This is a genomic window from Xanthobacter autotrophicus ATCC 700552 (genome assembly GCF_043194565.1).
GTDB lineage: Bacteria > Pseudomonadota > Alphaproteobacteria > Rhizobiales > Xanthobacteraceae > Xanthobacter > Xanthobacter autotrophicus_F.
On the sequence record NZ_JBAFVS010000011.1, the window covers coordinates 56779 to 169601 of the forward strand.

General features: G+C 68.7%; 105 protein-coding genes (2 of these 105 only partly in view). 66 read left to right on the plus strand and 39 right to left on the minus strand.

Annotation, left to right across the window (positions count from 1 at the left end):
- Positions 1-782: the start of a heavy metal translocating P-type ATPase gene (locus V5F48_RS13355; RefSeq protein ID WP_394259117.1), read on the minus strand. It extends 1171 nt beyond the left edge of the window; the window shows 782 of its 1953 coding nt (coding positions 1-782); its start codon is at positions 780-782; its stop codon lies off the left edge, out of view.
- Between the two features lie 112 nt (positions 783-894).
- Here V5F48_RS13355 and mbfA point away from each other — a divergent pair, with 112 nt between their 5' ends.
- The gene (gene mbfA, locus V5F48_RS13360) at positions 895-1872 is read left to right on the plus strand and encodes an iron exporter MbfA (protein ID WP_394109140.1); all 978 of its coding nucleotides are present in this window, start codon (positions 895-897) and stop codon (positions 1870-1872) included.
- Between the two features lie 104 nt (positions 1873-1976).
- Positions 1977-2960 carry a zinc-dependent alcohol dehydrogenase family protein gene (locus V5F48_RS13365; RefSeq protein WP_394259118.1) on the plus strand — a complete coding sequence of 328 codons (984 nt, stop codon included), beginning with the start codon at positions 1977-1979 and terminating at the stop codon, positions 2958-2960.
- 19 nt (positions 2961-2979) lie between these two features.
- Here the strand turns inward: V5F48_RS13365 and V5F48_RS13370 are convergent, their stop codons facing one another.
- The 7 genes from V5F48_RS13370 to V5F48_RS13405 all read right to left on the minus strand — a co-directional run bounded on the left by V5F48_RS13370 (position 2980) and on the right by V5F48_RS13405 (position 10642).
- Positions 2980-4791, minus strand: a complete 1812-nt coding sequence (locus tag V5F48_RS13370; RefSeq protein ID WP_394259119.1) for a PHA/PHB synthase family protein — start codon at positions 4789-4791, stop codon at positions 2980-2982.
- 326 nt (positions 4792-5117) lie between these two features.
- On the minus strand, positions 5118-5903 hold the full coding sequence (locus tag V5F48_RS13375) for a CHAD domain-containing protein (protein ID WP_394259120.1): 786 nt from the start codon (positions 5901-5903) through the stop codon (positions 5118-5120).
- Entirely contained in the window at positions 5827-7152 is a 1326-nt protein-coding gene (locus tag V5F48_RS13385) for a thiolase family protein (protein ID WP_463595823.1), read from the minus strand. Before V5F48_RS13385 ends, V5F48_RS13375 begins: the two co-directional genes overlap by 77 nt.
- Positions 7149-8657, minus strand: a complete 1509-nt coding sequence (locus V5F48_RS13390) for an AMP-binding protein (protein ID WP_394259121.1) — start codon at positions 8655-8657, stop codon at positions 7149-7151. Before V5F48_RS13390 ends, V5F48_RS13385 begins: the two co-directional genes overlap by 4 nt.
- On the minus strand, positions 8654-9196 hold the full coding sequence (locus V5F48_RS13395; RefSeq protein ID WP_394259122.1) for a biotin transporter BioY: 543 nt from the start codon (positions 9194-9196) through the stop codon (positions 8654-8656). Before V5F48_RS13395 ends, V5F48_RS13390 begins: the two co-directional genes overlap by 4 nt.
- A gap of 10 nt (positions 9197-9206) precedes the next feature.
- Complete coding sequence (locus tag V5F48_RS13400; protein ID WP_394259123.1) at positions 9207-9848, minus strand: energy-coupling factor transporter transmembrane component T family protein; 642 nt, start codon at positions 9846-9848, stop codon at positions 9207-9209.
- Positions 9845-10642: an energy-coupling factor ABC transporter ATP-binding protein gene (locus tag V5F48_RS13405; RefSeq protein ID WP_463595826.1), complete on the minus strand. Its 798-nt coding sequence runs from the start codon at positions 10640-10642 to the stop codon at positions 9845-9847. The genes V5F48_RS13400 and V5F48_RS13405 overlap by 4 nt, the downstream gene beginning before the upstream one ends.
- 233 nt (positions 10643-10875) lie before the next feature.
- On the opposite strand from V5F48_RS13405, the gene V5F48_RS13410 reads away from it, so the two are divergent.
- From V5F48_RS13410 to denD, 6 genes are all read left to right on the plus strand, one after another.
- A complete protein-coding gene (locus tag V5F48_RS13410) occupies positions 10876-11229 on the plus strand; it encodes an STAS domain-containing protein (protein ID WP_394109148.1) in 354 nt (117 codons plus the stop codon).
- A 284-nt stretch (positions 11230-11513) separates the two neighbouring features.
- A complete protein-coding gene (locus V5F48_RS13415) occupies positions 11514-12704 on the plus strand; it encodes a low temperature requirement protein A (RefSeq protein ID WP_394109149.1) in 1191 nt (396 codons plus the stop codon).
- A 128-nt stretch (positions 12705-12832) separates the two neighbouring features.
- Positions 12833-14647, plus strand: coding sequence for an IlvD/Edd family dehydratase (locus tag V5F48_RS13420; RefSeq protein WP_394259125.1), 1815 nt, complete (start codon positions 12833-12835; stop codon positions 14645-14647).
- A gap of 12 nt (positions 14648-14659) precedes the next feature.
- Positions 14660-15394, plus strand: a complete 735-nt coding sequence (locus V5F48_RS13425; protein WP_394259126.1) for a GNAT family N-acetyltransferase — start codon at positions 14660-14662, stop codon at positions 15392-15394.
- 40 nt (positions 15395-15434) lie between these two features.
- Entirely contained in the window at positions 15435-16178 is a 744-nt protein-coding gene (locus tag V5F48_RS13430; RefSeq protein WP_394259127.1) for an SDR family oxidoreductase, read from the plus strand.
- Positions 16179-16248: 70 nt separating this feature from the next.
- Positions 16249-17226 (plus strand): D-erythronate dehydrogenase, encoded by a 978-nt coding sequence (gene denD, locus V5F48_RS13435; RefSeq protein ID WP_394259128.1) that lies wholly within the window; start codon positions 16249-16251, stop codon positions 17224-17226.
- 131 nt (positions 17227-17357) lie between these two features.
- On the opposite strand, the gene V5F48_RS13440 is transcribed toward denD, so the two are convergent.
- Positions 17358-17822 carry an arsenate reductase/protein-tyrosine-phosphatase family protein gene (locus V5F48_RS13440; protein ID WP_394109154.1) on the minus strand — a complete coding sequence of 155 codons (465 nt, stop codon included), beginning with the start codon at positions 17820-17822 and terminating at the stop codon, positions 17358-17360.
- A 219-nt stretch (positions 17823-18041) separates the two neighbouring features.
- Here V5F48_RS13440 and V5F48_RS13445 point away from each other — a divergent pair, with 219 nt between their 5' ends.
- Positions 18042-18212: a hypothetical protein gene (locus V5F48_RS13445; RefSeq protein WP_394259129.1), complete on the plus strand. Its 171-nt coding sequence runs from the start codon at positions 18042-18044 to the stop codon at positions 18210-18212.
- Positions 18213-18215: 3 nt separating this feature from the next.
- Complete coding sequence (locus V5F48_RS13450; protein WP_394259130.1) at positions 18216-19127, plus strand: hypothetical protein; 912 nt, start codon at positions 18216-18218, stop codon at positions 19125-19127.
- Between the two features lie 113 nt (positions 19128-19240).
- Here the strand turns inward: V5F48_RS13450 and V5F48_RS13455 are convergent, their stop codons facing one another.
- The 4 genes from V5F48_RS13455 to V5F48_RS13470 form a co-directional block, all read right to left on the minus strand.
- On the minus strand, positions 19241-19870 hold the full coding sequence (locus V5F48_RS13455; RefSeq protein WP_394259131.1) for an OmpA family protein: 630 nt from the start codon (positions 19868-19870) through the stop codon (positions 19241-19243).
- Positions 19871-19884: 14 nt separating this feature from the next.
- Positions 19885-20304, minus strand: a complete 420-nt coding sequence (locus V5F48_RS13460; RefSeq protein ID WP_394259132.1) for a cysteine rich repeat-containing protein — start codon at positions 20302-20304, stop codon at positions 19885-19887.
- Between the two features lie 122 nt (positions 20305-20426).
- A complete protein-coding gene (locus V5F48_RS13465; protein WP_394259133.1) occupies positions 20427-21779 on the minus strand; it encodes a multidrug effflux MFS transporter in 1353 nt (450 codons plus the stop codon).
- The gene (locus V5F48_RS13470) at positions 21776-22273 is read right to left on the minus strand and encodes a MarR family winged helix-turn-helix transcriptional regulator (protein ID WP_394259134.1); all 498 of its coding nucleotides are present in this window, start codon (positions 22271-22273) and stop codon (positions 21776-21778) included. The genes V5F48_RS13465 and V5F48_RS13470 overlap by 4 nt, the downstream gene beginning before the upstream one ends.
- A 259-nt stretch (positions 22274-22532) precedes the next feature.
- Between V5F48_RS13470 and V5F48_RS13475 the strand changes: the two genes are divergently transcribed.
- Together V5F48_RS13475 and V5F48_RS25220 are read left to right on the plus strand one after the other, a co-directional pair.
- Positions 22533-23648: a site-2 protease family protein gene (locus V5F48_RS13475; protein ID WP_394259135.1), complete on the plus strand. Its 1116-nt coding sequence runs from the start codon at positions 22533-22535 to the stop codon at positions 23646-23648.
- 151 nt (positions 23649-23799) lie between these two features.
- Positions 23800-24336 carry an NMCC_0638 family (lipo)protein gene (locus V5F48_RS25220; protein WP_463595832.1) on the plus strand — a complete coding sequence of 179 codons (537 nt, stop codon included), beginning with the start codon at positions 23800-23802 and terminating at the stop codon, positions 24334-24336.
- A 168-nt stretch (positions 24337-24504) separates the two neighbouring features.
- On the opposite strand, the gene rpoH is transcribed toward V5F48_RS25220, so the two are convergent.
- A complete protein-coding gene (rpoH, locus tag V5F48_RS13485; protein ID WP_394109162.1) occupies positions 24505-25407 on the minus strand; it encodes an RNA polymerase sigma factor RpoH in 903 nt (300 codons plus the stop codon).
- 138 nt (positions 25408-25545) lie between these two features.
- The gene (locus V5F48_RS13490) at positions 25546-26637 is read right to left on the minus strand and encodes an RluA family pseudouridine synthase (protein WP_394259197.1); all 1092 of its coding nucleotides are present in this window, start codon (positions 26635-26637) and stop codon (positions 25546-25548) included.
- A gap of 72 nt (positions 26638-26709) precedes the next feature.
- Between V5F48_RS13490 and V5F48_RS13495 the strand changes: the two genes are divergently transcribed.
- The gene (locus tag V5F48_RS13495; RefSeq protein WP_394259137.1) at positions 26710-27057 is read left to right on the plus strand and encodes a DUF6476 family protein; all 348 of its coding nucleotides are present in this window, start codon (positions 26710-26712) and stop codon (positions 27055-27057) included.
- Positions 27058-27201: 144 nt separating this feature from the next.
- Here V5F48_RS13495 and V5F48_RS13500 read toward each other — a convergent pair whose 3' ends face one another.
- Positions 27202-27873: an LON peptidase substrate-binding domain-containing protein gene (locus tag V5F48_RS13500; RefSeq protein ID WP_394109164.1), complete on the minus strand. Its 672-nt coding sequence runs from the start codon at positions 27871-27873 to the stop codon at positions 27202-27204.
- A gap of 28 nt (positions 27874-27901) precedes the next feature.
- Positions 27902-28840 carry a thioredoxin gene (gene trxA, locus V5F48_RS13505; protein WP_394259138.1) on the minus strand — a complete coding sequence of 313 codons (939 nt, stop codon included), beginning with the start codon at positions 28838-28840 and terminating at the stop codon, positions 27902-27904.
- A 458-nt stretch (positions 28841-29298) separates the two neighbouring features.
- Here trxA and smc point away from each other — a divergent pair, with 458 nt between their 5' ends.
- From smc to V5F48_RS13555, 10 genes are all read left to right on the plus strand, one after another.
- On the plus strand, positions 29299-32748 hold the full coding sequence (gene smc / locus V5F48_RS13510) for a chromosome segregation protein SMC (RefSeq protein ID WP_394259139.1): 3450 nt from the start codon (positions 29299-29301) through the stop codon (positions 32746-32748).
- Between the two features lie 237 nt (positions 32749-32985).
- Positions 32986-33369, plus strand: a complete 384-nt coding sequence (locus tag V5F48_RS13515; RefSeq protein WP_394109167.1) for an AtpZ/AtpI family protein — start codon at positions 32986-32988, stop codon at positions 33367-33369.
- A 218-nt stretch (positions 33370-33587) separates the two neighbouring features.
- Positions 33588-34340 (plus strand): F0F1 ATP synthase subunit A, encoded by a 753-nt coding sequence (locus tag V5F48_RS13520; protein ID WP_394109168.1) that lies wholly within the window; start codon positions 33588-33590, stop codon positions 34338-34340.
- 54 nt (positions 34341-34394) lie between these two features.
- A complete protein-coding gene (locus V5F48_RS13525; protein ID WP_012114001.1) occupies positions 34395-34622 on the plus strand; it encodes a F0F1 ATP synthase subunit C in 228 nt (75 codons plus the stop codon).
- Positions 34623-34807: 185 nt separating this feature from the next.
- Positions 34808-35425: a F0F1 ATP synthase subunit B gene (locus V5F48_RS13530; RefSeq protein WP_394259198.1), complete on the plus strand. Its 618-nt coding sequence runs from the start codon at positions 34808-34810 to the stop codon at positions 35423-35425.
- A gap of 143 nt (positions 35426-35568) precedes the next feature.
- A complete protein-coding gene (locus tag V5F48_RS13535; protein WP_394109169.1) occupies positions 35569-36060 on the plus strand; it encodes a F0F1 ATP synthase subunit B family protein in 492 nt (163 codons plus the stop codon).
- A 318-nt stretch (positions 36061-36378) separates the two neighbouring features.
- Positions 36379-37710, plus strand: coding sequence for an SGNH/GDSL hydrolase family protein (locus tag V5F48_RS13540; protein WP_394259140.1), 1332 nt, complete (start codon positions 36379-36381; stop codon positions 37708-37710).
- 236 nt (positions 37711-37946) lie between these two features.
- Positions 37947-38849, plus strand: a complete 903-nt coding sequence (locus V5F48_RS13545) for an HpcH/HpaI aldolase/citrate lyase family protein (RefSeq protein WP_394259141.1) — start codon at positions 37947-37949, stop codon at positions 38847-38849.
- A 26-nt stretch (positions 38850-38875) separates the two neighbouring features.
- On the plus strand, positions 38876-39571 hold the full coding sequence (locus V5F48_RS13550; protein ID WP_394259142.1) for a DJ-1/PfpI family protein: 696 nt from the start codon (positions 38876-38878) through the stop codon (positions 39569-39571).
- Positions 39572-39613: 42 nt separating this feature from the next.
- A complete protein-coding gene (locus V5F48_RS13555; RefSeq protein ID WP_394109173.1) occupies positions 39614-39817 on the plus strand; it encodes a DUF1737 domain-containing protein in 204 nt (67 codons plus the stop codon).
- Between the two features lie 127 nt (positions 39818-39944).
- Here V5F48_RS13555 and V5F48_RS13560 read toward each other — a convergent pair whose 3' ends face one another.
- Positions 39945-40853, minus strand: a complete 909-nt coding sequence (locus V5F48_RS13560) for a cation diffusion facilitator family transporter (RefSeq protein WP_394259143.1) — start codon at positions 40851-40853, stop codon at positions 39945-39947.
- 171 nt (positions 40854-41024) lie between these two features.
- On the opposite strand from V5F48_RS13560, the gene V5F48_RS13565 reads away from it, so the two are divergent.
- Positions 41025-42086 (plus strand): MaoC family dehydratase, encoded by a 1062-nt coding sequence (locus V5F48_RS13565; RefSeq protein ID WP_394259144.1) that lies wholly within the window; start codon positions 41025-41027, stop codon positions 42084-42086.
- Here V5F48_RS13565 and V5F48_RS13570 read toward each other — a convergent pair.
- On the minus strand, positions 42062-43087 hold the full coding sequence (locus V5F48_RS13570; RefSeq protein WP_394259145.1) for a CE1 family esterase: 1026 nt from the start codon (positions 43085-43087) through the stop codon (positions 42062-42064). The two genes, V5F48_RS13565 and V5F48_RS13570, sit on opposite strands and share 25 nt — an antisense overlap.
- 370 nt (positions 43088-43457) lie before the next feature.
- On the opposite strand from V5F48_RS13570, the gene V5F48_RS13575 reads away from it, so the two are divergent.
- The 6 genes from V5F48_RS13575 to V5F48_RS13600 all read left to right on the plus strand — a co-directional run bounded on the left by V5F48_RS13575 (position 43458) and on the right by V5F48_RS13600 (position 48403).
- Positions 43458-44147 (plus strand): OmpW/AlkL family protein, encoded by a 690-nt coding sequence (locus tag V5F48_RS13575; protein WP_394259146.1) that lies wholly within the window; start codon positions 43458-43460, stop codon positions 44145-44147.
- A 265-nt stretch (positions 44148-44412) separates the two neighbouring features.
- On the plus strand, positions 44413-44814 hold the full coding sequence (sdhC, locus tag V5F48_RS13580; RefSeq protein WP_394109178.1) for a succinate dehydrogenase, cytochrome b556 subunit: 402 nt from the start codon (positions 44413-44415) through the stop codon (positions 44812-44814).
- A gap of 10 nt (positions 44815-44824) precedes the next feature.
- Positions 44825-45232 carry a succinate dehydrogenase, hydrophobic membrane anchor protein gene (gene sdhD, locus V5F48_RS13585; RefSeq protein ID WP_394109179.1) on the plus strand — a complete coding sequence of 136 codons (408 nt, stop codon included), beginning with the start codon at positions 44825-44827 and terminating at the stop codon, positions 45230-45232.
- Position 45233: 1 nt separating this feature from the next.
- Entirely contained in the window at positions 45234-47069 is a 1836-nt protein-coding gene (gene sdhA / locus V5F48_RS13590) for a succinate dehydrogenase flavoprotein subunit (RefSeq protein WP_394109180.1), read from the plus strand.
- A 105-nt stretch (positions 47070-47174) separates the two neighbouring features.
- Positions 47175-47960 (plus strand): succinate dehydrogenase iron-sulfur subunit, encoded by a 786-nt coding sequence (locus V5F48_RS13595; RefSeq protein WP_394259147.1) that lies wholly within the window; start codon positions 47175-47177, stop codon positions 47958-47960.
- A gap of 194 nt (positions 47961-48154) precedes the next feature.
- Entirely contained in the window at positions 48155-48403 is a 249-nt protein-coding gene (locus tag V5F48_RS13600) for a hypothetical protein (protein WP_394109181.1), read from the plus strand.
- Positions 48404-48424: 21 nt separating this feature from the next.
- Here the strand turns inward: V5F48_RS13600 and V5F48_RS13605 are convergent, their stop codons facing one another.
- The 3 genes from V5F48_RS13605 to V5F48_RS13615 form a co-directional block, all read right to left on the minus strand.
- Positions 48425-48808, minus strand: coding sequence for a hypothetical protein (locus V5F48_RS13605; RefSeq protein ID WP_394259148.1), 384 nt, complete (start codon positions 48806-48808; stop codon positions 48425-48427).
- 58 nt (positions 48809-48866) lie between these two features.
- Positions 48867-50654, minus strand: coding sequence for a single-stranded-DNA-specific exonuclease RecJ (gene recJ, locus V5F48_RS13610; RefSeq protein ID WP_394259149.1), 1788 nt, complete (start codon positions 50652-50654; stop codon positions 48867-48869).
- Between the two features lie 61 nt (positions 50655-50715).
- Positions 50716-51966 (minus strand): MgtC/SapB family protein, encoded by a 1251-nt coding sequence (locus V5F48_RS13615; protein ID WP_394259150.1) that lies wholly within the window; start codon positions 51964-51966, stop codon positions 50716-50718.
- Between the two features lie 383 nt (positions 51967-52349).
- Here V5F48_RS13615 and V5F48_RS13620 point away from each other — a divergent pair, with 383 nt between their 5' ends.
- The 7 genes from V5F48_RS13620 to V5F48_RS13650 all read left to right on the plus strand — a co-directional run bounded on the left by V5F48_RS13620 (position 52350) and on the right by V5F48_RS13650 (position 61510).
- Positions 52350-53645 (plus strand): lipopolysaccharide biosynthesis protein, encoded by a 1296-nt coding sequence (locus V5F48_RS13620; protein WP_394259151.1) that lies wholly within the window; start codon positions 52350-52352, stop codon positions 53643-53645.
- 147 nt (positions 53646-53792) lie between these two features.
- On the plus strand, positions 53793-55907 hold the full coding sequence (locus V5F48_RS13625; RefSeq protein ID WP_394259152.1) for a GumC family protein: 2115 nt from the start codon (positions 53793-53795) through the stop codon (positions 55905-55907).
- Positions 55908-56223: 316 nt separating this feature from the next.
- Positions 56224-57084 carry a polysaccharide biosynthesis/export family protein gene (locus tag V5F48_RS13630; RefSeq protein WP_394259153.1) on the plus strand — a complete coding sequence of 287 codons (861 nt, stop codon included), beginning with the start codon at positions 56224-56226 and terminating at the stop codon, positions 57082-57084.
- 142 nt (positions 57085-57226) lie between these two features.
- Positions 57227-58036 (plus strand): WecB/TagA/CpsF family glycosyltransferase, encoded by an 810-nt coding sequence (locus tag V5F48_RS13635; protein WP_394259154.1) that lies wholly within the window; start codon positions 57227-57229, stop codon positions 58034-58036.
- The gene (locus V5F48_RS13640) at positions 58033-59463 is read left to right on the plus strand and encodes a hypothetical protein (protein WP_394259155.1); all 1431 of its coding nucleotides are present in this window, start codon (positions 58033-58035) and stop codon (positions 59461-59463) included. Before V5F48_RS13635 ends, V5F48_RS13640 begins: the two co-directional genes overlap by 4 nt.
- A gap of 29 nt (positions 59464-59492) precedes the next feature.
- A complete protein-coding gene (locus V5F48_RS13645; protein ID WP_394259156.1) occupies positions 59493-60533 on the plus strand; it encodes an acyltransferase family protein in 1041 nt (346 codons plus the stop codon).
- Positions 60534-60670: 137 nt separating this feature from the next.
- Entirely contained in the window at positions 60671-61510 is an 840-nt protein-coding gene (locus V5F48_RS13650; protein WP_394259157.1) for an FkbM family methyltransferase, read from the plus strand.
- A gap of 17 nt (positions 61511-61527) precedes the next feature.
- On the opposite strand, the gene V5F48_RS13655 is transcribed toward V5F48_RS13650, so the two are convergent.
- Complete coding sequence (locus V5F48_RS13655; protein ID WP_394259158.1) at positions 61528-62337, minus strand: FkbM family methyltransferase; 810 nt, start codon at positions 62335-62337, stop codon at positions 61528-61530.
- Between the two features lie 207 nt (positions 62338-62544).
- Between V5F48_RS13655 and V5F48_RS13660 the strand changes: the two genes are divergently transcribed.
- Entirely contained in the window at positions 62545-63129 is a 585-nt protein-coding gene (locus V5F48_RS13660; RefSeq protein WP_394259159.1) for an HAD family hydrolase, read from the plus strand.
- Here V5F48_RS13660 and V5F48_RS13665 read toward each other — a convergent pair.
- The 6 genes from V5F48_RS13665 to V5F48_RS13690 all read right to left on the minus strand — a co-directional run bounded on the left by V5F48_RS13665 (position 63089) and on the right by V5F48_RS13690 (position 68916).
- Entirely contained in the window at positions 63089-64069 is a 981-nt protein-coding gene (locus V5F48_RS13665) for a glycosyl hydrolase family 18 protein (protein ID WP_394259160.1), read from the minus strand. The genes V5F48_RS13660 and V5F48_RS13665 overlap by 41 nt on opposite strands.
- 8 nt (positions 64070-64077) lie before the next feature.
- Complete coding sequence (locus tag V5F48_RS13670; RefSeq protein ID WP_394109195.1) at positions 64078-65496, minus strand: exopolysaccharide biosynthesis polyprenyl glycosylphosphotransferase; 1419 nt, start codon at positions 65494-65496, stop codon at positions 64078-64080.
- 196 nt (positions 65497-65692) lie between these two features.
- The gene (locus V5F48_RS13675; protein WP_394109196.1) at positions 65693-67099 is read right to left on the minus strand and encodes an NAD(P)(+) transhydrogenase (Re/Si-specific) subunit beta; all 1407 of its coding nucleotides are present in this window, start codon (positions 67097-67099) and stop codon (positions 65693-65695) included.
- 10 nt (positions 67100-67109) lie between these two features.
- Positions 67110-67565, minus strand: a complete 456-nt coding sequence (locus tag V5F48_RS13680; RefSeq protein ID WP_394109197.1) for a proton-translocating transhydrogenase family protein — start codon at positions 67563-67565, stop codon at positions 67110-67112.
- Positions 67565-68728 carry a Re/Si-specific NAD(P)(+) transhydrogenase subunit alpha gene (locus V5F48_RS13685; RefSeq protein ID WP_394109198.1) on the minus strand — a complete coding sequence of 388 codons (1164 nt, stop codon included), beginning with the start codon at positions 68726-68728 and terminating at the stop codon, positions 67565-67567. The genes V5F48_RS13680 and V5F48_RS13685 overlap by 1 nt, the downstream gene beginning before the upstream one ends.
- Before the next feature lie 35 nt (positions 68729-68763).
- On the minus strand, positions 68764-68916 hold the full coding sequence (locus tag V5F48_RS13690; protein WP_138398306.1) for an aa3-type cytochrome c oxidase subunit IV: 153 nt from the start codon (positions 68914-68916) through the stop codon (positions 68764-68766).
- Between the two features lie 200 nt (positions 68917-69116).
- Here V5F48_RS13690 and V5F48_RS13695 point away from each other — a divergent pair, with 200 nt between their 5' ends.
- Both V5F48_RS13695 and V5F48_RS13700 read left to right on the plus strand, forming a co-directional pair.
- Positions 69117-70421 carry a PA0069 family radical SAM protein gene (locus V5F48_RS13695; protein WP_394259161.1) on the plus strand — a complete coding sequence of 435 codons (1305 nt, stop codon included), beginning with the start codon at positions 69117-69119 and terminating at the stop codon, positions 70419-70421.
- A 77-nt stretch (positions 70422-70498) separates the two neighbouring features.
- Entirely contained in the window at positions 70499-70951 is a 453-nt protein-coding gene (locus V5F48_RS13700) for a VOC family protein (protein WP_394259162.1), read from the plus strand.
- 46 nt (positions 70952-70997) lie between these two features.
- On the opposite strand, the gene V5F48_RS13705 is transcribed toward V5F48_RS13700, so the two are convergent.
- On the minus strand, positions 70998-71687 hold the full coding sequence (locus tag V5F48_RS13705; RefSeq protein WP_394109201.1) for a TetR/AcrR family transcriptional regulator: 690 nt from the start codon (positions 71685-71687) through the stop codon (positions 70998-71000).
- Between the two features lie 543 nt (positions 71688-72230).
- Between V5F48_RS13705 and V5F48_RS13710 the strand changes: the two genes are divergently transcribed.
- The 3 genes from V5F48_RS13710 (at position 72231) to V5F48_RS13720 (ending at position 74508) form a co-directional block, all read left to right on the plus strand.
- Positions 72231-73175 carry a lipid kinase gene (locus tag V5F48_RS13710; RefSeq protein ID WP_394259163.1) on the plus strand — a complete coding sequence of 315 codons (945 nt, stop codon included), beginning with the start codon at positions 72231-72233 and terminating at the stop codon, positions 73173-73175.
- Positions 73176-73919, plus strand: a complete 744-nt coding sequence (locus tag V5F48_RS13715; RefSeq protein WP_394109203.1) for a TerC family protein — start codon at positions 73176-73178, stop codon at positions 73917-73919. It begins immediately after the preceding gene.
- 145 nt (positions 73920-74064) lie between these two features.
- Positions 74065-74508, plus strand: a complete 444-nt coding sequence (locus V5F48_RS13720) for a hypothetical protein (protein WP_394259164.1) — start codon at positions 74065-74067, stop codon at positions 74506-74508.
- A gap of 151 nt (positions 74509-74659) precedes the next feature.
- Here V5F48_RS13720 and V5F48_RS13725 read toward each other — a convergent pair whose 3' ends face one another.
- The 3 genes from V5F48_RS13725 to V5F48_RS13735 form a co-directional block, all read right to left on the minus strand.
- On the minus strand, positions 74660-75979 hold the full coding sequence (locus V5F48_RS13725) for an NAD(P)/FAD-dependent oxidoreductase (RefSeq protein WP_394259165.1): 1320 nt from the start codon (positions 75977-75979) through the stop codon (positions 74660-74662).
- Between the two features lie 8 nt (positions 75980-75987).
- Entirely contained in the window at positions 75988-77391 is a 1404-nt protein-coding gene (locus V5F48_RS13730; protein WP_394109206.1) for a glutamine synthetase family protein, read from the minus strand.
- A gap of 243 nt (positions 77392-77634) precedes the next feature.
- Complete coding sequence (locus tag V5F48_RS13735; RefSeq protein WP_394259166.1) at positions 77635-78513, minus strand: DUF3108 domain-containing protein; 879 nt, start codon at positions 78511-78513, stop codon at positions 77635-77637.
- Between the two features lie 306 nt (positions 78514-78819).
- Here V5F48_RS13735 and infC point away from each other — a divergent pair, with 306 nt between their 5' ends.
- The 4 genes from infC to V5F48_RS13755 all read left to right on the plus strand — a co-directional run bounded on the left by infC (position 78820) and on the right by V5F48_RS13755 (position 82648).
- On the plus strand, positions 78820-79344 hold the full coding sequence (infC, locus tag V5F48_RS13740) for a translation initiation factor IF-3 (protein ID WP_394109208.1): 525 nt from the start codon (positions 78820-78822) through the stop codon (positions 79342-79344).
- Between the two features lie 344 nt (positions 79345-79688).
- Positions 79689-80576 carry a glycosyltransferase family 25 protein gene (locus tag V5F48_RS13745; RefSeq protein ID WP_394259167.1) on the plus strand — a complete coding sequence of 296 codons (888 nt, stop codon included), beginning with the start codon at positions 79689-79691 and terminating at the stop codon, positions 80574-80576.
- Positions 80539-81660, plus strand: coding sequence for a radical SAM protein (locus V5F48_RS13750; RefSeq protein WP_394259168.1), 1122 nt, complete (start codon positions 80539-80541; stop codon positions 81658-81660). Before V5F48_RS13745 ends, V5F48_RS13750 begins: the two co-directional genes overlap by 38 nt.
- A 103-nt stretch (positions 81661-81763) precedes the next feature.
- On the plus strand, positions 81764-82648 hold the full coding sequence (locus V5F48_RS13755; protein ID WP_394259169.1) for a glycosyltransferase family 25 protein: 885 nt from the start codon (positions 81764-81766) through the stop codon (positions 82646-82648).
- Between the two features lie 52 nt (positions 82649-82700).
- Here V5F48_RS13755 and V5F48_RS13760 read toward each other — a convergent pair whose 3' ends face one another.
- Entirely contained in the window at positions 82701-83432 is a 732-nt protein-coding gene (locus tag V5F48_RS13760) for a BA14K family protein (RefSeq protein ID WP_394259170.1), read from the minus strand.
- Between the two features lie 397 nt (positions 83433-83829).
- On the opposite strand from V5F48_RS13760, the gene rpmI reads away from it, so the two are divergent.
- From rpmI to V5F48_RS13795, 7 genes are all read left to right on the plus strand, one after another.
- Complete coding sequence (rpmI, locus tag V5F48_RS13765) at positions 83830-84030, plus strand: 50S ribosomal protein L35 (RefSeq protein ID WP_282891848.1); 201 nt, start codon at positions 83830-83832, stop codon at positions 84028-84030.
- A gap of 30 nt (positions 84031-84060) precedes the next feature.
- Positions 84061-84423: a 50S ribosomal protein L20 gene (gene rplT, locus V5F48_RS13770; protein ID WP_138398293.1), complete on the plus strand. Its 363-nt coding sequence runs from the start codon at positions 84061-84063 to the stop codon at positions 84421-84423.
- Between the two features lie 153 nt (positions 84424-84576).
- Positions 84577-85686, plus strand: a complete 1110-nt coding sequence (pheS, locus tag V5F48_RS13775) for a phenylalanine--tRNA ligase subunit alpha (protein ID WP_394109213.1) — start codon at positions 84577-84579, stop codon at positions 85684-85686.
- An 86-nt stretch (positions 85687-85772) separates the two neighbouring features.
- Positions 85773-86198 (plus strand): endonuclease domain-containing protein, encoded by a 426-nt coding sequence (locus V5F48_RS13780; protein ID WP_394259171.1) that lies wholly within the window; start codon positions 85773-85775, stop codon positions 86196-86198.
- 87 nt (positions 86199-86285) lie between these two features.
- On the plus strand, positions 86286-88700 hold the full coding sequence (gene pheT / locus V5F48_RS13785) for a phenylalanine--tRNA ligase subunit beta (protein ID WP_394259172.1): 2415 nt from the start codon (positions 86286-86288) through the stop codon (positions 88698-88700).
- 248 nt (positions 88701-88948) lie between these two features.
- Entirely contained in the window at positions 88949-90448 is a 1500-nt protein-coding gene (locus V5F48_RS13790; RefSeq protein WP_394259173.1) for a phosphomannomutase/phosphoglucomutase, read from the plus strand.
- Between the two features lie 169 nt (positions 90449-90617).
- Entirely contained in the window at positions 90618-91841 is a 1224-nt protein-coding gene (locus V5F48_RS13795) for a TIGR03862 family flavoprotein (protein ID WP_394259174.1), read from the plus strand.
- Positions 91842-92154: 313 nt separating this feature from the next.
- Here V5F48_RS13795 and V5F48_RS13800 read toward each other — a convergent pair whose 3' ends face one another.
- The 4 genes from V5F48_RS13800 to V5F48_RS13815 form a co-directional block, all read right to left on the minus strand.
- Positions 92155-92736: a DUF924 family protein gene (locus V5F48_RS13800; RefSeq protein ID WP_394259175.1), complete on the minus strand. Its 582-nt coding sequence runs from the start codon at positions 92734-92736 to the stop codon at positions 92155-92157.
- A complete protein-coding gene (locus tag V5F48_RS13805; protein WP_394259176.1) occupies positions 92736-93938 on the minus strand; it encodes a CobW family GTP-binding protein in 1203 nt (400 codons plus the stop codon). Before V5F48_RS13805 ends, V5F48_RS13800 begins: the two co-directional genes overlap by 1 nt.
- 447 nt (positions 93939-94385) lie before the next feature.
- Complete coding sequence (locus V5F48_RS13810) at positions 94386-95825, minus strand: serine hydrolase (protein WP_394259177.1); 1440 nt, start codon at positions 95823-95825, stop codon at positions 94386-94388.
- A 318-nt stretch (positions 95826-96143) separates the two neighbouring features.
- Positions 96144-97928, minus strand: a complete 1785-nt coding sequence (locus tag V5F48_RS13815) for a glucan ABC transporter ATP-binding protein/ permease (protein WP_394259178.1) — start codon at positions 97926-97928, stop codon at positions 96144-96146.
- Between the two features lie 584 nt (positions 97929-98512).
- Here V5F48_RS13815 and rpmH point away from each other — a divergent pair.
- The 4 genes from rpmH (at position 98513) to V5F48_RS13835 (ending at position 102006) form a co-directional block, all read left to right on the plus strand.
- Positions 98513-98647, plus strand: a complete 135-nt coding sequence (rpmH, locus tag V5F48_RS13820; protein ID WP_394109221.1) for a 50S ribosomal protein L34 — start codon at positions 98513-98515, stop codon at positions 98645-98647.
- 28 nt (positions 98648-98675) lie between these two features.
- A complete protein-coding gene (gene rnpA, locus V5F48_RS13825; protein WP_394259179.1) occupies positions 98676-99284 on the plus strand; it encodes a ribonuclease P protein component in 609 nt (202 codons plus the stop codon).
- Positions 99281-101107 (plus strand): membrane protein insertase YidC, encoded by a 1827-nt coding sequence (yidC, locus tag V5F48_RS13830; protein WP_394259180.1) that lies wholly within the window; start codon positions 99281-99283, stop codon positions 101105-101107. The genes rnpA and yidC overlap by 4 nt, the downstream gene beginning before the upstream one ends.
- 116 nt (positions 101108-101223) lie before the next feature.
- Positions 101224-102006 carry an ArsR/SmtB family transcription factor gene (locus V5F48_RS13835; RefSeq protein ID WP_394109224.1) on the plus strand — a complete coding sequence of 261 codons (783 nt, stop codon included), beginning with the start codon at positions 101224-101226 and terminating at the stop codon, positions 102004-102006.
- Positions 102007-102118: 112 nt separating this feature from the next.
- Here the strand turns inward: V5F48_RS13835 and V5F48_RS13840 are convergent, their stop codons facing one another.
- Positions 102119-103075 (minus strand): LysR family transcriptional regulator, encoded by a 957-nt coding sequence (locus V5F48_RS13840; RefSeq protein WP_394259181.1) that lies wholly within the window; start codon positions 103073-103075, stop codon positions 102119-102121.
- Positions 103076-103170: 95 nt separating this feature from the next.
- On the opposite strand from V5F48_RS13840, the gene V5F48_RS13845 reads away from it, so the two are divergent.
- From V5F48_RS13845 to rpe, 8 genes are all read left to right on the plus strand, one after another.
- Complete coding sequence (locus tag V5F48_RS13845) at positions 103171-104637, plus strand: form I ribulose bisphosphate carboxylase large subunit (protein WP_394109226.1); 1467 nt, start codon at positions 103171-103173, stop codon at positions 104635-104637.
- A gap of 11 nt (positions 104638-104648) precedes the next feature.
- On the plus strand, positions 104649-105050 hold the full coding sequence (locus tag V5F48_RS13850) for a ribulose bisphosphate carboxylase small subunit (protein ID WP_394259182.1): 402 nt from the start codon (positions 104649-104651) through the stop codon (positions 105048-105050).
- Between the two features lie 63 nt (positions 105051-105113).
- Positions 105114-106067 (plus strand): CbbX protein, encoded by a 954-nt coding sequence (gene cbbX / locus V5F48_RS13855; protein WP_394109228.1) that lies wholly within the window; start codon positions 105114-105116, stop codon positions 106065-106067.
- A 189-nt stretch (positions 106068-106256) separates the two neighbouring features.
- Complete coding sequence (locus V5F48_RS13860) at positions 106257-107318, plus strand: class 1 fructose-bisphosphatase (RefSeq protein WP_394259183.1); 1062 nt, start codon at positions 106257-106259, stop codon at positions 107316-107318.
- A gap of 38 nt (positions 107319-107356) precedes the next feature.
- Complete coding sequence (locus V5F48_RS13865; protein WP_394259184.1) at positions 107357-108232, plus strand: phosphoribulokinase; 876 nt, start codon at positions 107357-107359, stop codon at positions 108230-108232.
- Between the two features lie 387 nt (positions 108233-108619).
- Positions 108620-110722: a transketolase gene (tkt, locus tag V5F48_RS13870; protein WP_394259185.1), complete on the plus strand. Its 2103-nt coding sequence runs from the start codon at positions 108620-108622 to the stop codon at positions 110720-110722.
- A gap of 220 nt (positions 110723-110942) precedes the next feature.
- Complete coding sequence (gene fba / locus V5F48_RS13875; RefSeq protein WP_394259186.1) at positions 110943-112007, plus strand: class II fructose-bisphosphate aldolase; 1065 nt, start codon at positions 110943-110945, stop codon at positions 112005-112007.
- Positions 112008-112275: 268 nt separating this feature from the next.
- Positions 112276-112823, plus strand: partial view of a ribulose-phosphate 3-epimerase gene (rpe, locus tag V5F48_RS13880; protein WP_394259187.1) — the 5' portion only. Its footprint extends 145 nt past the window's final position; only the first 548 of its 693 coding nucleotides appear in the window; the start codon lies at positions 112276-112278; its stop codon lies beyond the right edge, outside the window.

Below are 112823 nucleotides of genomic sequence, written 5' to 3' on the forward strand. Positions count from 1 at the left end.
TCACCGGAAAGCACCGCCGCACCCAGCGCCAACGCCAGCGACACCACGAGGAAGGCGAGGGCATAGCGGTCGGCGAGGCGCGCCATGGGGGCGCGGCTGGCGGCGGCGGCTTCCACCAGGCGGACGATGGCCGCATAGGTGCTTTCGTCCGCCGGCCGCAGCACGTGCACATCGAAGGCGCCGCCCACGTTCACGGCGCCGGAGGGCGCTTCCTCCCCCTCATCAAGCCGCACCGGGTTCGCCTCGCCGGTGAGGGAGGACTGGTCCAGCACCGCCGGCCCGCCGCGGATGCGCCCGTCGGCGGGAATGGTGTCGCCCTGCCGCACGACGATGAGGTCGCCGCCCTTCAGCGCCCCGATGGGCACTTCGCGCAGCGTGTCCCCTTCCCGCAGCAGGGCGGAGCGGGGGGCGCGGGCGACGAGCGCGGTCATCTCCCGGCGGGCGCGGCCCTCGGCGAAGCGCTCCAGTTGCTGGCCGCTCGCATACATCAGGGCGACCACGTTGCCCGCCAGCGGCTCGCCGAACACCAGCGCCGTGGCCATGGAGAGGGCCGCCAGCAGGTCGAGGCCGAACCGGCCCTCCCCCAGCGCCCGCGCGATGTCGAACACCAGCACCGCGAGCACCGGCACGGTGCCCGCCACGAAGGCGAAGAACGCCGCGCGGTCCTGCCCCGCCACCAGCAGGCCGAGGCCGGCCACCAGCGGCAGCACGGCGGCCGTCAGCAGGAGGTAGCGGTTGCGCGCCAGGCCGACGCCCATCACTGTCCGTACCGCCCCGGGCATGCATCTCTCCTCGCCGGTGACCATCCGGCGTTAGGCCATGCGGTCGCATTGCCTTTGCGGGCCATCGCTCGTCTAATGATATTAGAAATATTCTAATTTGGAGTCATCCGGGATGTCCCGCTTTTTCCCCGGCCGCCGTCGCTTCTCCGATCTGTCCGAGCAGGAGGTCCTTGCCCTCGCCATTTCCTCGGAGGAGGACGACGCCTACACCTACACCGACTATGCCGAGGCCCTGCGCAAGGACTATCCTGATACCGCCAAGGTGTTCGAGGCCATGGCGGCGCAGGAGCGCGGCCATGCCACCAGCCTCACCCGCGAATATGAGCGCCGCTACGGCCCCCACGTGCCGCTGATCCGGCGCGAGAGCATCGCCGGCTATTACCATCGCCGTCCGGTGTGGGCCGTGGTCAATCTCGGCATTGAGCGCATCCGCGCGGAAGTCGGGCGGATGGAGGACGAATCGGCCAATTTCTACCTTCAGGCGCAGAAGAAGGCGTCCGACCCCAGCACCCTCAAGCTGCTGGAAAGCCTCTACAAGACCGAGCTGCAGCACGAGGAGATCGCCGGCTCGCTGGCGGACCGCTACCTGCCGGCGGACAAGCGCGCCGAGGAGAACGAGAAGGCCCACCGCCAGTTCGTGCTCACCTGGGTGCAGCCGGGCCTTGCCGGTCTGATGGACGGCTCGGTCTCCACCCTTGCCCCCATCTTCGCCACCGCCTTCGCCACCCAGGATTCCCACACCACCCTGCTGGTGGGCCTGGCCGCGGCGGTGGGCGCGGGCATCTCCATGGGCTTCACCGAGGCGGTGCACGACGACGGCGTCATCTCCGGCCGCGGCTCGCCCATCAAGCGCGGCATCGCCTCCGGCGTGATGACGGCGGTGGGGGGCCTCGGCCACGCTTTGCCCTACCTCATCCCCGAGTTCTGGACCGCGACGGTCATCGCCATCATCGTGGTGTTCGTGGAATTGTGGGCCATCGCCTTCATCCAGAACCGCTTCATGGAAACGCCGTTCTGGCGCTCGGTGATGCAGGTGGTGCTGGGCGGCGCGCTGGTGCTGGCGGCGGGCATCTTCATCGGCGGCAGCTGACGCTTCGGCGCACGCCGACGCGGCTTGCTCAAGATCATTGGCCAAGATCATTGGCGCGACGGGCGCAGGAGTGCGAACCTTGCCCGGTTCTCGGGGAGGTCCGCATGCTCGCCATGGTCCTGAAACGCACCGGGGAGAAGCTGGTGGCGCAGGAACGGCCGGACCCGGTCGCGGGGCCGGGCGAGGTGGTGATCGCGGTCACCGCCTGCGGCGTCTGCCGCACCGACCTTCATGTGGTGGACGGCGAACTCAGCCAGACCATGCTGCCCATCGTGCCCGGCCACGAGATCGTCGGCCGCGTGGCCATGCTGGGCGCGGGGGTGTCCCACCTCAGGCTCGGGGAGCGGGTGGGCGTGGGCTGGCTCGGCCATGCCTGCGGCACCTGCCCCTATTGCGCCACGCAGGAGGAAAACCTCTGCGATACCCCCGTCTTCACCGGCTGCACGCGGGACGGCGGCTTCGCCACCCACACGGTGGCGGATGCGAGCTTCGTCTATCCCCTCGGCGAAGCGGGCGACGACACCGCACTGGCGCCGCTGCTCTGCGCCGGCCTCATCGGCTGGCGCACCCTGAAGATGGCGGGCGAGGGCCGGCGCATCGGCCTCTACGGCTTCGGCGCGGCGGCGCACATCATCGCCCAGGTGGCCCGCCATCAGGGCCGGGAAATCTATGCCTTCACCCGCCCCGGCGACGAGGCGGCGCAGGATTTCGCCCGCTCCCTCGGCGCCGTCCATGCCGGCCCCTCCGATGCCCCGGCCCCCGAGCCGCTGGACGCCGCCCTCATCTTCGCCCCGGCGGGGGAGCTGGTGCCGCAGGCCCTGCGGGCCGTGCGCAAGGGCGGACGCGTGGTATGCGGCGGCATCCATATGAGCGACATCCCCTCCTTCCCCTATCGCTGGCTGTGGGAGGAGCGAAAGATCCTGTCGGTGGCCAACCTGACCCGGGCGGATGCGCACGAGTTCCTGGCGCTGGCGCCGAAGGCCGGCGTCACCACCCATGTGACGCCCTACCCGCTGGCGCAGGCCAATGAAGCCCTGGACGACCTGCGCCACGGCCGCCTGAAGGGCGCGGCCGTGCTGGTGCCATAACACCAAACCCGAGAAGCCCTCAGCGCTGCATCACATAGGTGCCGGGGGCCGGCCCGAGCGTCGGATAGCCGGGGCCGCCGATGGGCGGCAGGCCGACCGGCCCGGTGGACCGGGCGGCCAGCCAGGCCTCCCAGGCAGACCACCAGGAGCCGTCCTGCGGCGCGGTGGCCTCCATCCATTCGTCCGGGCCGAGATGCATGTCGCCATATCGGGTCTCATGCAGGCGGAAATGCCGGCGCGGGTGCCCCGGCTCGCTCACGATGCCCGCATTGTGCCCGCCCGAGGTGAGCACGAAGGTGACGTCGGTGTCGGTGAGCTGGTGGATCTTGTAGACCGAGCGCCACGGCGCCACATGGTCCCGCTCCGTGCCCACCGCGAACAACGGCACCCGGATGTCGAGCAGCGACACCGGCCGCCCCGCCACGCGATAGCGGCCGGCGGCGAGGTCGTTGTCGAGGAAGAAGCGGCGCAGATAGTCCGAATGCATGCGATAGGGCATGCGGGTCGCGTCCGCGTTCCAGGCCATGAGGTCGTTCATGGGCGTGCGCTCGCCCATGAGATATTCGTGCACCAGGCGCGACCAGACGAGGTCGTTGGAGCGCAGCATCTCGAACGCCCCGGCCATCTGCCCGGCGGCGAGATAGCCCTGGTCCCACATCATGCTTTCCAGCATGTAGAGTTCGCTGGGATCGACGAAGAGCTGAAGCTCGCCGGCTTCCGAAAAATCCGTCTGCGCCGCCAGCAGGGTAACCGAGGCGAGCCGGTCGTCGCCGGCCCGCGCCATGGCACCGGCGGCCACCGACAAGAGCGTGCCGCCGAGGCAATAGCCCGCCGCATGCACCTTGCTGCCTGGCACGATGGCCGCGATGGCGTCGAGCGCCGCCATGACGCCCTCGGTGCGGTAGTCGTCGAAGCCGAGGTCGCGGTCCTCCTGCGTCACGTTGCGCCAGGAGATGCAGAACACCGTGTGGCCCTTCGACACCAGATAGCGCACCAGCGAATTTTCGGGCGACAGGTCCAGGATGTAATATTTCATGATCCAGGCCGGTACGATCAGCACCGGCTCGGCCGCCACTTCGTTCGTGGTGGCGCGATACTGGATCAGCTCGATGAGGTGGTTGCGGAAGACCACCTCACCCGGCGTCACCGCCACGTTCTGCCCGGGGACAAAGGCCTCCGCCCCCACCGGCGGCCGGTCACCCGCCTTGCGCGCGAGATCGGCCAGCGCGTTGCGCGCGCCCTGGACGACATTCATCCCGCCGGTCTCACGGGTGCGGCGGATCACCTGCGGATTGGTGAGGGGCGAGTTGGACGGCGAGAACACGTCGAGCAATTGCCGCGCGGCGAAGGCTACCAGCGCCTCGTCGTGGGGCTTCACGCCGGGCACCCCATGGGTGGCGTTGTGCCACCACTGCTGGTTCAGCAAAAAGGCCTGGTACCAGAAGCGGAACGGCCAGTCCTGCCACACCGGAGCGCTGAAGCGCTCGTCGCCCGGCAGGGGGGCGATGCAATTGGGGAAGGTCCGGTCAAAGCTGGAGGCCACCGCATAGGAGCCGAACCGCGCCGCCTTGCGCCACGCCTTCAGGCCCAGCTCGGCCTGCTTGCCGGGTGCGACCGCCAGATGCATCCACCAGTCGAGAAAGGCGAGCGACAGCGCCGCCGGCGACAGGCCGGACGTGGAGCGCGCCACCAGCGCCGCCGCAGCCCGGTCCACGGCGCGGAACGCCCGGGGACCGGCGCCCCGGTCGAAATCCTCGTCGTCCTGGCAGGTCAGGCGCGCCCACGTCTGCGCCAGCATCCGGGCCGGATGGGGCAACTGGGAAAAGTCCATGGCCGGACGCGCCGGAGCGGAAGACGACGGGGGGGAAGACGACGGGGGGGAAGATGACTGGGCAGAAGACGATGGCACGGCAGCCGGCCCGGCTTTCGGGGCCGTCCCGCCGGGCGCCTCCGGCGGCGCGGTCGGGACAAGGGCGAGGGGCGGAAGGCGGGTTTCGAGGGGCATCGGCCGGTCTCTTCACAAACTTGGGAGCCGCCGGGCGGATCGCCGATGGCACGCGTCCTGTTCCTTGCCCGCGCTCAGGGCGCTTTCATGGCGCGCCAGAATGCGTTGGGCGGATTTCGGCACCATGACCCGCATCAAATGGATGCGACAGGTCAAAGACGATCCCGGTAGCGCGCCAGAAACGCCTTGGGCCGGAGCCGAAACAGCACCTTGTGGCGGCGCTCGGCCTTCTTCTTCAGCCGCTTCTGGGCGCGGCCCATGGCGAAGTCGAGCCGCTGCCGCGTCCCGTCCGCCAGATCGGGCGCGGCCAGAAGCATGGGGCGCAGGATCTCGATGTCCTGATAGGCGCCGAGGATATCCCGCAGGCGCTGGGCCTCGCGGGCGCGCTTCGCCCCCCGCCCGCGGCAGGCGGAGGCGATGAAGCTCATCTGGTAGCGATGGGCCACCACCCTTTTGCGGGCGTCATGCATGGCCTCGGGACCGGCAAAATGCGCACGCCGGGCCTGCCGATAGGCTTTCACCAGCCCGGCCCCCACATCCGCAGAAGCCACCTCGGCACCGAAGTCGCCCGCAAGCGCCGCCCGTACCTCGGCACCGAAAGCGGTCAGGGTTGCGCGATGGCGCTCGGCCTCCTCCGGCTCCGCCGCATCGGGGCCGATGGCGGCGCGCGCATCCGCCGCGTCGCAGGCGATGAGCAGGCCGGCGGCCTCGATCACATCGATGGCTTCGCCGGCCGCCGCCTTGTCCCGCGCGCCGGACAGGGCGCGGGCCACCTCCGACGTATGCCGACGCAAGGCCACGGCGGTCTTGCCGGGCACGAGGCGCAGCAGCGCCCGCAATTCCTTCATGGCCTTGCGGGCGTCATGGACCATCTCCACCGGGTCCGGATCCTCGATGGCCTCCTTGAGGGTGTCGAGCACGTCGATGAGCGCAAACACCAGCGCCTGCCCGGCGACCGAAGCGGGGGCAGGTGGCCCATCGGGCCCAGTGGTGTCCAGTCGCGCGTCCATATCCTGTCCAGATCCCATCCTTCAATCCTGCCACGGCCGGAGGGTTTCGTCTTGCCGTGATACCACCATGGCGCTGGCGATGCCTCCCGCCCCGGCGATGGCCACCAGCGCCCGGCCGCCCGTCGCCTGGAGCCGGTGGAAGGCGCGCACCGCCAGCACCGCCCCGGACGCCCCGATGGGATGGCCCCGGGGCGAGCGCCCCGCCCTGCGCATTGACCCGCGCCGGATCAAGGCCCAGCCGCCCCATGCCGGCGAGGGCCTGCGCGGCATAGGCCTCCATCAGTTCCACATGTTCCATGTCGCGCGCATGAAGGCCGAGCCGCGCGCACAGGGCTTCCACCGCCGCCACCGGCGCCAGCGCCGGCATCAGCGGATCGCCGCCCCGCGCCAGCGCGCCGACGATCCGAACCCGCCCCGCCCCGCCCGGCCCGAGCAGCACGATGGCCGCCGCATCCGCCTCCACCGCCGTGGTGGCGGCGGTGACCCCAAAGGCCGCATCGTCCGCATCCACCGCGATCACCGGCAGGCGGGCGAGCAAGGCCGGGGACAAGGCCCGCGCGAACGGGTCCATGGCCATGCCGTTCACCGGCACGATCTCGCCCTCCGGCGGCGCGGCGGCCAGCGCCCGGCGATGGCTTTCCATCGCAAAGGCCTCCTGCGCCTGTCGCGTGATGCCCTCGGCGCGGGCCAGTTGGGCGGCGGCCGCGGCGAGGTCCGGCTCGCGCTCCGGCCAGGGGGTGAAGGCCGGCTGGCGGTAGAAGGCCGGCGCCTCGTCCTTCGTGCGCGGGCGATGGGCGCGCAGCGGGGCGCGGCTGAAGCTCTCCACCCCACCGGCGATCACATAATGCGCCTCCCCCGCAGCGATGCGCGCGGCGCCCATGCGGATGGCGTCGAGGCCCGAGCAGCACTGGGTGTCCAGCGTCAGGGCCGGGATGTGCTGCGGCAGGCCGGCGGCGAGCGCCGCCACCCGCGCCACATTGCCGCCGCCGGACAGGGCATTGCCGAGGATCACCTCGTCCACCGCCTCGGGCGCGATGCCGGCCTCGGCGAGCAGGGGGCCGATCAGGGCCGCCGCGAGGGCGAAGGGCTCCAGGTCGCGGAACGCGCCGCCGCGCGGCACCACCGCCGTGCGCCTGGCGGCCAGAAGCGCGACACGATCCTGCGCGGCGCCGGTCACGGGATCAACTCGCAGCCGTGTGGCCACAGGCGGGCGACGGCGGCAAAGTCGGTCTTGCCGGAGGCCGTCAGCGGCCAGCGGGCGACCCGCGCATAAAGCCGCGGCACCTTGAACAGGGCGAGCCGCGGCCGCAGCCACGCCACGAGGTCCGCCCGCGTCACCTGTCCCCCTCCCTCGTGCGCCCTCTCCTGCGGCTGGATGAAGGCCACCAGCCGCTCGCCGCGCTTGCCGTCCGGCACGCCCAGAACGGCGGCAGCGGCGACGGCGGGATGAAGCTCCAACTGCCGCTCCACCTCTTCGGGATAAAGGTTCTTGCCGGAGGTGACGATCATGCGCTTGGCCCGCCCCGCCAGGGTGAGGAAGCCGGCAGCGTCGAGCCGGCCCATGTCGCCGACGCTGATTTCCGGCCCGTGGCGCATGAGGTCCGGGCTGTCGCCGGTGGCATAGTCCAGAAACAGGAAGGGGCTTTCGACGAAGACGAGGCCGGTGCGCCCCACCGGCAGGCGCCGGCCGGCCCTGTCGCGGATGGAGAGGCGGACGCCGTCGAAGGCGCGGCCCACCGAGCCCTCGGGCACCCGTTCGTCGCCCTTCGCCACGGTGATGAAGGAGAGTTCCGACGCGCCGTAGAACTCGGCGAAGCCGGCCTTCGGCAGATGGCGGGAGAGCAGCGCCTTGCGCCCCGCCGGCCATTTGGCACCCGAGCACAGCACGAGGCGCACCTGGTCCAGCGTTGCCCCCTCCGCCGCCAGATGATCCAGCAGCAAAGCGAGCTGGGTCGGCACGCCACAGAGCACGCTGGCCTGGTGCCGGCGCGCGAGGTCGGCCACCGCGCGGGGGCGGAAGCTTTTTGTGAGGATCACATGGGCGCCGGCGTCGAGCCCGCGCGCCAGCGCATAGAGGAACAGGGAATGGGTGAGGGCGCCCGGCGCCAGCAGCACATCGTCGGGGCCGATGCCGAATTCGCGCGTGTCCGCATCGAAGCTCTCGGTCCAGGAGCGGTGGGCGCGGCGATAGCCCTTCGGCAGGCCGGTGGAGCCGGAGGTGAAGCCCACATAGAAGGGCAAGTCCGGGAAAGACGGGTCCGGGAAAGACAGGTCCGGGTGGGGCGGCTCGATCATCTGTGTCGTACCGGCGCCCATGGCTTCGGCGAGCCCCGCCAGCCCTTGAGTTGGAGACAGGCGCACGTCGCCATCCACGCCGCATGACACCAGCAGCCCCGGTCGGATGCGGGCAAGGATGTCCGCCCGCTGCCCCGCCGGCCAGGAGGGATCGAGCACCTGCCCCTCCCGTCCCGCATGGGCGGCGGCGAGGAACAGCACCGCCAGCGCCGCGCCATTGGGCAGGTCCAGCGCGATGCCGCCTTCGGGCGCGTCTTGGAACCGGGCGGCGATGCGCTGCACCAGCGCGGCGACGGCGCCATGGGTAAGGCTTTCGCCCTCGCAGGTCAGGGCCGGCGCGTGGGGGCGCTCGGCGCCGTGGCGGGCGAGATGGCGGGTGATGCTCACGGGCGCGGCTGCGCCGCCACCGACCAGTTGCGCAGCACGGTGGTGACCAGCACCGAGGCCCCCACCGCCTTGATGAGGTCGCCGGGCAGGAACACCGCCGCGCCGACCATCGGGCCGATGCCCGCCACCGCCCCCAGCACCGGGATGCCGAACAGATAGACCACGCCGATGCCGCCCACCACGCAGGCGACGAAGGCCGAGGCGAAAGCCGGCAGCCTCAGCCGCTCGGCCAGCAAGCCCACCACATAGGCCCCGGCGATGTAGCCGATGAGGAAGCCTGCGGTGGCCCCAAAGAGGACACCGTAGCCGCCGCGCCCGCCCGACAGCAACGGCGCCCCCAGGAGCACCACGAAGACGAACAGCGCCACCGCCGCCGCCCCGGCCCGCGCGCCCAAGAGCAGGCCGGCGAGCATCACGCCGAGGCTCTGGGCGGTGATGGGTACGCCGGCGGCCAGCGGCAGGTAGATGGGCGGCACCAAGCCGAGCGCCGCGATGAGGGCCGCGATGAGCGCGATGCGCACGAGGGTGCGAGTGTCCATGGTCGATCCTTTACGGGTTCGGGCGCGGCGGCGCGGCGGGCGGCTCCGGCTGATCGGGCATGCCGAAGCCGCGGGCGTCGAGGGCTTCCGCCACCTGGTCGGCGGTGGACAACGCGCCGGAGAAGAAGGCGCCGATGAGCACCAGCCCCGGCCGGCGCGGGCTGCGGGCGCGCCAGGCCTCCTCCCGTCCCCGCCAGCTTTCCAGCAGCACCGGCACGAAGCGCAGCACCAGCGCCACCGCCAGCGCCAGCCGCTCGGGATCAAGCCCGAACCGCGCCAGCGGCTTCAGCGGCACGGCCACCGCGTCCATCATGTCCTGAAAGCGGGTGGACAGGGTGACGAGATCGGCCATGAGCACCATCACCGCGATGCGCAGCACGCTCGCCGCCGCCACCGACAGGGAAGCCGCCCACACCTGCAGCACGAAGACGAGGACGAGCAGCGGCACCATGCTGCGCCAGACCAGGATGCGCAGCAGCCCGCGCCGTCCGAAGCCGGCATAGACCAGCAGCACCGCCACGAGCACGCCGGCCAGCACCAGCGGGTCGCCGATGGGCAGGATGAAGACCGACAGCACGGCCAGCGCCATCAGCTTCACCCCCGCCGGCAGCCGGTGCAGCAGGCTGGAGCCGGAGAGATAGCCGGCGATCACGGCTGGCCTCCCGCCGCGGCGCGGGCGCGGGCGTCCGCCTCGTAGAGCGGGATGACCTCCCCCGGCGCGCCGTCGGCGGCGATGATGCCGCCCTTCAGCCACAGCACCCGGTCGAAGCTGTCGAACAGGTGCAGGTCGTGGCTCGCCATGACCACCTGGAGGTCGAGGCCGGCGAGCCGCGCGGCGAAGCCGAGGCGGGTGGTGAGGTCGAGGCTGGAGAAGGGTTCGTCCAGCAGCAGGATGCGCGGTCCGGCCGCCAGCGCGGCGAGGATGCACACCAGCTGCTTCTGGCCCTCGGAGAGGTCCGCCACCGCCCGCTCGCCCCAGCCGGCGCAGCCGTGGCGGGCCAGCAGCAGGTCGGCGGCGGCGTTGGCCTCGGCCTTGGGGCGGCCCTGGGCGATGGGGCCGAAGGCGATTTCCTCCCGCACGGTGGGGAAGATGATCTGGTGGTCCACGTTCTGGAACACGAAGCCCACGGTGGCCGGCAGGCGGCGGCGCTCCTTGCGGGTGTCGAGCCCGGCCACGCTTACCGTTCCCGCATCGGGCAGGAGCAGGCCGTTCAGCAGCCGCAGCAAGGTGCTCTTGCCCGAGCCGTTGTCGCCCACCAGCCCGATGCGCCGTTCGGACAGGGTGAGGGACAGGCCGGCGAAGACCGAGCGGGCGCCACGGTCGAGGACGACACGGTCAAGCACCATGCCGCCGGCGCGACCTGACGTATCCGAAGCGGGCAGGTCGCCGGCGTCGGGGCGATTCGGCTGGCGCGCGGGGCGCGCGGATCGTGAAGCGTTGAACATCGCGGGTGCGGGATGGATTATACGCTTCCCTCAGCGCTGCAAACCCCTTGGCGGGGCGCCCCGTGCCCGGCGGCATCCGGCGGCGCTTTCCGCTACGACCTCCGGCGGACACAAGGCCGGACCGCGCCCGGCACGCGTCACACAACTGAAACATCCGGATGAAATAGAGGCCTCTCGCTTCCTTGGCGCGACCCCCATGCTCGCCGCCGTCCTTCAAGCCCGGTCTCACATCCATGAACATTGAAACCCACGCCCTCGGCCCGGAACAGGTTCTGATCGTGCTCGACGGCCGGCTCGACATCGAAGGCACGGCGCAGATCGAGGTGGCGTTCAGCGCCGTGTCGAGCCACGCCAAGGCGACCCTCGTCGACCTGTCGGCGACGCCCTTCGTCGCCTCCATCGGCATTCGCCTGTTCATCAGCAATGCCAAGGCCCTGGCCCGCCGGGGCGGGCGCCTGATCGTGTTCGGCGCGACGCCGACGGTGAAGGACGTTCTCCTCACCACCGGCCTGGGCGAGCTGGCCACCCTGGTCGCCACCCGCGCGGATGCCGACGCAGCGCTCGCCGCCGCCGACGCGACCTCCTGATCGCAGGCTAGAGCGTTTTCGAGCGAAGTGGGTACCGGTTCGCGCAAAGAAAACGCGTAAACTCAATAACCTAGAGCATTTCCCCGATTCAGTGAAACGGGAAATGCTCTAGACCGCGCTGAGCCCGGCCGCCGCCGGCTCTTCCAGCGGCCAAAGCCGTGACCTGCCTGCCGCGCCACCACGATACCGATTGATCTGCCGCCCGTGGGGATGCGAAAACACGGGTCATCGGGATATCCGGCACTTGCTCCGCTGTCGCGCGGGCGAGCACTGCGGGAGGTGGCATGAGCGGACTGGGAGCGCGGCAATTCCTCCTGCGCAAGGCGCCGGAGCACGGCCATCACACGGTGACCTTCATCGAGCTGTTCTTCGATCTGGTCTTCGTCTTCGCCATCACTCAGCTGTCCCACCATCTGCTGCACGACCTCTCGGTGATCGGGCTGCTGCAGACGCTGGTCCTGTTCATCGCCGTCTGGTGGGCGTGGATCGACACCGCCTGGGTGACCAACTGGCTCGATCCGGACCGCAAGCCGGTGCGGCTCATGCTGCTGGCGCTGATGCTGGTGGGCCTCGTCTTATCCGCGTCCCTGCCGAAAGCCTTCCATGAGGGCGGCCTTGCCTTCGCCCTCGCCTATGCGACGTTCCAGATGGGGCGCTCCGCCTTTACCATCTGGGCGGTGGCGCGCCACGATCGCGCCCAGTCCCTGAACTTCAAGCGCATCCTGGCATGGCAGGCTTTGGCCTCCGGCCTGTGGATTGTCGGCGCCTTCCTGCATGGCGAGGCCCGGCTCGGCCTGTGGATGCTCGCCGTGGTGCTGGAGAGCCTCGCGCCCTCCACCGGCTTCTTCGTGCCGGGCCTCGGCGCCTCCAAGGCGGCGGACTGGAAGGTGGAGGGCCGGCACCTGTCCGAGCGCTGCGCCCTGTTCATCATCATCGCGCTGGGCGAATCCATCCTCGTCACCGGCGCCACCGCCTCCGACCTCGCGTGGACCGGCCTCAATGTTGCGGCCTTCGTCACCGCCTTTCTCGGCACCGTGGCCATGTGGTGGATCTATTTCGACACCGGATCGGAACGCGCCAGCGCCCGCTTTGCCCAGGTCGAGGACAGCGGGCACATGGCCCGGCTGACCTACACCTACATCCACCAGATCATTGTCATCGGCATTGTCGGCTGCGCCGTTTCCGATGAGCTGATCCTCGCCCATCCCGGCGGGCATCTCTCGACGGCGGCGGCATTCGCCATCCTCGGCGGCCCTGCGCTCTATGTGCTGGGGTGCGGACTTTTCAAATACCCGCTCCTCCGCCGCTTTCCGCTCTCCCATCTGGTCGGGCTCGGCCTGCTGGCGCTGCTGATCCCCTTCGCCAGCCGCTTCAGCCCGCTCGGCCTCGCCGCCGCGGGGACCGGCGCCCTGCTGGTGGTGGCGGGCTGGGAGGCCGTCGCCCTGCGCCACATCACGCCACGGCGGGCGGACTGAAAACGGCCGTGGCGTGGCGCGAACCCGATTGATTTCCGGCGCGCCGAGGCGCATATATCGCCGAAATCAAATCGATTAAAACCGGCGCGTCGGAACGCCGGAATGCATAGATTTCCATGGAGACGCCCATGTCCGGTCAAGGCGACCAGCCCGAGAAGCACGGCCTCAAGCTCAGGTCCCAGCTCTGGTTCGACAACCCCGACAATCCCGGCATGACCGCGCTCTATCTGGAGCGCTACCTGAATTTCGGCCTGACCCGGGAAGAGCTGCAGTCGGGCAAGCCCATCATTGGCATCGCCCAGACCGGCTCCGACCTCTCCCCCTGCAACCGCCACCACCTCGACCTCGCCAAGCGGGTGCGCGACGGCATCGAGGCCATGGGCGGCGTGCCGTTCGAGTTCCCGGTCCATCCCATCCAGGAGACCGGCAAGCGCCCCACCGCCGCGCTCGACCGGAACCTTGCCTATCTCGGCCTGGTGGAAATCCTCTACGGCTATCCCCTGGACGGCGTGGTGCTGACCACCGGCTGCGACAAGACCACCCCCGCCTGCATCATGGCGGCGGCCACCGTGAACATCCCGGCCATCGTGCTGTCGGGCGGGCCCATGCTGAACGGCTGGTGGAAGGGCGAGCGCACCGGCTCCGGCACCGTGGTGTGGAAGGGGCGCGAGCAATACGCCACCGGCGAGATCGACTACGACACCTTCATGAACCTGGTGGCCTCCTCCGCCCCCTCGGTGGGCCATTGCAACACCATGGGCACCGCCTCCACCATGAACGCACTGGCCGAGGCCCTGGGCATGTCCCTGCCCGGCTGCGCCGCCATTCCCGCGCCCTATCGCGAGCGCGGGCAGATCGCCTACGAGACCGGCAAGCGCATCGTGGACATGGTGTGGGAGGACCTCAAACCCTCCGATATCCTCACCCGCGCGGCGTTCGAGAACGCCATCCGCGTGAATTCCGCCATCGGCGGCTCCACCAACGCCCCCATCCACCTCAATGCCATCGCCCGCCATGTGGGCGTGCCGCTGAATGTGGATGACTGGCAGGCGGTGGGCCACAAGATCCCGCTTCTGGTGAACCTCCAGCCCGCCGGCGAATATCTCGGCGAGGAGTTCCACCGCGCCGGCGGCGTGCCGGCGGTGGTGGCCGAGCTGATCGAGAAGGGCAAGATCCACGAGGACGCGCTCACCGTGAACGGGCGCTCCATCGGCGAAAACTGCAAGGGCAAGCTCTCCTGGGACCGCGAGGTCATCAAGACCTATGACGCGCCCATGAAGGCGGATGCCGGCTTCATCGTGCTGCACGGCAACCTGTTCGACAATGCGGTGATGAAGACCTCGGTGATCTCGCCCGAGTTCCGCGCCCGCTTCCTCTCCAACCCGAACGATCCCGAGGCCTTCGAGGGCCGCGCCGTGGTGTTCGAGGGGCCGGAGGACTACCACCACCGCATCGACGACGCCTCGCTGGGCATCGACGAATACACCCTGCTGTTCATCCGTGGCACCGGGCCGCTGGGCTATCCGGGCGGGGCCGAGGTGGTGAACATGCAGCCGCCCACCGCCCTTATCAGGAAGGGCATCCACGCCCTGCCCTGCATCGGCGACGGGCGCCAGTCCGGCACCTCGGGCTCGCCCTCCATCCTCAACGCCTCGCCGGAGGCGGCGGCGGGCGGCGGGCTCGCCTTGTTGAAGACCGGCGACCGGGTGCGCATCGACCTCAACACCTGCACCGCCGACATCCTCATCTCCCCGGAGGAGCTGGCGCAGCGCCGGGCCGACCTGCAGGGCCGTGGCGGCTTTGCCGTGCCGCAGAGCCAGACCCCCTGGCAGGAGATCCAGCGCTCCATGGTGGCGCAGTTCGACGAGGGCATGGTTCTGAAGCCGGCGGTGAAGTACCAGCGGGTGGCCCAGACCATGGGCGTTCCCCGCGACAACCACTGAGCGAGCAGACCCATGAGCCAACAGGCGGCGCCGGGCATCCTTTCCGGCGCAGTCCCGGACGCGGTCCCTCTCGGTGCCCCGGTGGAAGGCGGCCCGGCCCGGCGGCCGGCGCCCGTCACCCTGGAAGGACGGCACGTCGCCCTGGTGCCGTTTGACGCCGATCGGCACGCCGCTTCGCTCTATGCCCTCTCCCACGGGCCGGAGCGCGACGCCCTGTGGGCCTATCTCTCCGCCGCCCCCTTCCCCGACGAAGCCGCCTTCCAGCGCTTTTACGCCGAGGCCGCCACCAGGACCGACCCGCTGCTGTTCGCCATCGTCGAGACGGGGAGCGGCCGCGCGGTGGGCCACGCCACCTACATGCGCATGGAGCCGGCGCACCGGGTGATCGAGGTGGGGAATATCCTCTACACCCCCGCGCTCCAGCTCACGCCGGGGGCGACCGAGGCCATGTATCTCATGGCGCGGCACGTCTTCGAGGATCTCGCCTGTCGCCGCTACGAGTGGAAGTGCAACGCCCTCAACGCCCCCTCGCGGCGGGCGGCGGAGCGCCTCGGCTTCAGCTACGAGGGCCTGTTCCGCCAGCACATGATCATCAAGGGGCTGAACCGCGACACCGCCTGGTACGCTTTGCTCGACCATGAATGGCCCCGCGCCAGGGCCGCCTTCGAGGGCTGGCTCGATCCCGCCAATTTCGACGCCGACGGCCGCCAGAAGCAGCGGCTGGAGGACATCCGCGCCGGATTGTGAGGCATCGCCCCACCAATCCCAAAAGCTCAAGAGGAACGCCATGGGTGGACGACTTCAGGGTAAAACCGCGCTGGTGACGGCGGCGGGACAGGGCATCGGCCGGGCCATCGCCGAAGCCTTCGTGCGCGAGGGCGCGAGCGTGATCGCCACCGATCTCGACACCGCCAAGCTCGAAGGCTTTCCCGGCGCGGCCCATAAGCTCGACGTGCGCGCCACGGAAGCCGTGGCCGCGCTGGCCAAGGCGATCGGCCCGGTGGACGTGCTGGTGAATGCCGCCGGCTATGTGCACCAGGGCAACATCTTCGACACCTCGGAGAAGGACTGGGACTTCTCCTTCGACCTCAATGTGAAGGCCATGCACCGCACCATCTCGGCATTCCTGCCGGGCATGCTGGAGAAGGGCAAGGGTTCCATCGTCAATATCGCCTCGGCGGCCTCCTCCATCCGCGGCGTGCCGAACCGCTATGTCTACGGCGCCTCCAAGGCGGCGGTGATCGGCCTCACCAAGGCGGTGGCGGCGGACTTCATCCTGAAGGGCGTGCGCGCCAACGTCATCTGCCCCGGCACCATCCAGTCGCCCTCGCTGGACGAGCGCATCGCCGCCGTCTCGGCCCAGACCGGCCGCTCGCTGGACGACGTGCGGGCCGATTTCGTCGGCCGCCAGCCCATGGGCCGGCTCGGCACGCCGGAGGAGATCGCGGCGCTGGCGCTCTATCTCGCCTCCGATGAGAGCGCCTTCACCACCGGGCAGATCCACATCATCGACGGCGGCTGGGCGCTTTAGGGCGCGGCTGCCCCGTCGACCTGTGAAACGCCCTGAACCTTCGCTCGAACGCGCCTTGAGGACCCCTCACATGCATATTCTCGTCATCGGCGGCGCCGGCATGGTCGGCCGCAAGCTCATCGAACGCCTCGCCCGCGAGGGGCACCTCGGCGGCACGCCCATCACCCGCCTCACCGCCCACGACGTGGTGCCGCCCAAGCCGCCGCAGGCGCCCTTCCCCATCGACACGCGGGTGTCGGACCTGTCCGTGCCCGGCGAGGCGGCGGTGGTGGTGGCGGAAAAGCCCGACGTGATCTTCCACCTCGCGGCCATCGTCTCCGGCGAGGCAGAAGCGGATTTCGACAAGGGCTATCGCATCAATCTCGATGGCACCCGCCACCTGTTCGACGCCGTGCGCCTGATGGAGGGCTACACCCCGCGCCTCGTCTTCACCTCGTCCATCGCGGTGTTCGGCGCGCCCTTCCCGGATGCAATTCCCGACGAGTTCTTCCCCACGCCGCTCACCTCCTACGGGGCGCAGAAGGCCATGGGCGAACTGCTGCTGGCGGACTATACGCGGCGCGGCTTCTTCGACGGCATCGGCATCCGCCTGCCCACCATCTGCGTGCGCCCCGGAGTGCCCAACAAGGCGGCCTCCGGCTTCTTCTCCGGCATCATCCGCGAGCCGCTGGCGGGGCTGGACGCGGTGCTGCCGGTGCCGGAAGATGTCATGCACTGGCACGCCTCGCCCCGCTCGGCGGTGGGCTTCCTCATCCATGCCGCAACCCTCGACGGCGAAAAGGTCGGCCCGCGCCGCAATCTCACCATGCCGGGCCTGGCGGTGACGGTGGGCGAGCAGATCGAGGCGCTGCGCAAGGTGGCCGGCGACAAGGCGGTGGCCCGCATCACCCGCGCCCCCGATCCGGTGATCGCGAAGATTGTCTCGGGCTGGCCGCGCAAGTTCGAGCCCCGCCGCGCCACCGAGCTGGGCTTCGTGGCGGAAAGCTCCTTTGAGGAGATCATCCGCATCCACATCGAGGACGAGCTGGGCGGCAAGATCGCCGACTGATCCCTGCCAAGTTTCCCGCGAGGATTGGCCCTACGCGGGGATTGGCGTCGCGCGGGGGATTTGACCCAAGGCCGGTGAGCCAGGCTCATCGGCCTTTTGCGTCAGGCGGCGGCGCGGGCCATGGCCGCCGTTCAGGCGGCAGCGCGGGCCATGCGCAGGGCGATGCGCTCTTCCAGCCGGCCGATGGCGCCGTCGAGGTCGGGAAGCAGGGTGCGATAGGCGGCGCGCCGGGCGGCGAGGCTTTCGCCCCGCTCCACCTCGGGCAGCTGCCAGAATTCAAAGCGCAGCAGGCCGATGAAGGGCTGGCGCCGCAGGGCGCGCCACGCCTGCGCGCCCAGTGCCACCACCACGTCGAGCCGGGGCGCGCCGGACAGGCCGAACACCCCCGCCGGCTTCGCCGACAGGCCATCGGCAGGCACCTGCGCGGCCTGGAGGCAATCAATCAGCGCGGAATCCACCGCGCCGGGCACCAGGGCGGCGGCGCTGAACGGCCTCAGCCCGCGGTGGCCGTGAAGCGCGATCGCTTCCGCCATCAGGCTCGTGCCCGCATTGTCCGGGCACACGAAGAGAACGGTGGGCCGTCCGGTCATCGGCATGGGATCTTCTCTCGCCCCGAATGATGGAACCCGAGTCAGGAAACGACTGCGATGCTCAGGAACGACTGCGATGAAATGTGAGCGACGCGTGGCCCGGCGGCATCCCGCCCGCTGATTCGCACCCTATCCCACGGAGCCGACGCGGCTGTGACAGGCCGGACAGGGTCGTGCACCGCGAATCGCCCGGCATCCATCGACACGGCGTATGAGCCGATTGGGATGGCGACACGCCCTCCCGCCGACGTCAAGGCCATCCGACAACCCATTGCTCTCACTTGTGAAAAGTCGACGTTAACCATTCCGAAAATCTATCCGCAGATGGATCGGCTGCTGGCGGGCGTCTTGATTCGACCGAAGGTTCTGCGCCGGCGCGTTGAATTCGGAGATTGAGTCATGGCCAAGAAGCTGGCGAAGAAGCCGGAAGTGACGAGCGACAAGGTGAGCACCATCGCGGCGAAGGCGCTGAAGGATCCCTCCAGCCTGAGCCCCGACGAGATTCGCGCGCTGGCCGGCTCCGTGCTCACCCAGGCCCCGGACCAGCCCAAGGTCGCCGTGACGCCTGCCGCACCGGCGCCCGCCGCGAAGCCCGTGACCAAGGCCAAGCCGGTAGCCAAGGCCAAGCCGGCGCCGAAGGCCGCCGAGCCGGCACCCGCCGTCAAGGTCGAGGCGAAGGCCGCGGCCAAGGCCGCCAAGCCGGCAGCCAAGCCCGCAGCCAAGACTCCCGCCAAGGCCGGCGCGCCGAAGGCGGTTGCCCCGGCCTTGGGCGTAGCCAAGAGCCCGGCGAAGACTGCCCCGGTGAAGACCGCTGCCAAGACCGTCAAGGCATCCGCCCCGAAGGTCGAGGCGGAACCCGCCAAGACCGCGCCGAAGGCGACGGCCAAGGCTGCTGCTAAGGCTGCTGCTAAGGGCACCGTTGAGGCGGCGGCAAAAGCCCCGGCGGTAAAGGCTACTGCCGCGCCGAAGGCGCCCGCCAAGGTGGCTCCCAAGGCTGCTGCTTCCAAGCCAGCCGCGAAAGCTGAGGCCAAGGTCGTCGCCAAGCCTGTCGTTGCCAAGTCTGTCGTTGCCAAGCCGGTCGAGACGAAGCCCGCGAAGCCGGCCGCAAAGACACCTGCCGCCAAGACATCTACCGCGAAGACACCTGCCAAGGCTCCGGCAGCGAAGGCCGTGAAGGCGGAGGTCAAGAAATCCGAAGTGGCGAAGGCCCCGGCCCCGAAAGGCGCAGCGAAGGCCGCCACCAAGCCCGGCAAGGCTCGCAAGCCGGCCACCGGCACGCCGACGGCCGAGAGCACGCGCCGATCAGCTTGATTCAATCTGATCGGATCGCGCCCTGAGTGAACGGCATCGCCGCGCCAAAACAAAAAACGCCGCCGCCCGGACCAAGGTCAGGGCGGCGGCGCTGTCTTGAGGATCAGCCTGCGTTACTGCTGCGCGAGCGCGCCGGCGCGGCCGACGTTGAAGATCTGCACCCGGCGGTTGATGGCGGCGTCGGGATGCCTGGCATCCTGAAGCGCCTCCTCGCCGAGACCGACAGACTGGAGCCGGCGCGGGTCCACCCGGAAGGTGGTGGAGAGCGCCTCGACCACGGCGTCCGAGCGCTGCTGGCTGAGCTTCATATTGAGCTCGCGGGTACCGGTGGCATCGGTGTTGCCGACCACCAGGAACTTGTAGCCGAGCAGCACCGGATTGTGCATGGCGTCCGCGATGGAGCCGATGGTGCGGTAGGATTCCGGCTTGATCATCGCGGAGTTGAGGTCGAACACGATTTCCACGTTGATCTGGGCCAGCTGGTCAAGCTGGATCGCGAGCGGCGGACGGCTTTCCGGCGGGCCGGTGTACTTCATGTGCGCCTGGGCGAGGCCGCGCAGCGCCTCGGCCGACACCTGCGGCACGTCGTCGACGGAGGTCTGCAGCCCCTGGACGATCTGGGCGTTGGGGGTGAAGACCTGGGCGGACGCGGGCCGCGCGTCGAGCAGCGCGGGGACGACCGCGGTGCCGGCGAGAAGAAGGGCAGCGCCGAGGCGCATGTTGGCGAAACGAAACACGGTCATGCTCAGCCCTCCCTTCACTGTCCGTAGCCGGCATTGACGAGCGAGGCGGTGCAGGTCCCGCTCACCACCTTGGACGCCTCCAGGAGGCACGAGACGATGTTGCCGTCGCCGGGCACGAGGCCGGGACAGAACTGGGCGACGTCGCGGTCGCAGGTCTTGTAGACCTGCTTCTGGGCCGCGGCCCGCGCCTCGGTCATCTCGCGGATGCCGGCATGGTTGGCGGCGCAGGCCGGCGACAGCTGCGCGGCGCTCTGGGCGAGGCAGTTATGGATGGCGCCGTTGCCGAGGTTGATGCCACGGCAGAGCTTCATGATATCCCCGCCGCAATGCTGCGCGAGGAGGCCGGCCGCCTGCGCGTAGCTGACGGTCTGGGCCTTGGCCTGCCCCCCGGCAAGCGCCAGCACGACGGCCAGAGCTAGTCCCGCAAATCTCATACGATGTCCCCCATGTCCCGATACGTCAGGCGCGCGGGAATTGACCATTGCGGATCGGTCGCGGTCAACGGGTAACGTCGCTCAGATGGCGCGACCTGCATCTTTCACGCAAGATCGCCGCCTCAGGAGGCCTTGCCGTAGGTTCCCGCCTTGAGCTCGTCGCCGGCGGCGCCCACCACGCCGAGCGGATCGGCGGCCAGCTCCAGATCGGTGGCATCGACCACACCGGCCCCCGCGGCCATCGCCGGCTCGCGGCGCGGCGCCAGCAGCAGGTGCGCGCCCGCCGCGGCGGCGGCAAAGGCCGGCAACAGTGTCATCATGGCGGCGAGCGGCGAGGAAAACAGCACCGACAGCGAGGTGCCGAGGAAGCCGCTGCCGATCTGCAGGAAGCCCATCAGCGCCGACGCCGCACCGGCAATGGGCGCGAACCCGGCAAGGCCGGCGGTGGTGCAGCCGGGAAGAATCAGGGCGATGCCGCAGGCCCACAGGGAGATGGGCAGCATGACGGTCGCGGTGGTCAGCGGCAGCACGGACGGCCCGAGACCCAGCCCCGCCGCACCGGCGAGCACCAGCAGCAGGCCGGGCAGGATCAGGCTGTGGGCGCTGTGACGCTTCAGCAGCGGCCCGGCGATGAGGGTTCCGGACAGGAAGGCGCCGGTCTGCAGCAGCATGGCGAGGCCGAAGCCGGTGGGCGAGAGCCCCACCCGCTCGATGAGGATGAAGGGCAGCAGCGCCGACAGGGTATAGATGCCGCCGAGGCTGAGGCCGGCGGTGAGCGCGGCGCGCATGAACACGCGGTCGGTGATGAGCCGGCGGTAGCTCTTCGCCACCCCGCGGGGGGCGGCCAGCGCGCGGTCCGGCATCAGGTTGGTTTCCGGCACCCGGAAGGCGAGGACCGCCACCAGCACGAGGCCGTAGGCCGCCATGGCGATGAAGATCACATGCCAGCCCGCCGTGCCGAGAATGAGCCCGCCCAGCGTAGGCGAAACGGCCGGGCCGATGGCCAGCATGGTGCCGATGAGGTTCATCACCCGCGCCGACGCCTGGCCGGTATATTGGTCGCGCACCAGCGCGCGGGCCAGTGCGACACCGGCGGCACAGCCGATGCCCTGCAGGGCGCGCCCGGCGATCAGCCAGCCGATGGTGGGCGCCAGCATGGCAACGATGCTGCCGGCGAGATAGATGCCGAAGAAGCCCAGCGCCACCGGGCGCCGCCCGTAACCATCCGAGAGCGGCCCGCAGACCAGCTGGGAAAAGGCGAAGCCCATGAAGAACACGGTGAGGGTCAGCTTCACCGTGGGAATGCTGGTGCCGAAGACTGCGACCAGCGTCGGCAGGGCCGGCGTGTACATGGCGAGGCTGATGGGCCCGAGCATCACCATGAGCCCGCCGATGACGGACACTTCCCGCTCGCTCATGAGCGGCGCGGCCGAAACGCCGACGCCCGGCGCGGGGGCGAGCCGGGCGTCGGTCATTTCTCGTCCCTCGCACGATGCTCCCGCGCGAGGTTCTCGCGCAGCCGCAGGAGAAGGTCCCGCAGCAGGGCCTGCTCGGCCTCCGAGAAGCCGCAGGTGGCCTCCCGGCGCGCGGTCGCCGCCGCCGACATCACCCCCGCGACAAGAGGCGTCGCCTCGGGCGTGAGCGTCACGATCTTGGCGCGGCGGTCCTTGGGGTCGGTTTCGCGCATCACGAGGCCGGCGGCTTCGAGCCGGTCGAGGAAGCCCACCAGCGTCATGGGCTCCACATTCATCTTCTCCGCCAGCGCCGATTGCTTGAGGCCCGGATGGAAATCCACATGGGCCAGCGTGCGCGCCTCCCCGGCCGTGAGGCCGAGGCCCGCCCCCTCGAAGGCCCGGTCGATGCGCGCGCGGTAAAGCCGTGCCGCATCCACCAGGACGAAGCCGAGGGGCGGCTCACTTGGTGCGGGACGCGCGGGGGGAAGGGTGCTTGCGGCAACAGGATCAATCATAGCAAGGGAGCTATATAATATGTAATCCTTATGATCAACTGTGCGGCGTTCTTGGACGCGGAATTTGGCCCGCGGACGCCGCGGATATGTCGGGGGCGCACAGTGCCCGGCCGCCTGCCCAGCAATCCGGCACTTTTCCAATCCGACGCATCCGGTTCGTCGCTTTCGACGTGTAGGAGCCCCCGTACCGGTTTAGACCGGAGCAGACCGTTTCCATCCCCGCGCCCGCCCACCCGGCGCGACGCCCGAGGAGATCCCCATGCCCTGGTCCCTTACCATCGGCCGGCTCGGCGAGACCGCGATCCGCATCCACGTCACGTTCCTCTTGTTCCTGGTGTGGATCTGGGCAGCCTATTACCGCTCGGGGGGCGCATCCGCCGCCTGGGAAGGCGTGCTGTTCGTGGCACTGCTGTTCGCCTGCGTGCTGCTGCACGAGCTGGGGCACGTCTTCGCCGCCCGCCGCTACGGCGTGAAGACGCCGGACATCACCCTGTGGCCGTTCGGCGGCATCGCCAATCTGGAGCGGATTCCGGAGAAGCCGTCGCAGGAGCTGGTGGTGGCCATCGCCGGGCCGCTGGTGAACGTGGTGATCGCGCTGGTGCTGCTCGTCATCCTCGGTGCCACCCTCGGCGGCACCGACCTCACGGCGGAGAACCTCGCCAAGGTCGAGGACCCGCGCACCTCCATCCTGGTGAAGCTGGCCGGCGCCAACATCTTCCTGGTGCTGTTCAACCTCATCCCCGCCTTTCCCATGGACGGGGGGCGGGTGCTGCGGGCGCTGCTGGCCATGAACATGGGCCATGCCAGGGCCACCGCCACCGCCGCCTCCATCGGCCAGGGCCTCGCCATCGGCATGGGCCTTCTGGGCATCTTCACCAATCCCATGCTGATGATCATCGGCGTGTTCGTCTTCCTCGCCGCATCGGGCGAGGCCGGTCAGGCGCAGCTGAAGGAAGCCTCGCGCGGCCTTTTGGTCTCGGACGCCATGATCACCCATTTCGAGACGCTTGGGCCGCAATCCACCGTGGACGACGCGGCCGACGCCCTCATCCGCTCCACCCAGAAGGAGTTCCCGGTGGTGGACGGCGCCGGCCACCTGCGCGGCGTGCTCACCCGCGACGCCATGATCCGCGCCATGAAGGACCAGGGGCCACAGACCGCCGTGATCGAGGTGATGCAGGCGGACGTGCCGGTGGTGGAGGCCCGCTCCAAGCTCGATATGGCGCTCAAGCTCATCACCTCCGCCCAGGTTCCGGCCGTGGGCGTGGTGGATGGGTCCGGCAAGCTCGTCGGCCTGCTGACGCCGGAGAATGTGGGCGAGTTGATGATGCTGCATGTGGCGCGCGGCGAGCGGCCGGCGGCACAGGGCTCCTGAATGTAAACGGTACCGGAATGCGGATAGGCCCGGGCATCCCCGGTTGCGGTCCTATCCTCCGTAACCTCGGCGAGGCGGGCGCGCGCTCGCCTTGCCATGACACCCTCTAAAATTGTAGTGCAACAGAATACCAAATCTGGAGTGCGGGGCAATGGCTGGGAACCGACCGCGGGCAATCCTCGCGCTCACAGCGTGGTTGATCGGCGTCGCATCCGCGCAATCGCAACAGCCTCAATCCGACAGCGCGGATCAAGCGGTGGGCCTGTTTTCCCAGGCTTGCCTCCGGCACCTCGGGAACCCGACCCGGGTGCGTCAGTTCCTTGCCTCCCACAACGTTCCCCCGCTCAGCGCTGAGGCGAGTGCCGTGTTCATGCGCAACAGCGAGGGCGTGGGCTTCGATGCGTCGAACAAGATCACCCGCATGGCGTTGATCTCCGAAGACGTCGGCGTTTGCAGCGTATTCGCAGAGAATGCGGACATCACACGGGTGGACCCGCTGCTTCAGTCGACCCTCGAACAGGCCGGCCTCAAGGCACACCTCTCTGAGGAGCGGAAAAGGGATGGCCTGACAAGCCGCACCTACGAATTTGCCTTCGCAGGTCGCCCGTTCTTCATCGTGGCGAGCACCGGAAACGATCCCGGCAGGGCGTTTCATGTGGCCATTACGCTTTCGCGCAAGCCAGAGTAGGGGCGGCGAGAGCGGGAACCTGCCGACGGCGCCGCTGCTGAAGGCTTCCGCCTGAGCCGAGGCAACATGCCTCACCCGGCGGGCACAAAAACGGACGCTGCATCCCGCTGTCCGTTTCGACGTTCCGCGCGAATGCCGTCCGCCCACGCCCGTCAGGCGCTGATGGCCTCACGCCCCGACGGCCTCCGCCGTGGGGGCCTCGACCTGGCGGACCTTGTCCATGACCGCCTTCTGCACCTTCTCGAAGGCGCGCACCTCGATCTGGCGCACCCGCTCGCGGGAGACGCCGAACTCGGAGGCGAGGTCCTCCAGGGTCATGGGGTCCTCGGAGAGGCGGCGGGCCTCGAAAATGCGCCGCTCGCGGTCGTTCAGCACCGACAAGGCGCCGGACAGCGCGGCGCGGCGGTTGTCCAGTTCCTCGCTCTCGGCGAGCTGCTCCTCCTGGTCGAGGCGCTCGTCCACCAGCCAGTCCTGCCACTCCCCGCCCTCGGAATCCTCGCGGATGGGGGAGTTGAGGGAGGCGTCGCCGGAGAGGCGGCGGTTCATGTCCACCACGTCCTGCTCGGTGACGCCGAGCTTGGTGGCGATCTGCTTCACGTGCTCGGGGCGCAGGTCGCCGTCTTCCAGCGCGGAAATCTGGCTCTTGGCCTTGCGCAGGTTGAAGAACAGCTTCTTCTGCGCCGCCGTGGTGCCCATCTTCACGAGGCTCCACGAGCGCAGGATATATTCCTGGATGGAGGCGCGGATCCACCACATGGCATAGGTGGCGAGGCGGAAGCCCTTCTCGGGCTCGAACCGCTTCACCGCCTGCATGAGGCCCACATTGCCTTCGGAAATCACTTCGGAGATGGGCAGCCCATAGCCGCGGTAGCCCATGGCGATCTTTGCCACCAGACGCAGGTGGCTCGTCACCAACCTGTGAGCGGCGTCGCGGTCCCCGTGGTCGCGCCAGCTCTTGGCGAGCATATATTCCTCTTGCGGCTCCAGCATGGGAAACCGCCGGATCTCTTCGAGATACCGGGAAAGCCCGCCTTCAGCGGACGGAATGGACATGGACTTCGGCACGGCCATGACGAGGCCTCCTTCTCCCGCGGCCCCCGTCTGGGCGACCGCCTCAGCGGCCGCATGACGCCGACCGCGACGCATCATGATATAGATACGAGCGGAACGCGGATAGGTTTCATCCTCTCACGTCGATGCGAGAGAATTTTACGCGGATGCACGCCCGCCCAGCACCTCGGCGAGGGCGGCAAGGTCTTCCGGCAACGGGCTTTCGAACGACAGCGTCTCCCCCGTCACCGGATGGGCGAAGCCGAGCCGGGCCGCATGCAGCGCCTGCCGGCCGAGGCGCGCGAGCTGGTCCCGGGCCGCCTCCGGCAGCAGGGTTTCCTTGGTGCGGAAGCCCTGGCCATAGACTTCGTCGCCCAACAGCGGATGGCCCGCATGGGCCATGTGGACGCGGATCTGGTGGGTGCGGCCGGTCTCCAGCTGGCATTCCACCAGGCTGGCGACGCCCTCGTCCATCTTCACCTCGCCCTTCACCTGCCCCTTGTTGCGCAGGTTGGTCCGGCCGTGGCCGACATAGGCCTCCCGCACCTCCCAATGGGTGATGGCATGGCGCCCGGAGAGGCGCACCGCCATCTTCTGGCGGTGGCTGGGATGTCGGTCGATGGGCGCATCCACGGTACCATGAGCCTCCGGCACGCCCCATACGAAGGCGAGATAGGCCCGCTCCAGCGGCCCGGTACGGCCATGGTCGGCGAACTGGGCGGCGAGGCCCTTGTGGGCGGCGTCGGACTTCGCCACCACCAGCAGGCCGGAGGTATCCTTGTCGAGGCGATGGACGATGCCCGGCCGGCGCACCCCGCCGATGCCGGAAAGGCTGTCGCCGCAATGGTACAGGAGTGCGTTCACCAGCGTGCCCGAGGCATGCCCCGGGGCCGGATGCACCACCAGCCCGGCCGGCTTGTCGATGACCACGAGGTGGGCATCCTCGAACACGATGGTGAGCGGCAGGTTCTCCGGCACCGGCTCGGCGGCCTCCGGGGGCGGCAGGAACAGGGTATAGACATCTGCGGCATTGACCCGGCCCGCCGCGTCCCCTACCACACGCCCGCCGACGCAGACCCGCCCTTCCGTTACGAGACGCTGGATGCGGGTGCGGCTGAGTTCGGGTGCCTCAAGCGCCAAGCGGCGCGCCAGGACACGGTCCAGCCGCTCGCCCGCGTCTTCCGCCGCGATCTGAACCGTGAGGGTGTAGCCTTCGTCCAGGTCCTCCAGGCCGTTTTCGGCCTGGGTCATTTCGGCCTGGTTCATATCGGCCTGGGTCATGGTCGCGTCCATTCTCGATCCGTCAGGAGCCCTGGCCCCTTCATGTTTCACCGCCCATCCCCCACCGAGACCCCGGAAGAGGCGCTGACGCCTGAGCAGGAGCGTATCATCCGGAGGTTTCGCCGCTTCTCCACCCTGTCCATGCTGGTCATGGTACTGGGGGTGGCCGCGGTCTTCGGCGTCATCGGCTATCGCATGATACGGGCAAAGCCCATGGCGACGGGCGAAATGACGGCGCTTCTGCCCAAGGGGGCGAAAATCATCGCCACCGCCGTATCCGGCGACGTGGTGGTGCTGACCCTCGATGTGAGCGGAGCCACCGAGATCCGCACCTTCGACGCCCGCACCCTCGCCCCGGCCGGCCGCCTGAGGTTCGCCGAGGAGCCGTGAGCGGACGCCGAGCCGTCAAGCGCAGCACTTCACCCTGTTTGTGGCGGCAACAGGTCCGCGCGCGCCATCCGCATCAATGAGCCATGGCGAATGGCGGCTTTCCCGCCGGAGGCGACCCGCAGGACGCCTGCGCACACGGCCGCCCTATTGCAGCGAGCCTTCCCCGTCGCCGGGCATGCGGGCCAGCATCATCTGGGTGATGGCCACCAGCATGTCGGCGCGGGCCTTCAGATTCTCCGCCTCCAGCAGCGCCTGCTTTTCCAGCGCGCCATAAGGCGACATCACCGACAGGGCGTTCACCAGCGTCTCGGTGCCGGCCTCGCGGATGCCGTCCCAGTCCGCCTCCAGCTTGTTGGCGTCGAGAAACGCGGCCAGCGCCGAAAGCAGCGCCTCACGGTCCACCTCCGCCTCGCCGGCCTCCGCCTCGAAATCATGGGCGAACGCCATGGCGTCCACCTTGAACTGGCGGTAAGGCGTGGTGGTATCAAGCTCCTCCACGATGCGGAAGCGGCAGATGCCGGTGAGGGTGATGAGGTAGCGCCCGTCCCCGGTCTCGCCGAACTGGGTGAGGCGGCCGAGGCAGCCCACCTTGTAGACGCCCGGCCCGCGCGCGGAGGCCGGCGCCGCCTCGTCGGGCTGCACCATGCCGATCAGGCGCGCGCCGCCGAGGGCGTCGTCCACCATGGCGAGATAGCGCGGCTCGAAGATGTTGAGCGGCAGGTCGGCCCGCGGCAGCAGCAGCGCGCCGGTGAGCGGAAAGACCGGGATCACCGGCGGAACCTCCGTCGGCGACAGATAGGTGCGATTGGCAGCCAAGGCGAAAAATCCTTAAAAACTAAGTCCTTCAGGCGAACATGATCGCCGACAATTTCTTACGGCCTGAAAGGGTGAGCGGATCGGTGGGGCCCCACGCCTCGAACAGCTGCACCAGCTGCTTGCGGGCCGCATCCTCGTTCCACGCGCGGTCGCGCTTCACGATATCGAGCAGGTGGATCAGCGCCTGCTCGCGCCGGCCCTTGCCGTTGAGCGCCAAGGCGAGGTCGAAGCGGGCCTGATGGTCGGCAGGGTCGAGGTCCAGCCGGGCTTCCAGCGTCGCGAGGTCGCCGAGGGCGGCGGCCTGCTCGGCCACATCCAGCGCCGCGCGGGCGGCGTTCACCAGCGGATCGTTCTGCTTGTCGGCCGGCACCATGCCGAGCGTCGCCCGGGCCTGCTCCAGCGCCCCGGCGGCCACCTGGGTGCGCACGAGGCCGGTGAGGGCCTTGAGATTGTCAGGCTCCTCGCCCAGCACGCCGACGAAGATCTCGGCAGCGGCGGTGAGATCGCCCTGGGCCAGCGCCCCGTCGGCGGCGGCCAGCGCCTCCTCCAGGCCGTCGTCGGCGGGGCCGATGAGACGGTCGATGAAGGCCTTCACCTGGCCCTCGGGCAGCGCGCCCTGGAAACCGTCCACCGGCTGGCCGTTCACGAAGGCATAGACGGTGGGCACCGACTGGATGCCGAGCTTGCCGGGGATCACCGGGTGATCATCGATGTTGAGCTTGGCGAGGCGCACCTTGCCCTTGGCGGCCTTCACCACCTTCTCGATCACCGGGGTGAGGGTCTTGCACGGCCCGCACCACGGCGCCCAGAAATCCACCAGCACCGGGCGGCGCTTGGATTCCTCCATCACCTCGGCCAGGAAGGTCTGGGTGGTGGTGTCGATGATGTCGCCGCCGGCCGCTACGTTGCCAGCGCTCGTGCTCGCGCCCGTTCCTGCGCCCTTGGCGCCCGCCTGGTTCAACAGCATCTGTCGCAATCCCCGAAAGACTGGCCCCGAAAACCTTGCCCCGAAAACCTGGCCCCGAGAGCCTTGCCCGGAACACCCCGGTGCGAAAGCCCAGGCACGAAAGCCTCGGCACGAAAATCCCCGTCCTCCCGGCGCGGCCGGGGCGGACAGCCCATAGATGGGCGTTCGCCGCGCGCTTGCAATCGGCTTTGGACCCGCCTTCTAACGCTTTCTGCCCGCCAAGTTAAGGCGCGCCGCAGGCAAAGCCCGCGAACACAACCTTGCGTCGCGTGACACCGCACGCACAAGCCGCAGCCCCCTCGCCCCTCTGTGGATCGTTGCGCAGCCGAGGCTTGCGCGGTTCCCCAAGGGGGGGCACGCTGATTTGACTGAAACCTTCAATGGCTGGCACACCCCGCGCTGATGACCCCTTCCCCCCTTTCGCCCCCCAAAATGCCCCTGAGGACGCGCGCGACCGCATGAAGTTCGACCGCCTGCGGCTCGTGGGCTTCAAGACCTTCGTCGAGCCGACCGATCTCATGATCGAGCCCGGCCTCACCGGCGTCGTGGGGCCGAACGGCTGCGGCAAGTCCAACCTCGTGGAGGCGCTGCGCTGGGTCATGGGCGAAAGCTCCTACAAGGCCATGCGCGCCAACGACATGGAGGATGTCATCTTCTCCGGCACCACGGGGCGGCCGGCGCGCAATTCCGCCGAGGTGGTGCTCAGCCTCGACAATTCCGACCGCACCGCCCCCGCCGCCTTCAACGAATGGGACCAGCTGGAGATCGTCCGCCGCATCGAGCGCGGTTCCGGATCCAGCTACCGTATCAACGGCAAGGATGTGCGCGCCCGCGACGTGCAGCTCATCTTTGCCGACGCCTCCACCGGCGCGCGCTCCCCGGCTTTGGTGCGGCAGGGGCAGATCGGCGAGATCGTCGGCGCCAAGCCCAATGCGCGGCGCCGCATCCTGGAGGAAGCCGCCGGCGTGGCCGGCCTCCACGCCCGCCGCCACGAGGCCGAGACCCGCCTGAAGGCCGCCGAGCAGAACCTGTTGCGGCTGGAAGATGTCATCACCCAGCTCGGCGGGCAGGTGGAGAGCCTGCGCCGCCAGTCGCGCCAGACCGTGCGCTACAAGGCGCTGGCCGCCGAGATCCGCCAGTGCGAGGCCACACTGCTGTGGCTGCGCTGGGGCGAGGTCACGCGCGCGCTGGCCGAGGCCGAGCGGGCGGTGGAAGCCGCCCACCGCGATGGCGCTGAGCACACCCGCATGCAGGCCGAGGCGGCACGCCTCCAGGCGCTGGCCGCCCACGCCCTGCCCGCCCTGCGGCAGAAGGAGGCGGAAGCCGCCTCCGCGCTGCAGCGCCTCACCCACGCCCGCTCGGAGCTGGATGCCGAGGAGGCCCGGCTTTCCGCCCGCAAGGACGAGCTGGAGCGCCGCCTGATCCAGCTCGCCCAGGATACCGAGCGCGAGCGGGCGCTGTCCGCCGACGCCGAGGGCGTGCTGGAGCGCCTCGCCGCCGAGGCCGAGACCCTGCGTTTCGAACAGGAGGAGGCGGCGGAGCTGGAAGCCATCGCCGCCGACCGGTTGGAGGAAGCCGCCGCCCATCTGGAAGAGGCCGAGCGGGCGCTGGAGGAAAAGACCGCGCACTTTGCCGACCTCGGCGCCCGGCGCGCCAGCCTTGAACAGGCCGTGCGCGAGATTCGCGACCGGCTGGTGCGCAATGGGGCCGAGCGCGCCTCGGTGGAGGCGGAGGAAGCCCGCCTGAAGCAGCAGGCCGGCACCGACGCGCTGGAAGGCATTCGCATGGAAGCGGAAGCCGCCCGCGACGCCTTGGCCGAGGCCGAGGAAGCCAGCATGGAGGCCGAGGCCGCCCATCAGGCCGCCCGCCGCGCCATGGAGGAGCTGCGCCCGGCCCTGTCCGAGGCGCAGACCCGCTTCGGCCGCCTCGACACCGAGGCCCGCACCCTCGCCAAGCTGTTGCAATCCACCGACCATCGCTTCCCGCCGGTGGCCGACCTCGTTTCCGTCGCCAAGGGCTATGAGACCGCACTGGGCGCGGCCCTGGGCGACGACCTCGATTTGCCGGTGGATGCCGCCGCCCCGGCCCGCTGGGCCGGCGCCCTCTCCGATCCCTCCGACCCCGCCTTGCCCGAGGGCGCCGAGCCCCTGTCCCGCTTCGTTTCCGGCGCCCCGGCCCTCAATCGCCGCCTGGCGCAGGTGGGCATCGTGCCGCGCGCGCAGGGCGCGGGGCTCGCGGCACGGCTCAAGGCCGGGCAACGGCTCGTTTCGCTGGACGGCGACCTCTGGCGCTGGGATGGCGTGGTCGCTGCGGCGGATGCGCCCACCGCCGCCGCCCGTCGCCTCGCCGAGCGCAACCGCCTCAAGGACATCGAGGCCGAGGTGGCCGTGGCCGAGGCCCATCTGGACGAGATCCGCGCCGCCCTCGCCGACCGCGACAGCGCGCTCCGGCATGCGGCGGAAGCCGAGAACACGGCCCGCGAGGCCCGTCGCGCCGCCCAGCGCGCCGCCGAGGCGAGCCGCAGCGCACTGGAGGCAGCCGAACGTCGCGCCGCCCAGCATCTCGCCCGCCTCTCGGCCCTGGCCGAGGCACGCACCCGCCTCGCCTCGGTGCGCGAGGAGGGCGAGGCACGCATGGAGGAGGCCCAGGGCGAACTCCTCGCCCTCGACACGCCGCAGATCCTGGAAGCGGAGATGGCCCGCGCCCGCGCCGAGACCGCCGAGCGCCGCGCCGCCCTCTCCGAAGCCCGCGCCCGGCTCGACGCCGTGCGCCGGGACAACAGCCAGCGCCAGCGCCGGCTGGAGGCCATCATCGGCGAGGAGCGCTCCTGGCGGCAACGCGCCGGCGGGGCCGGCGACCGCCTCGCCGCCGTCGCCGCCCGCGAGGCGGAGGCCAGGGCCGAGCTGGACGCGCTGGAGGACGCCCCCTCCGAATTCATCCACCGCCGCCGGGCGCTCATGAACGCTCTGGAAGCGGCGGAAGCCGCCCGCCGCGCCGCCGCCGACCGCCTGGCGGAAGGCGAGGCGGCCCTGGCCGCCGCCGACCGCGCCGCCCGCGATGCGCTGGAGGCCATGTCCGGCGCGCGGGCCGAGGCGGCGCGCTCCGACGCACGGCTGGAAGCCGCCGGCCAGCGCCGCGACGACCTGCTGCGCGAAATCTCCGACATTCTGGAAGGCCCGCCGGATCTGGCCCGCGAACAGGCGGGCCTCAGCCCCGACGCGGCGCCGGACGTGGCCGCCATCGAGGCCACCCTGGAGCGGGCGAAGCGCGACCGCGACCGCCTGGGCGCCGTGAACCTGCGCGCCGACGTGGAGCTGGAGGAGACCGAGGGCCAGCACATCAAGCTGGTGGGCGAGCGCGACGACCTGGTGGAGGCCATCAAGCGCCTGCGCGGCGCCATCCTCAGCCTCAACCGCGAGGCCCGCGAACGGCTTCAGGCCTCCTTCGTGGTGGTGGACGGCCATTTCAGGAAGCTGTTCGACACCCTGTTCGGTGGCGGCGAGGCCCAGCTTATCCTCACCGATGCGGACGACCCGCTGGAAGCCGGCCTCGACATCATCGCCAAGCCGCCGGGCAAAAAGCCGCAGACCCTCTCGCTGCTGTCGGGCGGCGAGCAGGCGCTGACCGCCATGGCCCTGATCTTCGCCGTCTTCCTCACCAATCCCGCGCCCATCTGCGTGCTCGACGAGGTGGACGCCCCCCTCGACGACGCCAATGTGGAGCGCTTCTGCACCCTGCTGGAGGAGATGACGAAGCTCACCGACACGCGCTTCCTCACCATCACCCACAACCCCATCACCATGGCCCGCCAGAACCGCCTGTTCGGCGTGACCATGGCCGAACGGGGCATCTCGCGCCTCGTGTCGGTGGACCTGCAGCGCGCGGAGCGCCTGCTGGAAGCGGTCTGAACTGCCCCATCCCGGCACCGGCGCCCCTGTCGCCGAGGCAGAACGCAAGGCGCCCAAACGGAATGCGGCGGGCGATCATGGCGAAGCACGATGTCGCAGCCACAATTTTTTCTTTGCGTTTCAATTGTTTAATATCAGCGCCGCGCGCCTTGACACCCAATTTTGACGCAACTATGGTGCGCCGCGGTTTCAAGGGGAAGGGCCGCACGCCCTTCACCGAAGCCGGGGTTTTGCGCCATGTCCGGACCTGACGATGCCCCCCGCGGGGGGAACCAAGGACCAGGCGAGGCGGAAGGTTCCCGGACCAGCGACACCGAGCTGTCCAAAAGGCTCGAGCAGCTCAACACCTCGTTGGGCCAGGTTCGCTCGAAGACCGAGGCTGCCGTCCCCAAGGGGCGGGACACCTCGGCCTCCTCGGGCGCCGCGCTCGCCTTCCGGCTGGGTGCGGAATTTGTGTCGGGCGTTCTGGTGGGTGCGCTCATCGGCTACGGCCTCGACCGGCTTTTCTCGATCGCGCCCTGGGGCATGATCGTCTTCACGCTGTTCGGCTTCGCCGCCGGTGTGACCAATATGCTGCGGGCCTCCGGCGAAGGTCGGAACCGTGGCAAGACCGGGACCTGACGGGCGCAAATCCTTCAAGGATTTCAAGGCGCGGTGAGACCGGACGATTTGTTCGCGGCGAAATGCCGCCTTTTGTTTGCGGCCGGATCCGTTCATGCGGCCCGTGCCGGTTGGGCAATTTGGCGGCTGCAAGGTCGCTTCGTCTATTTGGCCGTCGCGGCTTCTGGCCGTGATCTTTGATTCAGCGGCTTGGCCGCATTGGCAGGGGGCGCGTTCGGATGACCGTCGATCCGATCCACCAGTTCGAGATCAAGCGCTACGTGGACCTGCTGAATTTCGGCGGCGTGCAGTTCTCCTTCACGAACGCCGCGCTGTTCATGTTCGGCATCGTAGCCATCATCTTCTTCTTCCTCACCTACGCCACGCGCGGCCGCACCCTGGTGCCAGGCCGGGCCCAGTCGGCGGCGGAGATGAGCTACGAATTCATCGCCAAGATGGTGCGCGATTCGGCCGGCTCGGAAGGCATGGTGTTCTTCCCGCTGGTGTTCTCGCTCTTCACCTTCGTGCTGGTGGCGAATGTGGTCGGGCTCATTCCCTACACCTTCACCGTCACCGCCCATCTCATCGTCACCGCCGCCATGGCGCTGCTGGTGATCGGCACGGTCATCGTCTACGGCTTCATGCGCCACGGCACCCACTTCCTGCACCTGTTCGTGCCGTCGGGCGTGCCGGCCTTCCTGCTGCCGTTCCTGGTGGTGATCGAGGTGGTGTCCTTCCTCTCGCGTCCCATCAGCCTGTCGCTGCGTCTGTTCGCCAACATGCTGGCGGGCCATATCGCCCTGAAGGTGTTCGCCTTCTTCGTGGTGGGCCTGGCCTCTGCCGGCGTCGTCGGCTGGTTCGGCGCCACCCTGCCCTTCTTCATGATCGTGGCGCTCTACGCCCTCGAACTGCTGGTCGCGATGCTGCAGGCCTACGTGTTCGCGGTGCTCACCTCGATCTACCTCAACGATGCGATCCATCCCGGTCACTGACCGGGCGGCGCGTCTCACATCCCCAAATCCAAAGCGTTCTCAAGGAGCAGTCCCATGGATCCCGCAGCTGGAAAGTTCATCGGTGCCGGTCTCGCCTGCCTCGGTATGGGTCTCGCCGCCGTCGGCGTCGGTAACATCTTCGGCAACTTCCTCTCCGGCGCCCTGCGCAACCCGTCGGCGGCCGATGGCCAGTTTGCCCGCGCCTTCATCGGCGCGGCGCTCGCGGAAGGTCTCGGCATCTTCGCGCTCGTCGTCGCCCTCGTCCTCCTGTTCGTGGCCTGATTGCCCGAACGAAAGAGGTTCCCGGGCGATCAGCGCCCGGGTGCTGTGATTGCAAGGTCAGGTGCGAAGGCGGGCAAGCCATGATGAAGTCGTGGAAAATGACTGTCGCGCTGGCGATGACGGGTGCGGTCCTCTGGGGCGCCCCCCTCTTTGCGGCGAGCGATCACCCTACCGTTCCGGCGGTCGTGGTCGCGCAGGCGGCCCCGCCGGCCGGAACCGCAGGCCAGGGCACCCATGAAGCCGCCCCGGCGGCTCACGGCGCTGCAGCGGGTGCTGCGGACGACGGGCATGGCAAGAAGAGCCACTTCCCGCCCTTCGACGCCACCACCTTCGCCTCTCAGCTGCTCTGGCTCGTCCTGAGCTTCGGCCTCCTCTACCTCCTGATGAGCCGCGTGGCCCTGCCGCGCATCGGCCGCATCCTGGAGGAGCGCCACGACCGCATCGCCGACGACCTCGAGGAAGCGGCGAAGCACAAGGCCGAAAGCGAGGCCGCCCAGGCCTCCTACGAAAAGGCCCTCGCCGAGGCCCGCGCCAAGGCCAATGCCATCGCCGGCGAAACCCGCAACCGGCTCGCCGCCGATTCCGAAGCCAACCGCAAGTCGCTCGAAGCCGGGCTCGCCGCCAAGCTGGTGACCGCCGAACAGAGCATTGCCGCCACCAAGACCGAGGCCCTCACCCATGTGCGGGGCATCGCGGTGGACGCCACCCACGCCATCGTCTCGACCCTCATCGGCACCAGCGCTGCGCAGGCCGACGTGGAGCAGGCCGTGGACGGGGCGCTCGTCAAGAAGGACGCGGCCTGATCGGGCCGCATCTCGGCCGCGCCCCAGCGTGCGGCCGTTTGAATTCTCCGCCGCGGCCTCAGCGGCTCTGGTGGACCCGAACGTAAGGGGCATTGCCCCGCAGATGCGGCCGTGTGGCCGCCGACGGATCTGAGGACCCTGCGATGAACGAGATGAGTCTGGCCGAGATTTGGGTCGCCGTCGCCTTTCTGCTCTTCGTCGGCATCCTGATCTATGTCGGCGCCCACCGCACCATCGCGTCGGCCCTCGACAGCCGCGGCCACCGCATCGCGGCCGAGCTTGAGGAAGCCCGCCGCCTCAAGGAAGAGGCCCAGAAGCTGGTGGCCGAGTTCAAGCGCAAGCAGCGCGAGGCCGAGGCCGAGGCCGAATCCATCGTCACCGCCGCCAAGGCGGAGGCCGAGCGCCTCGCCTCCGAGGCCAAGGCCAAGCTTGAGGATTTCGTCACCCGCCGCACCAAGATGGCGGAAGACAAGATCGCCCAGGCCGAGCTTCAGGCCGTGGCCGACGTGAAGGCCATCGCCGCCGACGCTGCCGCCAAGGCCGCCGAGGTCCTGCTGGGCTCCGCCGCGCGCGGCGACGTGGGCGACCGCCTCATTTCCAACGCCATCGGCGAAGTGAAGTCCAAGCTGAACTGATCGCCTGCAGGCGTTTCGATCCCCATGCGGGCCGCCTTCGGGCGGCCCTTTTGTTTTTGGCCGCGGGCGAACCGGCACCGGGGAACGGCCCGCGCATCCTTTTCCCGGCAGGATCTCCCGCTCGGCTTGGCAGGGCCACCGTTTGTCTCGCCGGGAAAGCCGGTATGGCCGGGCAAAGCGCCGAATGCACCAAACCGGCCAGCTTGCAAGCCCGCCAACCGTGGCGCGCCCTGTCGCGCCCACGCGCCGCGGCAACCGTTGGCCCCCGCTGCTGCACCACGCCTTGAAACCGACGCCCGTCTGGTTCAATGCTAGCGCATGTGCCGTCAGGTTCAGATCGCATCCATCGACCATCCGGCGTCGCGTCCGGCGCCCTGGTCCCGCCGCCGGGGCACACGCACCCGTGCGGACCTGTCCGCGCGGCACCTGTCCGCACGCCACGGGTCCACACGCCACGGACCGCTGCGCGCAGGCCTTGCCGTTCTCGTCGCCCTCGTCACCCTGGGCCTGGCCCTTGCGGCCGACGCCGGACGGCCGGCCCTGGCGCAGGCCGATTTCTTTTCCTTCCTGCGTCCCCCGGGCTCGGTCCCGCAGGCCGCGCCCAAGCCGCAGCGGCCGGGCCAGAATTCCGGCTGGTGGCCGTTCCAGCCCCAGCCCCGGTACGAACAGCCGCAGCAACTCCCGCAGCAACAACCCAAGCGCCCGACCGCTCCGGCCGAGCCGGAGGGCGTCGTCTACGGCTCCGCCGACGCCGCCGTACAGGGCAAGCGCGCCGCCCCGAACCAATTCGTGCTGGTGATCGGCGACCGGCTCGCCGCCCAGCTCGCCCAGGGGCTGGCCGACGCCTATGCGCCCGACCGCGCGCGTATCGCGGTCATCGAAAATGCCACCGACGACAGCGGCTATCTGCCGGCACCGGTGGACTGGATCACCCGCGCGCCCGACGCCATTGCCGCCGCGCGCCCCTCGGTGACGGTGATTGCCCTCGGCTCCGAGGATCTGCAGCCCATCAAGGATGGGGACGCGTTGGTCCAGCCCCTCAGCGAGCGCTGGATGGAGCTCTACGGCAAGCGCGTGGACGAGGTGCTGACCGCCGTGCGCGACAAGGCCGGACGGGTGATCGTCACCGGCCTCGCCCCGGTGGCGAACACGGCGCTCTCCGACGACTATGCCAAGCTCAACGAGCTGCTGCGCACCCGCGCGGCGCGGGCGGGCGTCGCCTTCGCCCATGTGTGGGACGGCTTCGTCGACGAGGACGGCAAGTATCTCGCCAACGGCCCGGCGGTGGACGGCCAGCGGCGCCGCCTGCGCTTCAACGATGGTGTCCGCTTCACCCGCGCCGGCGGACGAAAATTGGCCTTCTTCGTGCAAAAGGACATCAACCGCATGCTGGCGGAGCCGGGCAAGTCCCCGGCTGCCGGCGATGGCACCACCCCCGCCATCAGCACGCGGCCCGCCGCCCTCGCCGGTCCCCCGGTGCCCGCAAGGACTCCGGACCCCATGGCGGTGTCGGCCAGCGCCAATGCCGCAGCCCGGGTGCTGAAGGAGGGCATCGCGCCTGCCCCCGTGCGCGGACGGGCAGACGATTTTTCCTGGCCGCCGCCCGGCAGCGAGCCCGCCGCCGCGCCAGCCGCCGCCCCCGCGCGGTAGGCGCGGTAGGCGCGATCGGTCCGCCGGCCGGCGCGGGGCCTGCCGCGCCCGTCCAAGGTCGCATGCCGCAGCGCGGTAGAACCCCTTTTCAAAGCACAGGCGTCGCATTACCGATTCGGTACGGTAAGGTGTGGATCGCGCTCTCACCTTAAGCCGTGAGACCGTGTGGCCCGATCCGCTTGCGATGCAAGCAGATCGGCCGCGCTCAAGACCTGCATCGTGCGAAGGGAGTCCCCATGGGTGCCGAAGCTGGAGCCGCCATTGCCATCCGCCCGCGCCGCAGCGTCCTCTACATGCCGGGCTCCAACGCCCGCGCGCTGGAAAAGGCCCGCACCCTGCCCGCGGATGGCGTGATCCTGGACCTTGAGGACGCGGTGGCGCCCGACGCCAAGGCGGAGGCCCGCGCCCGCATCGTGGACACGGTGAAGGCCGGCGGCTTCGGCCCGCGCGAGGTGGTGATCCGCATCAACGGCCTCGATACGCCGTGGGGCTCGGACGACCTGGAGGCCGCCGCCGGCGCGACGCCCGACGCCATCCTGGTGCCCAAGGTCGAGACCGTGGAGCAGTTGGTCACCGTCGGCCGCCGGCTGGAGGCGCTGAAGGTGCCGCAGACCACGCGGGTCTGGGCCATGATCGAGACGCCGCTGGCCATCCTCGACATCAAGGCCATCGCCCAGGCGGCGCAGGACCCGCTGACCCGCCTCACGGTCTTCGTGCTCGGCACCAACGATCTCGCCAAAGAGACGCGGGCGGCGCTGGTGCCCGGCCGCGCGCCCATGATGGGCTGGCTGAGCCTGGTGGTGGCGGCCGCGCGGATCTATGGCGTGGACGTGCTCGACGGCGTGTGGAACCAGTTCCAGGACCTCGACGGCTTCAAGGCCGAATCGGCCCAGGCCGTGGAATTCGGCATGGACGGCAAGACCCTGATCCATCCGAGCCAGATCGAGCCCTGCAATATCGCCTTCTCGCCCCCCGAGGCGGAGGTGGCCCGCGCCCGCGCCATCATCGCCGCCTTCGCCTTGCCGGAGAATGCGGGCAAGGGGGTGATTACCCTCGACGGCCGCATGGTGGAACTGCTCCACGCGGAGATGGCCAAGCGCACGGTGGCCCTCGCCGACGCCATCGCCGCCCGCGCCTGAGGCCAAAGCACGAGGTCCGGAGCACCATGTCCCAGCCCGCCGCGTCCAAGCCCTTCCGCATTGTCATGCTGGCCTATCCGCGCATGACCCAGCTTGATCTCACCGCTCCTTTCGAGGTGTTCGCGCGCCTGCCCGGGGCGCGGCTGGAGATTGTGGCCGAGAGCTGCAAGCGGCCGGTGGTGGACGTGGCGGGCCTCGCCATCATGGCCAATTCCACCTTCAACGAGGTCGCCGGCTGCGACCTCCTGTTCGTGCCCGGCGGCCCCGGCCAGCTGGAACTGATGGATGACGGGCCGACGCTGGATTTCCTGCGCCGCATGGCGGTTCAGGCGCGCTACGTCACCTCGGTGTGCACCGGCTCGCTGATTCTCGGCGCGGCGGGGCTGCTCACCGGCTATCGCGCCACCAGCCACTGGCTGTCGCTGGACCAGCTGGCCCTGCTCGGCGCCATACCGGTGGAGGAACGGGTGGTGGTGGATCGCAACCGCTTCACCGGGGCCGGGGTGTCGTCCGGCATCGACCTCGCGCTGGCGCTGGCCGCCGAGATCGCCGGGGAGGACGAGGCCCGGCGCATCGCCCTCGCCATCGAATACCAGCCGGCCCCCGCCTTCCCGCCCCGCGACCGGGAGGACCCCCGCCTCGTCGCCGAGGTGCGGGAGAAGACGCGCGCCTTCCAGGACAAGCGCGTCGAGGCCGCCCGCCGCGCCGGCACCCGGCTCTGACCCCGCTCCAAAGCGACCTGCTATCGTTTCAGGATAGGACCCATGAAGCTCTATCGCTACCTGACCGGCCCCGACGACGCGGCCTTCTGCAAGCGCGTCTCCGCCGCCCTCAACAAGGGGTGGCAGCTGCACGGCGCGCCCACCCTGACCTTTGATCCGCTGCAGGGGCGCGTCATCTGCGGCCAGGCCATCGTCAAGGAGGTGGAGGGCGCATGGTCCGACGACGTGGTGCTGTCCGAGCACTGACGCCGGCATCCGGACACGGGGCCTGCGCGGAAAGGCGCCTCAGGCGTCCCGCGCCATAGGCTTCGCGTCAGGCGGCGTCCGCCGTAAACTTCAAACGTCAGGCGGCGTCCGCCGTAAACCTAAAAAGTCAGGCGGCGTCCGCCGCCGGGCCATGGGCGGGAATGAGCACCACGGCCACGTCCACCTCGTCGCCCGCCTGCTTGAATTCATGCTTCACCGCATCGCTCAGCCGGGCGACGACGGCGCGCGTCTTCGCCACCGTCCAGTCGCCCTCGAAGCCGAGGTGCAGCTCCACGAACATCTTGCCACCGAACTGCCGGGTGCGGATGTCCCCCAGCTCGTCGAAATCGTCGAAATGGCTGGTGAGCACCTTGAGGATACGCAGCTGCCCCGCCTCGTCGATGGCCTGGTCGAGCAGCGAGGCCACCGAATTCGAGAGCATGGCGAAGATGTTGTAGATCATGAAGCCGATGACGACGAACGATGCCACCGGATCGAGATAGTACATCCAGGTCACGTTGTTGAAGATCGACAGCACCACGGTGACGATGAACACCGAGCCCGAGGAGATGGCCGAGACCAGATGCACCCGCGCCTGCGCCGCCAGCACCGGCGAGCGCGTCTCATGGGCGAGGCGGGTGGCCTTGCGGTTCAAAATCGTGTTGCCGATCACCGCGGCCGCGGTGACGAAAAGGCCCAGCTCCGCGCCGCTCACCCCTTCAGGATGCATGAGGCGCATGATGGCATTGGAGCCGGCGATGAAGACCAGCACCGTCTGCAACAGGGCGATCATCAGCTCGGCGAGGTTTTCCAGCTTGCCGAGCCCGTAGGCGTAACGCCCCGCCTGGGCGTTGTGGGCGATCTTCAGCACCAGCCAGCAGGCGGTGAGCGCGGTGAGGTCGAAGGACGTCGCCAGAAGGTCGGTGAGGATCGCCGCCGAATTGGTGAGCGTGGCCGCAAGGATGTAGAAGGGAAACAGGCAGGCCGTGAAGATCATGGCCTGAAACGACAATTTCTGGCTCGCCGAACCCGACACCCCTGCCCCCTTTGTCGAATGGCGCCGCCACCCACAGCGCCTTACCCCCATGAGGACCATCAGGCGGGCCGCGTCAAGCCGTCAGACCCGATCCGGCTCGGGCTGCGATCGGCTCGGCTGTTGCGTCGCACCGCGCCGCTCTGCAACATGGCGGGACACGGGGGGATGAAGATGAGCAAGACCAACCGCGGCAATTTCTTCGAGGATTTCAGCGTCGGCCAGGTGATCCGCCACGCGACCCCGCGCACCGTCACGGTCGGTGACGCGAGCCTCTACAGCGCCCTCTACGGCACCCGTTTCGCCGTACAGTCGGCCGACAGCTTCGCGCAGGCCATCGGCTATCCGCGCGCGCCCGTGGACGACCTGCTGGTCTTCCACGTGGTATTCGGCAAGACGGTGCCGGACATCTCCCTGAACGCGGTGGCCAATCTGGGCTATGCCGGCGGGCGCTTCCTCGCTCCGGTCTATCCCGGCGACACGCTGACGGCCGTATCCGAAGTGATCGGCCTGCGGGAAAATTCCAACGGCCAGAGCGGCGTGGTCTATGTGCGCTCGGTGGGCTTCAACCAGGACGGCACCGAGGTGCTGGACTATGTGCGCTGGGTGATGGTGCGCAAGGCCGATACCGCCCGCCCGGCACCCGAGCCGGTGGTGCCCAAGCTGCCCGCGGCGCTGGCGCCCGACGCCCTGGGCAACGCCGTGCCGCTGCTCGACATCGAAGGCTGGCGCAACGACCTGTCCGGCTCGGAGGCCCGCTTCGCCGATTACCAGGTGGGTGAGCGCATCGACCATGTGGACGGCATGACGGTGGAGGAGGCGGAGCACATGATCGCCACCCGCCTCTACCAAAACACCGCCAAGGTGCATTTCAACCAGTTCACCGAGGGCCAGGGCCGGTTCGGCCGGCGGCTGATCTATGGCGGCCACGTCATCTCGATCGCCCGCGCGCTCTCCTTCAACGGCCTCGCCAACGTGTTCCATGTGGCGGCCATCAACGGCGGACGGCATGTGGCGCCCTTGTTCGCGGGCCTCACCGTGCACGCCTGGACCGAGGTGCTCGACGCCCAGCCCCTGCCGGGCCGTGAGGACGTGGGCGCGCTGCGCCTGCGCACCATCGCCACCAAGGACCGCCTCACCGGCGATTTCCCTGCCAAGGTCGCCACCGAGACCGGTGAGGATTATGACCCGAGCGTGATCCTCGACCTCGACTACTGGGCGCTGATCCCGCGCTGATCGGCGGCCGCCGCCGGGCGCACCACTGCGCCCGTGCGGTTGCCCCGCAGCGGGGACGGCGGCGGCAGCGGCACCGCGCCGGGCCGCGACGGTGCAGTGACCGCGCCAAGGCGCGACGGGGCCGTGGCCGCGCCGCCGAAGGCGGACATGAACCGCCAGATTTCCTCACCCGAATCCACGTCGCGGCTGCGCAGGCCCAGGAAAGGCGTGGCGAGGTCCGGCCTGGTGTCCACCCGCGCCGGCGGCTGGTGGCCGCCACGCTCGATACTGATGAGCTCCACCGCCGACCCGTCCCGACAAGCGTCCCAGCGCCGCAGCGTCGCCGCGGTCACGTCGGTCAGGTCGAGATGGGGCAGCTCGCGCTGGGTCGAAGCGCCGCACCCGTTGATGCGGGCAAACAGGCGCGCGCTCTCCGGCGCCGACAGGGTGGCCCCCACCGGGGTCCAGAAGCCGGCATAGGCGATGACGGAATCGGCGGTGCCGTGGATGAACTGGATGGGGACCGGCCGGTCGGGCTTGCATTCCTCCCGGTAATTGGCCGGGGCCGTGGCCATGATGGACGAATAGGCGGCGAACAGCTCCGCATGCTCGCAGGCCATGCGCTGCACCATGAAGCCGCCGTTGGAAATGCCGGTGAGGTAGATGCGCGCCGGATCGGCGATGCCGTCCTCCGCCAGCCGATGGGCGAGCGCCACCAGGAAGGCCACGTCGTCGCCGGGTTGCAGCATCATCTTGAGGCGCATGGCGGCGGGCCGCCCGTCGTTCCACACCCGCCCCTCGCCTTCCGGATAGACCGCGACGAAGCCGTGAGCGGCGGCGGAGGCATCGAGCCCGAAATAGGCGCGGAAGCTCTCCGGCGTCTGCGCCGCGCCATGGAGCGCGATCACCACGGGCGCCGGCCCGCTCACCCCCTCCGGCGTGACCACCATAAAGCGCCGCTCCTCGCCATTGGCCGACAGCCGCAGGTTGCGCACGGTGTCCGCCCACGCGGGGAGAATCATGAACATCGCTCCGAACAGCACGAGAACACGGGCGAGCCCGCTCATCCCACGCTGCACCCGACCCGGTTGTGGTTGACGCCGGGCGAAAATCGAGCGGACGCCCGCCGGGCGGGGCGGCGAAGCCGCAACAGAACAGGCCATGACAGAAGAAGCCATTCACGAAAAAGAAAAATCAGCAACCGGAGCAGGCCCGGCCGATGGGCCGGAGGCATGCCCCGCAAATACGGCAGGCGGGCGGCGCTCCTGTGGCTCCCGCGCCACAGTTTCGCCCCGACCGACCTGCTTTTGACATAAATCAAACTTTCGAAGGATCGGCGGCGCGAAGTGTTGCCTTATGGTTTTATCGATCAAAGTGCGCGGGAGCGGGGCAATGAAGAAGTTCGGTCTGGGTGCCATTGTTGCGGCGGGCATCGCCGCCTGTTCGGTCGGCGGCGCGTCTGCGGCGGACCTGTCGACCCCCGCTTACAAGGCGGCTCCGGTGGTCGAAGCTCCGCTGAGCCCCTGGCAGATCCGCGTTCGCGCGCTCTACGTGATGCCGGAAAGCGGCGGCTCGGTGGACGGTATCCTCGGCTCCGACCTCAGCTATTCCGACTCGGTGGTGCCTGAGCTCGACATCACCTACTACTTCACCAAGAACATCGCGGCCGAACTCATCCTCGGCGTCACCCCCCACGACATCAACGGCGCGGGCACCATCTCCAGCCTCGGCCAGGTGGGCAAGGTGTGGCTGCTGCCGCCGACCCTCACCCTGCAGTACCACTTCACCGATTTCGGGCCGTTCAAGCCCTATATCGGCGCCGGCGTGAACTACACCGTGTTCTTCAATCAGGATGCGAAGAACACGGCGTTCTCCAGCGTCGACGTGCACGACACCTGGGGCCTCGCCCTGCAGGCCGGCTTCGACTGGATGATCGACCGCCATTGGGGCATCAACGTCGACGTGAAGAAGCTCTTCCTCGAGCCCAGCTTCACCCTGCAGACCGCGGGCGGCAGCTACCTCACCGGCGGCGCCGACCTGAACCCCTGGATCTTCGGTACGGGCGTCACCTACCGCTTCTGATCGGTTCTTCCAGACCCGAACCAAGAGCCGCACGAAAGAACAGCGCCGGTCTTCCGGCGCTGTTTTTGTGTGTGCAGCGCACTCTCGCGAGCGCCGAAGCGTTGGCAGCGCAGCAATCCGCCGCGACACAAAAACGGCATGCAACGATCATCTAATTGCGGTGCGCGACGTATCCGGTTTTAAAGCCACGCCAAGGTGCTTTGGAATCGTTGCGAAGTGCCGACGATTGAGATACCTGATCGGTCGATTTTTTGGAGGAGGCCCCATGGCCGACAGCCCTCAGCGCGTTGATCGCCCCCTTTCGCCCCACCTACAGATCTACCGTCCGCTGTTTACGATGATGATGTCGATTGTGCATCGCATCACCGGCATCGGGCTCTATTTCGGCACGGTGATCCTGGTCTGGTGGCTGCTTGCCGCCGCCACCTCCCCCTCGGCCTTCGAGAGCTTCCGCGCCATAGCGGGCTCGCCCATCGGGCTCATCGTGCTGTTCGGCTACACCTGGGCCCTGCTGCACCATGCCTTCGGCGGCGTGCGCCACTTCATCTGGGATTTCATCCACGGCTTCGGCCCGCAGGAGCGCGTGCTCCTCGCCAAGGCCAGCCTGGCCGCCTCCGTGGCGCTGACCGTGATCCTCTGGATCGTCGGCCTGGTCGTGAAGGGCTGAGGAGGATCACATGAGCAACACCCCGTCCTCCGGACACACGCCCATGCGCACGCCCCTCGGCCGCGTGCGCGGCCTGGGCTCCGCCCGCTCCGGCACCGGCCACTTCTTCCAGCAGCGGGTTACCGGCCTCGCCAATCTCATCCTGATGATCGCCTTCATCGGGATCGTGATCTGCCTCGCCGGCTCCAGCTACGCGGCGACGCGCGCCACCCTCGGCAACCCGTTCGTGGCGGTGGTCATCCTGCTGACGCTGCTGTCGGTCACCACGCACATGCGCATCGGCATGCAGGTGGTGATCGAGGACTACATCCACACCGAGGCGCTCAAGGTGCTGCTGATCGTGGCCAACACCTTCTTCAGCATCGCCATCGCCCTCGCCGGCGCCTTCGCCGTTCTCAAGATCAGCCTGGGAGGCTGACATGGCCGACACCGCAACCAACGGGACCGCCGCGCCCGGCATCAACGGCGCTGCCTACCCCATCGAGGACCACACCTACGACGTGCTGGTGGTGGGCGCCGGCGGCGCCGGCCTGCGCGCCGTGGTGGGCTGCTCGGAAGCCGGCCTGCGCACCGCCTGCATCACCAAGGTGTTCCCCACCCGCTCCCACACGGTGGCCGCCCAGGGCGGCGTCGCCGCCTCCCTCGCCAACATGGGCGAGGACAAGTGGGAATGGCACATGTACGACACCGTGAAGGGGTCGGACTGGCTGGGCGACCAGGACGCCATCGAATACATGGTGCGCAACGCGCCGGCCGCCGTCTACGAGCTGGAGCACTGGGGCGTGCCCTTCTCCCGCACCGAGGACGGCAAGATCTACCAGCGTCCGTTCGGCGGCATGACCACCCATTTCGGCAAGGGCACCGCCCAGCGCACCTGCGCCGCGGCGGACCGCACCGGCCATGCCATGCTGCACACGCTCTATGGCGCGGCGCTGAAGCACCACGCCGAATTCTTCGTCGAATATTTCGCCATCGACCTCATCATGGATGAGGATGGCCGCTGCCGGGGCGTCATCGCCCTGAAGCTCGACGACGGCACCCTCCACCGCTTCCGCGCCCACCTCACCGTGCTGGCCACCGGCGGCTATGGCCGCGCCTATTTCTCCGCCACCTCGGCCCATACCTGCACCGGCGACGGCGGCGGCATGGTGCTGCGTGCCGGCCTGCCGCTGCAGGACATGGAATTCGTGCAGTTCCACCCCACCGGCATCTACGGCTCGGGCTGCCTCATCACCGAGGGCGCCCGCGGCGAGGGCGGCTACCTGACCAATTCCGAGGGCGAGCGCTTCATGGAGCGCTATGCCCCCTCGGCCAAGGACCTTGCCTCCCGCGACGTGGTCTCCCGCTCCATGACCATGGAGATCCGCGAGGGCCGCGGCGTCGGCAAGAGCAAGGACCACATCTTCCTGCACCTCGACCATCTCGACCCCGCCATCCTCCACGAGCGCCTGCCCGGCATCTCGGAGAGCGCGAAGATCTTCGCCGGCGTGGACCTGACGCGCGAGCCGATCCCGGTGATCCCGACCGTGCACTACAACATGGGCGGCATCCCCACGAACTATTACGGCGAGGTGCTGGACAAGCGCAAAGGCGATCCGGACACCGTCGTTCCCGGCCTCATGGCCATCGGCGAGGCCGCCTGCGTCTCGGTGCACGGCGCCAACCGCCTCGGCTCCAACTCGCTCATCGACCTCGTGGTGTTCGGCCGCGCCGCCGGCCTGCGCGCCGCCGAACTGGTGAAGCCCGGCGAGAAGCACCGCGAGCTGCCGGCCGGCAGCGCCGACCTCGCCATCGGCCGCCTGGATGCGAACCGCTATGCCTCCGGCGGCACCCCCACCGCCGAGCTGCGCCTCGCCATGCAGAAGGTGATGCAGAGCAACTGCGCCGTCTTCCGCACCGGCGACGTGCTGGAGGAGGGCTGCAAGCTCATCCACGACGTCTTCAAGGGCGCGAGCGACATCGGCGTCACCGACCGCTCGCTGGTGTGGAACTCCGATCTCGTCGAGACCCTGGAGTTCGACAACCTCATCGCCCAGGCCATCGTCACCATGGAGGGCGCGAACGCCCGCCAGGAAAGCCGCGGCGGCCACGCCCGCGAGGACTTCCCGGATCGCGACGACGTGAACTGGATGAAGCACACCCTCGCCTACTTCGATACCGCATCCGGCAATGTGCGGCTCGATGACCGGCCGGTGCACACCTATACGCTGTCCAACGACATCCAGTACATCGAGCCGAAGAAGCGCGTGTACTGATGGTGTCATCGCGACCGCGCGCGGCAAGGGCGGCCCTGCCCACCGCGCGCGGCCATGGCCAGAAATCCTGCGGGCGGTTACCGCTCCAGCGTTCCAGGACGTCCCATGGTTGAGCTCACCCTTCCGAAGAACTCCCAGATCACGCCCGGCAAGGTGTGGCCGAAGCCGCAGGGCGCCAAGACGCTGACCGAGTTCCGCATCTATCGCTGGAACCCGGACGATGGCCGCAACCCGCGCGTCGACACCTATTATGTCGACCGCGAGGATTGCGGGCCCATGGTTCTCGACGGCCTGATCTGGATCAAGAACACCGTCGATCCCACCCTCACCTTCCGCCGGTCCTGCCGCGAAGGCGTGTGCGGCTCGTGCGCCATGAACATCGGCGGCACCAACACTTTGGCCTGCACCAAGGGCATGGACGAGGTGCTGGTGAAGGACGTGGTCAACGTCTATCCGCTGCCGCACATGCCGGTGGTGAAGGACCTGGTGCCGGACCTCACCCATTTCTACGCCCAGCACGCCTCCATCGAGCCGTGGCTGCAGACCGACAGCCCGCCCCCCGAGAAGGAGTGGCGCCAGGCCAAGGACGACCGCGAGAAGCTGGACGGCCTCTACGAGTGCATCCTGTGCGCCTGCTGCTCCACCTCCTGCCCCAGCTACTGGTGGAACGGCGACCGCTACCTCGGCCCGGCGGCCCTGCTGCAGGCCACCCGCTGGCTGAAGGACAGCCGCGACGAGCGCACCGGCTCGCGGCTCGACTATCTGGAAGACCCCTTCCGGCTGTATCGCTGCCACACCATCATGAACTGCGCCCAGGCGTGCCCGAAGAGCCTCAACCCGGCCAAGGCCATTGCCGAGATCAAGAAGATGATGGTCGAGCGCCAGATCTGACGGCGCGCCGGCCCGGATCATGCCTTAAGAAAGGCCGCCCGCCCCTGGCGTGGCGGCCTTTTCCGTTCCGGGTCACCCGCCGTGCCGAGGGCCGGCGATGCCCCGCTTCCACACTCAGCCGACAGCGCTTCTCAACGCCTCGCATTCCGTGTTAAAAATCTGTCGTCACCATTGAGAGAGCCGGAGGAGGCGAGATGTCGGTCGTTCGCGTTCTTGTGCCGGCGATCCTCGGACTCGCGCTGCTCGTGGCCCTTATCGCCCGCCCGTCGGAGACGTTCCTCGTCCTCGGCAGCGCCGTGCTCACGTTGACCACCGCCAGCAGCATCGTCTTCTTCGGCTTCGTGGCCATCGCCGCCCTGATCGGGCTGGAGCGCAACTCCGGCCGCCATCTGGCTCCGGCCGCACCGGTCCACATCCACCGCTCCCTGCGCGACGAGGTTTGAAGCTCAAGGCCGTTGCGCGCCTCAGCGGCGGCAGGTGACCGCCGGCCACGGGCTCTTGCGATAGAACGGCCGAAGCTCCACCACCTGGATGCGCGCCCACAGGGTGCTGGACGGCTCCGGGCACAGGCGCAGCATGGCCGAGGTGGGGTTGCCCCGCCAGCTCTCGGGAATATGCACCACCACGGCAAAGGCGCCCGCCTCATAGGCCGGGTCGCGGGCCCACCATCCCGCCGGCAGGCGTTGCCTGAGATAGGTGCGCAGCGACAGAAACGGATCGAACGGATAGGGGTCCACGTCCGGATCGACGGGCGGTCGCGCCGGGAGGTCGCCGAGGCTCTGCATGGGCGCCTGCTGGGCCACGGCCGCACCGACCCCGGCCAGAGCCGCCGCGAGCACGAGCATCATGAGTGTCCGCTTCGCGCGAAAACGCGGCAGAAAGCGCTCCAGAAAACGCTCCATAAGATCAACCCGGCTCGGCCACGTCGCGGATGCGCAGCGCCACGCGGGTCTCGCCTTGCCAGGTGTCCAGCTCCAGGCTTCCTGCCACATGCAGGGGCCGCCCGCGCGCCGCAAGCAGGGCGCGGCCCAGCGGCTCCTCGGCGCAGCGGAAGGCGGTGGCCTTCAGGGTGGTGCCGTCGGGGGAGGAGATGCGCGCCCGCACATGGCCGGCGCCGAAGCTCTCCACATAGCTGATGCGGTGGCCCGGAAAGGCGAACACCGGCTCCGGATTGCCGGCGCCGAACGGGCCGGCGCGGGCCACCGTGTCGACGAGGTCCGCCGTCGCCCCCCGCGCGGTGAGCGCGCCATCGATGGAGAGCGTGCCCTCGGCCCGCGCCCGGGCCACGTCGGCGGCGAGGCGCTGCTCGAACGCCGCCCGCAATGCGCCGAGGCGAGAGCGCTCCACCGTCAGCCCGGCCGCCATGGCATGGCCGCCGCCCTTCACCAGCAGCCCCGCCTCCAGCGCCGCGCGCACGGCGCGGCCGATATCGACGCCGGGCAGCGAGCGGCCGGAGCCGGTGCCGGTCTCCCCGTTGAAGGCGATGGCGAAGGCCGGGCGCTGGAAGCGCTCCTTCAGCCGCGAGGCCACGAGGCCGACCACGCCGGGATGCCAGCCATCACCGCTCACCACGATCACGGAGCCTTCGTCGCTCAAGCCCAGGGCGGCCTCGGCCTCCGCCTCGGCGGCGGCGAGGATGGCGCGTTCCACCTCCTGCCGCTCGCCATTGAGCCGGTCCAGCTCTTCCGCAATCTGGCGGGCTTCCGCCGGATCCTGGGTCAGCAACAGCTTCGCGCCCAGCGTCGCCTCGCCGATGCGCCCGCCGGCATTGATGCGCGGGCCGATGAGAAAGCCGAGATGGAACGGCCGCGGCGGTCCGTCGAGCCGGGCCACGTCCATCAGCGCCGTGAGGCCGAGGCGGCCGCGCCGGCGCATGGCGATCAGGCCCTTGGTCACGAAGGCGCGGTTGAGGCCCTTCAGCGGCACCACGTCCGCCACCGTGGCGAGCGCCACCAGATCCAGCGTGTCGAGCAGGTCCGGAGCCGGGCGGGCGGTGTTGAAATGGCCGTTCTGGCGCAGCGCGCGCACCAGCCCCACGGCGGTGACGAAGGCAAGGCCCGCCGCGCACACATGGCCGAGGCCGGAGAGGTCGTCCTCCCGGTTGGGATTCACGATGGCGACGGCTTCCGGCAGGCGCTCGCCGGACTGGTGGTGGTCGATCACCACCGTGTCCATGCCCAGCCGCCGGGCGGCGGCCAAGGGCTCCATGGAGGTGGTTCCGCAATCCACCGTCACCAGCAGGCTCACCCCACGCGCGGCCAATTGCTCGATGGCCGGGACATTGGGGCCGTAGCCTTCGAAGATGCGGTCGGGAATGTGGAACAGCGGATCAAGGCCCGCCGCCCGCAGCACGCCCACCATGAGGGCGGTGGCGCAGGCACCGTCCACGTCATAGTCGCCGAACACCGCCACCTGCTCACCCCGGGTCACCGCCCGCGACAGTCGCTCCACGGCGGCGCCCATGTCGGTGAGGGTATCGGGATCGGGCAAAAGGGTGCGGATGGAGGGGTCGAGATAGGGCTCCACCCCATCGAGCGGCACGTCGCGGCCGGCGAGCACGCGGGCCAGCAGCTCGCTGATGCCGGTGCGCTGGGCCATGGCGAGGGCGGTCTGGGCGCCGCGCACGTCAAGGCGCTCGCGCCAGGTGCGGCCGGTGGCGGAGCGGGCGACGTCGAGAAAGAGGCGATTCGGCAAAGCTATGTTCACGCGCGCATCAAGCCAGATGCGGCCTCTCCCGTCGAGCGACCGGCGGGTTTCACAGTCCCTGTGCGACGAGAAACACGCCGCCTGCCGCCACTGCAGCGGCGGCGGTGGCGGAGCCAAGGCGCAGGGTGAAGCCCGCGGAGCCTGCGGCCGCCGCAAATCCCACCCGTCCCAGGGCATTCATGCCCAGCGCGATCAGGATGGCAAGGGCGGCGCCTTCCAGCGACAGGCCGTTGCCCGCGAGCCGCGCCGCGTTCAGGGACGGCACGTCCACATCCACGATGCCGGCCACCGCGCTGACGAGATAGAGGCTGCCCGGCCCCACATATTTCAGCAGGATCCCGCTCACCGCCGAGACGAGGCCGAACATGCCGGCGAAGGCGGCGAGGGGGCCGATGTCGAATGGATTGCCGAGGCTGGCCTCGCCTTCCGCGTCACCGGCATGACGCACCATGAGGCCGCCGGCCACGGCAAAGGCCAGGGCCGCCGCCAGCGCCGGCGGGGCCAGTGTGGTGAGCAGGCTGGGCGCCACCACCATGCAGATGGCAAGCACCCGCAGCAGCGAGACCATGGCCGCGAGCGCCGCTCCTCCGGCGAGCAGCGCCGGCGGTTCTCCGGCGGCCGCGCGGCGGGCAAAGGCGATGGTGACGGCGGTGGAGGACACGAGCGCGCCGGCCAGCGCGCTGATGAGGATGCCCTTTTCCGGCCCGGCGACCTTGACCGCGACATAGCCGGCAAAAGAGATGGTGGCGGTCAGCACCATGAACAGCCAGATCTGGCGCAGGTTGATGCTGTCGAACGGGTCCAGCGTCCGGTCCGGCAACAGGGGCAGGACGATCACCGTCATGCCCAGCAGGACGAGGCCGGAGCGCAGTTCCAACCAGGTGAGCCTGGCGAGAAGGCCGTGCAGCACCTCGCGCGCCGCCAGAAGCCCGGTGGCGGCGATGGCCGCCGCGCCCGCCGCCGTCGCGTCCCCCGCCACCGCCAGCGCGCCGAGGGTGAACACCAGCAAGGCGGCGACGATACTGGTGATGCCGAAATCCTCGTCCTTCACCATCTCGCGATACTTGAAGCCGGCGAAGACGGCAGCGAATCCCAGACTTGAGGCAATGAAGACAACCGGGCTCCCAAGGGCCATGGCGAGCGCGGCGCTGACGCCGCCGAGCAGGCCGCACAGGGTATAGGTGCGCACGCCGGCAGTGCGGCTGCCGGGCGGATCGCTGCGCTCGCGCCAGCCCCGCTCCACACCCACCACCAGCCCGATGGCGAGCGCGACCGTGAGGCGGAAAATGAGCTCGTCCATGGCGTGCTCCCGGCTATCTCCTTCTGTTTATATACTCTTCCACGCGGCGGCGGGGATGGCGTGTGGCTTGCGGCCGAAAGGCCGGCTGCTGCCGACCGCCGCGCGCCCAAGGGGCGGCGGGAAGGGGACAACGCCGCTCCGAAGACCGCGCCGCCACATTTTCCGTTCACGCCCTTTCATGGGACATGGTCTATCTGTGCCGTCATCGCATGGCCTTCACCCGAGCCGGCGTGCATTTCGCACGAACATGCTCCAGATCAAGGCCACGGACGGGAAACAGGGGTGAGCAAGGCCGGCATGATCGCGACACCATCCCGAGCCGGGTTCACCCGGCGCTGCCCGCCCACGGCGCGGCGCGCCATCACAGCCGGCCGGACAAAGCCGTGACCGCGACCCCGCCCCGCTCCTTCGCCGCCCTTGTGCGGACCTACGGCACCTATGCCGGCGCCATGCTGGCCCGCGGCCTCGAACTTGTGGGCAAGCTCGGGCTCTACATGCTGGGCGCGCGGGCGCTGGGGGTGCATGATTCGGGCTATTTCTTCCTCTGCCTCACCTTGGTGGGGGTGCTGGCCACGGTGTCGCGGGGCGGGTTCGAGCGGGCGGTGGTGCGCCATCTCGCCGCCGAGCTGGCCGTGGGCAAGGGCCGGGCGGCGGGACACGCCTTCCTCGTCGGTCTCGGCGCGGTGCTGGGCCTCGGCCTTGCCGTGACGGCGCTCACCGCCGCCTTCGCCCAGCCGCTGGCGGACTATGTGTTCCGCGATCCCGACGCCGCCCGCCCGCTGCTGCTCTCCACCCTGGTGATCCTGCCTCAGGCCACCTGCTATTTCATCGGCAACGCGCTGCTCGGCCTGCACAAGGGCGCGGCGGGCCAACTGGTGCAGAACGGGCTGTGGCCGGTGCTGACGCTGGCGGCGGTGGTCGCGGGCGTCAGCTCCCTCGACGGGCTGCTCTATGCCCTCGCGGCGGCCAATGTGGCGGCCACCGTGGTGGGCGCCGTGCTGCTGCTGCGCGAGCGCCATCGCTTCGTGGACACCCACACGGATACGCCGCCGGGCGCGCCTTTGCCCGCCCTGTGGCGCACCGCGGCGCCGCTCTCGGTGGTGGAGATCGTGCAGATCCTGCTGCCGTCCCTGCCGGTGCTGCTGCTCGCCACCTTCGGCCTGCCCGCGCAGGTGGGCGCCTTCAGCGTGGCGAACCGCATCTCCATGCTGGTGTGGGTGGTCAGCACCTCCATCGGCAGCGTCGCCGCCCCCTCGTTTGCCGCCCGGCACCGGCAGGGGCAGTGGACCGAGCTGCGCCAGCTCAACCGCCGGGTGCGCCTCGCGGTGGCCGTCTTCGGCACCCCCGTGGTGGCGGTGATGCTGCTGGCGCCGTCGGAGGTGCTGCATCTGGTGGGACCGGGCTTTGAGATCGCGGCCACGGCGCTGGTCATCCTCGGCGTCGGCCAACTGGTCTATTGCCTGCTGCCGTGCCAGGAGATCGTGCTGGCCATGGCCGGCCACGGCGGCGTGCTGCGCTGGCTCACGCTGGGGCAGACCGTGGTCTGCCTCGCCCTGTGCGTACTGCTCATCCCGCCCTTCGGCATGATCGGGGCGGCCATTGCCACCGCTGTGTTCGCGGCCCAGCTCGCCATCGGCGCCAGCCTCATGGTGCGCAAGCTGATGCCGCAGGCGTTCTGATCCCCCACGCGCGCCGTTGCGCCTCACGCCGGCCGCAACCCTCTCTTAACGGTAAAGTAAGCGCGGCGCGGCACGGTGTGGAAAGCCTCCCGTCCGCGCCGCAGCAAGGGTCCGGACACGGGAGCCGGGCGTGAAGCAGGGGGACGCATGTTGATGCCGCAGGCGGCGCAGAGCGGCGCCACGGAACCGGCCACCGGATCCACGCGACCCGCCTTCACCCTGCGCGATTTCCTGATCGCCGCCTTCTACCACATCCGCATCGTGCTGCTGGCAGGGCTGATCCCGCTGGTGGTGGCGCTGGCCGTGGCCGCGACCAGCCGCACCGAATACACCGCCTCCAGCCTGCTCATGGTCATCGTGAGCCGCGAGGTGTCCAGCGCCCAGAACGTGACCGACACCGGCCCGGCCGTGCTCAGCATCGAGGGGCTGAAGCAGGTCGAATCGGAAGTGCAGATCATCGAGAGCGCGGACGTCGCCCGCGCCACCGTGGTCGAGATCGGCGTGGACCGGCTGTTCCCGCCGGGCCGGCTCGCCGCCATCACCCGCCTGTTCAGCTCAGACAAGGACCTGATGGACAAGGCGGTGGAGCGCTTCCAGGCCAGCGTGCGCGCCTCGGTGCAGTCCGGCTCCAACGTGATCCGGGTGAGCTTCACCAATCCCGACCGCGAGGTGGCCATCGCCGCCGCCGACGCGCTGGTGAAGACCTATCTCGCCGCCCGCCGCCGCCTGTTCGAGAACCCCACCGCCAAGATCCTGATGCTGGAAGTGAACCGCTTCCAGACCGACCTTTCCGCCGTGGACCGGGAGATCGAGCAGCTCAAGGTGAAGGCCGGCATCATCGATTTCGCCCAGGACGCCATCCTCGCCTCCAACCAGGTGGACGGCATCCTCCAGCGCCGCCGGCAGGTGGCCGAGCGCGAGGTGGCGGTGACCGCCCAGGTCACGGAGGCCGAGAAACAGTTCGCGGCGCTGCCCGATTCGGTGTTCGACTTCGCGGAGAAGACCGACGCCCTGCCCGGAGACGAGGACAACAACACCCTCTCGAAGCTGCTGCTGGAGCGCGACCGGGTGGCCTCCCAATATGCGCCGGGCAGCCAGCTGCTGCGGGACCTCGATCGCCAGATCGCCACCATCCGGGCGCGGATCAAGAGCCGCTCCGAGCGGCGCTATTCCACCGACCGGGCGGTGCGCAACCCGCAGGTCAACTACATCCAGAACATGATCCTGAGCCTCAAGGTGGAGCAGGATTCCCTCGGCCGGCAGAAGGCCGAGCTGGTGCAGCAGCAGCGCCTCGCCGAGGAACGCCTCGCCGCGCTGCGCACCGCCGAGACGCCGCTCATCGAGCTGAACCGCAAGCGCGACGCCCTGGGCGAAGGCTTCCGCGAATATCAGCGCCGTGCCGTGGCCGCCGCCATTGAGGAAGCCGCGTCCCAGTCCCGCCAGTCCGCGGTGCGCGTGGTGCAGGAGGCGGGCTCAGCGGTCACCAAGCGCTCGCTGGCGCTGCCGCTGGTGGCGGCGGGCCTGTTCGCCGCGATCCTGTTCGGCGGCGCGGCCGGGGCCCTTGCCTCCACCCTGCGCACCTCCTTCGTCACCCCGGCCGAGGCGGAACGCGCCCTCGGCCTGCCGGCGCTGGCGGTGTTCGACGCCGAGGCGGACCGGCCGGGCAACGCCGCCACGGACGAGGCCATCGGCAGCTGCGCCACCCTGCTGCTCGACACAAGCATCGACGACGCGCCGCTGCGGGTCATGCACTTCCTGTCGCCCGATGCCGACGATGCCCTGCCCTGGCTCGCCCGGCGGCTGGCGGAGGAGTTCGCCGCACGGCGCCAGCTGCGCACGCTGCTGGTGGACCTCTCCAGCGCCGCGCCCTACCCGCTCGCGGCCAGCGGCAGCGACGTGCGGGGCGGCATCGCCGTCGCCGGCACGCCGGTGCCGCTGCTGTGGGCGGCCGGCGACGCGGAGCGCTCGCCGCTGCTCGACTTCCGCCTGCCCATCGCCGAGGCGGAACTGATGATGGCCGAGCTGCGGCGCGCCTTCGACTGCGTCGTCGTCTCGTCCGACCTGCCCGGCGCCTCGCTCGTCACCCAGCGCTTCTGCCAGCTGGTGGATGCCAATATCCTCGCGGTGCAGGCGGAAAAGTCGCGCATGCCGGCGGTGCTCCGCCTGCGCGACCAGGTGGCGGAGAGCGGGGGCCTCACCATCGGCCTCGTCTTCCTCGGCCGGCGCTATTACCTGCCGAACTGGCTCTACCACCGCGCCTGAGGGTACAGCCGCAGGCATTTTCCGGCAGCCATTTCGCGCAGGCCTTCCCGCCTGAAGACCGCAGGGCCTGCCTCTGCCCGCAGAGGGCGGACGCGGCCGCTGTGGCGCGGGGGCATCATCAAGGTCCCTTCGTTCTCAATCGGTTTCGTGGCACCGCTGATAAGCGTTTCGTTAACCACGCCCCTTTAGTGTCGCTTTACCACGTTCAAGGGTTTTCACCCGGGATTTGCCGTGACGCGCCGTCGAACGAAGACGGAATGGTCGCGGAAATTCTGGCATTAACCTTTTGAATACGATTAGGCGCGGGAGTTGGTCGATGGTCTTGCCAGAATGCGGCGTGGTGAACACCGCTCGCGGCCCGGCCCGGGACGACCAGCTTCGGACGCGACGGCTCCGGCGGCGGGCGATACTCGCCCTCCTCGCCCTGGGCCTCGCACTCAATGGCTGCGCCGCCATCGCCACCTCCCAGAACACCGGCACCGAGCCCTTCACCACCGGCCACGAGCTGCGCTTCACCGAGGTGAACGTGGAGCGCTTCAAGCCGTGGAACGACCAGGTGCCAAGCTATCGGCTGGGGCCGGGCGACAAGATCAAGATCAAGTATTTCATCACCCGCGAGATGGACGAGGACCTGACCGTGAGCCCGGACGGCTCCATCGCGCCGCGTGCCATCGGCCAGATCCGGGTGGAGGGCTCCACCCTGTCCGGGGTGCAGGATTACGTGCGCCGCGAATCGCGCAAGGAACTGACCGACCAGAAGGTGGTGGTCTCGCTGGAGGAAGCCTCCTCGGCCCGGGTCTATGTGGGCGGCATGGTGGCCCATCCCGGCGCCTTCAAGCTCGCGGACATGGGCACCAGCGTGCTCCAGGGCATCCTGCTCGCCGGCGGCTTCACGGAGGAGTCGCGCACCGGACAGGTGGCGCTGATCCGCCGCGGCCCCAACAACGAGCCCATGCTGCGCCTCGTCAACGTGCGCGACGTGATCCAGACCGGGTTCGACGCCAACGACGTGCCGCTGGTGAGCGGCGACATCATCTATGTGCCACGCTCGTCCATCGCCGAGGTCAATCTGTGGATCGACCAGTTCATCAACAAGGTGGTGCCGTTCCAGCGCCAGTTCAGCTATACGATCGGCTCCTATTCCACGACCGGCGGCGGAACCTCGATCCTGCAATAGGGCACGCGCCCAAGGGCCGGCACCGCAGGCTGATGAGGTGGCGCATTCTCGTTTCCTGAAGTGAAAGGGCGCGCCTGCCCCCGCGCCCGGGTTGGTGACAGTCCGGCGCCGGGAGGGCGCCGACCGGAGGCGTCGAACACCCATGCGCGCGGTAGCCCAAACGCACCCAGAGTTCCGCACCGAGACCTTCCTCGGCGCGCCGTTCGCCTGCCTCGACGTGCCCGGCGCCGCGGGCGTCATCGGCGCGCGGCCCGCCGGTGCCCCCTTCAGCTATGTGATCACCTCCAACGCCTCCCATCTGGTGCGGCTCAACGCCCGCAAGGACGCGCGCTTTGCCGCCGCGCTTGAGGACGCGGGCCTCAACGTGCTCGACGGCGCGGTGCCCCACCTGCTGGCCGAGCGCCTGTTCGGCCTCGACATCCCGCTGTGTCCCGGCAGCGACCTCACCGCCGAATTGTTCGCGCACGTCATCGCGCCCGACGACGGGGTGACGGTGATCGGCGGCAGCGCGGAGATGAGGCGCCGGCTGATGGATCGCTACGGCATCCGCACGCTCAACCTCCATGTGCCGCCCATGGGCTTCATTGACGACCCGGCCGCGGTGGAAGCGGCGATCCAGTTCGTCATCGACCATCCCGCCCGCTACGTGTTCCTGGTGGTGGGGGCGCCGCGCTCCGAATATCTCGCGCACATGATCGCCCGGCGTGGCGGCGCCGTGGGCACCGGGCTGTGCGTGGGCAGCGCGCTCAACTTCCTCACCGGCCTGGTCCAGCGCGCCAGCCCCGCCTTCCGCCGGCTGGGCCTGGAATGGCTGTACCGGCTGGCGCAAAGCCCCAGCACCCATTTCGAGCGGGTGTTCGTGGATTCCCTGCCCATCTTCCTCGTCGCCGCCAAGGCAAAGCTTGATCCCGCCGCCTACGGCATGCGGCGCGGCGGGGACAGGCGATCGTGACCGGCCAGCCGGCGAGCCGGGACCCGCCCCGGGATCTGGCGACCCGCCGGGTGGTCATTCCGCTGCGCCGCAGCGCCGCCGGCATGGCGCCGGCCCTTGATGACGGCACGCATGTGCTCGCCAAGCTCGCCTTCGCTGCGACGCTGCCGTTCTTCGCCCAGGTCTTCTACTATCTCAACGAATATCCGGCGCCCTACCTGCTCTCGAAGGCGTGGCCCTTCCTGACCCTGCCGCTGGCGCTCTACGGCATGATCCGGCTGAAGCTGCCGGTGGGCCGGATGTTCCTGGTGGTGCTGGCCTATGGGCTCGGCTTCACGCCGCTGGTGTCCGTGATCCAGCTCGGCAACGGCTTCCTCGACGCGCTGACCACCACCATCAAGGCGTGGCCCTTCACCTATTATTTCAGCCTGTCGGCGCTGCTGGCGCTCCTCGCCGTGCCGCCGGAGAGCATCCGCAAGGCGGTGCTGGGCCTGGGGGCTACGACCTTCTTCCTGATGGTGATCATCTATCTCGTCGCGCCCGCGTCCTGGTATGCGGACAATCCGGCCGACAGCAAGCTGCTGCTGTTCGATCTGGAGCGCGGATATCGCGTCTACATGCCCATGGTCTTCGGCATGATTCTCGTCTTCTTCCTGTCCCGCGCCTTCGTGCTGAGGCGCAACATCCTCTACGGCCTGGGCGTGGTGCTGGCTTTTGTGCCCATGCTGCTGATCTACAAGCAGCGCGCCGCCATCGCCGCCGCTCTGGTGGTGGTGGTGTTCGGCATGACCATGTCGCTGCCGCCGCGGGCGCGCCGGATCGTGATCGGCCTTGGGCTGGCGGCGGTTGCCGTGGGTATCTTCCTGGTGGGGCGCAAGCTCGGCCTGTTGCCCGGCGGCGGCGCGTCCGGCGATGCGCAGGACACGTTCGGCGCCTCGCTCTCGGTGCGGCAGAACTCGTCGGCGCTGGCCTTCGCCTTCCTCGGCGACGATCCCATGCGCTGGATCTTCGGGGTCGGCGCCACCACGCGCTTCAGCACGGTGACGCTCAACGACATCTTCGGCAACGACCAGTTCTTCATCGCCGACCTCGGTTGGATCGGCGTCATCTTCGAATACGGCATCCTCGGCGCGGTCCTGCTCGCGGTGCTGCATGGGTGGTGCCTGGTCACGACATGGCGCCTGACGCGCGGCCTCGATGACCCCTTCGCCCTCGCGCTCAGCGACTACGTGCTGTATCTGGTCGTGAGTTCCGCCGTGTATTCGGTGGTCTTCACGCCCGGAGAGCTTGGCGTCGTCATGGCGCTCACCATCTATCTCGACCGGCGCCGGCGCGCATTACCGCCCGGTCCGCCGCCGGGCGAACCCCGCCGATTCGGCCTCGGCCGACCCATGGGAATCCGCCGCGTGACCCTCGGACGCTCGGGAGCAATCGCTCGTGCCGGCTGACCGCACCCGCCGCACCGCAGGGATGCCCCATGCTTGAGTCCCTGCAATATCTGCGGGCGGTGGCGAGCCTCATGGTGGTGGTGTTCCACCTCGGGGCGCCGCTGTCGCGCCTCGGCCTGACGGCGCCGTGGCCGCAGTCGGGCGCGGCGGGCGTCGACATCTTCTTCGTGCTCAGCGGCTTCCTGATGCTGGTCACCACCCGTGGCCGCGACGGCTACACCGCGACCTTCTACCTCAAGCGCATGGTGCGCATCGTGCCGCTCTACTGGATCGTCACCACGGCGAGCCTCGCGCTGCTGCTGGTGGCGCCGCAGCTGGTGAAGAGCGGCAAGGCGGACGCCTGGCACATCCTTGCCTCCTACCTGTTCCTGCCGGCGCGCCATCCCGTGCTCGGCACCCTGGAGCCGCTGGTGGTGCCGGGATGGACGCTGAACTACGAGATGTTCTTCTATCTCGTGTGGGGCGTGGCGCTGCTGCTGCCGGGGCGCGCGCGCCTGCCCGCCATCGCCCTCTTCCTCGCCGGGCTCGCTGTCCTCGGCCGCGCGGTGCCGACCGAGAACCCGTTCCTTGCCTTCTACACCGCGCCCATCATGCTGGAGTTCGTGTTCGGCCTCGCCCTCGGCCTCTGGTATCTGGAAGGGCCGCCGCTGGCGCGCGGATGGGGCTTCCTCTTCCTCGCCGCCGGCTTCGTGTCGCTGCTGGCGCAGGGCGATGTGGCGCAAGAGACCCGCGTGATCCAGTGGGGCATTCCCGCCGCCATGGTGGTGGCCGGCGCCCTCGTGCTGGAGCGGGCGCGACCGGTGAAGCGCATCGGCGCCTTCGTGCTGCTGGGGGATGCCTCCTATGCGCTCTATCTCGTGCACGGCATGGTGCTCTCGGCGGTGGGGCAGGTCTTCGTGCACCTTCAGGTCTTCTTGCCGCTGCCGGCGCCGCTCGCCTTCATCGCCTGCGCCATCAGCGCGGTGGGCGCGGCCATTGTCGTCGCCATCGCGGTGCATCTGGCGGTCGAGAAGCCGCTGCTGCGGCTGCTGAGCGCGCGGCCCCGGGCCAGCCAGGCCGCGACACCATGACCTGCACCGGGCAGGCGCGCGAAAAAAGCGGTTGCATGCGCTTGCCCAAGCGTTGCGGGGGCTGTCTATTCCCGGCGTTCGGCCGGGCGCGCGCCGCGCGATGATGAAGCCAAGGGGACAGTGACATGTGGAGACGCGTGAAAAAGCTCGTGAACGAGCCGGCCTTCCGCGAGGCCCCGCTCACCGTCACGGGCCGGGCCATCTCGCTCGCCGCCCACGTGGCCCTTGGCCGCAGCCCGGTGGCCGAGATCACCAAGGGCGGCGCGCGCGTGAAGCTGCCGGCGGACCTGCGCTTCACCACCACCAGCGTGTTCCTGCTGCGCGACAAGGTGGAGCCGGAGGTGCGCTACCTGGAGAAATTCCTGCGCCCCGGCGACGTGTTCGTGGACGTGGGCGCCAATATCGGCCTGTTCACCCTGAAGGCGGCGAGCTTCGCCGGACGGGTGGTGGCCGCCGAGCCGGGCGCCGTCGCCGGCCGGCAGCTTGCCGACAACCTCGCCCTCAACGGCTTCCGGAACGTCACCATCGTGCCCAAGGCCATCTCGGATGCGGAGGGCAAGGCGGTGCTGTTCCACAATCCCCTCGGCGACGATCCGCAGGCCTTCTCCCTCATCAATGACGGCACCAGCAGCGAGAGCGAGGAGGTGGAGATCACCACCCTCGACCGCCTCGTGGCCGACCTTGGCCTGGAACGGGTGGATTGCCTCAAGATCGACGTGGAGGGCGCGGAGGACCGGGTGATCAAAGGCGCCGCCGGGACCCTCGGCCGCTTCCACCCCGCCGTCATCTTCGAGATGAACTGTCCCACTTTGCTCAAGGACGGCGGCGATCCGGCCGCGGCCTGGGTGGCGCTCGGCGCGCTCGGCTACGGCTTCTTCCAGCTTCACGACAACGGCGCGCTGACCCCGCTCGCAACCCGCCCCAGCCAGTTCGGGAACTATGTGGCGCTCCACCCGCAGGGCAGACCCCTCGCCTGAGATTGAGGGTGGGGCGCTTAGCCCTGCCAGCGTTCAAGGCGCGCGATGATGTCGGGCCGGGCCGCGAAATAGAAATCGTTCACATAAAGCGCGCCCTTGCGGGGGCGCGCGCCGTCCGGCTCCAGCGCCGCGATGGGCTGGTGAACGGCCGGGTCGAACTCCGCGATGGGCCGCATTTCATGCCCCAGCCGGAAGAAGCCGCGATAGCCGAAAGGTTCGAGCACCTGCCGCACCGCTGCCACGGCGCCGGGCCGGTGGCGCTCCTCTGCCTCGATCAGGAAGGTGGGCCGGCTTGTGGCCACGATGGCGAGCGCGCCTTCCAGCACCTTCACCTCGTGACCCTCCACATCGAGCTTGATGAAGCTCACCGGCACGGTCACGCAGGCGTCGAGGCGCGCGATGGACACACGCACATCATCGGTCGGCCCCTCGACCTGCTGCGCGAGGTCGCCATCGAGGGTGGCGAGCGGCGAAAGATCACGCGGAATGTGCAGCACCGCCTCGCCGGCATCGGCGCTCAATGCGGTCTCGAATAGGGTCAGCGCTCCGGTGCGGATCTCACCGGGAAATCGCAGCTTGAGGATGCGCACGAGCCGGGGGTTGGGCTCGAAGGCGAGCACCCGGGCGCCACGCTTGAGCAGCCAGTAGGTGAAGAGCCCCCGGTTGGCGCCGATATCGCAGACGGTGTCGCCGGGCGCCACCAGCAGCGGCAGAAGCCGGACCTCGCTGTCCGGGTCCCGGGCGGCGCGCGCGTCCACCAGTGGACACAGCAACGCGAAAGCCCACGGCATGCGGCGTTCGAGGATGGCCTTCAAGAATTTCAGCATGCGCCCAATTCGCAGGCCAACCCACCGCGCCGAAAGAAGGCGTCTTCGCCACCCTGTGCCTTCTCATAGCAGAGGCACGAGGGAAGACAATGGACGCAAGGCCCGGGAAGCCCCCCTCATCGGCCGGTGGGCAACGCACCGTCTGGACGGGCTGGCGGGGGAGGCACGCTTTTTCTATGGTCGCGCGACTGAGCCGGAGAAGATGCAGTGAGTGGTCCTTCCGCGCCCCGCCCGGCGGTGTTTTTCGACCGGGATGGCGTCCTCAACCTGGACACGGGCTATGTCCACGACCCGGAGGGGTTCCGCTGGGTGGAGGGCGCTCGCGAGGCGGTGAAGCACTTCAATGCGCTCGGCCATCTCGTCTTCGTGGTGACCAACCAGTCCGGCGTCGCCCGCGGCTATTACGGCGAAGCGGAGGTCGCCGCCCTGCATGGCTGGATTGCCGGGGAGCTTGCCGCCGTCGGCGCCCATGTGGACGACTGGCGCTATTGCCCGTTCCATCCGGATGCGGCGGTGCCGGCCTATCGCGCGGTCCATCCCTGGCGCAAGCCGGCGCCGGGCATGATCCTCGATTTGATGGAGCACTGGCCGGTGGCGCGCGACCACAGCCTGCTCATCGGCGACCAGCCCTCCGACATGGCAGCGGCGGCGGCGGCCGGCATCGCCGGCCATCTGTTTCCCGGCGGCGACCTCCTCGCCTTCGCGCGCGGCCTGTGCCCCGCTGTGCCCGGCGCCGACGTGAGCGCCCCCCTCACGGCACCGGCGCCTCGCACCCCGCACGGTCGAGGGTGACGCAGATGGCGCGGGCAAGAGCGCGATAGTCGGGATTGTCCGGACCCGTGGGGCCGGGCGGCACCAGGCCGAGGCCGTAGAGCATGGCCCCCGCCTTCGGATCGGCAAGGACCTCCTGAAGCAGCTTCACCGTGCGCTCCAGCGTGAAGCGCGGCCCGCCCGCATCCGAGGGCATCACCTGTATGCCCAGCGCCAGCGGCCCCGACCACAGGCTGCGATAGGCACGGAAGGCCTCCAGTGGCTGATAGTTCGGCCCGGCGTCGTAGGACATGACCGAGACCAGATCGAGCCCTCGCGCCGCCTCCGATTTCAGCAGCGCCCGCATCATGCCGACGTAAGGGCCGTAGCGCGGCTCCGAGGCGGCGAAGCGGCCCTCGCCATAGGCGCCGACGCTCCAGCCGGCGAGGCTCACCACATAAGGCCGGGGCAGCGCGGCCCGAAGATCGGCCAACACAGTAATGGCGCGGGCATCGTCGGCGCAGGCGATGGCACCGTCCGGCGTGCGGGCGCAGCCGGAATCCGCCGTCTCATAATCAAGATCGACACCGTCGGCGCCGAGGTCCTTCACCAGCTGCGCCAGCGCGCGGAAGTCCCGCGCGTCCCAACCGAAATAACCCCAGCCGCCCACCGCCAGCAGCACCCTGGTGTCGGGGTGTTTCGCCTTCAGCGCGGCGATGGCGTCCTTCAGGATCGTGCCGGAAAAGGGAAAGGCGAGGCCGGTGCCCGACAGGTCGAGGTCCCCGGCATAGGCGAGGTCCGGCTTTACGAAGCCCAGCGCCACATGGGAGATGGAGCCGGGCAGCCGGGCGAGAAGGGTCTTCGCGGGGTCCTGCGTGGCAACCTCCGCCCAGGAGGCCAGATAGGCGAGGAACGGGCGTTGCTCCGCCGTCCCTTCCGCCGCTCCCGCGCGGCCGGGCGACAGCCCCAGGAACAGGATCACCAGGACGGTCAGAAGACCGCAGGCCCGGCCATGCCCTTGGTGATGGTGAGCAGCATGATTCTGATGTCGAACCATATGGACCAATGCTCAATGTAGAAAAGGTCGAGCTCGACGCCCCGCTCGGCCTTCTCGAGGGTGTTGATGCCGCCGCGCATGCCGTTGATCTGCGCCCAGCCGGTGATGCCGGGCTTCATCCGGTAGCGCGCCACATATTGGCGGATCGCCTCGTAGCGCACATGGGTGGCGACCTGCATGTTGGGCACATGAGGCCGCGGCCCCACCACCGACATCTCGCCACGCAGCACATTGATAAGCTGGGGCAGCTCATCGATGGAGGTGGAGCGCAGGAAGGCGCCCACGCGGGTGATGCGCGGATCGTCCTTGGACGTGCCCCTGGAGCCGTCGTCGGCGAGATCCACCCGCATGGTGCGCAGCTTGAAGCAGGGGAAGACGCGGTTGTTGAGGCCCACGCGCGGCTGGCGGAACAGGATCGGCCCGGGGGAATCCAGCTTGATGGCCGCGGCGGCGACCAGCAGGATCGGGGCCGTGAGAATCAGGCCGATGGTGGCCACCGCATAGTCCTCGACGCCCTTGAGAAGCCCGAGCGAGCCCTTGAGCGGCTGCTGCTGCACCTGGAGCGCCGGCTCCCCGGCGAGGCGCGTCAGCCGGGCGTCGTTGAGCATGAAGCGCTCGGGATCCAGCTCGACAATGACGTCGGCCGCGATCTGGTACATCTGGTTGGCGATGGTGCTGATGGCGGCGGGATCATCCCAGCTCTTGGCGACCACCACGATATCCACCGGATTGTGCTTCACATATTCCAGCAGGTCGGCGAGCCCGCCCATCAGGGGAACGCCCTCGGGCGCGGGGGGCGGCGGGGTCATCTCGCCGGGCAGGTGCCCCTCGTCGAACATGCCGACAAAGGTGAGCAGGCCGTCTGCGCCCTCCTCCTCGCGGTAGCGGCGCACGAGGTCGCAGGCACGCGCCGGATCTCCGATGATCACCGCATTGCGCCGCAGGACCCCACGGGCCTGCACCAGCGCCACCCCCGTGCGCACCAGCACAAGGCGCCCGAAGATCAGCGCCACCGCCGTCAGGATGCCCCAACCGAGCAGGGCGGCAAGGTTGGTCTCGCCGATGGGGATGATGGCGTAATAGCAGATGGCCACCAGTGCGCCGGCCGGAGCGCCGGCCACCGCGAGGTGACCGATCTGGCGCAGCGGGCGCACATAATGCTCGACCCGGTAGGCCCGGCCGGCCTGCAGAATCTGGACGAAGGCGAAAACGCCGATCGCCCAGAGGATGCCCATCTGGCTCCAGGACAGGAAGTCCCACCGCCCGTGCGCGATGATGGCGGCCAGCGCCGCCATGGCGATGTCACAGAGCAGGACGAGGCGGTTGACGAGCCCGTGGGTCCAACGTGTCATCGCCCAATCCCTGACGCGCCCGTTTTTTCTTGAGCCGGACCGCGATTGGGATTGGTTTTGCTGAAGAAGCGGTTGGCAGTCAAGCTGTGGAAGCTATCACACGTGTACAAATGAAAGGAGCCGCCCGGCTGGCGCCGCGCGGCTCCTTTTTGATCGCAAGCCCGGCAGGGCCGGCTGTCAGTGGCCAAGAGCCTTGTCAGTGGCCAAGAGCCTTCACGACTTCTTCGGTTACCTTCTTGGCGTCGCCGAAGAGCATCATGGTGTTGTCCTTGAAGAACAGCTCGTTCTCCACGCCGGCATAGCCCGCCGCCATGCCGCGCTTGATGAAGAGGACGGTCTTGGCCTTTTCCACGTCGAGGATGGGCATGCCGTAGATGGCCGACTGCGGATCGGTCTTGGCCGCCGGGTTGGTCACGTCGTTGGCGCCGATGACGAAGGCCACGTCGGCCTGGGCGAACTCGGAGTTGATGTCCTCCAGCTCGAACACCTCGTCGTAGGGCACCTGGGCCTCGGCCAGAAGCACGTTCATGTGGCCCGGCATGCGGCCCGCCACCGGATGGATGGCGTACTTCACCTCGACGCCCTCCTTCTTGAGCATGTCGGCCATCTCGCGCAGGGCGTGCTGGGCCTGGGCCACCGCCATGCCGTAGCCCGGCACGATGATGACCTTCTCGGCGTTCTTCATGATGTAGGCCGCGTCGTCGGCCGAGCCCTGCTTCACCGGGCGGGCTTCCGCCTGCGCGCCGCCGCCGGCCGCCGCGGCATCACCGCCGAAGCCGCCGAGGATGACGGAGATGAAGGAGCGGTTCATGCCCTTGCACATGATGTAGGACAGGATGGCGCCCGAGGAGCCCACCAGCGCGCCGGTGATGATGAGCGCGGTGTTGCCCAGGGTGAAGCCGATGCCCGCCGCCGCCCAGCCCGAGTAGGAGTTCAGCATCGACACCACGACGGGCATGTCCGCGCCGCCGATCGGGATGATGAGCAGCCCGCCGAGGATCAGCGACACCAGGGTGATGATCCAGAACAGCGTGATCGAGCCGGTGAGCACGAAGGCGATGATCAGGACCAGCAGCAGGAGGGCAAGGCCGGCATTGATGAAGTGGCGCGACGGCAGCATGATCGGCTTGCCGCTCATGTTGCCGTTGAGCTTGGCGAAGGCGATGATGGAGCCGGTGAAGGTGATGGCGCCGATGGCCACGCCCAGCGACATTTCCACCAGGCTGGCGCCATGGAGGTGTCCCGGATCGCCGATGCCGAAGGCGCGCGGCGCGTAGAGGGCGGCGGCCGCCACCAGCACCGCGGCCATGCCCACCAGCGAGTGGAAGGCAGCGACCAGCTGCGGCATCTGCGTCATGGCGATGCGCTTGGCCACCACCGCGCCGACGCCGCCGCCGATGCCGATGCCGGCCAGCACCAGCACCCAGCCCATGAGGTCCGACGGCGGTGAGAGCGCCAGCGTGGTGAGGATGGCGATGCCCATGCCCACCATGCCGAACAGGTTGCCCTGTCGCGAGGTGGTGGGATGGGAAAGGCCACGCAGGGCCAGGACGAAGAGAATGCCTGCGACCAGATAGAGCAGGGCGGCGAAATTCGCGTTCATGTGCCCCGCCTCACTTCTTCTTGGAGTACATGGCGAGCATGCGGCTGGTCACGAGGAACCCGCCGAAGATGTTCACCGAGGCGAAGACAAGCGCGATGAAGCCGAAGATGCGTGCGCCCCAGGCGTGGCTGGAATCACCCACGGTGGTGACCCCCACCGCGAGCAGCGCGCCCACCACGATCACCGAGGAGATGGCGTTGGTGACGCTCATGAGCGGGGTGTGCAGCGCCGGGGTCACCGACCACACCACGTAATAGCCCACGAACACCGCGAGCACGAAGATGGAGAGGCGGAACACGAAGGGGTCGATGGCCCCTCCGGTCGCGCCGTGCGCCACTGCGCCGAGCGCAGCGCCGGCCTGGTCGGCATAGAGCTGGGCGGCTTCCGCCGCCTGGCGCGCGATCTCTGCAGCGGCGCGGGCCTGGGAGGCGGCGTCCGTCGCGGTCTGGGCTGAGGCGGGATTCATCAGGCCGCTCCCTCACTGGTCGTTGCGAGATTCTTGGGTGCGAAGTTGGGATGCACCACGGCGCCGTCGCGGGTGAGCAGGGTGGCCTTGACCAACTCGTCGTCCCACTTCACGGCGAGCGACTTGGTCGCCTTGTCCACCATGGTCTCGAAGAAGTTGAACAGGTTCTTCGCATAGAGCGGCGAGGACGACGCCGCGATGCGTCCGGGCACGTTGAGATGGCCGACGATCTTGACGTTGCCGACCCAGGCCACCTGGCCGGGGACCGCACCTTCCACATTGCCGCCACGCTCCACCGCCAGGTCGACGATGATGGAGCCGGGCCGCATGGAGGCCACCATTTCGGCCGTGATCAGGCGCGGCGCGGGCCGGCCGGGGATCAGGGCGGTGGTGATGACGATATCCTGCTTCTTGATGTGCTCGGCCACGAGGGCGGCCTGCTTGGCCTGGTATTCGGCCGACATGGGCTTGGCGTAGCCGGCGGCGGTTTCCGCCTGCTTGAACTCCTCGTCCTCCACCGCGACGAACTTGGCGCCGAGCGAGGCGACCTGTTCCTTGGCCGCGGGGCGCACGTCGGTGGCGGTCACGATGGCGCCGAGGCGGCGCGCGGTGGCGATGGCCTGCAGGCCGGCCACGCCGGCACCCATGACGAAGACGCGGGCGGCGGGCACGGTGCCGGCGGCGGTCATCATCTGCGGCAGGGCGCGGTTGAACTCGGCGGCGGCGTCGATGACGGCCCGGTAGCCGGCCAGGTTCGCCTGGGAGGACAAAACGTCCATCACCTGCGCACGGGTGATGCGAGGCATCAGCTCCATGGCGAAGGCGTTGACGTTGTAGCGCGCGAGCGTGGCCAGGGCCTCGTCGTTGCCATAGGGATCGACGATGGCCAGCAGCAGCGCGCCGGGCTTGTACGACGAAAGTTCGGCTTCCGTCGGACGGCGAACCTTCAGTACCACTTCGGCGCCGTACAGGGCATCGGCGGCGGTGGGGGCGATGGTCGCGCCGACGGCTTCATAGTCTGCATCCAGAATGCCCGACTTGAGGCCCGCGCCCGTCTCGACCTCCACGCTGGCGCCGAGCGCGAGCAGACGCTTCACCGTATCCGGGGTCGCAGCGACCCGCGGCTCGCCGAGATCAATCTCGGCGGGGACAGCGATTTTCATCAGAGATGTCTCCGGTGCTCCAACCCGTCAGCGGGTCAGAGGAGGAAGATCCACATGAGGGTGAGGAGGACGGCGACCGCGATCGCGCCCCATTTGGTCAGGGCGGTGAAGAGCACATAGGTGCTCTCGTGCTCGGCGTAGTCGTTACCGTCCGCAATCGCGTATTCGGTCGTGGCGTGTTCAGCCATCTTTTCCCCCTTTTCAGGCCTCATTTAGGGCTTTAGCGGAGATGCGAATGTCTGGCAACCGGCTTGTGGTGTACAGTATTCCAAATCCAAGCCGATGACCCGCCCCCACCGTCAGGCAACCGCCTGAAGGGAATGGAAAAGGCCGGTTGAGGATCGTGAGGTTCTTGTTTTGTTCTGTTTCGAGTGCTACCTTTTTTCCCATGAGCCTCGAGCCCGATTCTCTCTTTGATCCCGTGGGTCCCGCCGCTACGGGTCCCACGGCCCGCGCCGCCGGGCAGGCCAAGCCCGGGCGGCGGACGGCTGGACCCAAGGCCAAGGCGGCGCCCCTGGCGGTGAGCGAGCCGCGCGCCAATCGCATCCTCGGGCGCCTTGCCCAAGAGAAGCTTACCCCATCCCCTGTGGTGCCGGCCGCCCTCGACGGGGAGGTCGGGATCGGTGTCGTCGGCGAGCGCCGGCGTGGGCGGGGGGCGGTCTCCAACGCCGCCGGGCGCTTCGAGCCGGCCGCCCGCATCCTGTTCGACGACGGGTGGCAGAGCCTGGAGGACCTGCCGCCCCTACACACGCAGGTGACGGAAGAGCGCGCGCGCACGGTCATCACCCGCAACCAGTCGCCGGATATCGCCTTCGATCGCTCCATCAACGCCTATCGCGGCTGCGAGCACGGCTGCGTCTATTGCTTCGCCCGGCCGACCCACGCCTATCACGGCCTGTCCGCCGGGCTCGACTTCGAGACCAGGCTGTTCGTGAAGCCGGACGCGCCGGAACTGCTGGCGCGGGAGCTGTCCCACCCCTCCTACCAGCCCCGCGTCATTGCCATGGGCACCAACACCGACCCCTACCAGCCCATCGAGAAGCGCTACGAGGTCACCCGCCGCCTGCTGGAGGTGCTGTCGGAGTTCGGCCATCCGGTGGGCATCGTCACCAAGTCCGGGCTGGTGGCGCGCGACATCGACATCCTCGCCCCCATGGCCGAGCGCGGCCTCGTCAAGGTGGCCATCTCCATCACCACCCTCGATCCGCACCTGGCCCGCACCATGGAGCCGCGGGCGGCAAGCCCCCATGTGCGGCTCGGCACCATCCGCCGCCTTGCCGATGCGGGCATTCCCACGGCGGTGCTTGCCGCCCCGCTCATCCCGGCCCTCAACGACATGGAGGTGGAGCGCATCCTCGATGCCGCCAAGGCCGCCGGCGCCAGCGAGGCGGGCTATGTCATGCTGCGCCTGCCGCTGGAGATCGCCGACCTATTCCGCGAATGGCTGGTGACCCATTTCCCGGACAAGGCGCGGCATGTGCTCGGCCTCATCCGCCAGATGCACGGCGGCAAGGACTACGATTCCACCTTCGGCAAGCGGATGCGGGGGGACGGCCCCTATGCCTGGACGGTGGGCCGCCGCTTCGAGATTGCAGCGCGACGGCTCGGCCTTGCGGGGCGCGGGCTGAAGCTGACCACCGCCCATTTCCGCCGCCCCAAGCCGGCCGGGGTGCAACTCGACCTGTTCGACTGAGGACAGGCCGCCGCAACATCCTGTTCAGCGCCCCCGCACCGGAATATCCGCGCCGGGAGACCAAAGCCGAGGGACCCATGCCACCAGCACCTGCGCTTCGCCTCAATCTTGTGACCCTCGGGGTCGGCGACCTTGGCCGCGCCATCGCCTTCTATACCGAGATGGGCCTGGAGCGGCGCGACCTGGACACCCAGGGCGTCGCCTTCTTCCTCGCCGGGCACGTGGTGCTGAGCCTTTACCCGCGCGCCCGCCTGGCCGAGGACGCCACATTGGCCGATACGCCGCCGCAGCGCTTCTACGGCCAGACCCTCGCCTGCAACGTGGCTGCGGAAGGCGAGGTCGCGCTCGTGATCGGCCGCGCGGTGGCGGCTGGGGGCAGACAGGTGAAGCCGGCGCAGAAGGTGTTCTGGGGTGGTACCAGCGGCTATTTCGCGGACCCGGACGGACATTTGTGGGAAGTGGCCCACAATCCCTTCTTCCCGTTCGACGCCGAAGGCCGGCTCGTGGTGCCGGAGCGGGCCGCTTCATGACGACGCATGTGGGAACGAGGCAGCGCCGCGCAGCCGCGCGCAGCAGTCAATTTCGGGCGGCGCCATAGGCGCGCATGAAGACGCGCACCGCCCCCTTCACGGATTTCTCCACCGCCGCAGCCTCGGGCGCGTCGGGTGCGCCGATGAGGGCGGGGATGGTCACCCCGTCCTTGCACAAGGTGAGAAACTGGCTCGCCGCCTGCTCCACGTCCTCGATGTCGAGCACGCCCTGCTCCACCTTGGCGGCGAGATAGACCGACAGGCGCGACACCCCCTCGCAGGGGCCCGCCTCGAAGAAGCGTCGCCCGATGTCGGGAAACTTGGCCGAAATGGCGATCACCGTGCGCAGCAGCGCGATGTTGCTCGGCCGCAGGATGGCGCGGATGAAGGAATAGCCGAGCTTGGTGAGCGCGGTTTCCACGTCCTCTTCCTCGGCATCCACCACGAACATGCGCTCGGCGGTCTCCTCGCACTCGCTTCCCACGAGGGCGGCGAAGAGATCCTCCTTGTTCTCGAAATAGACGTAGAGCGTGCCCTTGGAGACCCCGGCGGCGCGGGCGATGTCGGCCATACTCGCCGCGTCGAAGCCGCGCTCAAAGAACACCCGGCGCGCGCCGGCGAGGATCTGGCTGCGCTTTTCCGGGTCCTGGCCCGCACCATGCCCCGTGTCCCGCGGTTCCGCGTCCCGCGGCTCCGGGCTGCGCGGCTTGAAGTCGGCGCCACCGATGTCGGTCATACTCCCACGTCTCTTTCTTTCCGATCCTACGTTCTTGCGGGATCACAGCACCAGCGCGCAAGCACCGATAGGGCGTCACCGCGACACGCGTGAACAAGGTGACATCGCCGCAACAGGCAGGCCCCACCACAAACCGACCGAACCGTTCAGTTCTCTCTTGCAAAGGCGCCCAGGCTACGCTAAATCCATAAACACCGAACCGAACCGTTCGGTCAATGACGCGGTACCGCAACCCACGTCTTGACCGGACCAGGGGGAGGAGAGCAACGCCCCCGCTCTCCTCCCCCATTTTTCGGGTCCCCATCATACCTCTTCGCGCGCCACGCACCTCCTCGCGCGCCACGCTATCCGGCACCCTGGCCCGCGATGCCGCCGGGCGGCTTTATGCGACATTCCGCCGCATCACCTTGGCCATCGCGCGTCACGGCTTACCTTACCGAAACCGATCCGGGCCCCTCTGGCACAGTTCTGCTGTGCGATGTCGGATCACCGCGTGCTCAGCACTCACCGGAACCTCTGGCCCATGATCGTATCCGACCGGACATGACACTTCCGCGCCCTCCCCGCCGGCGTCGCGCGCTTTTCCTGGTCAATCCCGGCGCGCGCCAGGGCACCGCATCCCTTGGCACGGTGCGCGACCTGCTGGCCCGCGACCTGGACCTGACCGACGTGGACTGGCCTGGCGCGGCCGCGGTCTCCGACACCATCCGCGCCCGTGCCGGCGAGGCCGATCTCGTCATCCTCGGTGGCGGCGACGGCACGCTGAATGCCGCCGCATCCGGCCTCTTCGACACCCAATTGCCCCTCGGCGTGCTGCCCCTGGGCACCGCCAACGATTTCGCGCGCACCCTCGCCATCCCCTTCGACCTTGCGGCCGCTGCCGGCGTGGTCCGGTCGGGCGTGCCGCGGCCCATCGACCTCGGCGAGGTGAACGGCCATCCCTTCCTCAACGTGGCCAGCATCGGTTTTTCCGCCGATCTCGCCCGCGCGTTGACCCAGGAGGCCAAGCGCCGCTTCGGGGTGCTCGGCTATGGCATCGTGGCCGCCCGCCTGCTCCTGCAGTCGCGCCTGTTCACCGCCTTCATCGAGCATGACGCAACGGTGGAAACGGTGCGCACCCTGCAGGTGTCCGTGGGCAACGGCCGGCACTATGGCGGTGGCATGACGGTGGAAGCCTCCGCCACCGCCGACGATGGCAAGCTCGATTTCTACAGCCTGGAAGTGGACCACTGGTGGCGCCTGCTGGCGCTCCTGCCCTCGCTGCGGCAGGGCACGCAGGGGGCGTGGGACGACGTGCGCGCCTTCCGCACGACCGAGGTGGTGGTGCGCACCAGCCGCCCGCGCCCGGTGAACACCGACGGCGAACTCGTCACCTACACCCCTGCCCGGTTCAAGATCCGGCCGGGAGCCATCCGGGTCTATGCACCGCCGGCCCCGGCTTTTTCCTCATCCCCCTCCCCCACCCTCCTAGCTGAAGGTTCTGCCTAGATGGACTACCTCCTTCAACTCGCCGCCGACCCCGCCGCGTGGGTGGCCCTGGTGACGCTGGTGGCCATGGAAGTGGTGCTCGGCATCGACAACCTCATCTTCATCTCCATCCTCACCAACAAGCTGCCGCCCCAGTATCGCACCAAGGCCCGGCGCATCGGCATCGGCCTCGCGCTCATCATGCGCCTTGCGCTACTCGGCACCATCGCCATCATCGTCAAGCTGACGACGCCGATCTTCTCCGTGTTCGACCACGGCTTCTCCTGGCGCGACCTCATCCTCATCGCCGGCGGCCTGTTCCTGGTGTGGAAGGCCACCACGGAAATCCACCACAACGTAGACCCGCGCACCCATGCGGAGGACGTGCAGGAGTCCAAGGTCACCATCGGCTTCACCGCCGCCATCGTGCAGATCCTGATGCTGGACCTCGTCTTCTCCATCGACAGCATCATCACCGCCGTGGGCATGACCGAGCACATCCCGATCATGATCATCGCGGTGATCGCGGCGGTGACCTGCATGCTGCTCGCCGCCGATCCGCTGGCGAAGTTCATCGAGGCCAACCCCACCGTGGTGATGCTGGCGCTGGGCTTCCTCATCATGATCGGCATGACGCTGATCGCGGAAGGCTTCGGCGCCCACGTGCCCAAGGGCTACGTCTATGCGGCCATGGCCTTTTCCGCCGCCATCGAGGCGCTCAACATGCTCGTCCGCAAGCGCCGCCCGGCCGCCGGGGGGCATTGAGCGGCGGCGCCCGAGCCCGCGGCGCGGGCAAATGGCGGCCATCGCACGCCGCCATTTGCGCAAGGCCAATGGCAAGGCGGCGCGCGCCTCTCTATGCTCGCTTCGGGCCGGCCCAGCCGGCCCGATTACGACGTCGAGGTCGAGAATGATCGCCTTGTTTGCCTCCCGCACCGCCGGCACGCTCCCCACGGTGCTCCGCACCGGTTGCGCATCTCCCACGGTGCTCCGCACCTGCTATATATCACCCACGGTGCTCCGCACCTGCTGTGCACTCACCGCCGTGCTGGCCCTCCTTGCCCTGTCGGCGCCCGCCCGCGCCGCGGCCTGCCTGGAGCAGATCGTCACCGTCCAGGCCCAGCTCAAGGCGCGCGAGCCCGCGCCCAAAAAGCCGCCGCCGCAGGAGCAGTCCATCGGCGCCCAGACCGACCGGCAACCGACCCCCGGCTCGCTGGCCGCGGCTGGCCTCACGCCGCCGGACAGCGGCGCCTATGGCGCGCTCAACCAGGCCATCAACCTCCAGGCCGGCGGCGACGAGGCCGGCTGCCTCAAGGCCCTCGCCGAGGCGCGCCGTCTGGGCGGGCTGAACTGAGTCATACCCATGGCCCGTGAGCTTGGCTCATGGGCCATGGGTCAAGCCCGCGCGGCGCCTGAGCGTCATCCACCCCACCTGGCATCGGTCGAAGACAAAGGCCGATGGTGTCAGCCCGGATCTTCCCGGGCGCAGGGTGGACCGGCCTGCGTCAGAGACGGTCGCGCAGGGCGTAATAGCTGAGGCCCGCCACCAGCAGCGGGTAGCGCATGAGCCGGCCGCCGGGAAACGCCGGCACCGGCAGGCGCTGGAGCAGGTCGAAGCGCTCCAGCTGCCCCTTGACCGCCTCGGCCAGGATCTTGCCGAACAGGGGCGCCAGCGCCACCCCCTGACCGCTGTAGCCGGCCGAGACCAGCACCTTTTCCGACAGCCGGCGCACGAACGGCATGCGGTTGAGGGTAATGGCGAGCACTCCGCCCCAGGCATAGTCGATGCGCACATCCTGGAGCTGCGGGAAGATGCGCAGCATGTAGGGCCGCACGAATCCGGCCACGTCCGTGCGCAGCCCCCGCCGGTAGCTCTCGCCGCCGCCGAACAGCAGCCGGCCGTCGCCGCTCAGCCGGAAATAATTGATGACGAAGCGGCTGTCCGCCACCGCCGCGTCGTTGGCGATGATCTCCCGCGCCCGCGCCCCCAGGGGCTCGGTGGCGATGATGTAGTTGCAGATGGGCATGACATGGGTGTCCACCCGCTTGTCGAAGCCGTCCATGAGGCCGTTGCCGCATTCGAGCAGGAAGTCGGCGCGCACCATGCCGCCGCCCGCGGTGGTGACGGTGACCCCTGCCCCCTCCTCCTTCACGCCTGCTGCGCGCGTGCCCTCGAAGATCCGCGCGCCGGCCCCGGCAGCGGCCCTGGCGAGGCCGAGGGCGAAGTTGAGCGGGTGAAGATGGCCCGCTCCCCGGTCGATCACCCCGCCATGATAGGCCTCGGTGCCCACCAGGGCGCGAAGCTCCTCGCGCGTCAGCGGGTCCACCGCGGCATAGCCGTAGCGTTCCCGCAGCAGGCGCGCGTAATCGTGGCTCTCCTTGACGAAGTGCGGCTTGTGGTCGGCATGGATGAGGCCGCTCTTCAGGTCGCAGGCGATGGTGTGGCGCGCGATCAGGCCCTTCACCAGCGCCTTGCCCTCCTCGGCGAGGTCCCACAGCTTCTTCGCATCGTCGAGGCCCACGGCCTTTTCGAGCACGTCCTGGCCGTGGCGCTGGCCGGAATGAAGCTGCCCGCCATTGCGGCCGGACGCGCCCGAGCCGACCCGCGCCGCCTCCAGCACCACCACGTCGAAGCCGGCCTCCGCCAGATGCAAGGCGGCGGACAGGCCGGTGTAGCCGCCGCCGAGGATGCACACGTCCGCCGTCACCTCGCCCTGGAGCGCGGGAAAGGCGGGACAGGCGATGGCCGTCGCCGTGTACCAGGACGCCGCGTGGCCAGCGGGGTCGAGCACCGCCGGCGGCGGGGATTGAGCCTCGTCCACCACGCGCCCCTTCAGACGTTCAGCAGCAGATATTCCCGCTCCCACGGCGAGATGACCCGCATGAAGGTTTCGAACTCCGCCTGCTTCACCGCCGCATAGGCGGCAACGAAGCGATGGCCGAGCACCTCGGCGAGGGGCTCGCTGTCCGAAAAGGCCGCCACCGCCTCCAGCAGGCCGCGCGGCAGGTCGAAGTCGAGATTCTTCGCGTCGCCTTCCAGCGGGTCGGTGGCGCGCAGATGCTCGGTCATGCCCAGATAGCCGCAGGCGAGCGAGGCCGCGATGGCCAGATAGGGATTCGCGTCGGAGGACGGCACCCGGTTCTCCAGCCGCCGCGCCTCGGGGGTGGAGGGCGGCACGCGCAGGCCCGCGGTGCGGTTGTCGTAGCCCCATTGCAGGTTGATGGGCGCCATGGAATCGCGCGTCAGCCGGCGGTAGGAATTCACATAGGGCGCCATGATGCACATGACGGACGGCAGGTATTTCTGCTGCCCGGCGATGAAGGAGAAGAATTCCGGCGTCGGGCCGCCCTCGTCGTCGGAGAAGATGTTCTTGCCGGTCTGCGTCGAGATGATCGACTGGTGGATGTGCATGGCGCTGCCCGGCTCGTTGGCGATGGGCTTGGCCATGAAGGTGGCGTAGATCTTGTGCGCCAGCGCCGCCTCGCGGATGGTGCGCTTGAACAGGAACACCTGATCGGCCAGCGTCAGCGGATCGCCGTGGCGCAGGTTGATTTCCATCTGCGCGGCGCCGTCCTCGTGGATCAGCGTGTCGATCTCCAGCCCCTGGGCTTCCGAATAATCGTAGATGTCCTCGAACAGGGCATCGAACTCGTTCACCGCCTGGATGGAATAGGACTGCCGGCCGATCTCGGGGCGTCCCGAGCGGCCCACCGGCGGCTTCAGCGGATAGTCGGGATCGGTGTTGGGCTCCACCAGGTAAAATTCGATCTCCGGCGCCACCACCGGCTTCCAGCCCTTCTTCTCGTAGAGCGAGATGACGTGGCGCAGCACCTGGCGGGGCGCCAGCTCCACCGGGCGGCCGTCGCGATGGAAGGCGTCGTGGATCACCTGGGCGGTGGGGTCCTGCGCCCACGGCACCGAGCACAGGGTGGCAAGGTCCGGCTCCATCACCAGGTCGCTGTCGGCCACCACCGAATCCACCAGCCCCTCGTAATCGGGATACTCGCCCGAAATGGTCTGGAAGAAGACCGACAGGGGCAGGTTCATCACCGGGGAGGAGAAGAATTTCGAGGCCGGCATGATCTTGCCGCGGGCCACGCCCGCAAGATCGGGGACGGTGCACTCGATCTCGGTGATGCCCCGGCCGGCCATCCAGGCCCTGGCCTCGGTGAGAGAGCTGACACCCCGCGGCGCCGTCACCGGAGTCTTTTGCGCGCCCTTGCTGCGTTTCGCCATGATGTCCTCGCGCGTGAACCGCTCACGCCCCGTGAGGGAACACCTGCGCCCTAGCGGGTGTCAACGCGGACCGTCGCAGCCGCGCCCCGTCTGCGGCCGCGACCATCGTCCCGCTCCGGGACTGCACGGGAACAAGCATCGAACGAATCACGATCGAATCGGACCACCCCCCAGGTTCCCGCTTCGCCCCCTACGACCTGTAGGGGTGCGGCGGGCCGCACGGCGGATTCAGCCTGCCCGCCCTCAGGGGCGCGGCGCGTTGACCGGGACGGTGCCCGACTTGGCCTGCGTCTCGAACGACGATGCCGCCAGCACCGCGGTGCCGATCATGGTGGCCACGGACACCTTGAAGGGCGCCAGCAGGCGGGTACCGGCGATGGGCACCAGCCAGACCTGCATGTCCTTGTTCTCTTGCATATATTTCACGGTGGAACGGGTCGGCCGATGGCCGGCCACCGGGCTGTAGCGCACCGAGCACACCACCGCGGGGCCGGCATAGCCCTCGGTCTTCACCTTCTCCGCCCGCAGGAACGAGAGCTTCAGGTCGTAGCGCTGGCGGCCGTCGAACACCGGAATCGCGCGGTCGCAGGCGGCGGCGGAGATGAGGTCGGCGGTGCCGGGCACAAGGATGAAGGCCCCGCTCATGGGATCGATGACGTTCTGCAGCGCATCGGCGGTCAGCGGCACCCGGTCGGGCACCGGCTTCAGCGGCGGTTCCACGTCCATGTCCTTGACCGCGCCGCCGGCGATGGTGATGCGGGCGGTCTCGGCCTTGCCGTCGGCCTCCGCGTTCATGGCATAGATGCGGGGCGTCATCCGGCCGCCCGACAGCACCCCGCGCGACGCGGCGACGCCCTTGCCGGATGACACCGCGCGCAGCACGCCGGTGACCCGGGCGGCGCCGGTGATTTCATAGGCCGTGTCGCCCGCCTCCACCACGATGGAGCCGCGCCCGAGTTCCACGCTGCCCACCGTGAGCGTGTATTTGGCTTCAAGGCGCCCGTCGGCTCGGGCTGCACCGGGCCACGCCAGGAGCGGGCCGGCAAAAAGGGCGGCGGCGAAAAGGGCGCCGGCAGCGACCGGAGGACGCGCGGACGGGAAGGCGGAACGGGCGGAGGTCATCAGGTGCGTCCGTGGCCGGGAGGCCGGTTGCCCACGGGAAAGGCCCGCAGATCGGCGGTATTGTTACTGATGCGCAGGGAACGCGGCTGAACTGTGGCTCGCTTCCCGCCGGGAAAACCCCGCCTCGGTGCCGCAAGAACGCCCCGCGAATCCTCATGGGTCATTGACTTTACGACCGTTTGTCACGATCTTTCCAGCCTACCCTGAGACGTAGGTCACATGGACGACGGCAGGAGCCGGCGCCGTGGCCTATTCGCCTCGGGTATTTCGTCAATGTCTGAGGAGTGAAAAGCCATTCGTCGCCCCATGAGACCCGTAGCGCCGGAGAAGGATGGTCCGCGCATCAACGAGGAAATCCGCATCCGCGAAGTCCAGCTGATCGACCAGGATGGGCAAAACCGCGGCGTGGTGGCCATTCGCGATGCTCTCACCCTTGCGCAGGAAGCCGGCCTCGACCTTGTCGAGATCTCGCCCAATTCCGCGCCCCCCGTCTGCAAGATCCTCGACTACGGCCGGTTCAAATACCAGAACCAGAAGAAGGCGAGCGAGGCCCGCAAGAAGCAGAAGGTGGTGGAGGTCAAGGAAATCAAGCTCCGCCCCGGCATCGACACCCACGATTACGAGGTCAAGATGCGCTCCATGGAGCGCTTCTTTGAGGAAGGCGACAAGGTGAAGGTCACCCTGCGCTTCCGCGGCCGCGAGATGGCCCACCAGGACATCGGCTTCAAGCTGCTTCAGAAGCTGAAGGAGGATGTCGCCGCCATCGCCAAGGTGGAGGCCGAGCCCATGCTGGAAGGCCGGCAGATGATCATGATCCTGTCACCCCGCTGATTTTGCAGGTGATTTTGCAGGTGATCCTCTCGCGCAGCTGATCTTTTCGCACGGAAGGATCATTCAAGCACCCAAGAGCCCGTTCGGATCAGATTGCGCCGCGATCTGATCCGAACGGGCTCTTTTTTTGACCCATCGGTTCTACGTTCGGCAGCGGACGGAAGCGTCGCTTTTCGCAGCGCCGGCACGGACCGGTTGTGCGACATTCTTCGCACACGGTGCGGACGGAATGCCCGCAACCCGCATGTTGATACCGCCGTCGTCGGCAGGCCGATTGAAATCGAGTTGCGGCACAGGGGCAGTTTGCTAGACACGGATTATTCCAATTCGTGCTTGCGGCCTGAATGCTGGTTCTGCTCATCAACCTTGCCCGACGACCGGATCGCCTCGCCTTCGTGCGCAACCAGCTGGACGCGCTGGACATTGCGTTCGAGCGGATCGAGGCCATCGATGGCAAGGCCGTGGATGTGGGGCCGGGCACCGACCTCATCTCCCCGGTGGAGCGCGCCTGCGCCCTCAGCCATCGCAAGGCCTGGACGCGCTTCCTCGACAGCGGCGAGAGCCATTGCCTCATCCTCGAGGACGACGTGCTCGTCGCGCCGCAGACCAAGCGCTTCGTCGCGGATCCGCGCGCCTTCCCCAAGGGGGCCGAAATCCTGCGGCTGGAGACCCGGTTGCAGCATTCGGTTCTGGGACGCGGCCGGCGGTGCGGCCCGCCCGGCTTCAAGGCGCACCCCCTGGTGTCGCGGCACCACGGCTGCGCCGCCTATGTCATCACCCGCGCCTTCGCCGAGCGGGCGGTGCGCGATCTCACCGCGTTCGCCGAGCCGGTGGACGAGGTTCTGTTCCAGGTCGCAAGCCCGAACTATTATCCGAACGTCACCTCCCAGCTCCGGCCCGGGGTGTGCCTCCAGGCGGAGCTGTACGAGCCGGCGCAAAGCGCGCCCATCGCCAGGTCAGACCTGGAGATGGATCGCCGCACCCGCTTTCCCCGGCACGAGCCGGGCGTAAAGATCAGGGTGCAGCGTTCGTTCGCGAAAAAATGTCTGCGCGAGGTTGCCCGCTGGTGGCGCCGAAGCAGGGCCAAGGCGGAGTTTCTCTATGCACGGTTCATTGTCGGACGCGTCTTGCGCGACGTCCCCTTCGCCGGCGGGGTCCTCCCGGTTGCTGCCGCCGCGCTTTCTGTTTCTGGAAGTGAACAAGCGATGCAACCTGAAGTGCAAGCATTGTGACTTCTGGCAACGGACCGATGACGACCGAGAAAATTACCTCTCCGTCGCCGCCCGCTCCCAGCTGATCGCCGAGTTCTCGCAGATCAGTCCCAACGGCAACGTGGTGATCTGCGGCGGCGAGCCCATGCTGGACCTGGAAGATTACTTCACCCTGGCGAAGGCGTGCCGCAGCAACGGCCTCAACGCCCTCTCGGTGGTCAACGGCACGCGCATCCGCGAGGACAAGCTGGCCGAACGCATGATCCTCGAAGGGCCGCACGAGATTTCCATCTCGCTCAACAGCCCCTTCCCGGCGCAGCATGACGAGACCCGCGGCGTGCCCGGCGCCTTCGACAAGGCGGTCCGCGCCCTGCGGCTGCTGGTGGCCGCGCGCCAGCGCCTGAACGCCCAGGACAAGACCCGCATCTATGTGATGGGGCTCATCTTCGGCGACAACTACCGCTCCATCGACGCCTTCTACGATCTGGTCCTGAACCACATCGGCGCCGACAAGCTGAAGCTGAACTTCCTCCAGCCCAGCTTCGGCAAGGCCGGCGAGCAGGACCCCTTCTTCGCCGCCCAGACCGAAGTGGACCCCGACGAGATCGTGGCGATCCTCAACCGCTGCAACACCAAGTACGGCCTTGGCTACAACCCTTTGTGGGTTGCGCAGGTGGGCATGTATTTCCGCTCGCTCTCCGGCGCGCAGGACCTCGACCGCGGCTGGGGCTCCAAGACCACGACGCAGGAGCACATCTGCAACTCCTATGACCGCAACATCATGGTCAACCATTACGGCGTGGCGCGGCTGTGCTTTTCCGGCGGCTTTCCCGGCAAGACCCTGGAGCGGGCCGGCGACCTGAAGCGCTTCTGGCTCGGCGCCGACGACATCCGCAAGCTGATGCGTTCCTGCAACCAGTTCTGCGGCATCAGCCATTCCGTGAAGCGCGAGAGCAGCACCGTGGCGGGCCGGCAGAAGATGCTCGACCACCAGGCCAATGCCGCTCCCATGCGGCCCGACCTCGGGATCGCCAGCGACCTCACCTGGAAGATCATGTCGGGCATCCAGGCCGTGGCCCGCTTCACCGAGCGGCCATTGCCCTGATCACGTCGTGAGCCGCGCAACCCGCATGCCTACATAGGTATTGCGTTACAAGGAAGGCTTGCTAGAAGTTGCTCAATTCTAAATTGCACCATTCCGCAGGCTCATGCTGATTCTCGTCATCAACCTGGCGCGTCGACCTGATCGCCTTGCATTCATGCGCAGCCAGCTCGATGCCCTGGGGCTGGCGTTCGAGCGGATCGAAGCCATCGATGGGCAACAGGAGGATGTGGGGCCGGGCACGGACCTGATCACCCCCGTAGAGATTGCGTGCGCCATGAGCCATCGCATGGCGTGGCAGCGGTTTCTGGCCAGCGGCGAGCCGCTCTGCCTCATCCTTGAGGATGACGTGCTGATTGCGCCAGGAGCCAAGCTCCTGCTCGACGCTCCGCATCGCCTGCCCCGGGACGCGGACATCGTGCGGCTGGAAACCGGGCTGCAGCGTTCGCTGATCGGGTCCGGACGGCGGTTCGGGCTGGCCGGACACCGGGCCCATCTGCTCCATTCACGTCATCATGGCAGCGCCGCGTACATCATCACCCGCGCCTGCGCGGAACGCGCCGTGCGCGACCTGACGGCCTTCGCCGAGCCGATAGATGACATCATGTTCGCGGTGAACAGCCCCAACCACTTTCCCAGCGTCCGGTACCAGATTCGCCCGGGCCTTTGTCTCCAGGCGGATCTTTACGAACCGACCCGACAAAGCGACCTCGCCCGGTCGGACCTGGAGCCGGATCGATTTCGCCGCTGGACCCCGCCACCCGTGGTCCAGCGGGCGAAGGTGAAGCGATCTGTCCTGGAAAAGTGCCTGCGCGAGGTCGGACGCTGGCGGCGCCGAAGCGTCGGTGCCGCAGAACTGGTCTACACGCGCATGGTTGTCGGGCGCGCCTGGCGGGTCATTCCCTTTTCCGGCACCGGTCTCCCGGCACCCGTGGCACTTTCCGCGCCGGACGTGAAGGAGACAGGCGTTCCGGCACCGGCGAAACACTGAAAACGAGCCCGGCGCCAAGCGCCGGGCCTCATGTGCTCAAGCTCCGCCCCGTTCACGGGCAGGGGTGCTGATATCCGTCATAGCCGGTGTAGGTGCCGGTCGCCGGGTTGTAGGAGCGGAAGCGCTGTATGCAATACGCCACCGCATCGTCGCCGTAGACCGGCTCGGCCGTCGCCGCCACGGCACCCAGGGCTAGGCCGCTGGCGACGCCGAGGGCGATCCACCCGCCGTTGTTGTTGTAATAGCCCCAGCCCCAGCCCGGCCGATACCAGCCCCAGCCTGGACGCCACGCCCCCGGACCCCATGCGCCGGGCGGCGGCCGCCAGCCCGGATGGCCCCAGCCCGGCCCACCGCCGGGACCCCAGCCCGGACGTCCCGGACCCCAGCCCGGGCGCACGGGTCCGGGACGAAAGCCGGGACCGCCGGTCACGTAACGCGGCCCGCCGACCCGCGGCGCGATATAACGGGCGCCGCCATAGCGAGGAGCGCCCATGTAACGGGCGCCACCGCCATAGCGCGGTCCCACCATACGCGGACCGGCCATGCGCGGTCCTGCCCCCATCCGGGGACCGCCCATCCGGGGGCCGCCCATGCGCGGGCCGCCCATGCGCGCGCCACCACCGCGATAGCCGCCGCCGCCGCGGTAGCCGACAATATCCGCCGTCGCGGCGGCGCCCTGCATATCGGCGTTGACGAGACCGAGCCGCAGCGCCTGCGCGCTGACGGGGCTTGCGGAAAACGAGAGCATGCTACCAGCGACCATGGCGGCCGCGAGCAGTGCCACTCTTTTTGTTCCGAACATGATGCTCACTCCCTCTACGCGATACAGGCTCGGCTTAATTTATGTCGTTTGTTTCGCCGGATCGTCGACAACCTACGGCGACAACGCGGCGAACGTATTGCCGTTGCTCAAATTCCGGCCGCTCGCGTTCAAGCCTGCGTGACGGTGCGGCACACAAACTCCACCGCGCCGCAGCACCCGCCCGCGGCCACGGGGCCGGCCGGCGCTTGCCTTTCAGCCTGCCGGCGCTTGCCTTTCGCGTCTTCCTCCTGTAACGACTTTCGCCTTCGAGCCGGCCGGCGAACAAGGGCTGCCGCGCTGGCTCATATCGCTCAACAGCAACAAGAGGCTGAGCGTTCCCCGCCGCAAGGCGTGGCGAACCTATGCCACGGAGAGCCAAATGCCCAAGATGAAGACCAAGTCGGGAGCCAAGAAACGCTTCCGCCTGACGGGTACGGGAAAAGTGATCGCGGCCCAGGCCGGCAAGCGCCACGGCATGATCAAGCGGACCAACAACCAGATCCGCAACCAGCGCGGCACGACCATCCTCGCCGAGTGCGATGGACGGATCATCCGCAAGTCGTTCCTGCCGAACGGCTGACGCCGCACCGCGATCTGAAGGAGTTTTTCCATGGCCCGCGTCAAACGTGGCGTTACTTCCCACGCCAAGCATAAGAAGGTCTTCGAAGCCGCCAAGGGCTTTTACGGCCGTCGCAAGAATACCATCCGCGCTGCGAAGTCCGCCGTCGAACGGTCGATGCAGTATGCCTACCGCGATCGCAAGGTTAAGAAGCGCAACTTCCGTGCGCTCTGGATCCAGCGCATCAACGCCGGTGTGCGCGCGCTCGATCTCGACCTGACCTATTCGCGCTTTATCAACGGTCTCGACAAGGCCGGGATCGAGGTCGACCGCAAGGTGCTCTCGGATATCGCCATCCACGAGCCCGACGCGTTCAAGGCCCTGGTGGAAAAGGCCAAGGCCGCCCTGGCCTGAGCTTCCGCCCGTCTTTGCGAGACCTTCAAGAGCCCCGTGCGGTCATCCGTCCGGGGCTTTTGCGTTTGGGCGGCCCGCGTCTATAAGCGGCGCAACAGTCCGCAGGCCGCGCCCGACCGACCCCGCGCGGTCCAGAACTTCAAGAGCATCCACATGTCCGACATCGACGTGACCGACCAGAGCGCCATCGCGGACCTGGAGCAGGACATCTCGGCCGCCATCATGCGCACCGAGGATGAAGCCGGCCTCGAGGAGGTGCGCATCGCCGCCCTCGGCAAGAAGGGCTCGGTTTCGGACCTGCTCAAGTCGCTGGGCGCCATGAGCCCGGATGAGCGCAAGGTGATGGGCCCGGCCATCAACGGCCTGCGCGACCGGGTGACCGGCCTCATCACCCACCGCCGCTCGGCGCTGAAGACCAAGGCGCTGGAAGCCCGCCTCGCCACCGAGACGGTGGACGTGACCCTGCCGGTCCGCGAGGCCGCCGCCGAGACCGGGCGCGTCCACCCCATCGCCCAGGTGATGGAAGAGCTGACCGCCATCTTCGCCGACATGGGCTTCTCGGTGGCCGAGGGTCCGGACATCGAGGACGATTTCCACAATTTCACCGCGCTGAACTTCCCCCCCGGCCATCCGGCGCGGGAGATGCACGATACCTTCTTCCTGCCCCCCGGCGCGGACGGGCAGCGCAAGGTGCTGCGCACCCACACCTCCCCGGTGCAGGTGCGCACCATGCAGACCAAGACGCCGCCCATCCGCGTCATCTGCCCCGGCCGCACCTATCGCTGCGACAGTGACCAGACCCACACCCCCATGTTCCACCAGGTGGAGGGGCTGGTGATCGACAAGGGCGCGCACCTCGGCCACCTGAAGTGGATTTTGGAGGAGTTCTGCAAATCCTTCTTCGAGGTGGAGGGCGTGAAGATGCGCTTCCGCCCGTCCTTCTTCCCCTTCACCGAGCCCAGCATGGAAGTGGACATCCAGTGCGACCGCTCCCGCCCCGGCGAGATCCGCTTCGGCGAGGGCTCGGACTGGCTGGAGATCCTCGGCTGCGGCATGGTGCATCCCAATGTGCTGCGCAATTGCGGGCTGGACCCGGACGAATACCAGGGCTTTGCCTGGGGCATGGGCATCGACCGCATCGCCATGCTGAAATACGGCATGAGCGACCTGCGCGCCTTCTTCGAGGCCGACGTGCGCTGGCTCTCCCATTACGGCTTCCGCCCGCTGGATTTCCCCACGCTGGCGGGGGGATTGAGCGCGTAGGGGCGAGAGAGCCAGCGGAAAAAGCCCTCTCCCGCTTGCGGGGGAGGGTTGGGAGGGGGCAGAGCGCCACGGCTGGAGCAAAGGCCATGGACGACGAGCAGAGGCCGAACTGGCGCGTGTCTCGCGGCCTCAGAACCCGAGCGCGGACCCTGCGCGAAACGCTCACCGACGCCGAACGGCGGCTGTGGGGCGAACTGCGCGGCCATCGGCTCGGCGGCCTCAGCTTCCGGCGGCAATATCCGGTGGGACCCTATGTGGTCGATTTCGTCTGCCTGCCGGCAAGCCTCGTGATCGAGGTGGATGGCGGCCAGCATTATGAGCCTGCCGGGCAGGCGAAGGATCAGCGGCGCGACCTTTTCCTCGCCGACAAGGGTTTTACGGTGCTGCGATTTTCCAACCTCGACGTGCTGAACACCATGAGCGGCGTGCTCGAAACCATACGTGCTGCTGCCACTGGCGGCCTGCCCCCTCCCCAGCCCTCCCCCGCAAGCGGGAGAGGGAGCAAACAGTGAAAGCCCTTTGCCGCTTGCGGGGGAGGGTTGGGAGGGGGCAAAACCCCGATCGGATGTGCAGGCGGCTCAGGACAAGGACCACACCAGATGAAATTCACCTTCTCCTGGCTCCAGGACCACCTTGAGCCCACCGCCTCCTTCGACGAGATCGTCGAGCGCCTGTCCCTCATCGGCCTCGAGGTCGAAGGGGTGGAGGACAAGGCCAAGCAGCTCGCGCCCTTCGTGGTGGGCGAGGTGCTCACGGCCGAGAAGCATCCCAACGCCGACAAGCTGAAGGTCTGCACCGTCTCCATCGGGACCGGTGACCCCATCCAGGTGGTGTGCGGGGCGCCCAATGCGCGGGCGGGGCTGAAGACCGTGTTCGCGGCGCCGGGCACGGTCATCCCCACCTCGGGGCTGGAGCTGAAGATCGGCAAGATCCGCGACGTGGAAAGCCGGGGCATGCTGTGCTCGGCCCGCGAGCTGGGCCTGTCGGAAGAGCATGACGGCATCCTGGAGCTGCCGGAGGATGCAACCGTGGGCGCGCCGTTCGCGCAGGTGCTGGGCCTCAACGATCCGGTGGTGGAAATCGCCGTGACCCCCAACCGCGCCGACTGCCTCGGCGTCGCCGGCGTGGCGCGGGATCTGGCCGCCGCCGGCCTCGGCGAGCTGATGGCGCCGAAGGTGAAGCCGGTGGATGGCACCTTCCCCGCCCCCTTTGGCGTGACACTGGAGTTCAGCGAGACCGGGTCCCTGTGCCCGGCCTTCGCGCTTCGGGTGGTGAAGGGGGTGAAGAACGGCCCCTCGCCGCAATGGATGCAGGATCGCCTGCGCGCCATCGGCCTGCGCCCCATCAACGCGCTGGTGGACGTCACCAATTTCATGACGTTCGACCGCAACCGCCCGCTCCACGTCTTCGACCTTGCCAAGGTGAAGGGCGACCTCGTGGTGCGCCGGGGCCGGCCCGGCGAGACCCTTCTGGCGCTGGACGGCAAGACCTACGCGCTGGATGAGACCATGTGCGTCATCGCCGACGAGAACGGCGTGGAGAGCCTTGCCGGGATCATGGGCGGGGAGGCTTCCGGCTGCGACGAGAGCACCACCGACGTGGTGATCGAATCCGCCCTGTGGGACGCCATCACCATCGCCCAGACCGGGCGCAAGCTTGCTATCAATTCCGATGCCCGCTTCCGCTTCGAGCGCGGCGTGGACCCGGCCTTCACCCTGCCGGGGCTGGAGCTCGCCACCCATCTCATTCAGGAGATCTGCGGCGGCGATGCGTCCGAGGTGGTGCTGGCCGGCGCCATTCCGGACACCGCCCGCACCATCGCCTTCCCCCTCTCCGAGGTGAAGCGCCTCGCCGGGCTGGAGGCCTCCGAGCAGGAGATCCGCGCCGTGCTGGAGGCCCTGGGCTTCGCCGTCTCCGGCGCGGCGCCGGTGCTGGATGTGGTGCCGCCCTCCTGGCGCGGCGACATCGAGGGCAAGGCGGATCTGGTGGAAGAGGTGGTGCGCATCCTCGGCCTCGATCGCGTGCCCGCCACCGAGCTGCCGCGCGGCGAGGATGCCCGCAAGGCGGTGCTGACCCCGCTGCAGCTGAGGAGCCGCAAGGCCCGCCGGGCGCTGGCGGCGCGCGGCATGGTGGAGGCGGTCACCTGGTCCTTCGTCTCGCAGGAGGCCGCGAAAATGTTCGGCGGCGGCGCGGGCGAGCTGGCGCTGTCCAATCCCATCGCCGCCGAGCTGTCGGACATGCGGCCGAGCCTTTTGCCCGGCCTCATCAAGGCGGCGGGCACCAATGCGGCGCGCGGCTTTGCCGACGTGGCGCTGTTCGAGGTGGGCCAGATCTTCCTGGACGACACCCCCACCGGCCAGCGTCAGGCGGCCACCGGCCTGCGGCGCGGCACCGCCAAGCCCTCGGGCGCCGGGCGCCACTGGTCCGGCACGGCCGGGGCGGTGGACGTGTTCGACGCCAAGGCGGATGCTTATGCGGCGCTCGCCGCCTGCGGGGCGCCGGTGGCGAACCTGCAGGTCACCACCGACGCGCCGGGCTGGTACCATCCCGGCCGCTCCGGCACGCTGCGCCTCGGCTCCAACGCCATGGCCCATTTCGGCGAGATCCATCCCGCCGTGCTGGAGGCGCTGGACGTGAGCGGTCCGCTGGTGGCGTTCGAGATCATCCTCGACAAGATCCCCGAGCCCAAGGCCAAGGCGACGCGGGTGAAGCCCAATCTCGACCTCTCCGCCTTCCAGGCGGTGAAGCGCGACTTCGCCTTCATGGTGGGCCGCGAGGTGCCGGCGGCGGACATATTGAAGGCCGCCCAGGGCGCCGACAAAAAGCTGGTGACGGCCGTGGTCCTCTTCGACCTTTACGAGGGCAAGGGCATCGACCCAGACAAGAAGTCGGTGGCGGTGGAGGTCACCCTCCAGCCGCGCGAGCGCACCTTGACCGACAAGGAGATCGACGAGGTGGCGGGCCGCATCAAAGCGGAAGTCACCAAGAAGACCGGCGCCACCCTGCGGGCCTGATCCGTAGCCGGACCCCATTCGCGGCGGCACTTATGCTGCACCGCCGCGAATGCAATTTGCGAAAGGGCGCCCAAGGGCCGCCGGGACCGCTCCGGGCATGCGCCAGGCGCCTGAAATTGTTATTATAATACCGTTTATATGCTACTTTTTGCCGTCCCCGGAGCTATTCTCAAGCGCATAGCGTTCGTTCAGTCACGAAACCATGCTATCTCGCACGTGCGAAATCTAGGCCCGCAGGAGCTCACTGCATGTTCCCGATACCCAAGCCGGTCCTGACCCCCAACACCTATGCGTACGAATCCGAGCCCATGGTGAAGCCGACCGGCTTCCGGGAGTATGACGCGCGCTGGTTGTTCCAGAAGGAAATCAACCTGATGGGCGTGCAGGCGCTGGGCATGGGCCTCGGCACCCTGATGCACGAGATGGGCGTGAAGCCGGAGATCGTCACCGGCCACGACTTCCGCTCCTATTCCTCGTCCATCAAGCTGGCGCTGGTCTCCGGCCTCATGGCGGCGGGCATCAAGGTGCACGACATCGGCCTCGCCATGTCGCCCATGGCCTATTTCGCCCAGTTCGCCCTGGACGTGCCGGCGGTGGCCATGGTGACCGCCTCCCACAACGACAACGGCTGGACCGGCGTGAAGATGGGCGTCAACCGCCCCCTCACCTTCGGCCCCGACGAGATGACGAAGCTCAAGGAGATCGTCCTCGGCGCCAAGTTCGACCTGAAGGGCGGCGGCTCCTACGTGTTCGTGGAGAATTTCCCCGAGGTCTACATCAAGGACCTCACCGACCGGCCCAAGCTGAAGACCCCCATCAAGGCGGTGGTGGCCTGCGGCAACGGCACCGCCGGCGCCTTCGCCCCGAAGATCCTGGAGGCGCTGGGCGTCGAGGTGGTGCCGCTCGACGTGGAGCTGGACCACACCTTCCCCAAGTACAACCCGAACCCCGAGGACATGGAGATGCTCCATGCCATGCGGGACGCGGTGCTGGAACACAAGGCGGACGTGGCCCTGGGCTTCGACGGCGACGGCGACCGCTGCGGCGTGGTGGACAACACCGGCGAGGAAATCTTCGCCGACAAGGTGGGCGTGCTGCTCGCCCGCGACCTCGCCAAGATCTATCCCAACCCCACCTTCGTGGTGGACGTGAAGTCCACCGGACTGTTCGCCACCGACCCCGAGCTGATCAAGCTCGGCGTGAAGGCGGACTACTGGAAGACCGGCCATTCCTACATGAAGCGCCGGGTGAACGAGACCGGCGCCCTCGTCGGCTTCGAGAAGAGCGGCCACTATTTCTTCAACAAGCCCATCGGCCGCGGCTATGACGACGGCCTCGTCTCCGCCATCGCCGTGCTCGACATGCTGGACCGCAACCCCGGCAAGAAGCTCTCCGACCTGCGCGAGGCCCTGCCCAAGACCTGGTCCTCGCCCACCATGTCGCCCCACTGCACCGACGAGGCCAAGTACGGCATCGTCGCCAAGGTGGTGGAGCATTACGAGAAGCTGGCCGCCGAAGGCGCCCTCGTCACCGGCCAGAAGATCCGCGACCTCGTGACGGTGAACGGCGTGCGCGTCACCTGCGAGGACGGCTCCTGGGGCCTGGTGCGTGCCTCCTCCAACAAGCCCGAGCTGGTGGTGGTGGTGGAAAGCCCGGTGTCGGACGCGCGCATGCGCGAGATGTTCAAGGAAATCGACGGCGTGCTGCGCACCTTCCCCGACGTGGGCGAATACAACCAGACCATCTGAGCGGGGCGGCCCGCCGCCTCTTTTTCGGCGCGCGGGTGCTTTAGCTTTGCAAGTCTTCGACCCTCCGCCGTCGTCCGGCGGAGGGTTTCTCGTTTCAGGGCTCGACCTACCCACGGGCGGCCCTCCCGGCACCGGCCGCAGGCCGGAGCCCCTGGCACAAGGCAACAGATTGACCCTCGACGCGCCCTTCATCGCCATCGTCGGCGCCGGCCCGGCGGGCCTCGCCGCGGCGGAAATGCTCTCCGCATCCGGCGCGCGCGTCGGCGTCTACGACCGCATGCCGTCCGTCGCTCGCAAGTTCCTCATGGCCGGGCGCGGCGGGCTCAACCTGACCCATTCCGAACCGCTGCCCCGCTTCCTGAGCCGCTACGGCGCGGCCGAGGGCCGCCTCGCCCCGGCGCTGGAGGCGTTCCCGCCGGAGGCCCTGCGCCAATGGGCCCTGGATCTGGGCGAGGAAACCTTCGTCGGCTCCAGCGGCCGGGTGTTTCCCCTGAGCTTCAAGGCCTCACCCCTGCTGCGCGCCTGGCTGGCACGGCTCACGCAACAGGGCGTCAGCTTCCACCTGCGCCATGCCTTCCGCGGCTGGAGCCCGGCGGGCGCCGTGCTGTTCGACACGCCGCAGGGTCCGGCCGAGGTGACGGCGGATGCGGTGCTGCTGGCGCTGGGCGGCGCCTCCTGGCCCCGCCTCGGCTCGGATGGCGGATGGGTGGAGGGGCTGCGGGCCGCGGGCGTTTCGGTGAATGCGCTGGCCCCCTCCAACATGGGCGTGACCATCGCGTGGTCGGAGGTGTTCCGCGCCCGCTTCGCCGGCACGCCGCTGAAGCGTATCGCCGTGCGCTTCGGCAAGACCCTGGTGCGCGGCGAAGCGGTGGTGACGGCATCGGGCCTGGAGGGCGGCGCCATCTATGCCCTCTCCACGGACCTGCGGCGGGCGCTGGGTCACCGCGCCATCACCCTCCATCTCGACCTGCGGCCCGACGTGGACGAAAAGGCGCTCGCGGCCCGGCTCGCCACCGCCCCGCAGAAGGCGTCCTTCTCCACCGTGCTGGGCAAGACCGGCGGCCTTGCCCCGGTGGCGGCGAACCTCGTGCGCGAGGTGACCGGCCCGGTCCGACCGGACGCGCTGGCCCTCGCCCGTCTCATCAAGGCGCTGCCGCTGGAAGTGACCGGCCATGCCGGGCTGGAGCGCGCCATCTCCACCGCCGGCGGCATCGCCTGGAGCCATGTGGGCGACGACTACGCCCTCGCCGGCCTGCCGGCCCATCTGCCCCCGGTGTTCGCCGCCGGCGAGATGCTGGATTGGGAAGCCCCCACCGGCGGCTATCTGCTGCAGGCGTGCTTTTCCACCGGCCGCGCGGCAGCGGCGGGCATCAAGGCGCGGCTGAATTTTTGACGAGAGGGCGCGGCGCCCCTCTGCCGCGCTTGGAGGTCGCGAGGCCATGGGCAGGAACACTTCAGGCCGTCATGGCCGGGCTTGTCCCGGAAGTCGGCTATTGCCGACTTCCGGGTGGACGGGCCGGGCGCAACCTCAGAACGGAGTCCGGGCGGCCCGGCGTGGATGCCCGGGACAAGCCCGGGCATGACGGCTTGGAAAATCCGGGCGGCCCCTTCTCCCGCTTGCGGGGGAGGTCTGGGGAGGGGGCACGGCGGGCACCATCGAAACCGGCGGCCCCTGCTGCGCCACCATTGGCCCCACCCTACCTCCCTCACCCGCTGAAGCCGCCCTCATCCAGATAGGACTGCTCCTGCGCCGTCATGGTGCGGCCGAGGATGGGGTTGCGGTGGGGGAAGCGGCCGAAGCGGTCGATGATTTCCTGATGGACCAGGGCGAAGGCCAGCCCGTCCGCCTGTCCCTCCTCCTGCCCCTCCGCCTGTCCCAGCGCGCGATAGAGCGCCACGCAGCGGGCCTGCGCCGCCCTGTCCTCCGCATGCATGAAGGGCAGGCAGAAGAAGCTGCGCAGGCCCGGCGCGATGCCGGGCGCCCCGTCAAAGCCCCGCGCCACCGCCCGCTCCGCCGCCGCGAGCGCGCGGGCGTCGGTGGCAAAAGCCCGCGGCGTGCCGCGGAAGGCGTTGCGCGGCACCTGATCCATCAGGATGATCCACGCCAGCGCTCCCTCCGGCGTCTCCCGCCAATCGTCGAGCGCGCCCGCCACGGCCGCTTCATGGGCCGGCAGCAGGGCGGCCCGGACCTCGGCGTCGAAGGCCGCGCCGCCGCCGAACCACTTCTCCCGGCCCGCCGCCTGCCAGAAGGCGAGCACGTCCACGGGCGTCATATCCGTGCGCGCCATCACCGCAGCCCCGGCGGGGCGAGGGGATTGTCGGTCAGCGCCGCGCGGTCCGGCGTATCCACCTGCGGCACGCCGAGGAAGGCGTTGAACAGGCGGGCGATGACCTTGGGGTCGAGGTCGCGCACGATCATGACCAGCCGCGTGCGATGGTCCTCGTCCGGCCACGCGGGCAGGCGGGCGGGCGGGTGCATCACATGCTGCACGGCGTGGATCACGATGGGCGTCGCCGGCTCCTCCGCCACCTTCACGATGCCCTTCATGCGCAGCACATTGCCGCCATGGGTGGCGCGCAGCAGCTCCAGGAACAGGTCCAGCGTCGCCGCCGGGATGGCGGCATCGGTGGCCAGGGTGAAGGCGCGGATGCGGGCATCATGGCGGTTGGGGTCGAGGCGGTTGGGGTCGGGATTTGCGTCCTCCGGCTCCGCCGCCGCCACATCCTCCGCCGCGAGCCAGCGGGCCACGTCCGGCGTCTTGCCGGCAGTGACATAGAGCCCGGCGCCGAGGATAGCGGCGCCATCCGCCTCCCCCGCGGCGGCATCGAGCAGCCGGGCGGCAGGGGCGAGGCGCTTCAAGCGCAGCTTCAGGGCCTCAAGCTGCGGGCGTCCCGCATCGGTCACCAGGTCGGTCTTGGTGAGGACGATGCGGTCGGCCATGGCGGCCTGCTTCACCGCCTCCTCATGGGCATCCAGGGTGGCGTCGGCATTCACCGCGTCCACCACGCAGACAAGGCCGTCGAGCCGGTAGCGCAGGCCGAGATAGGGGTGGGTCATCAGGGTGTGGATCACCGGCGCCGGATCGGCGAGGCCCGTGGTCTCGATGATGACGCGGGCGAACGGCGGCAGGCGGTCGTTGTCGCGGCCCCGCAACAGGTCCTCCAGCGCTGCCACCAGGTCGCCGCGCACGGTGCAGCACAGGCAGCCGGAGGCGAGCATCACGATGCCCTCCTCCACCGGCCGCACGAACAGGTGGTCGAGCCCCACCTCGCCGAACTCGTTGATGAGCACGGCGGTGTCGGCCAGCGCCGGATCGGCGAGCAGCGCATTGAGCAGCGTCGTCTTGCCGGCGCCGAGGAAGCCGGTCAGCACCGTGACGGGAATGGGCTCCGGCGGCCCGCGACGGGGCGCGGGCGCGGCTTGGTCAGGCGCGACTTGGGCCGGCGCGGTTTGGGCCGGCGCGGTTTGGGCGGGCACGTTGCCCGGCATGGCGATGTCTCCACAGGACGAAGGGGAAGTCCCTTCCCCTTCTCTCGCCTCCTGCCTCCATCAGCCGGCCCGCCGGGTCAAGGGTAATGGGCGTCAGCGGCGATGGATGTCACGGCCGCAGCCACCCGCAACGGCGTGGCGCGGGTCGTGCCGCATTTAGGATGGAGCGCCGTCGGCCCCCTCTCCCGCTTGCGGGGGAGGGTTGGGGAGGGGGCGGCCGGTCTGGGAGGCGGGTTGGAAAGTCGCCTGTTCAGGCCCCTGCCGGTCGGGCCGGCGGTTTGGAGCCGCGGTTTGGAGCCGTCATGCCCCGTTCCAAAGTCCCGGATGGGCTCTCAGGCCGGCGACATGCAAAGCTCCCCCCCCCAACACCCCGGAAGCACGACGGAGCCTGCGGGACGCGGCGCGCAGCTCAGGTGGCGGCTGGCTCTGGCCGGCCCAGCTCAAGCCTCAGGTGGCGGGCTTAGGCGCGGGGGCGGCGCTTTCGGTCGGGGTTTCGGCGGGCTTCGGCTTGGGCTTGGGTTTCGGCGCGGGCACCGAGCCGGCGGTGACCGGCGCCTGGGGCTGCACCTGCTTCTTCTGGGCGGTGCCGCTCGCCGGCTTCTCGCCGGAGGTGGTGGTGCCCGAGGTGCTGGCGCCGGATGTGCTCGCGCTCTTGGGCTTGGCCGCAGACTTGGCCTCATCACCGGTGCTGGCGGTCGCGGTCGCGGGCTTGCTGGCAGCGGTCTTGGGCTTCGGCTTGGCCGCAGGCTTGGCGCTGTCACCGCTTTCGGCCGAGGCGCTCTCGGCGCCGCCGGACGTCTTGGCCTGCTTGGTGTCCTTGGCGGCGGGCTTCTTCTTCGGCTTCTCGTCCTCGGGATAGGCCGTGGCGAGATCCTGCGGCGCGCCCCGGGTGCCCACATAGACCACCACCGGCGGCATGGAGGGCGGCAGGGTCTGCAGCAGCTCGGCGCCGGACTTGGGCAGCACCGGCGCGGCGAAGGCAAAGCCCCCGCTGCTGCTCTCGGGCTCGTCGTCGGCCTCGGAGGCGGTCACCGCGCGCTTGCCGCCGCAGACCTCGGGCTTCATATCGTAGGCCGGGCCACCGGTGTTGGAAATGTTGGACAGCAGCGGCTGCGCCGCCCCGAACACGCCCCAGGACGACTGGAAGCCCTTTTCGAACAGCAGCGCCGCCTGCTCGGTGCGGGCGGTACCCGAGCGGGCGCCCAGCACCACGGCGATGAGGCGCTTGTTGCCGCGGGTGGCCGTGGCGACCAGATTATAGCCGGAGCCGCAGACGAAGCCGGTCTTCATGCCGTCGGCGCCGGGATAGCGGTCGATCAGGCGGTTGTAGTTGCGCAGCACCGCCTTGCCGATCTTGATGGCCGGGATGCGGAACAGGGCCTCGTGCTCGGGGAAGTGATAGATGATGGCCCGCGCCAGGATGGCGAGATCACGGGCGGTGGTGATCTGGTCCGGGTCCGGCAGGCCGTTGGGATTCTCGAAATGGGTGCCGCTCATGCCCAGATGGGCGGCGGTGGTGTTCATCTCCGCCACGAAGGCGGGCATGGAGCCGGCCACGCCTTCGCCCACCACCCAGGCCATGTCGTTGGCGGACTTCACCAGCACCATCTTCATGGCATTGTCGAGGGTGACCACGGTGCCCGGCCTGAAGCCCATCTTGGAGGGCTGCTGGGAGGCCGCGGCGGCCGAGACGGTGAGCGGCGTGTCCAGGGTGAGACGGCCGTTCTTGACGGCGTTGAGCGCCACGTAGACGGTCATCAGCTTGGTGACGGAGGCGGGATGCCAGGGCCGGCCGGCTTCCTTCTGGTCCAGCACGCGGCCGGTGTCGGCTTCCACCAGCAGCACCGGATTGGCCTGCGCGGGACCTGCGAGCGTGAGGCCGAGCACCGCAGCGGCGAGACCAAGGCAGGTTCCACGGCAAAGTCCAGGCCACGTTCCGAGCCACGTTCCAGGCCACGTTCCACGGATGGAGGTCGCCCGGGCGACGGGACTGGATTTCGTGCGCGCCAACCGCTCAACTCCCGTGTCAGTCAGAAGAGATCGCCACCATATCGTTTCTTCATTACCCGTTTTCGCCCCGCCGGGAAAGGCGCAAGAGGGCGGAGGAAGCCAAGCATTGGCGCCATCGGTGGCGTTCTGTTTGCCACATTCTTGCCCCAGTCCCGGAACTGCCGGAATCCCGATCCTGAAAACCTTTCCATCCGGTTACGTTTCCACGATGGGATGCGCCACATCTGCCGTCCCGGTCATGAACTGGGCGCGGGCGAGGGCGGCGAACCGGCCGCCGAGGTTCACCAGCTCGTCGAAGGTACCGGCCTCCACCACGCAGCCGCGCTCGAACACCAGGATACGGTCGGCATTGCGCACGGTGGCGAGGCGATGGGCGATGACCAGGGTGGTGCGGTCCTTCATCACCTCGTCCAGGGCGGCCTGCACCTTCACTTCCGTTGCGGCGTCGAGCGCGCTGGTGGCCTCGTCGAGGATGAGGATGGGCGGGTTCTTCAGCAGGGCGCGGGCGATGGACAGGCGCTGGCGCTCGCCGCCGGACAGCGCCCGGCCGCGCTCGCCCACCACCGCCTTGAGGCCGAGGGGATTGCGCTCCACCAGCTCCAGCGCCTGGGCGCGGGACAGCGCCTCCCGCATCTCGGCCTCGGTGGCGTCGGGCTTGCCGACCCGCAGATTGTCCTCGATGGAGCGGTTGAACAGCAGCGGCTCCTGGAACACCACGCCGATGGCATGGCGCAGGGAGGACAGCGTCGCGTCGCGGATATCCACGCCGTCGATGCGGATCGATCCCGACTGCGGGTCGAATACCCGGTGCAGCAGCGCCAGGGCGGTGGACTTGCCCGCCCCCGTGGTGCCCACGAAGGCGAAGGTCTGGCCCGGCGCCGCATGGAAGGAAACGTCCTCCACCGCCGTGCGCTTGCCGTCGTAGGAGAAGGAGACGTCGTCGAACACCACGTCGCCGGCCACCTGCGGCAGCGGTTTCGCCCCCGGCCGGTCGCGCACCGAGCCCACCGTGTCCAGCACCTCGAAGAACTGGGCGAGCTGCGGGGCCGACATCATGAGCTGGTTGAAGAAGCTCACCGTATTGTCGAGCCGGCCGATGAGCATGTTGGCAAAGGCCACATAGGTGACGATATCGCCGATGGCGGCCATGTTGTTGAGATAGAGCCAGGTGCCGATGAGCAGGATGGCGAGGATGGTGAGCGTGGTCGCCGCCTTGGTCGCCATGGACACCAGGGCCCACCAGGACAACACCGGGATCTGCACCGCCAGCACCCGGTTCACCGTGGCCTTGAGGCCGGACACCTCGGCCTCGGTGCGGGTGTAGCTCTGGATCACCGCCACGTTGCCCAGTGCGTCGGAGGTCTGCTCGGCGAGGTCCGAATTATATTCCTCCACCTCCCGCTGCATGGCCTCGGTCCGGCGAATGACATAGCCGGTGACCACGCCGAATACCGCCATCAGCACCATCAGCACCAGGCCCAGCCGCCAGTTGATCCAGATGCCCACGGGCACCAGCACCACCAGCGAGATGATGGCGGCGCAATCCTGCCGGAAGAAGGAGAGCCACAGGCCCCACAGGGAATCCACGCCCTCCAGCATCACCTTCAGCAGGCGGCCGGAATGGGTCTCGCCGTGGAAGCTGAGCGGCAATTGCAGCACGTGCTCGAAATATTGCGTCAGGATGCCGAGGCGGCGGCGATGGGACAATCGGTCCGCGTGCAGCGAGATCAACACGCCGGCGCCGATGTTGAACAGGCCGAAGCCCACCCAGGCAGCGAGCAGGGGAGTGAGGTCGTTAAAGGTGGGCAGGCGGCCGTCGGCCTTGGTGGCGGCCAGCGTATCCACGATGCGGCCGAACAGGATCGGCTCGGCGAACTGGGCGATGGCCAGCATCAGGTTGGAGACCACCAGCAGCGCCCCAAGCCGGGCCTCCGGGCCGAGCAGGCCGATGGTGCGGGCATAGACGCGAAAAAGGCTCATGGTCGCAGGCTTCCCGTGCCGGTCTGCCGCCACAAGAGCGAAGCGCAGGCGCGGGCGCAAGGGGGGTGGATCAAAGCGGGGAGCGGCTTCTCCCTTTGAAGTCTGCCGCAGTGACCGGGCGCACCGGTGAACCCTCTCCCGCCCGAAGCCGGATTTTTCCGGCTTCGGCTCTTTGGGAGCCGAACTCGGCAACAGCCGAGTTCGGGTGGGGGAGGGCAGGGTGGGGGCAGGACATCTCCGCCGCCCCTCCGCCGGTATTATACCCCGGCGCCTTGCCCCCTCCCCACCCCTCCCCCGCAAGCGGGAGAGGGAGTTGGCCGGCGCGGGAGCGGAAGGCAGGGTTCACCGGCGCTTCTTTTCACTCTGCACCGCCGTCCCCGCACGCTGCGGATTGACGCGCGGGCTTCCCGCCCCTATAAGCCGACCCCGAACTCAGGCGGCTGCGGCGGCCGGAGCCTAGCCCTCATTGCTCGCGTCGAACTCGTTTTCGAGCCGCGCGAGCGGGCACCGGCGACATGCGCCGGCGCAGCTTCGCTGCTGGGGTCCGATGCCACAAGCCACGCAAGATACCCGGAGACTTGACCGTGAAGCGCACCTATCAACCCAGCAAGCTCGTGCGCAAGCGCCGCCACGGCTTCCGTGCGCGCATGGCGACCCGCAACGGCCGCAAGATCATCGCCGCCCGCCGCAGCCACGGCCGCCAGCGCCTGTCCGCCTGAGGGGTGGACATTCGCGGAGCTGCCCAGCTTGGATCATCTCCGCAAACGCCGTGACTTCCTGGCAGCCGCCAAGGCCGAACGCGCCGGGGCGACGTCGTTCCTGATGCAGGGCCGCGATCGCGGCGATGCCGGGACGGTGCGCGTGGGCTTCACGGTCACCAAGAAGACCGGCAATTCGGTGGTGCGCAATCGCATCCGCCGCCGGTTGCGCGAGGCGGTGCGCCGGGTTCTTCCCGAGGCGGGCCGCGCCGGCTTCGACTATGTGCTGGTGGCGCGCGAAGCCGCGCTGCGCACCCCCTTCGAGACCCTGGTGCAGGAGATCGAGCGCAGCGTGCGCAAGGTCCACACGCCCAAAGTCCACACGCCCAAAGTCCCGGATGCCGGAACACGCGGCCCCAAGAGCTCTACGCCAAAGAGCTTTACGCCCAACACCGGCGCGCCCAAGTCTGGCGCGCCAGAGACAGGTGCACTCGCGCCCACCGCACCCAAGCCCAATGCTCCGCACGGCGCCCGCAAGGCGGAAGGCCGGCCGGAGCACACCGCGTCCACCGGAGGGGCCGGCGCTGCGGCCGGCGCGCCCACCCCCCCATCCGACGACATTAAGCCGACGCCCGCCGACGGAGGCCTTCCGGCATGAGTGACAACCGCAACATGTTCATCGCCATCGGCCTGTCGCTGGCGATCCTCATTGGCTGGCAGTTCTTCTTCGGCATTCCACAGGCCGAGCGCCAGCGCCAGGCGGCCGAGCAGCAGCGCATCTCGCAGGAGGTGCAGCAGCAGACCCCGGGCGCAACGCCCGGCGCGACGCCGGGAGCCACACCCGGCTCCGCCGGCGTGCCGCAGGCGGGGAGCCCTGTCCCGGCGCGGCCCCTGACCCGCGAGGAAGCCCTCGCCCTGACCCCCCGCACCGCCATCGAGACCGAGCGCCTCAAGGGCTCCATCGCGCTCAAGGGCGGCCGCGTGGATGACCTGCTGCTCACCGAGTACCACGAGACGGTGGACCCCAAGAGCCCGAACATCGTGCTCCTGTCCCCCTCCGGCGCGCCCCATCCCTTCTATGCGGAGTTCGGCTGGACCGCGGCCGCCGGCACCGGCGTCAAGGTGCCGGGAGCCGATACAGTGTGGACCGCCAGCGGCACGCTGACCGAGAAGACCCCGCTCACCCTCACCTGGGACAATGGCGCGGGCCTGATCTTCCACCGCACCTACACCATCGACGACCACTACATGTTCGCGGTGAAGGACGAGGTGGAGAACAAGACCGGCGCGGCGGTGACGCTCTACCCCTACGCCCTCGTCTCCCGCCATGGCCTGCCCAAGGTCGAGGGCTTCTACATCCTGCACGAAGGCCTCATCGGCGTGCTGGGCGAAAGCGGCCTGCAGGAGATCACCTACGCCAAGATGGACAAGGAGAAGCCCCACACCTTCTCCGCCACCGGCGGCTGGCTGGGCATCACCGACAAATATTGGGCGGCCACCGTCATCCCCGACCAGAGCGTGAAGGTGGACGCCAAGTTCTCCACCTCCACCTTCGCCGGCACCCAGACCTTCCAGGCCGACTATCTGGCCGCCCCCCTCACCGTGGAGCCCGGCGGCACCATCGCCGCGAAGGGCCAGTTGTTCGCCGGCGCCAAGGTGGTGCAGGTGGTGGACGGCTACAAGACGCGGTACGGCATCGACCGCTTCGACCTGCTCATCGACTGGGGCTGGTTCTACTTCATCACCAAGCCGCTGTTCCTTGCCATCGACTGGCTGTATCGCCTGGTGGGCAATTTCGGCGTCGCCATCCTGATCATCACCGTGGCGCTGAAGGGCCTGTTCTTCCCGCTCGCCAACAAGTCCTACGCCTCCATGGCGAAGATGAAGGCGGTGCAGCCGGAAGTGACCGCCATCCGCGAGCGCTACACTGAAGACAAGGTGAAGCAGCAGCAGGCGCTGATGGAGCTGTACAAGAAGGAGAAGATCAATCCGGTGGCGGGCTGCCTGCCCATCCTGATCCAGATCCCGGTCTTCTTCGCCCTGTACAAGGTGCTGTTCGTGACCATCGAGATGCGGCACGCGCCCTTCTTCGGCTGGATCCGCGACCTCTCCGCCCCCGATCCGACCACCATCTTCAACCTGTTCGGGCTCATCCCGTGGGATCCGTCCTCGGTTCCGGTGGTGGGGTCCTACCTCATGCTCGGCGCCTGGCCCATCATCATGGGCGTCACCATGTGGGTGCAGATGAAGCTGAACCCGGCCCCGCCGGACCCCACCCAGCAGATGATCTTCAACTGGATGCCCATCATCTTCACCTTCATGCTGGCCCATTTCGCCGCCGGCCTGGTGATCTACTGGGCGTGGAACAACACCCTCTCGGTCAGCCAGCAGGCCATGATCATGAAGCGCCACGGCGTGAAGATCGAGCTGTGGGACAACATCAGGTCGGCCTTCAAGAAGAAGCAGCCGGCCAAGGGATAGCCACACCGCCGTTTCCAATGGGATCAAAGCGCCGCGCTCCTCGGAGCGCGGCGCTTCTGTTTTGCGGGAATAGGTGACCATATTGACACGTGACTATTTTGGAACATAATCAACGTATGGATGACGTCTTCGCCGCCCTGTCCCATCCCGTCCGGCGAACGGTGCTTGATCTGCTGCGGGAGCGGGATGGCCGGACGCTGGGCGAGCTGGAGCAGGCGCTGAAGCCGCACACCACCCTCACCCGCTTCGGCGTGATGAAACACCTCAAGGTGCTGGAGGAAACGCATCTCCTCCTAACCCGGAAAGTGGGCCGCGAGAAGCACCACTACCTCAACCCGGTTCCCATCCGGCTCGTCGCCGACCGCTGGATTTCCCGTTATGCCGCGCCGCACGTGGCGGCAATGACAGGCCTGAAGCTTTTTTTGGAGAATAATCCAATGAGTTCCGCCACGCCGAAGCACGTCTACGAGCTGTTTATCAAGGCGACGCCTCAAGCCCTGTGGGACGTCCTTACCGACGACGCCAAGACGCCGCTCTATGAGCACTTCAACATGACCAGCCGGACCGAATGGCGGCCCGGCGGCGCGCGGACCTATTACATGGGCGACCGGCAGGTCATCGCCTGCACCATCCTGGAAATGGAACCACCGCATCGCCTTGTCCTGTCCTTCCACGCCCAGTGGGCACCGGACGTCGCGGCGGATCAGCCTTCGCGGGTCACGTGGGAGATCGCGCCGATCGGCGCTGATGCCTGCAAGCTGACGCTCACCCACGATGATTTCGATGGAGAGACGGCAACCTCCAAGGCCGTGGTGCATGGCTGGCCGGAAGGATTGTCCCGGCTCAAGACCCTGGTTGAGACGGGCGAGCCCTTCCAGCTGGCCGCGCCGGCCGCCTGACAGACCGCGCCGAGAGCGCTTCCGAGCGACGTGGATACCGGTTCGCTTGAAGGAAACGCGTCAGATCGAAGATCTGGAGCGTCTCCCTGATTCCATGAAAGCGGGAAATGCTCTAGGCGCGAGCCTGCGGCAGGAAGCAGCGGCCGCCCTCGCCTTCCGGCATCTGCGGCAGGAAGTTGCCGCCCTCCCGGGCGAGGAAATCCAGCAGCGCCCGCCCCGCCGGCAACAGGCGCTTGTCCTTCGCCCGCACCACCAGCCACTGGCGCACCACCGGCAGGCCCTGAACCTCCAGCACCTTGAGCCGGCCGTCCGCCACCTCCGCCGCCACCGTGTGGGCGGAGATGAAGGAGAGGCCCAGCCCCGCCATCACCGCCTGCTTGATGGTCTCGTTGGAGCCGATCTCCATGGCGATGGCGGGCTGTGCGATGCCCGCTTCCTCGAATACCCGCTCCATCAGAACGCGGGTGCCCGATCCCGGCTCGCGCACCAGCAGCGGCTCCTTCGCAAGGTCCGCCGGGGTGATTCGACGCCCGATGAGCCGGTGCTCGGGCGGCGCGATGACCACATGGGGATGGTCGCCGAGGATCTGGGTCTCCGCCTCCAGTTCCGCCGGCGGACGGCCCATGATGCCCACGTCGAAATCCAGGCTCACCAGGCCGGAGATGATCTCCTCCCGGTTGCCGATCATGAGCTTCAGCTCGATCTCCGGCCGGCGCTTGCGGAATGCCGCCAGCGCCATGGGCGCGAAATATTTCGCGGTGGAGACCACCCCCACCACCACCGAGCCGCGCTCGGGGCTTTTCAGCGCCGAAATCGCCCGCTCCGCCTCCTGGAGGGCGTGGGCGATGCGCTGCTGGGCGGCCAGAAGCTCCGCGCCAGCGGCGGTCGGTCGCAGCCGGCCGTCGACCCGCTCGAATACGGGCACGCCCAGGGCCTCCTCCAGCGCCTTCATCTGCGCGGTCACCGCCGGCGGGCTCAAACCCATGTCCTGCGCGGCTTTGGCATAGGAGCCGGAGGCCGCGGCAAGGGCCACCAGGCGCAGCTGCTTCAGGGTCCAGTGGGTGGCCATTTCAGATTTCCTGAATGCTCAGTTCATATCATTCAAATTTACCTAAATCAGGCGGTGGGGCAAGGTCCCTCCAACAAGCAAGGAGGGCCGCCATCATGGGTGCCGACGCCGCCATCGGGCAGATCAAGGACGCCAAGAAGAGGTACGCCGCCGGCGTGCTCAAATATGCCCAGATGGGCTATTGGGACGGCGACTACCAGCCGAAGGACACCGATGTCCTCGGCCTGTTCCGCATCACCCCCCAGGACGGCGTGGACCCGGTGGAAGCCGCCGCGGCCGTCGCGGGCGAAAGCTCCACCGCCACCTGGACCGTGGTGTGGACCGACCGCCTCACCGCCGCCGACATGTACCGCGCCAAGGCCTACAAGGTGGAGCCGGTGCCGAACCAGCCGGGGCAGTATTTCTGCTGGGTCGCCTACGACCTCGACCTGTTCGAGGAAGGCTCCATCGCCAACCTGACCGCGTCGATCATCGGCAACGTCTTCTCGTTCAAGCCGCTCAAGGCCTGCCGTCTCGAAGACATGCGCCTGCCGGTGGCCTATGTGAAGACCTTCCGCGGCCCGCCCACCGGCATCGTGGTGGAGCGCGAGCGCCTCGACAAGTTCGGCCGCCCGCTTTTGGGCGCCACCACCAAGCCCAAGCTCGGCCTCTCCGGCAAGAACTACGGCCGCGTGGTCTATGAGGGGCTCAAGGGCGGCCTCGACTTCGTGAAGGACGACGAGAACATCAACTCGCAGCCCTTCATGCACTGGCGCGACCGCTTCCTCTATTGCATGGAGGCCGTCAACAAGGCCCAGGCCGAGACCGGCGAGGTGAAGGGGCACTACCTCAACATCACCGCCGGCACCATGGAAGAGATGTACCGCCGCGCCGAGTTCGCCAAGGAGCTGGGCTCCATCGTGGTCATGGTGGACCTCATCGTCGGTTGGACCGCGATCCAGTCCATCTCCAACTGGTGCCGCGAGAACGACATGCTCCTGCACATGCACCGTGCGGGCCATGGCACCTACACGCGCCAGAAGGGCCACGGCATCTCGTTCCGCGTCATCGCCAAGTGGCTGCGCCTGGCCGGCGTCGACCATCTGCACACCGGCACCGCGGTGGGCAAGCTGGAAGGCGACCCCATGACCGTGCAGGGCTATTACAACGTCTGCCGCGAGACGACGACCAAGACCGACTATACCCGCGGCATCTTCTTCGACCAGGAATGGGCCGGCCTGCGCAAGGTGATGCCGGTGGCCTCCGGCGGCATCCATGCCGGCCAGATGCACCAGCTCATCGACCTGTTCGGCGAGGACGTGGTGCTGCAGTTCGGCGGCGGCACCATCGGCCATCCCGATGGCATCCAGGCCGGCGCCATCGCCAACCGCGTCGCGCTGGAAACCATGATCCTCGCCCGCAACGAGGGCCGGGACATCAAGAACGAGGGTCCCGAAATCCTCATCGAGGCCGCCAAGTGGTGCAGCCCGCTGCGCGCCGCCCTCGATACCTGGGGCGAGGTGACCTTCAACTACGCCTCCACCGACACGTCCGACTTCGTTCCCACCGCGTCCGTGGCCTGAGGAGAGGAACCATGCGCATCACCCAAGGCACCTTCTCCTTCCTGCCGGACCTCACCCCGGTCCAGGTCCGCGCCCAGGTGCAATATTGCCTGGACCAGGGCTGGGCGGTCTCGGTGGAACACACGGACGACCCGCACCCGCGCAACACCTATTGGGAAATGTGGGGCCCGCCCATGTTCGACCTGCGCGACGCCGCCGGCGTCGTCGGTGAGATCGACGGCTGCCGCAACGCCTTCCCCACGCGCTATGTGCGGGTGAACGCCTTCGACTCCACCCGCGGATGGGAGACCGTGCGTCTGTCCTTCATCGTCCAGCGCCCGCCGGTGGAAGACGGTTTCCGGCTGGAACGCACCGAAGGCCCCGGCCGCACCCAGCACTATTCCATGCACCACCGGCAGTATTCCGCCGGCTGATCCTGTCACCTGCTTCACCAGCGCGGCCGTTCCCACCGCGCAACTTCAGCCGAGGTTCGAGCGATGCTCAACACAGCCTTTTCCGCACCGACCGCCGCGTTGCCGGCAGAGGCCGCCGAGGGCAAGCTCGACCTCGGCTCTCTCTTTGTCGAGAGCGAAGTCCCTGAATTCCTGGCCGAACTCGAGGCCGACCTCATCGGCCTGAAGCCGGTCAAGCGCCGCATCCGCGAGATTGCCGCCCACCTGGTCATCGGCCGCGCCCGCGAGAGCCTGGGCCTGACCTCCGGTGCGCCGACCCTGCACATGGCCTTCACCGGCAATCCCGGTACCGGCAAGACCACCGTCGCCCTCAAGATGGCGCAGATCCTTCATCGTCTGGGATATGTGCGCCGGGGTCATCTTGTCTCGGTGACGCGGGACGATCTCGTGGGTCAATATATCGGCCACACGGCACCGAAAACAAAAGAGATTCTTAAGAAAGCCATGGGCGGGGTCCTTTTCATAGACGAGGCTTATTATCTGTACCGGCCCGAGAACGAGCGGGATTACGGTCAGGAAGCCATCGAGATCCTGCTCCAGGTCATGGAAAACCAGCGGGATGATCTGGTCGTGATCCTCGCCGGCTACAAGGACCGCATGGATCGCTTCTTCGAGAGCAATCCCGGCTTCCGCTCGCGCATCGCCCACCACATCGACTTCCCCGACTACGAGGACGACGAATTGGTCTCCATCGCCCGGACCATGGCGGAGGCGTCCGACTACACCTTCAGTCCGCAGGCCGAGGTGGCGCTGGAAGAGTATGTGACCAAGCGCCGCGCGCAGCCCAATTTCGCCAATGCGCGGTCCATCCGCAACGCCCTCGACCGCATGCGCCTGCGCCTGTCGCTGCGCCTGTTCGAGGAGGGGGGCCTTGCCGACCGCGCGTCGCTTTCGACCATCACCGAAGGCGATGTCCGCGCCAGCCGCGTGTTCTCGGGGGGCATCGACGCCCCCGACTACAAGCCCCGCAGCGAATAAGGCCGCGGGACCAAAAACACCGATGACGGCCCGCCGAACGGGTCGCGCGGAGAGGATCCTTAGGGGCGGATCCGCCCAGGCTGTCACAGCCTGAGCGGTGAATTCGCCTCTAAACCAAGGAAAGAGCACGATTCACCGCGCCGATTGCGACGCAATCCGAGCGGGGCGTGCTCCAGGGAGACGACCGCCATGCCAACCGCCGATCATCGGGCCGCGCCCTCCATCACGCTTGCCTGCGCGCTCGAGGAATGGGCGGGCGAGGACGCCCGCCGCCGCGATGTCGCCACGACCCTCAAGGCGCTGGCCGCAGGCTCGATCCAGCTCGCCCGCGCCATCGCCGAGGGGCCGCTTGCCGGCGACCTCGCGCGCACCCTGTCGTCCGGCGAAGCCGGCGAGGGCCAGAAGGCGCTCGACATCATCTCCAACGACATGGTCATCGACGCCCTGCGGGCCGCCCCGGTGGCCGCCGTCGCCTCCGAGGAAAACGACGCGCCGGTGCTGCTCGATCCCGCAGCCCCGCTGCTGGTGGCCATCGACCCGCTCGACGGCTCGTCCAACATCGACACCAATATTTCCGTGGGCACCATCTTCGCCGTGTTCCCGCACCAGGAAGGCACCGACGCCGCCAGCGCGGGCGCCTTCCTGCAGAACGGGCGCGACATGCTCGCCGCCGGCTATGTGATCTACGGGCCGCACACGGCGCTGATGCTCACGGTGGGCGCCGGCACCTGGCACTTCGCCCTTGATCGGGAGGGCACCTTCCGCCTCGTGAACGCGGCGGCGCGGGTGAAGGAAGACGCGGCCGAGTTCGCCATCAACATGTCGAACTACCACCACTGGGACGATCCGATCCGCGCCTATGTGGACGATTGCCTGGCCGGCAAGAAGGGTCCGCGCGAGCGCGACTTCAACATGCGCTGGGTGGCGTCCATGGTGGCGGATGCGCACCGCATCTTCCAGCGCGGCGGCATCTATCTTTATCCCGGCGACGGCCGCAAGGGCTACACCCACGGGCGCCTGCGCCTGCTCTACGAAGCCTTCCCCGTGGCCTTCCTGATGGAACAGGCCCAGGGCTCGGCCATCGACGGCCGCGGCGCCATCCTCGACCTGTCGGCCACCAGCCTGCACCAGCGCGTGCCCTTCATCTTTGGCTCGCGCGACGAGGTGGCCCGCGCCGCCCGCTATCACCTGGAGCCCTCCGGCCACGGCGAGCGCTCGCCGCTGTTCGCGCGGCGCGGCCTGTTCATCTGATCCCGCGCAGCAACGACACAAGAAGAGCCGAGCACTCCATGTCCATCAAGCATCCCATCATCGTCGTCACCGGTTCGTCGGGCGCCGGGACGACGTCCGTGAAGCGCACCTTCGACCAGATCTTCCGCCGCGAAGGGGTCAAGGCCGCCTATGTGGAAGGCGACGCCTTCCATCGCTACGACCGCCTGGAGATGCGCGAGCTGATGGCCGCCGAGGCCGCCAAGGGCAACCGCCATTTCAGCCATTTCTCGCCCGACACCAACCTGCTCGACGAGCTGGGCACCCTGTTCAAGGACTATGGCGCCACCGGCTCCGGCCGCGCCCGGCACTATGTGCATGATGCGGACGAGGCCAAGCTCTACGGCACCGAGCCCGGCTGCTTCACCGGGTGGGAAGACGTGGAAGGCGGCACCGACCTTCTGTTCTACGAAGGCCTGCACGGCGCCGTGGTGACCGACGAGATCAACCTGGCCCAGCATGCCGACCTCAAGATCGGCGTGGTTCCGGTGATCAATCTCGAATGGATCCAGAAGATCCATCGCGACAAGTCCACCCGCGGCTATTCCACGGAAGATGTCACCGACACCATCCTGCGGCGCATGCCCGATTACGTGCGCTACATCTGCCCGCAATTCACCGAGACCGACATCAACTTCCAGCGCGTGCCCACGGTGGACACCTCCAACCCGTTCGCCGCGCGCTGGATCCCGACGCCGGACGAATCCATGGTGGTGATCCGCTTCCGCGATCCCCACGGCATCGATTTTCCGTACCTGCTGTCGATGATCCACGACAGCTTCATGTCGCGGGCGAACTCCATCGTCATCCCCGGCAACAAGCAGGATCTCGCCATGCAGCTCCTTTTGACGCCGCTGATCATGAAGCTGATCGACAGGAAACGCCGCGCCGGCTGATCGCAAAGGCCGGAGAGTCACGCCCGCCGGCCTTTGGTTAAGCCCGCGCGGTCATTGAGCGCCCCCCTCGGCGCCGGTCGAAGACCGGGGCCGTCGGGACAAGGCGCACGCTTCCCCTTCCCCGCGCCGGGGGAAGGGTGAGGGGGAGGGCGGCACGTCCGGGAGCCCAGCCTTAGGGGTCTTTCGGATGCGTGGCTGCCGCCCTCCCCGCCTCGCTTTTCGGCGCACGATTTTCCTCCCCGCGCGGGGAGGCGCGCGAGGGGTCTGGTGCCGCCAGCCTTGCGCTACCGGACCGATGGTGATGGCACCCCCCTCCCCACCCCTCCCCCGCGCCGGGGCAGGCGGGACGACTGCGAAGGGGCAATGAAGGTTGAAGGGAGACGAGCCATGACCGCTCACGCCAGCACCACCCAGGCCATGACCTCGGCGAGCGCCACCTCAGCGAGCGCCACCGCCGCCGACGCCGTCCCGGCGCTGGATCGCACCCCGGGCTCCCTCGCGTGGCCGGTGACGGCGGCCCTGCGCGCGCTCGCCATGGACGGGGTGGAGCAGGCGAAATCCGGCCATCCCGGCGCGCCGCTGGGCATGGCCGAAATCTCCGCCGTGCTGTGGCGCGAGCATCTGCGCCACAATCCGGCCGACCCCGCATGGCCCGACCGCGACCGCTTTGTGCTGTCCAACGGGCACGGCTCCATGCTGATCTACGCGCTGCTCCACCTCACCGGCTACGACCTGCCGGTGGCGGAGCTGAAGCGCTTCCGGCAGGTCCATTCGCGCACCCCCGGCCATCCCGAACTCGGCATGACCCCCGGCGTGGAGACCACCACCGGGCCGCTCGGCCAGGGCCTCGCCAATGCGGTGGGCATGGCGCTGGCAGAAAGGACCCTCGCCGCCCAGTTCAACCGGCCGGGCCTCGCCATCGTCGATCACCGCACCTTCGTCTTCCTCGGCGACGGCTGCCTCATGGAGGGCGTGAGCCACGAGGCCTGCTCGCTGGCCGGCCGGCTCGGCCTCGGCAAGCTGGTCGCCTTCTATGACGACAACGGCATCTCCATCGACGGCAAGGTCGAGGAATGGTTCGCCGACGACACCCCGGCCCGCTTCGAGGCCTATGGCTGGCACGTGGTGCGCAACGTGGACGGCCACGACCCCGCCGCCGTGCGCGCCGCCACCGAGGCGGCGCTGGCCGAGACCTCCAAGCCCTCGCTGATCTGCTGCAAGACCATCATCGGCCGCGGCGCGCCCACCAAGCAGGGCCACCAGGACACCCACGGCGCCCCGCTCGGGCCGGACGAGATCGCCCGCACCCGCGCCGCCATGGGCTGGGATTACGCCCCCTTCGAGATCCCGGCGGACATCTATGCCCAGTGGGACGCCCGCAAGGTGGGTGCCGCGCGCCAGCAGGCGTGGGAGGCCCGCATGGAGGCCTATGCCCGCGCCTATCCCAAGGAGGCGGCCGAGTTCCGCCGCCGCCTGAAGGGCGACCTCTCCCCGGTGTTCGCCGACACTTATGCGGCGGCCCTGAAGACCACCCTGGAGAAGGCCGAGACGGTGGCCACCCGCAAGGCGAGCCAGCAGGCCCTCGCGGCGCTGGCCCCGGCGGTGCCGGAATTTCTTGGCGGCTCGGCGGACCTCGCCCATTCCAACCTCACCACTTTCCCCGGCGCGGTGCCGGTGACGCGGGACCCGGCGGGCAACCAGATCTATTACGGCGTGCGCGAGTTCGGCATGTCGGCCATGGCCAATGGCATCGCCCTGCACGGCGGCTTCATCCCGTTCGTGGCCACCTTCCTGGTGTTCTCGGACTATGCCCGGAACGCCATGCGCATGAGCGCGCTCATGGGCCAGAGGGTGATCTACATCCTCACCCATGATTCCATCGGCCTCGGCGAGGACGGCCCCACCCACCAGCCGGTGGAGCATGTGGAGAGCCTGCGCCTCATCCCCAACCTCGACGTGTGGCGGCCCTGCGACACGGTGGAGACGCTCACCGCCTGGCATGCCGCCCTCACCCGCACCGACGGCCCCTCCGCCCTCATCCTGTCACGCCAGAACCTGCCGGTGTGGCCGCGCTCGGACGCGCAGGTGGCGGCGATTTCCGGCGGCGGATACGTGCTGCGCGAGAGCGAGGGGGTGGCCCGCGCCATCCTCGTCGCCACCGGCTCGGAGGTGAAGCTGGCGGTGGCGGCGGCCGAGGCGCTGGACACGGCGGGGATTGCCACCCGCATCGTCTCCATGCCTTGCCGCGAGCGGTTCGAGGCTTTGACCGAGACCGAGCGCGCCGCACTGTTCCCGAAGGGCGTTCCGGTGGTGGCGGTGGAAGCGGGCGTCACCCGTGGCTGGCGCGGCCTGACCGGCACCCGCGAGGAGGGCGTCACCGTGATCGGCATCGACCGCTTCGGCGAATCCGCCCCCGAGAAGGACCTGTGGCCCCTGTTCGGCTTCACCGTCGAGAAGGTGGCCGAGGCGGTCCGCCGGGCGGTGGGGTGAGGTTTGCTTCCCGGCCGACTGAAGCGGAGCGCAAGCGCAGTGGAAGGAGAGCCGGGATCCAGCGCACGACTACGCCGAAGGCGGCCCTTGAGACAGGCGCCGCCGGGTCTTGCCTGCTGCGCAGGGGTTTTGCGCTGGACCCCGGCTCGGCGCTCCGGCTGCGCCGTCGCTGGGCCGGGGAACACAGACATCGAGGTTTGAACCTTAAAAGGAGAGGACAATGGCCCTCGTTTCCATGCGCCAGCTGCTCGACCATGCGGCGGAGCTTTCCTACGGCCTGCCGGCCTTCAACGTGAACAACATGGAGCAGGTGAAGGCGATCATGGACGCGGCCCGCGCCACGCGCTCCCCGGTCATCCTCCAGGGCTCGGCCGGCGCGCGCAAATATGCCGGCGAGGCGTTCCTGCGCCACCTCATCGCCGCCGCCGTGGAGGCCTATCCCGAGATCCCGGTGGTGATGCACCAGGACCATGGCGCCTCCCCCGCCGTGTGCATGGGCGCCATCCGCTCCGGCTTCTCCTCGGTGATGATGGACGGCTCCCTGAAGGAAGACGGCAAGACCCCCGCCGACTATGACTACAACGCCGCCGTCACCGCCAAGGTGGTGGAGCTGGCCCATGCGGTGGGCGTCTCGGTGGAAGGCGAGCTGGGCTGCCTCGGCTCGCTGGAGACCGGCAAGGGCGAGGCCGAGGACGGCCACGGCGCCGAAGGGGCCCTCGACCACGACAAGCTGCTCACCGATCCGGAAGAGGCGGCCCAGTTCGTGAAGGCGACCCAGTGCGACGCGCTGGCCATCGCCATCGGCACCTCCCACGGCGCCTACAAGTTCACCCGCAAGCCCACCGGCGACATCCTCGCCATCGACCGCGTCAAGGCCATCCACCAGCGCATTCCCACCACCCATCTGGTGATGCACGGCTCGTCCTCGGTGCCGCAGGAGCTGCTGGAGGAAATCCGCACCTATGGCGGTGAGATCCCCGAGACCTACGGCGTGCCGGTGGAGGAGATCCAGGAGGGCATCCGCTACGGCGTGCGCAAGGTGAACATCGACACCGACATCCGCCTCGCCATGACCGCCGGCATGCGCCGCGTGGGCGCGAAGAACAAAAGCGAATTCGACCCGCGCAAGTTCCTGGCCGCTGCCATGGAAGAGGCCAAGAAGGTGTGCATCAATCGCTTCGAGGCGTTCGGCGCCGCCGGCAAGGCGGACAAGATCCGCCCCATCGAGCTCGACGACATGGCCAAGCGCTACGCCTCCGGCGAGCTGGCTCAGGTGGTGCACTGAGTGCTGCTGGCGCCAACGCGGCGCCGTGACGTATAGGAGTGCTTGAGGCGGCTCGCCCGCCTCGTTCCCCGGACCAGCGACAGCGCAGCTGGAGCGCCGATCCGGGGTCCAGGGGAGAGTTCTGCGCAGCAGGCTCTTCTTTACGAGCGCCTCGAAGAAGCCGCCTTCGGCGTGGTTTTGCGCCGGCCCCCGGCTCTCCTTCCGCTGGCGCTCCAGTCGGCCGGGGCAAGATGCCGCCCCGTCCCATCCTGACGTTGAGGAGACCCCCATGGCCCGCGCTTATCCCATCATCGCCCCGTCCATCCTCTCGGCCGATTTCACCCGCCTCGGCGCCGAGGTGGAAGCGGTGCTTGAGGGCGGCGCGGAATGGATTCATTTCGACGTGATGGACAATCATTACGTCCCCAACCTCACCATCGGCCCGCTGGTGCTGCAATCCCTGCGCAAGGTGACGAAAGCCTTCGTGGACGTGCACCTCATGGTGAAGCCGGTGGACGGCATGATCGAGGCGTTCGCGGGCGCCGGCGCCGACCTCATCTCCTTCCATCCGGAGGCGAGCGAGCATGTGGACCGCTCGCTCCAGCTCATCCGCTCCAAGGGGGTGAAATCCGGCCTCGTGCTCAATCCGGCGACGCCCTTGAGCGTGCTCGACTACACGCTGGAGCATCTCGACCTGGTGCTGGTGATGTCGGTGAACCCCGGCTTCGGCGGGCAGGCCTTCATTCCCGGCGCGCTGGACAAGCTGAAGGCCATCCGCGCGCGCATCGACGCCTCAGGCCGTGATATTCGCCTGGAGGTGGATGGCGGCGTGAAGGT

What these genes read in the sequence shown, in the direction of transcription:
- pheT (WP_394259172.1), top strand. Translation starts at nt 86,286, where the DNA reads ATGAAATTCACCTTCTCCTGGCTCCAGGACCACCTTGAGCCCACCGCC.
- V5F48_RS13615 (WP_394259150.1), bottom strand. Translation starts at nt 51,966, where the DNA reads ATGGACGAGCTCATTTTCCGCCTCACGGTCGCGCTCGCCATCGGGCTG.
- V5F48_RS13365 (WP_394259118.1), top strand. Translation starts at nt 1,977, where the DNA reads ATGCTCGCCATGGTCCTGAAACGCACCGGGGAGAAGCTGGTGGCGCAG.
- V5F48_RS13440 (WP_394109154.1), bottom strand. Translation starts at nt 17,822, where the DNA reads ATGCCGATGACCGGACGGCCCACCGTTCTCTTCGTGTGCCCGGACAAT.
- V5F48_RS13430 (WP_394259127.1), top strand. Translation starts at nt 15,435, where the DNA reads ATGGGTGGACGACTTCAGGGTAAAACCGCGCTGGTGACGGCGGCGGGA.
- V5F48_RS13845 (WP_394109226.1), top strand. Translation starts at nt 103,171, where the DNA reads ATGGGTGCCGACGCCGCCATCGGGCAGATCAAGGACGCCAAGAAGAGG.
- V5F48_RS13630 (WP_394259153.1), top strand. Translation starts at nt 56,224, where the DNA reads ATGGTCTTGCCAGAATGCGGCGTGGTGAACACCGCTCGCGGCCCGGCC.
- V5F48_RS13495 (WP_394259137.1), top strand. Translation starts at nt 26,710, where the DNA reads ATGTTTCACCGCCCATCCCCCACCGAGACCCCGGAAGAGGCGCTGACG.
- V5F48_RS13450 (WP_394259130.1), top strand. Translation starts at nt 18,216, where the DNA reads ATGGCCAAGAAGCTGGCGAAGAAGCCGGAAGTGACGAGCGACAAGGTG.
- V5F48_RS13695 (WP_394259161.1), top strand. Translation starts at nt 69,117, where the DNA reads ATGAGCCTCGAGCCCGATTCTCTCTTTGATCCCGTGGGTCCCGCCGCT.
- rplT (WP_138398293.1), top strand. Translation starts at nt 84,061, where the DNA reads ATGGCCCGCGTCAAACGTGGCGTTACTTCCCACGCCAAGCATAAGAAG.
- V5F48_RS13675 (WP_394109196.1), bottom strand. Translation starts at nt 67,099, where the DNA reads ATGAACGCGAATTTCGCCGCCCTGCTCTATCTGGTCGCAGGCATTCTC.
- V5F48_RS13420 (WP_394259125.1), top strand. Translation starts at nt 12,833, where the DNA reads ATGTCCGGTCAAGGCGACCAGCCCGAGAAGCACGGCCTCAAGCTCAGG.
- cbbX (WP_394109228.1), top strand. Translation starts at nt 105,114, where the DNA reads ATGCTCAACACAGCCTTTTCCGCACCGACCGCCGCGTTGCCGGCAGAG.
- V5F48_RS13595 (WP_394259147.1), top strand. Translation starts at nt 47,175, where the DNA reads ATGGTTGAGCTCACCCTTCCGAAGAACTCCCAGATCACGCCCGGCAAG.
- yidC (WP_394259180.1), top strand. Translation starts at nt 99,281, where the DNA reads ATGAGTGACAACCGCAACATGTTCATCGCCATCGGCCTGTCGCTGGCG.
- V5F48_RS13745 (WP_394259167.1), top strand. Translation starts at nt 79,689, where the DNA reads ATGCTGGTTCTGCTCATCAACCTTGCCCGACGACCGGATCGCCTCGCC.
- V5F48_RS13570 (WP_394259145.1), bottom strand. Translation starts at nt 43,087, where the DNA reads ATGATTCTCCCCGCGTGGGCGGACACCGTGCGCAACCTGCGGCTGTCG.
- V5F48_RS13405 (WP_463595826.1), bottom strand. Translation starts at nt 10,642, where the DNA reads ATGTTCAACGCTTCACGATCCGCGCGCCCCGCGCGCCAGCCGAATCGC.
- V5F48_RS13670 (WP_394109195.1), bottom strand. Translation starts at nt 65,496, where the DNA reads ATGACACGTTGGACCCACGGGCTCGTCAACCGCCTCGTCCTGCTCTGT.
- infC (WP_394109208.1), top strand. Translation starts at nt 78,820, where the DNA reads ATGAGACCCGTAGCGCCGGAGAAGGATGGTCCGCGCATCAACGAGGAA.
- V5F48_RS13465 (WP_394259133.1), bottom strand. Translation starts at nt 21,779, where the DNA reads ATGACCGACGCCCGGCTCGCCCCCGCGCCGGGCGTCGGCGTTTCGGCC.
- V5F48_RS13645 (WP_394259156.1), top strand. Translation starts at nt 59,493, where the DNA reads ATGCTTGAGTCCCTGCAATATCTGCGGGCGGTGGCGAGCCTCATGGTG.
- V5F48_RS13680 (WP_394109197.1), bottom strand. Translation starts at nt 67,565, where the DNA reads ATGAATCCCGCCTCAGCCCAGACCGCGACGGACGCCGCCTCCCAGGCC.
- sdhD (WP_394109179.1), top strand. Translation starts at nt 44,825, where the DNA reads ATGAGCAACACCCCGTCCTCCGGACACACGCCCATGCGCACGCCCCTC.
- V5F48_RS13515 (WP_394109167.1), top strand. Translation starts at nt 32,986, where the DNA reads ATGTCCGGACCTGACGATGCCCCCCGCGGGGGGAACCAAGGACCAGGC.
- V5F48_RS13655 (WP_394259158.1), bottom strand. Translation starts at nt 62,337, where the DNA reads ATGCTGAAATTCTTGAAGGCCATCCTCGAACGCCGCATGCCGTGGGCT.
- V5F48_RS13370 (WP_394259119.1), bottom strand. Translation starts at nt 4,791, where the DNA reads ATGGACTTTTCCCAGTTGCCCCATCCGGCCCGGATGCTGGCGCAGACG.
- V5F48_RS13710 (WP_394259163.1), top strand. Translation starts at nt 72,231, where the DNA reads ATGACACTTCCGCGCCCTCCCCGCCGGCGTCGCGCGCTTTTCCTGGTC.
- pheS (WP_394109213.1), top strand. Translation starts at nt 84,577, where the DNA reads ATGTCCGACATCGACGTGACCGACCAGAGCGCCATCGCGGACCTGGAG.
- V5F48_RS13490 (WP_394259197.1), bottom strand. Translation starts at nt 26,637, where the DNA reads ATGACCCAGGCCGAAAACGGCCTGGAGGACCTGGACGAAGGCTACACC.
- V5F48_RS13470 (WP_394259134.1), bottom strand. Translation starts at nt 22,273, where the DNA reads ATGATTGATCCTGTTGCCGCAAGCACCCTTCCCCCCGCGCGTCCCGCA.
- trxA (WP_394259138.1), bottom strand. Translation starts at nt 28,840, where the DNA reads ATGCTGTTGAACCAGGCGGGCGCCAAGGGCGCAGGAACGGGCGCGAGC.
- sdhA (WP_394109180.1), top strand. Translation starts at nt 45,234, where the DNA reads ATGGCCGACACCGCAACCAACGGGACCGCCGCGCCCGGCATCAACGGC.
- V5F48_RS13460 (WP_394259132.1), bottom strand. Translation starts at nt 20,304, where the DNA reads ATGAGATTTGCGGGACTAGCTCTGGCCGTCGTGCTGGCGCTTGCCGGG.
- V5F48_RS13535 (WP_394109169.1), top strand. Translation starts at nt 35,569, where the DNA reads ATGAACGAGATGAGTCTGGCCGAGATTTGGGTCGCCGTCGCCTTTCTG.
- V5F48_RS13720 (WP_394259164.1), top strand. Translation starts at nt 74,065, where the DNA reads ATGATCGCCTTGTTTGCCTCCCGCACCGCCGGCACGCTCCCCACGGTG.
- V5F48_RS25220 (WP_463595832.1), top strand. Translation starts at nt 23,800, where the DNA reads ATGGCTGGGAACCGACCGCGGGCAATCCTCGCGCTCACAGCGTGGTTG.
- V5F48_RS13735 (WP_394259166.1), bottom strand. Translation starts at nt 78,513, where the DNA reads ATGACCTCCGCCCGTTCCGCCTTCCCGTCCGCGCGTCCTCCGGTCGCT.
- denD (WP_394259128.1), top strand. Translation starts at nt 16,249, where the DNA reads ATGCATATTCTCGTCATCGGCGGCGCCGGCATGGTCGGCCGCAAGCTC.
- V5F48_RS13705 (WP_394109201.1), bottom strand. Translation starts at nt 71,687, where the DNA reads ATGACCGACATCGGTGGCGCCGACTTCAAGCCGCGCAGCCCGGAGCCG.
- V5F48_RS13790 (WP_394259173.1), top strand. Translation starts at nt 88,949, where the DNA reads ATGTTCCCGATACCCAAGCCGGTCCTGACCCCCAACACCTATGCGTAC.
- V5F48_RS13755 (WP_394259169.1), top strand. Translation starts at nt 81,764, where the DNA reads ATGCTGATTCTCGTCATCAACCTGGCGCGTCGACCTGATCGCCTTGCA.
- V5F48_RS13800 (WP_394259175.1), bottom strand. Translation starts at nt 92,736, where the DNA reads ATGGCGCGCACGGATATGACGCCCGTGGACGTGCTCGCCTTCTGGCAG.
- V5F48_RS13555 (WP_394109173.1), top strand. Translation starts at nt 39,614, where the DNA reads ATGAAGCTCTATCGCTACCTGACCGGCCCCGACGACGCGGCCTTCTGC.
- V5F48_RS13550 (WP_394259142.1), top strand. Translation starts at nt 38,876, where the DNA reads ATGTCCCAGCCCGCCGCGTCCAAGCCCTTCCGCATTGTCATGCTGGCC.
- V5F48_RS13780 (WP_394259171.1), top strand. Translation starts at nt 85,773, where the DNA reads ATGGACGACGAGCAGAGGCCGAACTGGCGCGTGTCTCGCGGCCTCAGA.
- V5F48_RS13685 (WP_394109198.1), bottom strand. Translation starts at nt 68,728, where the DNA reads ATGAAAATCGCTGTCCCCGCCGAGATTGATCTCGGCGAGCCGCGGGTC.
- V5F48_RS13415 (WP_394109149.1), top strand. Translation starts at nt 11,514, where the DNA reads ATGAGCGGACTGGGAGCGCGGCAATTCCTCCTGCGCAAGGCGCCGGAG.
- smc (WP_394259139.1), top strand. Translation starts at nt 29,299, where the DNA reads ATGAAGTTCGACCGCCTGCGGCTCGTGGGCTTCAAGACCTTCGTCGAG.
- V5F48_RS13815 (WP_394259178.1), bottom strand. Translation starts at nt 97,928, where the DNA reads ATGAGCCTTTTTCGCGTCTATGCCCGCACCATCGGCCTGCTCGGCCCG.
- V5F48_RS13475 (WP_394259135.1), top strand. Translation starts at nt 22,533, where the DNA reads ATGCCCTGGTCCCTTACCATCGGCCGGCTCGGCGAGACCGCGATCCGC.
- V5F48_RS13445 (WP_394259129.1), top strand. Translation starts at nt 18,042, where the DNA reads ATGGCGACACGCCCTCCCGCCGACGTCAAGGCCATCCGACAACCCATT.
- V5F48_RS13395 (WP_394259122.1), bottom strand. Translation starts at nt 9,196, where the DNA reads ATGGACACTCGCACCCTCGTGCGCATCGCGCTCATCGCGGCCCTCATC.
- V5F48_RS13605 (WP_394259148.1), bottom strand. Translation starts at nt 48,808, where the DNA reads ATGATGCTCGTGCTCGCGGCGGCTCTGGCCGGGGTCGGTGCGGCCGTG.
- V5F48_RS13525 (WP_012114001.1), top strand. Translation starts at nt 34,395, where the DNA reads ATGGATCCCGCAGCTGGAAAGTTCATCGGTGCCGGTCTCGCCTGCCTC.
- V5F48_RS13860 (WP_394259183.1), top strand. Translation starts at nt 106,257, where the DNA reads ATGCCAACCGCCGATCATCGGGCCGCGCCCTCCATCACGCTTGCCTGC.
- V5F48_RS13540 (WP_394259140.1), top strand. Translation starts at nt 36,379, where the DNA reads ATGTGCCGTCAGGTTCAGATCGCATCCATCGACCATCCGGCGTCGCGT.
- V5F48_RS13545 (WP_394259141.1), top strand. Translation starts at nt 37,947, where the DNA reads ATGGGTGCCGAAGCTGGAGCCGCCATTGCCATCCGCCCGCGCCGCAGC.
- V5F48_RS13805 (WP_394259176.1), bottom strand. Translation starts at nt 93,938, where the DNA reads ATGCCGGGCAACGTGCCCGCCCAAACCGCGCCGGCCCAAACCGCGCCG.
- fba (WP_394259186.1), top strand. Translation starts at nt 110,943, where the DNA reads ATGGCCCTCGTTTCCATGCGCCAGCTGCTCGACCATGCGGCGGAGCTT.
- V5F48_RS13425 (WP_394259126.1), top strand. Translation starts at nt 14,660, where the DNA reads ATGAGCCAACAGGCGGCGCCGGGCATCCTTTCCGGCGCAGTCCCGGAC.
- V5F48_RS13690 (WP_138398306.1), bottom strand. Translation starts at nt 68,916, where the DNA reads ATGGCTGAACACGCCACGACCGAATACGCGATTGCGGACGGTAACGAC.
- V5F48_RS13850 (WP_394259182.1), top strand. Translation starts at nt 104,649, where the DNA reads ATGCGCATCACCCAAGGCACCTTCTCCTTCCTGCCGGACCTCACCCCG.
- V5F48_RS13865 (WP_394259184.1), top strand. Translation starts at nt 107,357, where the DNA reads ATGTCCATCAAGCATCCCATCATCGTCGTCACCGGTTCGTCGGGCGCC.
- V5F48_RS13840 (WP_394259181.1), bottom strand. Translation starts at nt 103,075, where the DNA reads ATGGCCACCCACTGGACCCTGAAGCAGCTGCGCCTGGTGGCCCTTGCC.
- V5F48_RS13600 (WP_394109181.1), top strand. Translation starts at nt 48,155, where the DNA reads ATGTCGGTCGTTCGCGTTCTTGTGCCGGCGATCCTCGGACTCGCGCTG.
- tkt (WP_394259185.1), top strand. Translation starts at nt 108,620, where the DNA reads ATGACCGCTCACGCCAGCACCACCCAGGCCATGACCTCGGCGAGCGCC.
- rpmI (WP_282891848.1), top strand. Translation starts at nt 83,830, where the DNA reads ATGCCCAAGATGAAGACCAAGTCGGGAGCCAAGAAACGCTTCCGCCTG.
- V5F48_RS13455 (WP_394259131.1), bottom strand. Translation starts at nt 19,870, where the DNA reads ATGACCGTGTTTCGTTTCGCCAACATGCGCCTCGGCGCTGCCCTTCTT.
- V5F48_RS13410 (WP_394109148.1), top strand. Translation starts at nt 10,876, where the DNA reads ATGAACATTGAAACCCACGCCCTCGGCCCGGAACAGGTTCTGATCGTG.
- V5F48_RS13835 (WP_394109224.1), top strand. Translation starts at nt 101,224, where the DNA reads ATGGATGACGTCTTCGCCGCCCTGTCCCATCCCGTCCGGCGAACGGTG.
- V5F48_RS13700 (WP_394259162.1), top strand. Translation starts at nt 70,499, where the DNA reads ATGCCACCAGCACCTGCGCTTCGCCTCAATCTTGTGACCCTCGGGGTC.
- V5F48_RS13635 (WP_394259154.1), top strand. Translation starts at nt 57,227, where the DNA reads ATGCGCGCGGTAGCCCAAACGCACCCAGAGTTCCGCACCGAGACCTTC.
- sdhC (WP_394109178.1), top strand. Translation starts at nt 44,413, where the DNA reads ATGGCCGACAGCCCTCAGCGCGTTGATCGCCCCCTTTCGCCCCACCTA.
- V5F48_RS13730 (WP_394109206.1), bottom strand. Translation starts at nt 77,391, where the DNA reads ATGGCGAAACGCAGCAAGGGCGCGCAAAAGACTCCGGTGACGGCGCCG.
- mbfA (WP_394109140.1), top strand. Translation starts at nt 895, where the DNA reads ATGTCCCGCTTTTTCCCCGGCCGCCGTCGCTTCTCCGATCTGTCCGAG.
- V5F48_RS13575 (WP_394259146.1), top strand. Translation starts at nt 43,458, where the DNA reads ATGAAGAAGTTCGGTCTGGGTGCCATTGTTGCGGCGGGCATCGCCGCC.
- V5F48_RS13565 (WP_394259144.1), top strand. Translation starts at nt 41,025, where the DNA reads ATGAGCAAGACCAACCGCGGCAATTTCTTCGAGGATTTCAGCGTCGGC.
- V5F48_RS13625 (WP_394259152.1), top strand. Translation starts at nt 53,793, where the DNA reads ATGTTGATGCCGCAGGCGGCGCAGAGCGGCGCCACGGAACCGGCCACC.
- V5F48_RS13520 (WP_394109168.1), top strand. Translation starts at nt 33,588, where the DNA reads ATGACCGTCGATCCGATCCACCAGTTCGAGATCAAGCGCTACGTGGAC.
- V5F48_RS13715 (WP_394109203.1), top strand. Translation starts at nt 73,176, where the DNA reads ATGGACTACCTCCTTCAACTCGCCGCCGACCCCGCCGCGTGGGTGGCC.
- rpoH (WP_394109162.1), bottom strand. Translation starts at nt 25,407, where the DNA reads ATGGCCGTGCCGAAGTCCATGTCCATTCCGTCCGCTGAAGGCGGGCTT.